A 115,343-nucleotide genomic window follows, 5' to 3' on the forward strand; every position below is an offset into this window, starting at 1 on the left:
CTCGAAAGTGGAGCTAAGAGCATGAATGTATAAGTTGAGTTTTACTCTATTTGCCAAATCTAATAAGACGTGAATCTCGATTCAAGTTTGTGCTCATGACTACAAATGGCTGCAAGTAACGAATCAGGGCGTTGCTATTGGGGCTACGATTTCACTCATTCTCAGTGTTGCCTTAGCTTGCCACGGATGAGGACTGTTGTAAAATGAACTCCAGAGGAAAATTAGCCTCACTTAAAAATAAAAATTTATAAGTGAGGCTAATATAAAAAAAGCCTTAAGCCATTAGTTTAAGGAGACAGACCTTTCGAGTTATCGCATTACTTTAGACGAAATAAACGCCCTAATTGCTTCTTCGAGTACCACGGGCCAGTCTTCTCGAATCCCTAATTTGCTTAAAATAAAATCTTTTTGGGGCTTTTCTTTAATCTCTTCTTCTAAGTTTTTAATCTCACGGGTGAGTTGAATGGCATCCGTGACTGTGGGAGCCAAACCATTTCTCACAAGAACATCCTCATATGTCTCGTGACCAATCTGGATGGTTGGAATACCAGCTAAAATAAATTGTGGCCCCATACTCGTTTGGTAATAGAAGGCCGCATCGGCTATTATTTGCGCATCGTCAGAGGAAAAATCTGATAGGATGATTTTGGCCCTTGTGCTTTTTGGCTATGCTCTGCTAACCATGCTGACACTTGTTGCCCATCTTGATTTTCTACTTTTGCTGAGGGGTGTTGTTGAATAATGACTACTATATTGCTAAGGTCTGTTATTTCCGATGCCTGAGATAAAAAAGAAAGAAAGGCGGGGAACGCTTCCTCAAAGTAGTCTTTGTTATTTCCTCCAAAATAGACCCATATTTTTTGCCCTTTGTCTTCAATTCCCTTTCGCCTTAAAAATTCTGAGCGCCTGCTGTCATGATCCGTTCTTCTTTGTTCGGCTACTTTTTCTGCTTGGCTAATGGGATAATAGCCAATTCCTAGGCGTGGTTTGCCCGCAAAATCTATTTCTTCATTTTTCTTACTATAAATCTTAGCATGAGCTAAAGCCTCATTCGCAAATAAGATGCCTTCTGCAGCTCGCATGACTTCAGCGGCAATCGAAGAATAGTTTCCCGGCACCAAAGGTTCTGGATTATCATAATAGGCAAGGCGGGGTACTTTAGCTGCATACGTGGCCAATGCTTTTTGGATTTTAATGTCGAATTCGTCCCCCACATCGGTAAGCACGAGAGAAGCCGTAGAACAAACTTTAGCTATTTCCTTAGCCAAATTGTCTTTTTCTTCTGAGTTTAGGTTTTTTAAATCAAAAGAAGATTTAACCGCAATGCCTCGTGCTCGCAATTTATCTAATGCGGCTCCTGTTGCTGCGTGAATTTGAACGTCAAATTGTTGCTCGGTTAATACTTTAGCATAGGTTGCAAAATGATCTGCTGGTGCTCCATGACAAGAAATGAAGCATATTGTAGCTACGGGTATAGAAACTGACATAAATAAATCTCCATAATTAAAGGTTAATTTATGCATTTAAACCCCTTTTATAAAGAGTTAATATAAGGATTAATTAATCACTTATCTAATATCAAGATAAATAAAATGTGATCGCAATATAATTATTTCCTTATTACGCTAATCATGGGCTAATTCATCGATGACTTTTTAATTTTTGCTATTGTTTTTTGGCTTTCATTTTAAGTTTATAAACTCTGGCAAATGAGGCCGGGTTCGCTCTATATCTCTTCAGTCGGGTGCAGCTACCGGATGTTGTCCAATTAACTTACAAAATATCTACGAGCTTTGTTTAGCAAAATACCGTATGACTGTCACCACTCTCTCCAAAGGAAGCTTAAGAACTCGAGTATAAAAAAAGGGGGGGGCTCTTTGCGATGACGTATCCTAAACTCAAGACCAGCGCTCAGGGAACAGGTTATGCGGACGATACTAGTTAAGTTGAACATCCATTCTGTGCTTTTTACAGCTAGAAGGGGGGAGAAAAAGCGCATAATTTTTTCTTTTTTTGATTTAATTATTGCAAAAAAAATCGACGAAGGGATAAGATTTCTTCTTTAATTAAGCGTGAACGACATTGCTGGGGTGTAGCCAAGCGGTAAGGCAGCGGTTTTTGGTACCGCCATGCGAGGGTTCGAATCCTTCCACCCCAATTACGACTTAAATACTGGAATAGTTAAATGCCCAGTCAGTCATCGCACTTGCTTTTATTTTCCGGTTCATCGCATCCGGTTTTAGCTCAGCAAGTTGCTGATTACCTGGGAGTTAAGCTTGGTCAAGTTCAGTTAGAGCGTTTCCCAGACGGAGAAATATCCGTTCAAGTTCTGGAAAATGTGCGCGGGCGAGATACTTTCGTCATTCAACCCATCGCTCTCGATCCTAACAATTACTTGATGGAGCTGCTAATTATGATCGATGCTCTTAAGCGAGCATCTGCCCACAGCATAGCAGCCGTTATCCCTTATTATGGGTATTGTCGGCAAGACCGCAAAGATAAACCTCGCGTTCCGATTACAGCTAAGTTAGTCGCAAACCTCTTAGTTGACGCCGGAGCAACGAGAATCTTAACGATGGATTTGCATGCTGGGCAACTTCAGGGTTTTTTTGATATCCCTGTTGATAATTTGCAAGCGCGACCCCGTTTAGGGGAAGCCTTTAACGATTTGATGCCAAATGATTTTGTTGTGGTGGCCCCTGATGTAGGAAGCGTCAAACTCGCAAGAGATTACGCCCATCAGTTGGGAGTGGATTTAGCCATCGCAAGCAAGCATCGCATCAATGCGTCACATGTGCAAGTTGCGACTTTATTTGGGAATGTCAATGGAAAAGATGTACTTCTCGCTGATGATATGTGTTCCACCGCTGGAACGCTAGTGTCAGCTGCGAAAGCGTGCCAAGAGAAGGGAGCCCGTCGGATTTTTGCTGCAATTACGCACGGTTTATTTATTGGAGATGCCGTCGCAAAAATTGAAGAAAGTCCCATTGAGACGGTGCTCGTAAGTAATACGATCCCTTACACAGATCGACTTAGTTCATCAACTAAAATTAAAATCGTTTCTGTGGCAAGTCTCTTAGGCCAAGCAATTAGCTGTATTTTATCACGGCAGTCCATCTCTTCTTTATACGAATTTAACGAAGCGTAGCATTGAGCGATAGCTAAACTTAGCGCTTTGCTTGCAGCAGGTTCAGAAATTTACAGGGGAAACCTGTCTGCTTTTCACTTAACTTAGGTTTTTGGAGGATCCATGAAACTCAAAGCTTTTAAACGAAATGTTGAAAAAAAATGTAGCGTCAAAAAGCTGCGTCGCGAAGGAAAGATTCCTGCAGTTATTTATAAAAAAGGAAGTTCAGGCGAAGAACTCTCCATAGATGGTCAAATGTTTACAGCTGCTCTTCGTAAAGTTGAGCCAGGCCATCTTTCGACTACGGTATTTATCCTTGAAGAAGAAGGAAGAGCCGAGAGACAAGTCATTGTTAAAGAAATCCAGTATAACGTCACAAACTACGATGTGATCCACTTAGATTTCGAAGAATTAATCGAAGGCACACCTGTCAATGTAAAAATACCTATTGAAATTGTCGGCGCTGCTGATTGCCCAGGAATTAAATTAGGGGGCGTTCCACGCCAAGTTATTCGCGCGATGAAAGTCCGATGCTTGCCAAAGGATATCCCAGCATCCTTCCCGGTTGATATTTCGACTTTGTCGTTGGGAGAATCAAAACGACTTTCCGATTTGCAGATTGCAAACACGATTCGTCCTTTGATGAATTTGAGTGAAGTTGCGGTTGCCATCGTTAAACGTTAAGGATTGAATTTTGGAAGAAGTGTCCAAGCAGTACCTTTTTGTAGGACTGGGAAATCCAGGGAAAAAGTACGAGATGACTCGCCATAATATCGGGTTTCTTGTCATTCAAACTTTTGCCCAGCAGTTTGGATTCACACTTGTACCAGATAGCAAATTTAAAGGAGTGGTAGCAAAAAAGAAGTTTCACTTAGGAGAAATTCACCTTTTGTTACCCACCACTTTTATGAATGAAAGTGGGCAAGCTGTTAAACGTTATGTGGATTTTTATAAAATTCCCCTTTCGGCCATGACAGTTGTTGTGGACGATGCAGATCTTTCCTTTGGAGCCATACGCTTAAGATCGCAAGGAAGTGCAGGTGGGCATAACGGACTTAAAAGCTTAATTAGCCACTTAGGAACTACCCAATTCGTCCGATTACGAATGGGAATTGGTCGTCCAGCTCCAAAAAGTTCACTGGATGATTTAGCAGATTATGTATTAGATAACTTTTCACAAGATGAGATGCCTCATTTAGTCCCTTTTTTGCAACAAGGGACTAGCGTTTTAGAGAGATTATTGACTCAAGATGTGGCAACAGCCATGAACTTTGTCAATAAAAATTCTTAAGGCATCTCACCAAACTTTATGAGGCCATCACATGTGGCCGGGAGAATAAGCAATGAGTGAAAAAAAGCAACATTTATATGAGGGGATGTACGTCATCAGCGCGACATTAAGCGATGAGGCACGTAAAAAAGCCCTGGAGAAAATTCAAAATGGAATTACTGAACATGGAGGAGAAATCCTAAAAGTTCACGACCAAGGAAGACGCCGATTGGCCTATCAAATTAATGGGCATCGTGAAGGGTATTATTATTTACTTTATTTTCATGTCAATCCAGCCGCCATTTCTGAACTTTGGCATGATTATCATTTAAACGAAGATCTGATCCGTTTTATTACCTTGCGAACAGATAAAGTAATGGAAAAAATTGAGTTTAAATCTTTGGTTGAAGCACAGTAAGGAGTATTTAAATATGTCAACAAGAAACACAAGGCGTGGGCATTCAAAAGATCAACGCGCACGTAAGCGTAAAACATGTCCTTTTACTGCTGCGGGGATCACTGAAATTGATTACAAAGATGTGAATACCCTCAGCAAGTTTATTACAGAGCGAGGTAAAATTCTACCGCGCCGCATTACTGGTGTCTCAGCCTATCACCAAAAACGTTTAGCAGAAGCCATCAAGCGAGCACGTCATATCGCTTTGTTGCCATTTGTGGCTGAAGTATAAGATTAAAAGATTAGGAGATAGTCTCATGGCACACAAATTGCTATTAATTGAAGATGTAGAAAACCTTGGACGCAGTGGAGACCTTGTATCCGTTAAACCTGGATACGCACGCAATTTCCTTTTACCCCAAGGCGTTGCCGTTCTTGCTGATAAACGAGCCCTTAGAATGCGTGCGCGTTTGCAAGAAGAGCGAGAAAAGAAAGCTGCTATTGACAAATCTGAATCAGAAAAAATTGCAGCTCAATTGGCGGGAGTCACTTTAACGTCTATTGTAAAAGTAGACCATGAAGGACATATGTATGGTTCTGTGTCTATTACAGATATTGTCCATCTACTCTCGGCAGAGCATCAAATTGAATTAGAGAAGCGTTCTGTAGGCTTAAAACACCCTATTAAAGCACTTGGAGTTTATACGCTTCCAGTAAAGCTTAAGGAAGGGGTCACAGGATCATTTACTTTGAAAGTGATTTCAGAAGAAGCTAGCCAGCAAGCAGCAGAAGCTGACAACGCTGAAAAGAGTGAATAAGATCTCGAGTTTTTACTACAAAGAGCCCAGCGATGAGCTCTTTGTAGTGGCTATTTCCTACCTTTAGAGCTTATTTATGCTGACTCTCTACTCTCCTGCCAAAATTAATCTTTTTTTGAAAATTCTTTCCAAACAAAGTGACGGCTATCACCGTTTAGCCACTTTAATGCAAACGATTAGGCTAGCGGATGTTTTGCATATTTCACTTGCAGATTGGGATGAACTGACTTGTACCGACCCTTCTATTCCTACCGATGACTCAAATTTGATTTTAAAAGCCGCCAAGCTATTTAGAGCCATAAGCGGTTTGTCTGTGGGGATTAAAGTTCACTTAGAAAAAAAGATTCCTCATCAAGCTGGTTTAGGGGGGGGAAGTGGAAATGCTGCTACTACTTTGTGGGCGCTTAATGAACTTACAGGCAAGAAGCTATCCACCCAGGAATTATTGAGGAGCAGTGAAAAGATTGGCTCGGATGTCCCTTTCTTTTTTTCACAAGGCACTGCCTTGTGTACGGGGCGAGGGGAAATTGTGCAATCTCTTGCGCCATTTTCAAATCAACCTGTCACAATCATTAAGCCGCAGGAGGGGTTAGCTACAGCCCAGATTTATGGCAAATTAGATTTAAAAGAGATTGGCAAGGAAGACCCCGATTTATTGCTTGCTTCTTTCATGGACCCACAACAGGCGCCTATTTTGGTCAACGATTTAGAAAAGCCAGCTTTTAGCTGTTTGCCTATGCTAGAAGACCTAAAGCGACAGCTGCAAAAATCAGGGTTTAAATCGGTCTTGATGTCGGGAAGTGGGTCTGCATTTTTTTGCCTAGGCCATGCAAATATCCATTTGCTTAAAGGGATGTTTTACTGCCAAACATCTTTTCTCAATCGCTCACCAGGGAGCTGGTATTCAGTTTAAGGCTTTCTTTTAGCTTATCGATAAAGCAAGTTGTCTCATCAAGAGAAAGAATATCAGCTTGAATATAAGGGGTTGCGATTTGCAGTAGCTGGATCTGAAAATTTTGGGGAGAAAGTGGCGGCCGAGTATCCAGATATCCTTCTTCAATTAAGGCTTCTTTTAATTTTGATAACGATTGTTGTCGAAAACCTTTCAGACGCTCGTCTTGCTTGGCCGATAAGATTTCAATAAGGGCAGAACTGCTGTATTGAGTTTGCTTAGCAATCTCAAGCAAAGAGCTTAAATACTTATCGCTGACACCGCTGCGAGTCAAAATTTCAGCATCAATTGCTTTTCCTCTCCCTACATGCCAGTAGTCAAAGAAATGCTCAAGGATTGAACCTTTGCTTGTAATTTTTTTCCAACTCTTTTCGTTTCCGAAGCAACCTTGAATTTTTCCAAGCTCCATTTGTTGCTTCAGTTGCCCATAAGTGTGGATTTGCAAATATTGAAGATAATAAAGCTCTTCCGCCTCCTCTAATAGGTGATAGACGTGTACATGCCCTTTTCCTAAATGTGGGAGTATGGGAGAAATTGGAAAAGATCTGGCATATTCAGCAAGAGTTTCCTTAGATGCTGGTTTTCGAATTTCAGCTTTAACAGGGAGGGGAATCATTTTTTCTAAAGTTTGCATGGAAGACAAGGGGATACGGCTAAAGCGTAGGTTCCCATAGCTACTGATAACATGTTCCCAAGCATATACATCTGCTTCGCGGCAAGTAAAATAGAAAATCTGCCTGCCGGTTGCTGCAATTTCACAAAGAGATCTAGCAATCTCATGAAATCGCTCGGAGTCTGATCCGCTTAAAGTCTCATCTAAAAAATAGGGAAGAGGCTTTTTTTCTTTTTCGATGAAAAGATTAAAGGCTAATCTAACCGCTAGGATGAGTTGAGATTGCGTTCCGCGCGAAAGCTCATGCAACTTTTTACTTTCGCAAGATTTTGTATCGTAGGCTAGAAATTCAAATCCAGAGGGTGTTTGTTCGGGAACGACTAAAGAATAATGGGCCTTTGTAAAGCGGGAAAACCACTCATTGGCGATTGAAAATACCTCAGGCTGGCTGTCTCTTTGGTAATCGCTCTCAATTTTATCTAAAAGAAATTGGCCGGCGATGCCCAAGCCAAACTCTTCAAATGATTGTTCAAATTTTGTTTGCTTTTCAAGGACATTCATTTGGGCATTTTCCATTTGATAAGCATTCTCAGCAAGCTGAAGGGCTTGCTTGATGGCGGTTTTTTTTTCGATCAGGGGTTCTAAATTTTTAGCAGAAAGCAAAGATGCCTGCTGCATGTTTAGAAGCTCAGCATGGGAAAGGTTTAAAAGGTGGGGATGCAAGAGAAGGCGTTGTTTTAAAACCTCTGCCTCAATTTGCTTATGCTGATAGGTTTGAAGAAGTTGATGGTAATTAGGAAATCGATCCAAACATTCTAGAAACTGTTCCTCTGAAGAGCAGCCACATCGCTTATAAAAAGCATGGATATTTTCTTCTAAACTATCCCGATCTTGTTTCAGATGATTAAGCTGTTCTTGTAAATGGGAGAGATGATTTTGGCAAGCTTGTATTTGTTCAACCTGGTGGCGAATGTCTAGGAATATTTGCCAGGCAGATGCATGAGGAGTGGGCTCTTCCTGGGCAAAAAAGCGAAAAAATGAGCCCAGCTCTTCCAAAATCCTTTTTTCATTTTGCCTGTATGATGCAGCTTGCTGTTGGGAGTTTTCGATCTCAATCTGGGTAAGGAGAATGCTTTTAATGCATTCATAAAGAACAGGATAGGAAACATTTTGCTCGTTTTCAAAAGAAAATTGCTTGAGCGCCGAAACAGTCTGATCCCATTGATTTTCTAAGTTTTTTTCATAAAATAATAGTTCATCCCGCAGGCTTGTATCCTCTTGATACCGTAAAGCTTTTCCATAATGGCCCTCTACTTCATTTAAAATAGGCCTAACTTGCTCGGCACTCCACTTATCGGGAAGAGGTAAATTTAAAGCTTTATATTGATTTTGAAACCCTATCTTATTTTGATTGGCAAGGCTATAAGGGGGCTTCCATATCCATAAAAGCAGCGTAGCTAACCCACATGCCGAGCCAGTTAAAGCCCACTTCCAGGGGAAATTAGAAAGTAGGGGGATGAAAAGAAAAAAAAGGCTTAAAAATAGGATCATTGAGCAGGTAATCCAATGGAAAATGGAAGGAGAAGAAGGCGTGGTACCCCACAGGTTCAATAGGGCTATTCCTTCGCGCAATTTTTCCAGAGGGTAGGGAGAAGAGTGGCTATTAAGAACATGTAAGCGCGTTTGCAAGATATCCCGCTTTAAGCTGAGTTTTTCATACTCTTGCATCAATTGCTGCACATGCGAGACCTCTTCCAAAGTAAACGGGGGAATATTTGGCAAATGGGCAAAGGTTAGGTATTTATGAAGAATCTGGTTAGCCTGGGTGAGGGCTTGCTCTACCCGATTTTTTTCCTCTTGAGCTTTTTTTAAATGTTCTAATAAAGATTGAATATGCTCTAAAGTTTGGGAAGAGGGCAGGTCAAGATGTGAAAAAGGAAGAGAGTGAAGAAATTGCTGCTTTTTAGCGACCTCTGATTGAGTTTTGCTTAGGCGCCGATCGTACTCTTGTTTTTGAGTGTGAAACTGCTGATAAATCTCTCGATCATTTTCTTTAAATTTTTCCAATTGAGAAGGATAATGGCTTAATTGATTTGTTAGAGCTTTTATCAGCTCATCGAGCGCTTTCCAACGCAAAGCATCCTCTAAAAAGGGAAGTAAAGCTTGAGAATGGCTTGCAGCCTCAATTTCTTGCTCAATTTTAAAAAGAGAGTCTTCTTCTTGTTTGAGAGTTTTTTGGTGTTCCTTCGCTAAACGAAGGCTTTTTAAAGCCAGATCGAGCTCCTGTTTTTCTGATCTTCCTTTAAATCGACCGATTGTAAAAAAAGGATGGTTTTTTACCAGGCTTAAGTCATATCCCCCGCGAGCTTGCTTAGCAATTTCTGCCGCAAAATTTTGGTCTGTTGCAGAAGAGAAAAGATCGTCGATCGTTAAGGTATAGCAAGAGGCGTAGGCAGGGGGAGGTAGCTGCTTTTGTAGCTCTGCATGAGGAATACATTTCCAATGCTTTCCCTCTAAGCTAATTTCAATTTTTTGGTCTTCTTCCATCCATACGCTATGCAAAGAGAGGGGCTCTAAGGAATGGGAAAGAGAAGGCCATAAAAGGGCTCGAATGGCTTTGCAGGTAGTTGTCTTACCTGCCCCATTCCCTCCAATAACCACATGAATATGCGCATTTGCTAAATGCTCTTGAGTATAGCGAAGGCCTTGCTGGAGAAAACCAGGCATGCGACGGATGTTGAGGTAATGAAGTTTCATTCCTTTTCCTTTTGGCTTAAGAGAAGATCGAGGGCTTGATATCCAGCTTGCAAAAGCCATACTTTTAGCTTGTCGTCAGAAATTTCTGCTGCAGAAAAGGGGGGATACTTTTCTTGCATGGAAGCCAGGCGTAAACGGGCAGATTGTAGAAGGGCATCTGTTCCTGGTCGGTTATTTTCTAAATCGATTAATTGTTTTGCTAAAAGGCCGGCTGGATCCGCTAGCTCACTTAAGTGTTGTAGATCGTAAGGTGGTTGCGTGCGGTTTTCCACATGCTCGATAAAGTATTCCACGGAATCAGATGAAAAAATCACCCGATTTACCATCTTGTGGATAAAACTTGGGATTTGCTGGTAAGCCGGATGGCGGCCTGTTAAAGTCAAGCGGCATCCCACTGTTTGCAGAAACGGGGAATTTTTGCTAATCGAGGCATGCAAAGAGGAGAGCTCTTGAATGATTTTTTCCTCAAAATTTTCTGCGTTCACCTGAGCAATAGAGAAGTGGAGATGTTCCCAACGGATTTTGGCAAAAGAGAGAAACGTTTTTTTTGGTTCCTGATTTGGCAAAATTTCTAAAAGGTGAGCCCCGTGATCTCCATTTTCCCCCACATCTAGCCCTTGCGGAGATCCGCAATAAAAAACCAGGGGATTTTGGTTGAGAACAGTAGGCTTGTGAATATGCCCCAGCACCCATACTTGGGGTGGCAAATTTATAAAATCTTGAACTTTCACAGGGGCGTAACGGCTCAAGGCTGATCCCGGACAATCGCAGTGTAACAAGCCAATAATCGTATCTGCTGTCTGGATAGAAGAGAGGTCACCTTGATAACGGTGAAGTGGATTATAAGGCACATGATTCTGCGGAAAAGACCACCCATCGAAGCGAACGATCCGGTTATTTAAAGCAAGGGAAAGAGATTCCCATTTTCCTTCTTTGCCTAATAAATGAAAAAAAGGTGAGGAAAGTGTTTGGGCAAGTTTTCGAAAAACAGTCGCATCGTGGTTTCCTGCCACAGCAATCAGGGGAATTTTAGCCTCGATAAGAGCTTGGACCCCTTTTTCAAAAACTCGAAATATTTCAAAAAAGAGATCATCTTGATCGACCACATCTCCACACAGCAAAACCGCGTCAATTTTATTTTCTATAGCTAAAGCATACTTGACAATTTCTTCCCAAACAGCTCGTGGGGTAAATTGGTTAGGAATCAGCTCTTCAGGTAGTGGGGAGGAACTTCGACCTAAATGTAAATCTGCCAAGCAAAGCAAGCGGATAGGATCAAGCATGGTTTGCACATTCATGCCCTTCTTTTGGCAAAGGTTCTTCGAGAGGCTTGGCCTACTAAGCCTAACATTTTAAGTAAATGTTGCTCGCGCTCAAAATCGGGATTTGGCGTAGTGAGCAGCTTATCCCCTATAAAAACTGAATTAGCTCCAGCCATAAAACAGAGGGCTTGCTCAGCATCTGACAAGGGAAGCCGTCCAGTAGATAAGCGTACCCTTGCTTGAGGTATAATCAGGCGGGCTGTAGCAATCATGCGTAGCATCTCCCAAATTGGAATAGGAGCCTGGCTTTCAAGAGGGGTCCCCTTAACAGAGGCAAGCATGTTAATAGGCACCGAATCAGGATGAGTAGGAAGGGTTGCTAAAGTGTGTAGCATGCTAATCCGATCCTCAGTTTTAGGCGATCTTGATAATTTCTGGGTGTAATAATGCTAGGATAAAACTCTTCTCCCGCATCCAAGCTATGGTGATAAGAGTGAAGGCCTGCTTCTTTAACCGCCTGAATTGCCCGTTCAAATTCGGAGCTACTGCGGCCTTGCCTGCAGGCGGCACCCATGCAAAAATGGGGGCTTCCTCCCTTTTTTGTGCTTCTGGCTGCTGCTTCCAAGATAAGATCTAATAAAGGGGAGGGATAAATAGATGAAATTTCTTCCCGGGTCCAATCATGGCGACTTACATATGGCATAAAAGAGCTCCTTGACAAGGATAGAATCGTACTGAATAAACGAGATTCTCTCAACCAATTATGCATCTAAATACAGTTTTCAGAAGGCAAATGTTAAATCGAGTTTTTGAAAAGAGGAGTCAACGGTATTAGGTTAACTATTAGAACTCTGGAGGTTATTAAGAGCTAATCGAGCAGTACCTTTTATTTAATCCTTAAAATTAAAACTTTTTGCGAGAGGATGGATTAAAACAGCGGCTGCTTTCTCTCTTAAAATTAAAGGGTTCTAGAGATGGTTCATAAGTCATCCAATATGAGAAACCAAAATAAGAATGCCAGGCGTTAAAAAGATAGAAGGAATTAAAAAAATTTAAGCCGTTGTCAAATATCATTGCCCTTCATTTATAGCGTATGATAATAATCATCCCATTTTTGGCTTAAAACTCTACAAATAACGGAGGAGGGAGCCCTTATTTGTTTTCGTATAAGTGCCGGTTTATTTAATAATTCCTTGGCGACAAAATTTCTGATTTTACTACTTTTCCCAATGGTTGGGTGAGGGAGGTGGCAAAAAATTAAAGGCAAATTTTTTTTATTATTTTCTTCCTTTTATTTAATTGCCTTTCTATTATCTCCTAATACGATATTTTAAGGATCCTTTTTGAAAAACAGTTCACGAAAGCGAGGTTTTTATGAAGATCTTTACCAAGTTAATTTTTTTGATTGCTCTATTTTTTAGTGCCATGAGTTCTCTAGAGAGCCGTCAGGATGTTCAACCTTTTGCAAAGATTGTTGCTACCTCACCTCAGCAGCGAGCTTTGGGGGCAGCTAAGCATGCGCTCATTTTTAGAAACTTTCCCATAAATCAAGGCTTTATGATCTCATTTGCAAGAGGTTTGCAGCCAGATTCCTTGTCTTTTAAAGAAGTAGAGAAAATTCAGATTGATGAAAAAGGAACTGTATTTGTAGAGAGAGAGGCTAGGGGGAAAAACTATGGCCTTAATTTTGAGGGAATAGCTCGAGGGGAGCGAGTGAGGTATCGTTTTAATCAAACGGATGGCACCCTTCTTTCGGAGATTTCCTACGTGCCAAAACCGATTCGCAAAAAAAGTCGAGGGAAGACGTTTTCTATTAAAGCAGAGCTTTTAGGGATATTTCCAATAACCTATCTATTTAAATTTAAGGGAATCAAAGAAGGAGAAATTTTAAAAATCCGTTCAACTTGCGGGCAAAAGATGACCCAAGACACTGTGGAGTATAGGGAATCTCAGTTGCCTAAAATTGTATTGGAAATGGAAGGAAGAAGAGGAGAAACCAGTTTAATCGAAATATTGCGAGAAGATGGCGATAAGCTTGCTTTAAGGTTAAAAGGGGGAAATTCTTTTTCTGCAGGAGCAAAACATTAAACCTTAGCTGGCTTTAAGTACATAAATACTTTTAAAATTGCCGGTATGTTTTAAAGTTCTTCTAAGGAGAACAATTTAAAATTAATCTTTTTTTGTACCCCTAAGTTATTTAAATTATAAAGGGAATTTCATCTTCATTTTCATCCTTACAGCCAGTAATTAATGGCCAGGAAGCAGACAACTTGGGGCTAACTTGATTGAGACTGAAGCAGGTAGGCGTCATGGGAAGGCTTACAAAAAATGTGGCTGGCAAAATTTTTTCATTATTTTATTTCTTTTAAAGGCTTTTTCGATTAAACTTTTAATAAAATTTTAAAGAGACGCTTTTCTCTGTAAAAAGCCTTTAAAATAGGTGTAGAAGGCTAAAAAACGCCCGTTTTTTTATATTTGTTCTTAAAATTTTTTACTTTTAATTAACTAAGCAATTATTTAGGATGGGGGCTTTTGAATTGCCATGGGAGAACCCACATGTTAAAATTATTGATTTCTGCCATCTCTTTATTTTGTTTTTTTCACCCTCTTCAAGCAATTATTGACTGCGCTCCTCAATTACAGTCAGTTTTAATTACAATACGTCAACTTCCCGAAGCGTGCGAGTTAATTAATACAGTTTTGAAAGATGGACCTATTAAAATTTCCGTTAATCAGTCTTTGTCGGCAGATTTTGGAGCCTTTTGGGGGCTTGACGATCGCACAATCTTTGTGAATGGTGTAAATCAAAAAGATTTTGGAGAAACGATAGGCTCAGTTATTTTTGAGTTATACAATGCAGTTGCTACAAGGGAATTAAAACGTCTAGATGCATTAGCCGCAGCTGGAAAGATTGATAAATTTTCCTATGTTAGAGCAGTTGAATATGTGGAATATTGTAATTCTTTGAAAGCTTCGGAGATAGTTTCTAAAGGGATTAAGCAGGGGATTTATCCAATAGAAGCTCATTTGCCTATTTACCCTTCTTTTGAAGAACATTTTTATATTCAAAAGAAATACGGACATTCTGCATGGATTGCTAAAAATTTTGACGAGATTGTGTGGGAGGCCCAGCAGTATAGGCAAGGATACTAAATTGCTTGGTGGCTAAGATGCCACGCCATCTAAAGTTGCATTTGTCCGAATTGAAGTTGCCGCATTGCCCATAGAGAATCACACGAGAAAGAATATAGCTTGAGATCACCTTTAAAAGCTTGAGCCTTCAGGCGAGCGAGTAGCCTTACTGTAAGCTTCGGCAAAATATTTCCTTATTGGAATGAAAGCTCGCTTGGCATTTTTAATTTATATCCGGAACGTGCTAAAAGCTATTTGGGTTAATTTTAGCAGAGTTTTGAGCAGTATGCGACATTCTATCTATTTTTTTATCTTTGTTTCTTTCACTTTGATTAGCAGCTTAGCGATAGGGCAACTTTATGATTTTAAAGAAGAACCTATCGATGTAGTCATTCCATGCACTGAAAAAGATGTGGAGACGCTTAATTTATGTATTGCGGGTATCCAAGCAAATTGTTCGCAAATTAGGCGGGTGATTGTCGTCTCTTCCCATCCTTTGACAGACCAAGCAGAATGGTTTGACGAAGCTTTATTTCCTTTTACTAAAGATGAGATCGCCTACCATCTCTTAAAGGGGGATGCGTCTTTAAACTCTCCTAAAAAATTGCCAAGAGTAGGGTGGTATTATCAACAGATGCTAAAGTACTATGCTGCTTTTATTATCCCTCATATTAGCTCGAATATTTTAATTTTAGATTCCGATACAATCTTTTTAAACCCAGTCGAGTTTTTAAACTCAGAAGGTGCCGGGCTCTATAATCCTGGTTCGGAGTACCATAAAGCCTATTTTGAGCACGCTGATCGTTTCTTGCCAGGCTTGAAGCGTTTATATCCGGAATATTCAGGGATCTCCCATCATATGCTTTTACAGCTTCCCGTCCTGGAAGAGCTATTTAACAGAGTAGAAACTTATCACCAAATGCCTTTATGGCAAGTTTTTTGCCACTGCGTGAGTGATGATTGTACATTTGCTTCAGGTGCTTCTGAGTATGAAATCTACTTTAATTTTGTTTTCTCACGAACAGATCAGGTTAAATTGCGCCATTTAAAATGGAAAAACATCAAAAACTTGGATCACTTACCAGGTTATAAAGCCCGAGGTTATCACTATGTATCCTGCCATGCCTGGTCAAGGCAAGGACTTAGCAGCTGATGATCTTTGTGTTAGCTTTACTCTGCTTTGCTTCTTCGAAATGAAAAAGTTTTTATCCGCTCTATCAAAAAAGATGAGGCTCCCTTGATTGGCAAAAAAGAAAAAAGGATGCTTTCCTAAAGGTTACCTGCGAGGCAGGCATGAATCGTAAAAAGCTCTTTGCCAAGTTTATGGGCTATCCAAAGAGGGAAGGGAACAACATGCAAAACTTTTTTAAAAACAATAACAAATTTCTTGGTTAAATCCATTTCCAAAGAGCTCTTCTTTTAGAAGAGCATCCTTTACAAAAGAAGCCTGCAAGCCTCCTTTGGAAATCTACACATTCCTTAGAAAAAATAAATAAATTTTCTGAGTTGTGGCAGGTTTTCCAAAAATAAATTTAAAAGGACTTGTCTAAACCTAAAAAAATAACAAATAAATTAACTTTTTTTGAAAATAACCTTTTAAAAAATTGAAAGCATCAGGTAGCATTTAACAAAAAATAAAAAATAAATAAAATTTCTTGATAAATTATTATTAAAAATAAATTTTTAAAAATAAGGCTAATCTCTATGTTAAAAACCATCCTTATTCACGGCAATGGCGGCGGACAAGCGACAGACATTTGGCTACCTTATGTAAAAAAAAATATGGAGCATCTAGGAGTAGCAGTTATAGCGAAAACTTTTCCCGATAATTTTTTAGCAAGGAGCGAGTATTGGCTTCCCTTTCTTAAGAAAGACTTAAGAGCTGATGCAAACACCATTCTCATCGGGCATTCGTCGGGAGCAGTGTGTGCGATGCGCTATGCTGAAAAATATCCTATTTTTGGTTCGGTTCTTGTGGCAGCCTGTTACACAGATCTAGGGAGTGAAACAGAAAAATTGAGCGGCTATTATGATGACCCATGGGATTGGGAAGCGATCCGTCAAAATCAGAAATGGATTATCCAATTTGCTTCCACGGACGATCCTTATATTCCAATCAAAGAAGCACGCTATATCCATGATAAATTACACACAGATTATTACGAATTTAGCGATAGAGGGCATTTTGTGGATGATCACACATTTAAAGAATGCATCATCGCCTTAAAGTCGAAGCTTTTTGTTTAGAAGAAATAAGCTGAGTTTGTTAAAAGTGCCTGCAGCTTTTTGAAGGAGTAAAGGTCAGAAAAAATTTCTGACCTTTACAATTACCTTAGTCTAGTTCAGGAATAAACTCCGGAACAAATGATGCAGCATTTGCTCTATCAGCATCACAAACAAAAACTGGGCTCGCATAACGGACATAGCGGCCGTGTATGTTTCTAATAAATACCTCTGTTCCTGCAGGGTTGGCATATTCAAACACAAATAATTCCCAATCTTCAGGATTACTTTTGGCATGGCTCTCTGGATTCCATAATATGAGAGGACCATTAGCCCTAACAGCTTGCCAACATTGGTATGTATTTGCTCTAAAAATCCAATATCCTAGAAGCTGTTCGTAGGAGCCTCTTTGAGTGATCCATGTAAAACTCTGTTTTGTGGAGTCGTCATGCACACTGCTTAAGCCAAAGTTATGGTCTAGATAGCGGCCAGAATAATAACCCAGGCGCAAGGCTCCAAAATAAGCATTGTTAACAAGTTGAGTCACTTTAACGGGATCTGGAATTGCAAAGCCTGTTTCACGAGCATGCAAAGAGCCAGATAGTATTTCACCCATAATGATAAAAACAAAAAACCAAATTGTTATAGATTTTTCAATTTTCATATGCCCTCCTTTTTGTTAAGGCAATTTCAATTTATAAAAAACTTTCATGTTTTGCAACAAGGTTAAAAATTTATTTTTTGTAGATAAAAATAATTAAGAGCTGAAAGTTTAGTTTTCTATTGTAACGATTTTTCTCACAAAAAGGCTTTTTAGAGGTTGTGTTGAAAAAGCTTGTGAATTTGAAATTACATTTAAATCTCCCTATTAATATCTCGAAAACATTTAATGGAGTGGCTTTGTATCGGCAATAAATAGATTCCTACACATCTGGGCATTGCTTGATAGCCATCCAATTTCTGTCATGGAAAGACCACCCTGCTCGGTCTGCTGCGTTTTAAGGTATGTCAATAAAATCTTTCACTTGGACGGGCATATGCTTGTGTGCCTCTCGAGCATAGCGCTAGTTATCCTTCAAGCGGAAAAGGGGCGCCTGTGGCTGCTAGGACTAGTGCCTTTGCCACTCTTTTCACCCCCAGCTCCGTTGGCAATGACAGGGCATCTCTCAGGAGATGATCTCCCTATCTTAGGCTTTAGGAGGGCCTCGCTACGTTTTCGCTTATTGTCGAGCTGCGTGATTTCGCAAGTGGCCTTAGAGACACAATGGATGTCGTTGCTGGAATTAAAGCCCAGGAAATTGTGCTGGCACCTTCTTGACATCATTCGTCGGCTGATGTCAAAGCATAGGTCATAGGCGCATCTTAGGCTTTATGTAAGGCTCAAATTCGCGGATATCAATGTCGTGAAAGTTGTGCAATGGAGTAGAATAAAAACGCCTTCACTTAGGTCGAGGGAGAAAGGGGGTAGGAATTTAGCGTTATGGCTTTGGCAAAACAAGGGAAAGCGATGGATAAGACCGATGAGCCATCATTAAAAGGAGTGATTAACAAACTTCCCTATTTAAGAAATAAGAATCCAAAAAAGAATTTGAGGCGCTTAAAACTGAATTTTATGAAAAATTTCATCCTGAAGGTTTTCTTGAGCAGCTTTTATGTGAGCGAGCATTGGCTGCAGCATGGAGATTATCTCGAGTAACGCAAATGGAAACGTTATCAATCGATCATACAGCAAAAAAAGCTTATTCTAATAAGAGGATTAGTGAAGTGCTTAGCGGGCGTCATGGAGATGAACTCATGCTACTTTCTCGATATGAAATCACATTAGAAAAAATCCTCTTCAGGTCTATCCGAGAATTAAGGGATTTGCAGATGGCACGTAATCTTGAACAAGCGATACCAATCACCGAAATTGGCTTTGTTCTGCAAAAAATCACTGAAGCCAGTACTTAAATTCATTGCAATGTTTTATAACCTTTTGCTATTGTTATCGCTCTTAGCAGAGGGAATATGAAAAAGATTCAAGACTATCTAAAAATTAAAGAAGCCGCTGAGTTCTTGGGCGTGACGACGACTACTTTAAGAAATTGGGAAAAACGAGGAAAATTAACTTCACATCGTCATCCACTAAATCAATACAGGCTTTATAAGCGTGAAGATCTAGAAGAATTTTTGCAATTGATAGCGATGTCAAAGCAAAAGCACTCGAAAGGAAAATAGCATGGACTCAATGGAATTTAATGAGCTATTCGACTTGCTTCAAAATGGTGATGAAATGGATCGCATTGAAGCCAAATCCGCTGCTCACGGTATTGGAAAAAGCTTTCTCGAAACAGTTTCTGCTTATAGCAATGAACCAGGGCTTGGTGGAGGCTATATTTTATTAGGCATTACGAAAAATGGCGAAACACGAGATTTTAAATACGCTATTACAGGTATCTCTGATCCAGATAAACTTCAAAATGAGATTACTTCGCAATGTAGACAATGTTTTAATCTCCCTATTCGTCCAATTATCAAGGTCATTCCTCATCCTCAAGGTTGTATGCTCCTAGTCTACATTTCAGAAGCTAACGCTCACGAAAAACCAGTCTACATTAAGAGTAAAGGCATTGATGAAGGTGCTTATCGACGCATAGGATCATCCGATCAAATTTGTACCCGCGAAGATTTAGATCTCCTTTATCAACTTCGTTCTAGACGAAAGTACGATGAAACATTGGTTGAAAATGCTTCTTTTACAGATTTTGAGCCTCAAGCAATTAAATTATATAGATATGAAAGAGAAAGGATTAAACCAGATGCTTCTGAGCTGCGCTACAATGATGAAGATTTACTGAAAGCCTTGAGGGCAATTGAGACAGAAAAAGGTTTAACAGCTCCTACGATAGGTGGGCTACTTCTTTTCGGCAATCAAGCTGTTTTAAGACGACTTTTTCCTCTCAAAAATCGAGTGGATTACATGCTCGTCGAAGGCAGAGAATGGATGACCGATTCAGATAAACGCTATACAGCTTTTGAAATGTGTGAAGCTTTGATTACGGGCATTCCTCGCCTCATTAATCAAGTGATGACAGACATCCCTCAAGTGTTTGCTTTAGAAGAAGATGAAATCAGAAGGAAAGATAATCCCATCATTCCAAGAAAAGTCATCCGAGAGTCCATTGTCAATGCGCTCATGCATAAAGACTATCGAGTGGCAAGTCCTGTGCAAATTATAAAGTATTCCAATCGCACAGAATTTCGAAATGTTGGCTATTCCTTAAAGCCTCAAGAGCAGTTGGGGCTTCCTGGGTCAGTTCCCAGGAATGAGATTTTGGCTCAAGTGTTTCAAGATATTCATTATGCCGAAGCCAAAGGGACTGGAATTAGCACGATGCGTGAAGAAATGAAAAAAGCTAACCTATCAGTTCCCTTAATTGAATCTGATCGAGCAAGTAATTTGTTTGTCTTAACGCTCCTACCTCACCATCTCTTTGATCAGCAAGATATTGAATGGCTAAAGTCTTTCAAAGCCTATAACTTGAGTGATGAAGAAGCTCGTACTCTCATTATTATCCGTGAGAAAGGTTCTATTTCTAATACGGAATATCGAGCAATTAATGGAGTTGATACTTTAATGGCAAGTGCTCATTTAAGGCGCCTTCGAGATTTAGAACTTTTAGAGCAGAAAGGGAGAGGGAATGCAACATATTACATTCCTACTCATAAACTTCTTTCTCCTTTTGTTACCCCTCATGTTAAGTCTTTATCTGAGGGGTTAACCCCTCATGCAACTCAGTTATCTGAGGGGTTATCTAATCAGATAGTGAACTTATCTGGGGAGTTAGATATAGAGTTAAGAGAAGCGATTCAAAAAATAGGAAAAAGAACTCCGCCAGACATAATAAAAAATCTAATAAAACGACTGTGTCTATTGCGTCCTTTTAAGCCCAGTGATTTAGCCATTCTCCTAAAAAGAAGTCATCGATATGTTCGTGACTACTATCTTACTCCTATGGTTGAGTTGGGTGAACTTGAGTTATTATTTCCTAGTAATCCTGCTCATCCACAACAAGCCTATAAGAGCACGAAATCATGAAAGCGATTCTGCTCTAGCCAGAGTATCAAGCAAAGAGCAAGAAGAAGGGCAATCAATCCCTGCTAAAGAACGTCGTTTAAGAGAATATGCGGAGAGAAAAGGCCTGATGAGGAAGTTTTTAAAATTACAGAGTCATCGACTAAAGATACCAGCAAGGAATTTGAGAAAATTCTGGAACGTATCCGCAAGTCACGTGAGACCATTGCATTAGTCGCTGATACGATTGACAGAGTTCAGCGCAGTTTTAAGGAATCGGTTGTCCTTGACAATCTGAGAAAAGACGGAAAAGTGGAAATCCATTTCATGCGTGAAGGATTAATCCTTAACCTTAGATCAAACATTTCTGATATTTTACGCTGGAATATGGGGGTGATGTTTGCTCGCAGTTATGTTCTCCAGCTAGGCGACAATATTAAGCGTAGCAAAGAGCAATCCGCAAAACGAGGCGTATGGATGGGCTTGGCTCCAGTGGGTGATATGCATGCTGTGGCTGGTCAAAACTTCTATATCACGGCGAATATGGTCATGAATTTGGCAGCTCCTGCTAGAGAAATCTTTGAGAGTTCTGAAGTTGAAGAAAAACGTGAGCTTGTGAATTTGATGTTTCAGAACTTAAAATTAGAGCGTAAAAAAATGCTCACGGACATCCGTGAGCCATTTAGTAAGATGATTGGATATAAGGATCATCCAACCAATTGGAGGTGGAGAGAATTGAACTCTCGTCCTGGGCAAATCTACATATTAATATCTACATGCTTAGTGGGCTGATCAATGAGTTAATCACGTTGCAGCCACCACACTATGATTAACTTGCTTCATTTGATCTTGAAGTAAACTCCTAGAAGCGGCGAATTTTACTCCATACCAAGTGAATGACAGCAGACTCCTCGACCCTTGGTCCAATCTCAGACTGCTGTGCCGATAAAGCTGTTAGGCTTTATACAGCGAGTAATTAGCTTAATTAAGCAGCAGCAGCGTAAGAAACTGAATCAGCTTCTTGTGCAGCAGCAAAACTAATTACTTTGCTATTTTCGTTAGCATTTATTGTTTTATCGGCTTTTTAAGGAGGCCAACCGACATCCTCCGCATGCAATCAATACTTGACTTCTCAGTCGAAACCGTGACACCCCCAAATATCGATTGATTCTTATGATAGCTTTTAAAAGATTAAAAAGCAACAACCTCTGTCAAACTTTAACCGGGGAATCCTGATTCTCCCCGGTTATTAAGACCCTTCTTTTTTCACAGTTGTCAGTTAAACCAATCCTTTTTTCTCCACTTCCTCTATTGCTCTCTGCGTAGCTGCCATTATAAGGTTTTGATCATCTTTTTGCTTAGAAGCTTTCTGTGGGACCTCGTTTTCATTTCCCATCAGCTCATCAAAATTAATCTCCTCTTCATCGCTGACCTCATCCTCTTCATGCTTATAGTTTCGCTCTCTCCGTTTGCGCAAAACTTCGTTCAATTTTTCTTGGGCATTTGTTGTGTTTGAATCCAGGGAAAGATCGGAGGATTCAGAGGGAGGTTCAGGGGGCTTGGGGATAGTTAATTTATTCCACCGAGCGACATGCATAAAATCTTCCAGCTTGGTTTTGAAGCGTGTTCCCAAATACAAGGCGCTTAGATTTGAAATTTTATGGGAGAGCTCTTGGATCTCTTTTTCTTCTTCTTTAGTAAAAGGCCCTTTTTTTGCCTCAAATGCTTTTAGCTTAGATTCTAGCTGTTTATTAAGAGGGTTATAAGCTTTCTTAAGGGTCCTTTCACTCACCCAAGAAAAGCTTTTTAGAAAATGTCCAAGTCTTTTAAAAAATAATTCCACCGTCTTTGTTTTTGGGGAGTTTTCTTTTTTTAAGTATTTAAGCAACTCGGTATTATTCTTGACTTTGCACCCTTGTTTAATAAAGTCAGCATGATTATCCAAATTTATAAGCATAAACTATTATCCTTGTTAAACTTGTCATGTAAATATTTTATTATATAATTTATTTAAATTCAACAATAAACTTTAATTTTCCTTTTGTTTTTTATTTAGACTTGAATAAAGATTGTGTTTTTTTAATCCTTAATAGAAACGAAGGATAAATATTGCCTTCATGGGTAGCGATTTACCAATTTAGGAGAGGCAAATTAAAATGAATATTCAAGGAGATAACCGACTAGAGCGTTGAATCGAAGGCAACCACGACATTTTCGGCTATTTAGGAAGCTTGAAGAAGGGCAAGGTTAGCAGAGCCTACTATGCTAGGCAAAGAGGCGGTTGTTTACAGTTCTTGGTAGGGAAAATAAGAGAGCAGGCATATGAGAATGGCTCCTCTCTTTTATTCTAACTACCTAATTAACTTGGGGAAAGAAAGGGAGGGCTCCTTTTCTTTGAAAAATCGATAAAGGGGAACTCCCATTAGAAGGACGCCAAAGCCAGCACCCAATTGGACCCACGAAATCTGTAAAAGCAGCCAAAAATTCAGGGCCAGCGCAGCAATGGGTAGAATGGTATAAAGAGGGCCATTTAGGAGGGGTTTCCACTCCTCTCTCCTGCGTAAAACCAATAAAGCTAAACATGTGGGAATGTACTGGGTAAATCTAGCGGCCACGTTTAAAATAGCCAATTGATAAAAATTTCCCGACAAAGCAATCAGGGAGACAAAGCCTGCAGTCATTAAAGTCGCTATATACGGAGATTCATACCGATTCTTGGCAGCAATATAAGAAGGAATAAGCTGATCTTCTGCTAAAGCAACCGCTGTTCTTGGGGTCATAAATGAAGCGACCAAATTGACCCCTCCAATCGAAATCAAAGTCCCTATATCGACAATATTTTTACTCCATTGACCGCCCAGTGCATAGGCGAGATCAGAGATAGGAAAGACACTTTCTGCCAACTGGGAGCCTAAAACGCCAATCGCTACAATTTGGATAATAAAATAGAGTAAAGAGCAAAAACTGATCACAATAATTAAAGCGATTGGAATATTTTTTTGAGGATTTTTCATTTCTTGCGCAGCAACCGCCAGGCCTTCAAATCCCGTAAAAGCATAAAAAACCATTAAAAAGGCTTCTTTAAAGTGGGTGGGTTCGATTTCTCTAAAAGGCAGCAATACAAAATGCTCACTTTTTAAAAAAAATAGGCCAATTGCCACTACGGCTAGAAGAGGAATGAGTTTCGTAATGGTCATCACATCATTTAAAAACTTAAAAGAGTGAATCCCTCTAAGATTTAAAACGGTAAAAAAGAGGATCTGCGCCATAATTAAAAGGCTGCGAAAAGGCTCTCCAGCAAGGGCAGGAACTAAAGAGCTTAAGGCAGTGGTGAAACCCACCGCTAAAGTCGCCCAAGCAATAATGCTAATCGCCCATTTCATCATGCCAACTTCAAATCCCACAAAATCTCCAAACGCTTCTCTAGCGTAAAGATAAGCTGCTCCATTTTTGTTAAAAAGGGAGGCACATTTTGCAAAACAAAGGGCTATTAAGATGATAAATAAAGTTGCCAATAGATAAAGAAAGGGGCTCCACGTATTGACAAGTGCCATCGCCTTCCCGGGAAGGATAAAAATGCTGGCGCCGACCATACTATTAATCCCTAGCAGGATAATACTTAAAAGGCCTAATTTTTTTTGGTTAGGAAGGTTCATGGTTTTCTACTTTTTTGATAAAATAATTAAACAATTTTTGCATATTCGCATCGGATGAAACCATCATTTCGGGATGCCATTGTACCCCTAAAATAAAATGCCCGTCGTTCTTTTCGATCCCTTCTATCAGTCCATCTTTTGCTTTTGCATTAATTGTAAACCCATTTGCTAGTTTTTTAATAGCTTGATGATGATAGGTATTCGTTTCGAGAGAGGAGGCATTAAAAATTTCTTCCAAAATTGTGCCGGGCATTACATCCACATCGTGCATTGCAATATGCTTTTTTTCTTTTTGCAGATGGAGAATGTTTGTATTAAACATATGGGGGATATCTTGGTAAAGAGTTCCTCCAAAAGCGACGTTCAGCAATTGTAAACCGCGGCAAATTCCTAATATGGGTTTATTTGTTTCCTCGGCCATTCGAACGAGATGCAACTCATGGGTATCGCGCTTGGGAAAAATGGTTCCTAGCATCGGATGTGGTTGCTCTCCATAAAGCAACGGATTTACATCAATTCCACCTGAAAGAATCAAACCATCAATTTGATTCATCTGCGCTCGTACAATCTCTTCGTTTTCCACAAAAGGAAGCATGAGGGGAACTCCCCCTGCTTGAATAACCACATCGATGTAAGAATAGTTCACATACACGCGTTCTTGTCCTGTTTCAGGTCCAAATGTTTCAAATAAAAAATTAGTTGAAATTCCGATAATTGCTTTTTTTGCCCGCATAAAAACCAACCAAATAGTGAAAGGAAAAATTATTTTAAATAAAAATTATAACAATATAGGCGGCAAATGTCAATTTGATTCATTTTTACAAAGAGAATAATAAAGGGAACTCATATAGATTACTTGTTAATTAATTAAAGTATTTGTTATATAATAAAAATATGAATATAATGAATTAAGTGTCTTTAAAGAGTAAACAAAGCGAGGCCATATGTTTTTTTTCCGAACAAACGATTATTTTGATTGTTATCCTTCTTTTACTCTAACAACTGATCAAATAGATCCAGAAGAGAAAGTCGTTCAAACCTTGCACTCTTTCGACACGGAAAAAGAACTATTAGCCATAAAGTGGGACAAGAAGACAAAACTTCAGTCGTTAGTACACATTGATAAAAAAGATTTAACCATAAAAAATAAGATTCTTTCTTGGTTCGGAGCGGGAAAATTAGCTCATACTTGTTACTCCCTTTACGATGTCTGCCGGTATCTATCGTGCTACGACTTCAAATCAACCAAAAGCCAAGATAATGTTCATCAAAAAGTTTATGAGAAGGTCTGCATTCTAGCTGGTAAGTTTTTATTAAAGCCAAAAAAATCCTTATATTCATACGCCGCATCCACCTACGCTAAGTCGCCCGAAAGGCTTGCGACTTTAAAATTATGGATCAAAAACTCTGAGGCAAAGGAAGCTTCTTTATATAAGGCGGGTTCAAAAAAGTATGTAACCTATTTTAATCCGGCTATAGAGGGGGATAATCCTTCTTTAGATCCAGGCCAAATCCATGATATTTTTCGAAATCTGTATATCTGGAGCCATCAGAAGGATAGTGGCTAAGCCATTTAGTGTTAACTCAAATCCTCATCAAATGGCCTACACGCACAAGAGAGTTGGCCATCTTGAGACCCTCTTTGAAGGGAGCACGGTCTCCCGCCGATAGATTATAGGCTCAAGTCCTGCTAATTGCTTATTGGCGTATTCATAAGCTAATTTAAAATCACTTTTTTCAAATCCGAACTTAACGGAGAACCTTATTTCATACTCACATGTAGAAAATTATTGAATAAATTTTACTCAAGATATTTCATAGCAGATTATCCTTCAGATTATAAAACCTGCGCGAATGCAGATAGCAATTCTATCCCACGGGAAGTTCGGCGATTTGGTTGTAACTTACGTCAAGATGGTGCAGCGTTGCCTTAATAACCAGCCCACCCCTTCGCAAACACCAGCGAGCTTGTTATCTTTTAAATCAAGCATCTTCAACTGAGGCAGCTGTCCTATCTCTGCAGGCAGGTTAGTAAGCTTATTACCTTCTAAATAAAGTTCCTCCAACTGAGACAGCTGTTTTATCTCTATAGGAAGACTGGCGATTCGGTTGCAGCTTAAGCCTAGCCTTCGCAGCCGGGATAGTTGTGTTATCCCTGTAGGAAAGCTAGTGAGCTGGTTGCAGTCTAAGTTGAGCTTTAATAGCTGGGATAGCTGCGTCAACTCTGTAGGAAGGCTAGTGAGCTGATTTTCGTATAAGGAAAGCTCTGATAGCTGAGATAGCTGTCCTATCTCTGCAGGAAGGTTAGTAAGTTTGTTATTTTCTAAACCAAGCTCTTCCAACTGAGACAACTGCCTTATCTCTGCAGGGAGATTGGCGATTCGGTTACGGTATAAGTCAAGGTATATTAATCGGGACAGCTGCGTTATCTCTACAGGAAAGCTAGTGAGATTGTTATCGTCTAGCTGAAGGATTTGCAAAGCAGGCAGCTGCCTTATCTCTGGAGGAAGAATGGCGCCTCGGTTGCACCTTACCTCCAGATGAGGCAGCCTTGTTTTGATAGTTGGCCTATCCCTTCACAAACACTAGGGAGCTTGTTATCTCTTAAATCAAGCGTTCGCAGCTGAGACAGCTGTCCTATTTCTGCAGGAAGGCTATTAAGCTTATTATCTCTTAAATAAAGTTCCTCCAACTGAGACAGCTGTTTTATCTCTGCAGGAAGACTGGTGATTCGATTGTAGCTTAAGTCAAGCGTTCGCAGCTGAGACAGCTGTCCTATTTCTGCAGGAAGGCTAGTGAGCAGATTGCAGTCTAAGTTGAGTTCTAATAACTGAGACAGTTGCGTCAACCCTGCAGGAAGGCTACTGAGCTGGTTTTTGTATAAAGAAAGCTCTGACAGCCGAAACAGCTGGCTTATCTCTGCAGGAAGGCTAGTGAGCTGGTTGCAGTCTAAGTTGAGGCTTAATAGCTGAGACAGTTGCGTTAACCCTGCAGGAAGGCTAGTGAGCTTGTTATCTCCTAAATGAAGGATTTGCAAGGCAGGCAGCTGCCCTATCTCTGCGGGAAGGCTAGTAAGGCTATTCCATTTTAAGTAAAGCTTCTCCAACTGGGACAGCTGCCCTATCTCTGCAGGAAGATCGGTAATTCGATTATAGCTTAGGCGGAGTTCTCGTAGCTGTGGCAACTGCGTTATTCCTGCAGGAAAGCTAGCGAGCTTGTTATCTCCTAAATCAAGGATTTGCAAAGCAGATAGCTGCCCTATCTCTGTGGGAAGGCTAGTAAGATTATTACTTTCTAAATAAAGCTTCTCTAGCTGGGACAGTTGGCCAATCTCTGCTGGAAGGATTGTGAGTCGATTTATTCCTAACCAAACTTTTTTTAGCAGGGACATTTGGCCAATCTCTGCTGGAAGGATGGTGAGTCGGTTGTGATTCAAGTAAATTTCTTTTAGCTGGGTTAATTGCCCTATCTCTGCAGGTAAAGTCATTAACAGATTTTGAGTTAGCTTAAGAGAACTAAGCTGAGATAGCTGCAATACCTCTATTGGAAAATCGGTGAACAGGTTCTGGCTTAAGTCAAGCTTGGATAGCTGAGACAACTGGCTTATCTCTTTAGGAAGGGTTGTGAGTCGGTTTTGGTTCAAGCTAAGCTCTTTTAGCTGGGCTAATTGTCCTATTTCTGTGGGAAGGCTAGTGAGCTTATTCTCTTGCAAGTTAAGTATTTGCAGATGGGAAAACAGACCTATTTCTGGTGGTAAATAGGTTAAGCCTGCTTTACATAAATTTAGCCTAGTTAAGTGCTCGCAATTTTCTTTTATCCATTGCCTAAGACGTTCGCCTTTTTTTTCTAAAGATAAAGATTTAACTTCTTCGTAGTTCAGGTATTCCCGCCCGCCTGGAAGTCTTTCCCAAAGCAAAAGGCGATTAATATTGAGAAGATAAGAAGAATAGCTAGCTAGTGTCAAATATCTTTTTTCTTCTATTGCCTGCCTGAATTCCAGAGGAGATAAAGAGCGAGCCAAGTTAAAAACTTGCTTAAAAATTTGCTTTACCTTTTCTGCTGGAGTGAGGTTAGGTTTTAATGGATAAACCTTCTTCAAAATAGCCGTTATTTGGGTATCATCTCTTAGGCGGGGAATATGGATGGCAGCTATTTTTTTATAAAGAGCTGGCATGACAGCATTAACTAGCAGGGCGTGCCAGCTTTTGCAGACCCTAAATAAGGACGGAGTTGCGCTACTCTCTAAGATAGGATAGAGCAGCTCAGCGGGCAAACTTTCGATGGATAAAGAAGGGTTAGAGTTCATTTTTATCTCCTGCATTAATTATTTTAAATAGCTTATGTTTTTAAGAGGTTAAAAAACTAGGAAAATAAAAACCAATTTCAACAAGCTTTAATGTAGCCCATAAAAATAAGTTAAATGAGGATTTCTTGTAGCCTATATGCTAGTGGCTTTAATTTTAATTCTACTTGCGCTGTAAGCGCCCTACTGACAATTAAGAGCACAACCTCACTAATGCCAATAGCCATTTTCTTTGTCTTTTGCCTTATCTGCATCTACACCTTATTCTTAGTGGCATAGTTTCGCCATAAAGAGCGTCGCATGTAAATCTTTTCCAAAATAATTTTTGTTAAGTTAAGTAGTTGCCCCTATTCCGGTTGAGCTTCACCAGTTTTAATAACCAAACCATATTTAATGGAAGGATAGTGAGTTGGTTTGCGCTTAAGTAAAGCTCTAATAACTGAGACAGTTGCCCTATCCCTGTAGGAAAGCTAGTGAGTTGATTTTCGTATAAGAAAAGCCATAATAGGTGAGACAGCTGCCCTATCTCTCCAGGAAGGCTGGTGAGCTGGTTTTCGCTTAAATCAAGGCTTCTCAGCTGAGACAGCTGACCTATCTCTGCAGGAAGGCTAGTGAGCTGGTTTTTTTGCAATCCAAGCCATTCTAGCCGAGAGAGCTGTCCTATTTCTGCAGGAAGGCTAGTGAGCTGATTTTCGCTTAAATCAAGGCTGCTCAGCTGAGACAGCTGACCTATCTCCCCAGGAAGTCTAGTGAGTTGGTTAGATCTTAAATAAAACATTTTCAGCTGGGACAGCTGTCCTATTTCTGCAGAAAGGCTAGTGAGCTGATTTTCGCTTAAATCAAGGCTGCTCAGCTGAGACAGCTGTCCTATTTCTGCAGGAAGGATAGTGAGCTGATTTTCGCTTAAATCAAGGTTGCTCAGCTGAGACGGCTGTCCTATCTCTGCAGGAAGGCTAGTGAGCTGATTTTCGCTTAAATCAAGGCTGCTCAGCTGAGACAGCTGTCCTATCTCTGCAGGAAGGCTAGTGAGTTGGTTGCTCGTTAAGAAAAGCTCTTCTAGCTGTGGGAGTTGTCCTATTTCTGCTGGAAAATTGATGAACTGATTGCTTTTTAAGTCAAGACATTTAAGCTGTGACAGCTGTCCTATTTCTGTTGGGAGGCTAGTGAGTTGGTTATTTGTTAAATAAAGGTTTTTCAGCTGAGACAGCTGTCCTATCTCTGCAGGAAGGCTAGTGAGCTGGTTAAACGCTAAGAAAAGCCCTTCTAGCTGTGGGAGCTGTCCTATTTCTGCTGGAAAATCGATGAACTGATTGTTTCTTAAGTCAAGGCATTTAAGCAGGGACAGCTGTCCTATTTCTGCTGGAAGGCTAGTGAGTTGGTTATGTGTTAAATAAAGGTTTTTTAGCTGAGATAGCTGTCCTATCTCTACGGGAAGGCTAGAGAGCCGGTTTTTGCTTAAATTAAGCGTTTCCAGATGAGACAGTTGGGCTATTTCTGGTGGTAAGTAGTTTAGGCCTATTATGCCAGCCAAATTTAGCTCAGTTAAGTCTTGGCAATTTTCCCTTATCCATTCCCCAAGACGCTCTCCTTTTTTTTCCAAGGATAAAGACTTAACTTCTTTACGGTTTAAGTATTTCTGTCCGCCTGGAAGTCTTTTCCAAAGCAAAAGACGATTTATGTTTAGAAGATAAGAAAAATAATCAGCTAGTGTCAAATATCTTCTTTCTTCTATTGTCTGCCTGAATTCCAGAGGAGATAAAGAGCCAGCAAGAATGAAAACCTTTTTAAAAATTAGATTCACTTTTACCACAGGGGGGAGAGTAGATTCTAGTTGGTAAACGCTATCCAATATAGCCGTTTTTTGGATGCCGTCCTTTCCCTGGGGAATATGGATGGCTGCTATTTTTTTATAAAGAGCTGGCATGACAGCATTCACTAGCAGAATGCGCCAGCTTCTACAGACGCTAAATAAAGAATGGGTTACGCAAGCCTCTAAAATAGGGGAGAGCAACTCGGTGGGCAAGCTTTCGATGGATAAAAAAGAGTTAGAGTTCATTTTTATCTCCTATATTAATTATTTTAAATAGCCTATGCCTTATCTCTGCAGGAAGGCTAGTGAGCTGGTTTTTGCTTAAATTAAGCGTTTCCAGCTGAGACAGCTGCCCTATCTCTACTGGAAGGCTAGTGAGCTGGTTTTTTCGCAAGCCAAGCCATTCTTCTAGCCGAGAGAGCTGTCCTATCTCTGCAGGAAGGCTAGTGAGCTGGTTTTCGCTTAAATCAAGTGTTTCCAGCTGAGACAGCTGCCCTATCTCCGCAGGAAGGCTAGTGAGCTGATTTTCGTATAAGTAAAGCCATAATAGGTGAGGCAGCAGCCCTATTTCTGCAGGAAGGCTATTGAGCTGATTTTTGCTTAAATCAAAGTTTTTCAGCTGAGACAGCTGCCCTATCTCTACTGGAAGGCTAGTGAGCTGGTTTTTTCGCAAGCCAAGCCATTCTAGCCGAGAGAGCTGTCCTATTTCTGCTGGAAGGCTAGTGAGTTGGTTATCTTCTAAATAAAGGCTTTTCAGCTGAGGCAGCTGCCCTATCTCTGCTGGAAGGCTAGTGAGCTGGTTGCTGCTTAAATCAAGCTTTTCCAGCCGAGACAGTTGGGCTATTTCTGGCGGTAAGTAGTTTAGGCCTATTATCTCAACCAAATTTAGCTCGGTTAAGTCTTGGCAATTTTCCCTTATCCATTCCCCAAGACGCTCTCCTTTTTTTTCCAAGGGTAAAGACTTAACTTCTTTACGGTTTAAGTATTCCTCCCCACCAGGAAGGTTTTTCCAAAGTAAAAGGCGATTAATGTTAAGAAGATAAAAAGAATAGTTAGCCAGTGTCAAATATCTTCTTTCTTCTATTGTCTGTCTGAATCCCTGAGGAGATAAAGAGTGAGCCAAGTTAAAAACTCGCTTAAAAATTTGGTTTACTTTCTCTGCCGGAGTAAGGTTAGGTTTTAATGGGTAAAATTTACTCAAAATAGCCGTTATTTGGGTATCATCCCTTAGGCGGGGAATATGAAAAGCGGCTATTTTTCTATAAAGAGCTGGCATGACAGCATTCACTAGCAGAATGCGCCAGCTTCTACAGACGCTAAATAAAGAAGGGGTTACGCAAGCCTCTAAAATAGGAGAGAGCAATTCATTGGGTAAGCTTTCTATGGATAAAAAAGAGTGGGTATTCATTTTTACCTCTTAAATTAATAACTTTCAAATATTTACTTTTTTAGGTAGCCTAAGAAAAATAGGAAAGTAAAGCAAATTCTTGCAGCCAACATGTTATTGACTTTGCTTTTAATCTTACTTTCACTGTAAGCGTTAGAGCGGCAATTGAAAATCGCCTCTTATCACTCGCAAATAGGCCACTTTTTTGTTTTTTATCCTGTCCAAAATTTATTCCTAGTAGTATCGACATGCCATCAAGAGCGCCCCAGGAAGGATTAAAAAGCATAAGAGATTGCTAAATCAGTTTTTTTTCTGCTAAGTGCCATTTCCCAGGTGTATCGTAAAGCTACTTTCCTAGCTTTTTCTCGAGTAAAAAAAGGTTTGGAGTTTGAGCTAATTTTTCTTTTTGCCTATTGGTGGGTAGACATTCTTTCATTGTGTTTTATTCCTTTTTTTATTACCTCCTTAATAAAGAACCTTAGTTTATGATTCGATTTAATTACAATTGTATTAATAAATCTTAATTAATTTTTTATTGTCAAAAAAACTGCCTGCAAAATTTTAATTAAAGTATAGTAAGTGTTCTTATAAGGAGAAACGCCCTAAGAAATAAGGAAAGGCTTACTCATCTGAGCAAACGAAAGTTGGGGCGAAAATGAAGCCAAATTAGGTTAGCTGAGCCCTTATGCCAAGAGATGGGCTAAAAACTTCCTGAACAGACTGAGTATAAAAGGCTTTATGTGGCTACAGCTGTTCACTCTAAAAAAGAAAAAGCTGTGAAAAAACTTCGATTAATTATGTACTTTTATTTTAACTAACACCGCCTAGAATAGGCAAGGACGGAAAGTCAGTTGGACCTTAAGAGTTTGCTTCGAACATTGTCCACCTGAGTCGATCGCAAAGCATAACGGGATGAAAGCCTGCGAAAAAAGCTTTCAAATAGATTCCGTAGAAAACTGTGGGATTGTTATTTTTAAAGTATACGATGAAAGTAGTGAATTTTTAGGCTGGTTTTCTTTATTTTTTCGTCTCTACCATGCTTAGGTGAGGAGGGGCAAAAAAATAAAGAAAGAAAAACCTTGAGACTTTTGAGGCTTGAAGGCTTGAACATTGAGAAGTGAAAAATGAAAAAGTGTTGGATTAAAGCGCAATTAGAGAACTAACGTTAATTTAATCTGCTATACATTGCAGGAAGTTAGACATTTGCTAAACTATGCTCAAGAGCCTATCAAGCAAGTATGGAGTTATTGGCTGGAATGGCCTACTTAGAGGAAAGTCTGCAATACAATTTTTTGGAGTTTGATTAATGGGGGGGCCGTTGGGCTGATGTTTCCATTGGAGAACAATGGGATCGAGATCTGCTTCTCATAGATGGTCAGGAGTTTGGCAAGAAGATGGCACCCTTAATAAAATTTTATCAGCTCTGCTTGAAATTGCCCACTTAGAAGGAATGCTAGATTGGGATCGCCTTGCTGCGGATGGCCTTTTTTCAGCGGGGAAAGGAGGAGGTGAGCTGGTTGACTATGGCTACAAGGGAAAAGGAGTCACAACTCATCTATTAGTAGATAATGAAGGAAGTTAGGTGGCATTTGAAATAACCAGTGCTAAGGGAGATGAGAGACAGCAAGTAGAAAAGTTACTTGATTCAGTAGATGGCCTGGTGACTACATTCTCTGAAGAAATGGGCTTATTGCCTATTTTTGAAGCAGATAAAGGTTATGATTCTAGGGAGCTAAGAGAAAAGCTGCTTAAAAGAAAGATCTATCCCTTAATTTCGTATAGGAAGATAGGAAAGCTGGAAAAAGATCGCTTCATGGGTGTTAAGAAAGCGTTGGCAAGTCGAAAGAGCGATAGCTTGGCTCCAAAGGAAGTTTAGAAGGCTTGTTGTCCGTTGGGAAAGAAGGCTTAAATATTGGAAGGGTTTTTTAAGTTTTGGCTTTATCCTATTTTGGGTCAATCGAATATTGGGTTAAGTTCATAAACTTGAAGAGGAGATAAATTTTATTTTTCCTTTCAGGAGAAAATTGAAGCCACAATGAAGCAAAGGTGCGGCAGCTATATTTACATACTATGAAGATAGACAAATGTCCCTTCCTCAGAATTTTGATCTGCAAGCTGCGCTAGCTAAATGCAAAGCAACAGGACAACCTCGCAGAAAAATGGCCTTATTCAGCGTTTGATTGGAGGCATGCTTGAACAAATGCTTCAAAAAGAAATGGAGGGGCATCTTGGTTACAAAAAGCATTCTCCTCAAGGTCCATTGCTCAGTAAACAGTAGAAATGGCCTCTCAAAGAAAGCTCTTAAAAGCAATTATGGAGAAATTGAGCTTGGGATTCCGAGAGACCGTAAATCGGAAGTTGAACCAATTGCCGTTAAAAAGCATCAAAGAAGCATTAGCGCATTTGATGATAAAACCATTTCATGAACAATGCCCCCTTGGGAATGGAAAACAGTCATTGCACGTCTAGCACTGGCTTACGAAGACAGGCTAGGTTTAGAAAATAGCTGAAACGATTTACACAAAAGAATCGAGAGACTCTCTTATTGCAATTTTTACTACTATTATTACTTTTTAGGAATATCTCTAATTTATGCTAGTATCGTAGAAATATCCTCAAGCGTAGAATTCCTACTATATTCGTGGGCTATCTTCATGGCAACTTTTACAGCTTCCTCGGCGTTTCCGGTTTTATGCTAGTATCTTAGAAATATCTTCAAGCGTAGAGTTCCTGCTAAATTCTTGAGCTATCGCCATGGCAACTTTTACAGCTTCATCTGTGTTTCCGATTTTTGCTAACCTCTTAGAAATATCCTCAAGCGTAGAATTCCTGCTAAATTCGTGAGCTATCATCATGGCAACTTTTACAGCTTCATCTGTGTTTCCGATTTTTGCTAACCTCTTAGAAATATCCTCAAGCATAGAATTCCTGCTAAATTCGTGAGCTATCATCATGGCAACTTTTACAGCTTCATCTGTGTTTCCGATTTTTGCTAACCTCTTAGAAATAACCTTAAGCATAGAATTCCTGCTAAATTCGTGAGCTATCATCATGGCAACTTTTACAGCTTCATCTGTGTTTCCGGTGTGTGCTAACCTCTTAGAAATAACCTTAAGCGTAGAATTCCTGCTATATTCGAGAGCTATCGCCATGGCAACTTTTACAGCTTCATCTGTTTTTCCGATTTGTGCTAACCTCTTAGAAATATCCTCAAGCATAGAATTCCTGCTATATTCGTGAGCTATCATCATGGCAACTTTTACGGCTTCATCTGTGTTTCCGGTGTGTGCTAACATCTTAGAAATATCCTCAAGCGTAGAATTCTTACTATATCCGGGAGGTATCATCATAGCAACTTCTACCGCTTTATCTACTTTTCGATGATGTACTAATATTTCACAAGCATTCTTAAGGACAGAGCTGTCACTATTTTCGGAGGATACCTTTTTGGCAATTTCTATTATCCGATAAGCTTCGGCTAAATGAAATATGCCTTCCAAAAAAGTTGAATTAATTTTGCCCGCAGAGATCTTTCTTAAACGTGTGTAATCCTTTTCACTTAACACTTTTAGTATATCTAAAATTTCTTCTTTTAATTCATCAATTGATAATTTAACTGCCATAAGGTTTACACCACCTAAAATTTTTGTATTACTTCCAATGTGCAAAAGCCTTTCTATCTGGCTTGCACAGGAATCTTTTGGCAAATTTTCACCCAACCATTTTGCAAAGCCTTTTATTGAGTTAAATTCTTTGCGCTTAGCGGTATCTATTGATACTGCATTCCAAAGATGATTGACTCCAGCAGCCGATTGAAGGGACATCCTATCTAAATAATTCAGGACTTGTGCAAAAAGCTCAGGTGGCAATTTTTTGTTTATTAATCCGCTTTCTATTATAGGTGGATTATAAGCTTCAGAAGCTGCTTCACTCGTTGTAATTAAACTATTCATTTCCCTATCTCTTTCTTTATATTTAAGATTTAAAAAATAAGAAGATTGTATCATAAAAAACTAGTTTTAGTAATTCAGGGAGTTTTTATCAAAAGCTATGTGGGGGCCGAAATAAAAGAATGTACATCCTTAAAATTTTTTTAGCACAAACGGTAGGAAAAGAAGCGCTCATGAAAAATTTTCACTTTGCTTCAGAAAAATCCTCTTACCCCATGCCCAAAATAATCTTCTCAAGGATATCTCGCGCAAAGGAGCTTAAAAATTTTTGCAGCAAGCAGCCAGATAATAGTCTTCAAACGCTAAAATATACTAATTGGGCTTTTTCTGCATGAATTCTTCGAAAGCTATCCACTTAGCTTGATTGGGAAGGTTTCGTAGAATTATGAAATGAGGCAATTAAAGCGCTTAAAAAAATTAGAGCCGTTTGTCAATGTCCCTCTTTTTACCTCATCGGAGGCAGAAAAACAGGGTGTCCCTAGACATGCTCTGGCTTATTTAGTAAAAAGAGGCACCTTAGAAAGGATTTATCCAGGAGCTTATCGCTTCTCTCAATACGAAACCGAAGTTGAGTTCCAGTGGGAAAACTTGGCATTGGTGGCAGTCAGTATTCCCGAGGGGTTATTTGTTTAATTTCTGCGCTCTGTTACTATGATTTGACCGATCAAATTATGCGAGAGGTTTGGATTGCTGTACCGCACGAGTCCTATCCCCTTAAAAGACCTAACACAAGAATCATCAGAATGCGCAATGTTAAGTTAGGTAAAATCAAAATTGCGCTTGGTGAATATAATTCCACATTTTTGATAGGGAACGTTGCGTGGTGGATGCGTTTCGCTATCTTATCAAGGAAATCGCAATCAAAGCCATTCAAAGATATTTTCAGTGCACTAAATACAAACCAGATCCTAAGAAATTAGGCACCTATGCAAAAGCCTTGCGCCTTAACATAAACCCGTACATTTTATCGTGCACAACTTGACATCAGGTTTAGAAAAATCTTTTAAAGCAAAACTGCGAGCTATCGCAAAAGAAAAAATTGCGATCCCGCAGATCTTTGGCAAAATCTGACGCTTGAGCGCTTTTTAGTGCGTTTGGCTAATTCGAAATGCCGTCAGCATTTTGTCCTGAAAGGCGCTATCCTTCTCTCCAAATATATCGAAATTGGAAGAGAAACACACGATTTAGATTTTCTCGCACGAAGGCTGAGTAACGAAGTTGCTGGATTAAAAGATATTTTTGAGGAAATTGCAAACATTGAGCTTAAAGATGGATTTGCCTTTCAAGGGATTAAGATAAGTTAACTTACCCATCCGCATATGGGATATCCAGGGGCTGAAGTCTCGATGTTGGCCTATTTAGGGAAAACCAGATTTAAAATTGCTATGGATGTTGGCTTTGGGATCTCGTCGATGCAGTTGAATATTCGACTGCATTACTTTTTTATTTTTGCGATAAATTAACTTAAATTATCTTTAAATTGATGCGATGAATTTTTATTCTCAAAAATGAGATTCTTTTTCATGAGAGTCCCTCTATGTTGAAATTTTTAATTGCAATTCAAATTTTCATTGAGGTTTCGCTCTTCTTATCCTAAAATTCCCCACATTTGACAGCGCGCCGCAGACAAGTAAATAAAAAAACATATATTTAAAAGCTATTTTAAAGATGAAGGTAGGTCGGCTTTCAGCAGTAGGTTTCAAACCCCTTCAAGTATTTGTCAAATGGTAAAACATGTTCATATCCATAACCGGGTGAACCCTATTTTAGCTCGTATTTGAACTAAATTCATTATCGTTAACTGGCGTCATCTTTAGTCCTCTTTCGAAACCTCTTTTCTTTCAAACCTTGTAGGATGTGTGCAAGATTTTTGCTTTGCTTTTGGACATACTAAATAGGGTAGGCATAAAGCAAGGTAAAAAAAAGGAAAGAGCCTCAATTAAGCGAACAGGAAAGATCAAAGCCTTCTTCGCGTAAGGGGACATATCGATCCTTTCCAATGATGAGGTGATCATTCGCGCAAATCCCCACCAGGTGGCCTACGGAGCAGATGCAATTCGCTCTCCCCCAGAAGACAACTGCTTTGATTGATGAAAGAGAGATTATGTGCTCCCGTCTAAGGATAAGGGGAACGAGTTAAAAGGGAAAATAGAAGCCTTGTTCATGGATACTTTGAAGAACGCGTTTAAAGAGCATAAGTCTAGTAGTTTTGCAATATTAGAAAAAGAACATAGATGTAGCGAGCCACGCATGTACTAGCTCTTGAATGTTGCACACTATAGCAAATACAAAAGAATGGCCTAAATTAAAAGCTGCGAGGTATGTAAGTGAGAAAAAGTTCTACAAAGGCAAGAAAGGAGCCGAGCAATCACATTTTGTCATGAGCTTTAAAGCGCAGGTTAAAAAATTTCCAAGAGTCGCTAGGATTGATTCTTGGGTAAAAAATAACTTACCTCAGAACTCGACCATAGTTTTCATGAGGATAGACAAACCATTAAAGTTAAAAATGGCTCAGAATCAAAGTTATTTGCAAAAAATAGCTTTAAATTTTTCAAAAAAAAAGCTTTCTAGAAATTATCTCTGCAGGCAAAACGTTTAAGGGCGGCTTGCTGTATTCCTGAGAGAAAAAAGATTGTTAAAAAAATTACAACGCGTAAGTTGTAATTAAATCTTTTTTTTACCATTGACATTTAACCTACCTTACGAATATATTATTTCTTTAACAATTACAACCAAATGAGACAATTACCATGCTGACAAATAATACTAGCTTTTTATTAAAAGCTGACCAAATATCTGACTACGTCCCAGTGATAAGTACCGTAACTAACTTGGTTGCTTTATTCCAAAAAAGTGTTGTGTTTTCGCTGAAGCAAAAAGCAGCTATTTCAGAAAGCCATTATTATAGTTATTTACAGCAGAAAAGCTTTTCTCGCTGTCTTGTCCTACTAATCCCTGTGATAGGAAATATTATGGTAGGAATCTATGATTTTGCTAAGAGTCAAGATAGCCATAAGGAAGCCACGCCTACGGCCGTTCAGCCTGCCTCTCCTTCTGTTCCAAACGCCCCTCAAAATTGCACCCCTCCTAATTGCAGCCACTCTAAACCTAATGCTGAAGGGGTTGCTATAGATATAGGCCGCCAGCAAAGCGGGAGTTCAAAAAGCATAGTAATGGGGAAAAGCAAAGTCAAGACATGTAATGCGAATCAGAAAGATTTTTCTGAGGCCTTCGTTATGGCAGGTTATGAGTTTGCGAAGAGCGAAGATAACCATAAGGGGGCCACGCCTATGGCCGCTCAGCCAACCCCTGCTTCTGTTCCCAACTCCTCTCATAATTACAGCCCTCCCGGGCCTAATACTGAAGGGGTCGCTATAGATATAGGTCGCCATCAAAGCGGGAATTCAAAAAGCATAGTAATGGGGAAAATAGAAGCCAGGACACGCGATGCGGTTCAAGAAGACTCTACTCTAGCCTTCGTTATGGCAGGTTATGAAGAAACAGCTCAGTGCTTATTAGCAGGGGCAATGGGAAAAAGCCCAAAGTAAGCAGCCCATCGGAACAATGGCCTCCTGATGGGCCTAAGTGCTGTGAACATAGTTTGATAGAGCCATTTATCGCTCTTTATCCCGACTTGCCAACTAAGCCTGGGCTTGCCAATCCCCAGGCTAATGTTGAAAACCCCCAGTTAATAGGGCAAAATGCCCAGCTGAATGTGCAAGCGATTGCCGTTGTTCACTACCATGCAGCGCCATCCTCTAGACTGCCAGAAATAGAGCTTAGCAAGCGGCTAAACGACTTGTTAAGCTTGAATTGTCCGCGATGCATAAAAGATTTAATGGCACAAGGGCACAAACTTTTAAAAGAAGAAAAGGGGGAGGCTTCTTTACATGGCGTCTTTTATCTAGCCACTGCTTATGAATTATATCGCAATCTTAACATACAAGACTATAAATTTGATCGGCAAGCTCTCGATCAATTCTTGGACAGCGTGGAAGAAAGGTTAAAAGATGGACTAAACTTACTCCATCATTTTGCACTGCAGGGAAATAGAAGTATTTTTATCTATCTCTTCGCTGAAAGGCCAAATATAAAATCACACCTCGACACCCTGACAGGGATCTTGATCAAAGAAACCCCTTTACATATGGCTATCAAAAGTGGCTCCGCAGCAATTGCACGTTTTTTGCTTGAGCAAGGGGCAGATATTAAAAAAGGTCGGTATGGCAAATATGCTAGGACCGTGCTACATATAGCTGTAGAGAATGGGCAAGAAGAGATTGTCGACCTTTTGCTTGCGCATAAAGACATTCAAGACATTTTAAACGTCCCACAAGGGGACAATGGGTATACAGCTCTGCATTTAGCAGCTGCCAAGGGATATTTTTCCATCTTGCTTAAACTGATTAATTATGGTTCTGATACTGAAAAGCAAGATGTGCTTTCTCGTACTCCTTTAGAAATTTTACTTGAACATGAAAGCCTAGATTTTGAGAGGCAAGATGAATGTGCTTGTCTTTTATTAAGCAAAAAAAGCCCTGCTTTTTTCCAGCTAGACAATTCCTCACTCAAACGATGTTTTACAAATGCTCTCGAGCAGGGTTTGTTACAGGCTGCGCAAAAACTGGCTGTAAATGGGTTGCCTCAGTTAAGAGAGCAAGAGCCCTCGTTTTTAGAAATCGCTGCGGAGGGGGTTTTTCAAAGAACGCGCACACTATCTCCGCAGCCTATAGAGATTCCTCAAGAGAAGCGTGTTGCTTATATTTCCATTATCCGTTGGCTACTTAAAGAAAAGAAAATAGATCCCGATCAGAAATTCACACAGCGTACCGATTTTTTGATTCATCAAGTTTGCTATGCGGGTTGTAGTGAATTGCTTTCCCTGCTCATCGATTTAGAAGTCGATATGAAAAAACTTGATCATTATCAGAATAATGCGCTGCACCGTGCTTGTTGCTCTCCAACGGATTGTGTCGATACTGTCTGCATTTTGCTGGGATACGATCCTACTCTTATGGAAGCTAAAAATAACGAAGGGCGGACACCTTTACACTTAGCGGCACTTACAGGAAATGTAAAGATTGTTGAGTGTCTGCTAGACCAAATTACAGATCAAAATAAGCTAGATCAATCAGATAGAGAGGGGAATACCGCTTTACATTTAGCCGTAATGGGGGAGGGAATATTTTCTAATAAAAAGAAAGATCCCTACTGCAAAACCGTCGAAGCTTTAGTGAAAAAAGGGGCTAGCCTAGGTATCTTAAATCAAGAGAAAAAAATGGCCATAGAGCTTGCTTATAAAAACGGAAATGAAACTATTATAAAAGCTTTATTACAGGCAACCTAATATCCTTACCACCTTATTACCTCTCTTTGAAATATTTCCCTTTCTTAAAAAACTCTTTCGCTTTTTAGGATTAAAGCAAAGCAAGAGGGGGCATTTAAATTGCGTTTAGAGGCGATTCATGTACGCTTAGCAATCATGGAAACTCAAGAAAGAATAACACACGATCAAGCACTTGATAGGCATTAAGCTCAAGGCAAACTACGAACAAATAATAAAAAAGCAATTATATAGAGAAAACGACTAGACAGCCTTAGCTTAACGAAATGTTCTCAAAAAACTTGGGTTATTTTAAGAATGCAAAAACATACCGTTTTTGAATCAAATTTTTTCTTCCAAAAAATTTTGATTACGTTCAAATTGTTAGTGTAGATTTTTAATAGGAGAACGACTATAGCAACGTGCTCGGCAAAAAAAGCGGGATAAACGCATCGTAGATGGAATCGAAACTATACTCTTTTATGGTAAAGTTTGGGTTGTGTGGGTGGTATGCATCCCACACATAGAGAACAGCCATCACATGCTTGGGTTAAAAAAGGAATTTGCAAAGAGAGGTGTGCAAATAGTGGCCGATTGAAGCTGAATTTTATCAAGAGCTGGGGACGTGATTTCTCATAACCTGATAATCCAAGCTGATAAGATTTTGAGTGCAAATGCAGCGATTAGTTTTTTCGAAAAATTGAAGAAATTTATCTCGAGAAGAAGAAAGTCTACGTGTTTTGCGATAATGCTAAAATAGGGCTTTACTTTTTGCCTCCTTATAGTCCTCGTTTAAATTCCATTGAGAGGGTTTGGAAAATAAATGAAGGAGCGAGCATCTACAATCTCTTTTGTCCCGGATTTAAGGGGTTCAGAGCTGCAATTTTTGGTTTTTTTAGCCTATTATCGGGTTTTACTCTAGGGGTTGCACTTGGCCTGTGCTTTAGTAAACGTATTGAGGATAAATTTAGGCCACTTGGAGTCCTTGTTTCCAATTTTTGAATTCACTTGGGTATAATTGAGATGCGCATAAATGCTAGCTTTTTATTAAAAGCAGACCAAATATCTGACTATATCCCAGGCTTGAGTACCATCACTAACTCGATTGATTTATTCCAAAAGTATGTGGTGTTTCCATCGAAGCAAAAAGCAAGTATTTCAAACAGCCATTATTACACCTACTTGCAGCAAAAAAGCTTTTCCCGCTGTATTGTGCTGCTAATTCCTGTGATAGGAAATATTATTATAGGAATTTATGACTTGGCTAAGAGGAAATACAACTATAAGGGTACTGTGCTTGCCGCTACCCAGCCAGTTGCTCCTTCTGCTCGCCAATCTTCTCAAAAATATAGCCCTCCTCAACCTAGCAGTGAAGGGTTTGCTAGCGATAAAGGCCGTCAACTCGGTAAATATGCAAAAAGCTTGGTGATGGGTAAAAAAGGAGCTAGAGTAAGCAAGGCGGTTCAGCACGACTATTCTCAAGCCACCCTTATGGCTGGTTATGATGAAGAAACAGCTCGACAATTAGCAACAGGGATGCATGAGGAACAACCCCAAGTAAGTAGTTCATTGGAACAATGGCCTTCTGGGGAGTCTGGCAGCTGTGAACATAGCCTTATAGAGTCATTTATAGACCTTTTCCCCCATTTGCCCACCAAGCTTGATCCTATCGGGCCTCTGGCTATTGTTAAAGGTAATCAGCTAGAAGGGGCACATTCTCACCAGAATATACACTCTAGTTTGGCTGTTCACTATCATGGGGCGCGCCCCTCTAGGTTGTCAGAAGCAAAACTTCACGAAAAGCTAAAGGATGTGCTGCGACTAAAATGCCCTGGCTGTATATCTGGCTGTATAAAAAATCTAATTGCGCAAGGGCGCAGACTTTTAAAAGAAATAAAAGAAGAGATTTCTCTACAAGGCGTTTTTTATCTAGCCACGGCTTATGAATTATATCGCAATTTGAACATGCAAGAATATAAGTTTGATTGGCCATTGCTGGATGAGTACCTGGATAAATTAGAAAATAGCTTAAAAGAAGGAGAAAGCTTACTACATTACTTTGCGGCTCATGAAAATAGGAGTATTTTTATTTATCTTTTTGTAAAAAGGCCAAATATAAAAACTTACCTCACAGTCTCAGCCGAGAACTTGGCCAAAGAAACTCCTTTGCATGTAGCTGTTAAGGGTAGATTTACATCTATTGTGCAGCTTTTACTTGAGTATGGAGCAGATGTAAAAAAGCTCGACAGCTTGCACAATAATGCTCTGCATCACGCTTGTCAGTCACAAAAGGATTGCGTCGATATCGTTAAGCTTTTGCTACAATATGAACCAACTCTTATGGAAGCTAAAAATGAAGATGGCCAGACCCCTTTACACTTAGCTGCATTTACAGGCAACGAGAAGAGTTTTGCATGCTTGTTAAACCAAACTACAGGTCAACTCCAGCTGGATCAGCAAGACAAAAAGGGAAATACTCCTTTACATTTAGCGATTCTGGGGTGGAGTGAATCTTCTATTAAAGGCAAAGACCCCTATTGCAAAATCATCGAAGCCTTAGTGAAAAAAGGGGCTGACCTAAATGCCTTAAATCAAGAGAATAAAACGGCTTTAGCACTTGCTTTTGAAAATGCAGCTATCACACAGGCTTTAGTTCAGGCAAAACTAAGCCCACAAATTCTGGCTAGCACTCTTCAAAGCTTTTACCTTTCTCGAAAAAAAATTTCCATTTTTAGAATCAAGGCAGAGCAAGAGTGGGAATTGGAAGTGTCTTTGGAAGAAATTTATGTGCGTTTAGGCATGATTGAGCGTGAAGAAAGAGAAGCACGCGACCAGGCACTTGGTAAACATTCTGATTACCTACAAGATGGTCGTATCCAGACTTATGAAACTATCTTCGAGCCTAAGCAAAATATTGAACTTGAAAAGCTTTTCGAACACGAAAGCCTTGCAAAAAGAGGCCCTAAAAGAATTTACCTCCAAGGAGCTGCAGGAAGTGGCAAAAGCACCTTATGCCATTATATCGCTTATCGCTGGGCCAAAGGAGATCTTTGGCAGGAGATTTTTTCTTACGTCTTTTGTATTCCTTTAAGAAATTTTACTAAAGAGAAATATCCCGCTGATAAAGAGTATACTCCTGCTGATCTGATTGCTAGAGAATATGCTGGCCAAATCGATCCTAGGGTGATCGAAGCTTGCATACACAATTCTGCTCTTCAAGAAAAAACCCTGCTTATTTTAGATGGTTATGATGAGCTTAGTGCAGATGCCCAACGAAACATCAGTCTTGCTAAAGCCTTCAAGGAGTTAAAAAAGTTATTTCCCCATATTTTAATCACCTCAAGGCCTGGAGGCTGCTCTTTTAACCGCTCTTGTGATCTAGAGCTTTTAGGGTTTGATAAAGAAGGGATTGGCCGTTATATCGATAGGTTTTTTAAAGAAGTTCAAGCAGAAGAGAAAAAAGTAAAACTCTATCATCTATTAAACACTTCTCCGCAGGTTTTGAGTCTAGCGCATACTCCTATTAACTTAGCTCTGCTTTGTTGCCTCTTTAACGAAGACCCAGGATTTTTTGATTCTAATCATTCCATTACGATGACTGCCATTTATGAGCAGATAGTCAACTGGATGTATAAATGGTTTCTCTTACGAAAGATTGGCCTGAATCAATATAAACAAACCAAAGAGAAAATTCTTGAAAAGAAAAACCTGCGTCATAATTCAGAAGTGGCCAAAATTGCCACTGCTTTTGAAGACCTGGCTTTTTTTGCCATGGAAAAAGATACTCTTTATTTAAGCAGGGAAAAGATTGATGAAGTTAGTGGTGCTGGTATCACCTCTGACGAGCTTACAGATTGCGGGCTTATGCGTATCCCTGCAGCTGAAGAGAAAGGGTATTTTATTCACTTAACCTTCCAAGAATTTCTAACCGCTTCGAAAGTTGCCAATCAATATCTTAAAGGAGAAAGGCAAGCATGCCAAAATTTTGTACGGCAGTATAAGTTTGAACCTCGCTATGGCCTAGTTTTGCGTATGATTGCTGGCTATCTTTCTCTCGCTACATCAAGCGATGGGGGTTATTCGGATTCGGATGCCCTCCAGTCCTTTTTTGATGACCTTTTTGCTGAGCCTCACGACCTAGCTGCCAGAAGTGAACTCTATTTGATTGCAGAGTGCTTTGAAGAGTGTCGAGATCCTACCTTAGTGAACCAGTACGCGGACTTTATTAAGCTTGTAAAAGACTATATTAAGTATCTCTGCTTGCTAAATTTAGACTTCGGAAGATTGCTCAGGAATAGAAATTTTCTTAATCATCCCGAAATCTTACATACTATCAGAGAACTGTTATCCGATCCCAAGACAAAGGAAAATACGCTAAGAATCTTACTAAGCATCTCGAACACAGGACTAAACTTAACTTTAGAAATAGTAGGATTAATCGTGGAGGAACTTAAGAATTCTAAAACATATCCTGATGCTAGAAGGTATGCTGCCTTTATTTTAGAAAAAATAGCAAGGCAAGGAGGTGAGCTTCCACAAGAAGCATTAGCTGCTCTAATTCAAGCTTTCGGAGAAACCTTTTCTATTGTTAGCGTTCCTGCTACTAGGGCTTTAGAAGCAATAGCAAAACAAGAAGGTAAGCTTTCTGAAAAAGTGCTAGCCTTTCTCATCCAAACTTTCAAAGAAGGCGATAGTAGGATTAAATATTCTGCTGCTAGTACCCTAGGAGAAATAGCAAGACAAAGAGGTAAGCTTTCTGAAAAAGTGCTAGCCTTTCTCATCCAAACTTTCGAAGAAGGCGATAGTAGGATTAAAAGTTATGCGGCTAGTACCTTAGGAGAAATAGCAAAACAGGGAGGTGAACTTCCGAAAGAAGCGTTAGAGGCTCTCATCCAAGCTTTCAAAAAGGGCGATAGTAAGACTAAAGATTCTGCTGTTGATGTCCTAACAGAAATAGCGGAACAAAGAGGTGAACTTCCGAAAGAAGCGCTAGACGCCCTCATCCAAGCTCTTAAAGAAGGCGATAGTAAGACTAAACATTCTGCTGCTAGGGTTCTAAGGACAATAGCAGACCAAGGAGGTGAACTTCCGAAAGAAACGCTAGGCGCTCTCATCCAAGCTCTTAAAGAAGGCGATAGTAAGACTAAAGTTTGTACTGCTAATGCCATAGAAGCAATAGCAGACCAAGGAGGCGAACTTCCGAAAGAAGCGCTAGACGCTCTCATCCAAGCTTTCAAAGAGGGCGATAGTAAGACTAAAGATTCTGCTGCTGATACCTTAGGAGCAATAGCAAGACAAGGAGGTGAGCTTTCTAAAGAAGCGCTGGCCGCTCTCGTCCAAACTCTCAAAGAAGGCAATAGTATGACTAAGGGTTATGCTGCTGATGCCCTGGGAACAATAGTGAAGCAAGGAGGTGAACTTCCGAAAGAGGCGCTGGCCACTCTCATCCAAGCTCTTCAAGAAGGCGATAGAGAGACTAGGTATTCTGCTGCTGATGCCCTAGGAGCAATAGTGAAGCAAGGAGGTGAGTTTTCTAAAGAGGTGCTGGCCACTTTCATCCAAGCCCTCAAAGAAGGCGATAGCCTGGCTAAAGTTTATGTTGTTAGTGCCATAAAAGAAATAGTAAAACAAGTAGGCAAACTTCCAAAAGAGGGGCTAAATTCTCTTATCCAAGCCCTTAAAGAAGGTGATAGTCTGACTAAAGTTTATATTGTTAATGCCATAAAAGAAATAGCAAAACAAGGAGGAGAGCTTCCGAAAGAAGTGCTAGCCGTCCTCATCCAAGTTTTCAAAGAAGGCGATAGAGAGACTGAGTATTCTGCTATTAATACCTTAGGAGCAATAGTAGAGCAAGGAAGTGAGCTTCCGAAAGAAGCATTAGCCATTCTCATCCAAGCCCTTAAAGAAGGTGATAGAGAGACTAAGTGCTCTGCTGCTGATGCCTTAGGAGCAATAGCAAGGCAGGGAGGTGAGTTTTCTAAAGAAGCGCTGGCCGCTCTCATCCAAGCTCTCAAAGAAGGCGATAGAGAGACTGAGTATTCTGCTGCTAATGTCCTAGGAGCAATAACAAGACAAGGAGGTGAGTTTTCTAAAGAAGCACTAGCCGCTCTCATCCAGGCTCTTCAAGAGGGCGATGGAGAGACTAAGTATTCTGCTGCTACTGCCTTAGGAGCAACAACAGGACAAGGAGGAGAGCTTCCGAAAGAAGTGCTGGTCGCTCTCATCCAAGCTTTCAATGAAGGAGATAGAGAGATTAAACGTTCTGTTGCTGATACCTTAGGAGCAATAGCAGAGCAAGGAGGAGAGCTTCCGAAAGAAGCACTAGCCGCTCTCATCCAAGTTCTCAAAGAAGGCGATATAGAGACTACATTTTCTGTTGCTAATGCCCTAAGAATAATAGCAAAACAAGGAGGTGAGTTTTCTAAAGAAGCGCTGGCCTCTCTCATCCAAGCCCTCAAAGAAGGCGATAGTATGACTAAAGTTTATGTTGCTAATGTCATAAAAGCAAGGGCAAAACAAGGAGGCGAGTTTTCTAAAGAAGCGTTAGAAGCTCTCATCCAAGTCTTTAAAGAAGGCGATGGAAAAACTAGAAGGTATGCAGCTAGTGCTCTAAAAAAAATAGCAAAACAAAGAGGCGAACTTCCGAGAGAAGTGCTAGCCGCCCTCCTCCAAGCCCTCAAAGAAGATGTTGAGCTAACTAGGTTTTATGCCGCCACCGTCCTGAAAAAATTTGATAAAAATGCGTTATTAAAAATGAGTAGCCAGGCATTTGCTTTAATCACTGAAGTTTGTTTTTTTATTGATTATGGCTTTTCAATTAAAGGCCAGCAGCTTCAAATTTCTGATAAAAGAGCAACTTATTTCTGCAAGGATAAGTTAACGCTCAGCTATAAGGAAATAAGGGAAAAACTACCTAAGGAGCTTGCCGAATGGCGGAGACGACTAGATAGCCTCAGCCAAATTGGGAGTTCCCAAGAACCTACAGATCGAATCTGATGCCAAAAGGGATTGCTGCCATTATTTTTAGAGCACAGGCAGGAAGACAAGGCCTTTTAATCCTTAAGTAAGCGCCTTAAAAGCCTCTATATCTATTTAACAAATGACGAGCAGGATTCTACTCATAGATAGGTAAATCCTATTTTTTGCGGTTTGGTTTCCCATATAAAAAAACTTATTGTGGCTACAAGGATATAAGAATCTAATCTTCAATTTGACCTTTAACAGAAAGCTTATTTTGCAGGTTCTAAGCTTCCTTTGCGGATTAGAAGGAACAGCATGTTGGTTCCTTTTATTCTTTTTAGACTACTATGAGTATTTTTATGTAAAAATAATTTATTAATTAGTTGGCGATTTTTTTTGTTGAAGTTTTTGTGGATTAATTAAAAAATAATTTTTTTCGGAAATGTTTTGAATGTTAATAAACTAAATAAAAAACTTATTTAAAAGTAAAAAGTGAGTTATTATAGTTTATATAAGGAAATGAGAGTGCATTAGACAAACAGCTCTTCCAACTTCTAATCTTCATCCTCCTCTCCTTCGCCATCGAAAAGCCTCATAGCGGAATTAAAATAAGGCCTATTTCTTACCATAAAATAAGATGGAATCCAATTTTAGGGGGAGGTATGTTTCCACAAGATTATTCTGCAATCCAACGGTTAGAAAATACCGATTGGGAAACACTTAAAAGAAAATATGTCATGTCTATACGCCCGGAAGGGTCACAGCTGCAGGCTGCCCAGCAGATGCAAAAACATATAGAGGATCGCGATATAGTCGACTATGCCAGCTACCGAGAAGCGATCTTAAGGATATTTCCCTCTGCTTATTTTAATTTAGCTGCCGAAATAGCAGGTGACATCGCAAAAACAGGGGACGGGGGGTATACCTTTACGGCCACCTGGTACCAATTTATAGTTACTCAGAAAACAGCTCAGCTGCCTACAGGTCCAAAAAAGTCGCAAAAATGTATCGTGATGATTAAAGCTCCTGGAAGCCGCAAATTAAACTCCGACATTGACACTTCTATTTTTACTGTGTTTGAAGGAGAAAGCTATTTTTTTGAGCGGGCAGCCGAAAGCATTAAAGCGAAAGGGCCCGATTTTAAAGGGCGGATCACCCACGCGGTGATTGAGGGCTTTTATACCATTTCCGAAGAGCTCTTTAAGAGGACTTCTGCTTCTCATCGCGATTCCAATGCCTACCTAGATGCGCTCGCAAATGATCAAGAAAACTATCCAAAATTTCTACAAGGGGAAGAACATAACCCCTCCATTCAAGGAGAAAGGCTTTTTTCGGAAGAGGAATTTACCCAAATATTTAAAGAGTTTAAATATAAAAAGCACGTGCAAGAAATGGCTGCCAGTTTATTTTCTCTGCGCCGCAGTTTGGGAATAGAGGAGTGGCAAGCCTTTAAAGAGCTGGTCAAGAAAAAGCTAAGCAAAATCCTCCGATCGGAATTGCCAAAACAGGAAAGAGAAGCCCACATCGCCAGCTGTCAGTGCGATTACGACACCATTTTTCAAGAGGTAGAAAAATTACATGCTCACCATTTAACAAGGCTAACTGCTAAAATTCAAGAGTTAGAGCAATTAGACTCTCTACCGGTATGCGGGCAAGACATCCCTATTGCGGCTCGGAATAGACTCTATGTGGAGTATTTAGAAAAGTGCGCAGAGTGTTATGAAAAAATCCTCACTTTAAAAAGCGCAAAAGGGCCTTTAAAAAATGAGCTAGAGGCAAAAAAGCAAGCCTTAGATGAGGAGTTAAATGCATTAGAAAAATTAGATAAAAAGAGTTCGCATCGGCGTATCGTAGAGCTTGTTAAAGAATTTCAAACCAACTGCGCTTTATTAGAAAAAAGGTGCCAAGAGTTAAAAGCTTCCCTGCGGCAGAATATTCTAGACACAGCTCTGCTGCAAGTAAGTTATCAATTTTCTCAAATCTTAGCCAGCACATTTGCCTATGAAGCCTATGTGGGCCGTTCAGCTATATACCATGTGGTGAATGAGCAAAGCGGTAAAAGCTTGTCTATCTCGCAACAAACTCTCCTAGGTTCAGCTTTGCAGCAAGTGGGATTTAAGCTCCTACATATTAAAGAATTAACTCCTAAAAAATATCCTCCCGAGGAGATCGCTTATTATACTGCCAAGTATGGAGAAAGACTTTTTAGCTTAGTCTTTAGCAGCCGCCATGCGGAACTTGAGGAAGATATCCTCAAATCTTTAGTGAAAGGGAGAACAGGGGAGGATTTCCCTAAATTTACCTATCTTAAATCTAAGCAGGTAAGGCGCAATGCCTATAGCACGTTTACCCGAAAAGAGTTAGCCCTGCTAAATAGCCAAGCAAAGATCATTAATCAAATAAAGCTAAACGAGGCGATTTTAGAGGTGGAAAAGCCTCGAAAAACGCTTGAACTCATCCAAACATTATGCCCTTTTGCTACTGAAGAAGAAAAAAAGCGTTACTTTGAAAAGGAAAAAAAACTTTACCTATCGATTAGCGCTAAATTAATCGGCCTGGTATGCGCTTCTAGATTAAAGAGTAAAAAGTACTTATGGGGTAAAAACCCGCTGGTCCCTTCGCCATATAAAACAGAAGAGAAGAAAGAGGAAGAAATTTCCACCCCTGCTATTTCCAACCCACAGCCTCTTCAAAATCCCAACTCTTCAGAATCTAGTAGGAGGAGAGAAATTGCTAGAGATGAACATCATCAGCTAGGCGAAGATGCTAAAAACTTAGTGGCGGCTTTTCCACAAGGAGAAGCTGCGGTCAGTCACATGACACAGGGCCCTCGTTCTCAATCCGCTGTTGTGGCAGGCCCTTCTGAAGAAGGGTTTAACAAGTTAGTGGAAGGAATGTTTAAAAAAAGCCCAAAGTAAAGCGCCCATCAGAAAAACATTTTTTTGATGGGCCTAATTGCGATGAGCACACTCTTAAAGATTACAGGGCGCTTTATCCCGCTTTTCAAACCAAGCCGGGGCCTATTAAAGTCCAGGTTAGGGGTAGCCAAATCCGCGTAGAGGAAAAAGCCAGCCTGTTTATGCAATCTAATCCTGTCATTCAATACCATGAAGCAGCGCTTCCCGCTAGGTTGACAGCAGGGGAGCTTAACAAACGCTTAAAGGATTTGCTGCAACTCAAGTGCTCCAGCTGCCTAAAAGATTTAATTGTGCAGGGGCAAAAATTTTTAAAAGAAGCCAAAGGGGAAACTTTGCTGCATGGCATCTTTTATTTAGCTACAGCTTATGAGTTGTATGGTACGCTTAACATACAGGAATATAAGTTTGATCGACAAATACTCGATCAATACTTAGATACACTAGAGAAAAGCTTAAAAGGGGGAGAAAACTTACTGCATTATTTTGCGGTCCAGGAAAATCTCAGCATTTTTGGCTATCTTTTCTCTGAAAGGACAAGCATAAAATCTCAGCTCAATGATTTAGCAGGAGAGGCGATCAAAGAGACACCTTTGTATGTAGCTATCAGGATGGGTTCTATCTCAATTGCGCAATTTTTGCTGGAACAGGGAGCAGATATCAAAAAAGTCGGGGATGGCCAATATGCTAAGACCGTGCTGCATGTGGCTGTTGAATATGGACAAGAGGAAATCGTCGACCTTTTGCTTAAACATAAAGACATTCCAGAAATTCTAAACCTACCACAAGCAGATAATAAGTACACGGCTCTTCATTTAGCAGCTGACAAGGGGCATTTTGCCATTTTGCTTAAACTTATTAACTGCGGGGCGCATACTGAATTGCCAGATGTACTCCACCACACCCCTTTGGAAGTTTTGCTTGAGCAAGATAGCCTAGATTTTAAGATGCAAGATCAATGCGCTTGCCTTTTATTAAGCAAAAAAGAACCTGCTTTTTTTCAGCTCGATAATCCCTCACTTAAAATATGCTTTATGAATGCTCTTAAGCATGGCTTACCCAATGTCGCAAAAAAACTAGCTGCTAATAGGCTGCCACAACTGCAAGAGCAGGAAGGCTCGTTTTTAGAAATTGCCGCCGAGGGAGCTTTTCCACAAACAGATGCTCATCCTAAAGGGATTTTTCAAGAGAAGCACGCGGCCTATATTGAACTGATTTATTGGTTACTTAGAGAAAAGAGGATGGACCCTAATCAAAAATTCAAAAGCCGCCCCGATTTTTTGATCCACCAAATTTGTTATGCAGGCTGTAGCGAGCTACTTTCTCTTCTGATTGAGTTAAAAGCAGATTTAAAAATAATCGATAGCTTTCAGAATAATGCCTTACACTACGCATGTCGCTCTCCCACAGATTGCGCCGATATTGTCCGCATTTTGATGGGGTACGATCCTGCTTTTGTGGAAGCTAAAAATAGCGACGAGCGTTTACCTTTACATTTAGCGGCAATGACAGGAAATGAAAAGAGCGTTCAATGCTTATTATACCAGCCGCCAAATCAAATCCAGCTTGATCAACAAGATAAAAATGGAAATACCCCTTTGCATCTAGCTGTCATGGCGGGAGGGGTAGCTTCCCCTAAAGCCAAAGATCATTACTGCCAAATCATTGCAGCTTTGGTGGAAAAAGGGGCTAACCCAAATAACTTAAATAAGGAGAAAAAAACGGCATTAGAGCTTGCTTTGAAGAGCGGAAATGAAGCCATTAAAGAGGCTTTAGTTCAGGCAGCCTTAAATCCACAACGTCTCGTCAATTCGCTTCAAAACCTTTACCTTTCTCAAGACACTCTTTCGGTTTTTAGGATTAAAGCAAGCCAAGAGTGGGAATTTAAAGTGCCTTTAGAAGAGATTTACGTGCGGTTAGGCATTATTAAGAATAAAGAAAGGAAAGCAAGAGACCAAACCCTGGATAAGCTTTCTAATTACTTACAAGATGATCGGGTCCCCACGCATGAAACCATCTTCGAGCCTAAGAAGAATATTGAAATTGAAAAGCTTTTTGAACACAAAAGCCTTATGGGAAAAGAGCGTAAAAGGATTTACCTCCAAGGTGCCGCTGGAATTGGTAAGAGCACTCTTTGCCATTACATCGCTTATCGCTGGGCAAAACGGGATCTCTGGGAAGGCCTCTTTGCTTGTCTCTTTTGGATTCCCTTAAGAAATCTTACCTTAAGGAAATATCCCGCTAATAAAAAATGTACCCCAGCTCGTCTGATTGCAAAAGAATATGCAGGAAAAATAGATTTAGGAGTGATTAAAGCTTGTATAAACGATCCCGCTTTCCGAGAAAAAACCTTGCTTGTGCTGGATGGTTATGATGAACTCCCCTCAGATGCCCAAGCAAACACGAGTCTCGCGGAAGCCTTTCAGGAGCTAAAAGAGCTATTTCCTCACATTTTGATCACCTCCAGACCTGGCAGCTGTTCTTTTGACCGCTCTTGTGAGCTAGAGCTTCTAGGCTTTGATAAAAAAGGGGTCGATTGCTATATCGATAAATTTTTCACACAAGTTCAAGCAGAGGAGAAAAAAGCAAACCTTTACCGTCTATTAGAGAGCTCTTCTAACGTTTCAAGCCTTGCTCACATTCCCATTAACTTAACCCTGCTGTGCTGCCTATTTAATGAAGATCCAGAATTTTTTAATTCTACTCCAACCATTACCATGACCTCTATTTATGAACGGATAGTTAATTGGATGTATAAATGGTTTATGTTGAGAAGGATTGACCAAGGACTTTCCAAACAAACCAAGAAGAGTATTCTTTCAGAGAAAGATCTTCGCCACAATAATCCAGAAGTTATCAACATTGCTACCGTTTTTGAAGAAATGGCTTATTTTGCCATGAGAAGCGACACCCTTTATTTGAAAAAAGAAGAGATCGATAATTTTAGAGGCGGTACAATCACATCTGATGATCTTACAGATTGTGGGCTTGTGCGCATCCCTGAAGCTGAAGAAAAAGGGTATTTTATTCACTTAACTTTTCAAGAATTTCTAACCGCTTCAAAAGTTGCCAATCAGTATCTCCAAGGAGAAAGAGAAGCATGCCAAAATTTTGTGCGAGCCTATAAATTTGAACCCCGCTATGGCCTAGTTTTTCGTATGATCGCAGGCTGTCTTTCCCTCGCTACTTCAAGCAATCGACGCTATGCGGATGCGGACGCGCTGCAGTCCTTTTTTGATGACCTTTTTGCTGGGCCTCAAGACTTTGCTGTTAGAAGTGAGCTCAATTTGATTGCAGAGTGCTTTGAAGAGTGTCAAAATCCTACTATAGTGAAGCAGTATAAAGGCTTCATTAAGCTTGCGAAAGACTACATTATCCATCTCTCCTTGTTACGTTTAGATTATGGGAGATTGCTTAGGAATAAAAATCTCTTTAATCATCCTAAAATAAGGCGCACGATCGGAAAATTTTTATCCGATCCATATAACAGGGAAAATATGCTAAGTAACTTATCCGAAATCATAAGAACAGGCCAAAGGTTAGCCCCAGAAATAGTAGAATCCATTGTGAAAATTCTTAAGAACCCTGATAGCGATTCTATTGTCAAAATGGAGGCTGCCATGGCCCTAGGGGCCGTAGCACAGCAAGGAGGTAATTTTTCTAAAGAAATGCTAGTTGCTCTCATTCAAGCCTCTCAATCCTCTAAGGAGGGGGAGCCTTATAAGGAGGGGGAGCCTTATAAGGAGAGCGATTTTTATCCGGAAATTTGTGCTGCCTCTGCGCTGGGAGATGTGGTTAGACAAGGAGGCGAGTTTGCTAAAGAAGCTCTCGCCGCTCTTATCCAAATCCTTAAGGAAGGCAATCATGCTATCAAAATAAATGCTATCACTACCCTAATAGGAATACAACAAGGAGGCAAGTTTACGAGGGAAGTGCTAACTGCTCTCATCAAAGCCTTCAATAAAGGTGATTTTGGTGTCAAAAGTTATGTGATTAGGCATCTAGAAACAGTAGCAAAACAAGAAGGCGAGTTTGCTAAAGAAGCTTTAGCTGCTCTTATCCAAATTCTCAAGAAGGAGGAAAATTCTGATGCCAAAATGTGTGCTGCCTATGCCCTCCTAAGAATTGTGGCAAAAAATGGAGGTGAGTGTGCTGAGGAAGCATTAAATGCTCTCATCCAAGTTCTCAAGGAGGGCGATTCTGATGCCAAATGGTATGCTGCCGATGCTCTAAGAATTGTGGTAAAAAATGGAGGTGAGTTTACTGGGGAAGCGTTAAATGCTCTCATCCAAGTTCTCAAGGAGGTCGATTCTGATGGCAAATGGCATGCTGCCGATGCTCTAAGAATTGTGGTAAAAAATGGAGGTGAGTTTACTGGGGAAGCGTTAAATGCTCTCATCCAAATTTTCAAGGAGGGCGATTCTGATGGCAAATGGCATGCTGTCGATGCCCTAAGAATTGTGGTAAAAAATGGAGGTGAGTGTACTAAGGAAGCGTTAAATGCTCTCATCCAAGTTCTCAAGGGAGACGATTCTGATGACAAATGGCATGCTGTCGATGCCTTATTAGGAGTGTTAGTAGATGGAGATGAGGGTGCTGAGGAAGCGTTAAATGCTCTCATCCAAATTTTCAAGGAGGGCGATTCTGATGCCAAAAGGTGTGCTGCCGAGGTTCTACTAGGCATGGTAATGATGGGGAGCGGGTTAGCTGAGGAAGTATTAAATGCTCTCATCCAAATTCTCAAGGAGGGCGATTCTGATGCCAAAAGGTGCGCTGCCGAGGTCCTAGAAGCCATGGCAGAACATGAAGGCGAGTTAGCTGGGGAAGCATTAAATGCTCTTATTCAAATCCTCAAGGAGGTTGATTTTGATGCCAAAAGGTGTGCTGCCGATGCCCTACTAGGCATGGTAATGATGGGGGGCGGGTTAGCTGAGGAAGCATTAAATGCTCTCATCCAAATTCTCAAGGAGGGCGATTCTGAGGCCAAAAGGTGTGCTGCCGAGGTCCTAGAAGCCGAGGCAGAACATGAAGGCGAGCTAGCTGAGGAAACGTTAGATATTCTTATCCAAGTCTTCAAGAAGAGCGATTCTGTTGCCAAAAGGTTTGTGATTAAGCGTCTAGGAACAGCGAGAATGGCGACACGACAAGAAGGCGAGTTAGATGAGGAAGCATTAAATGCTCTCATCCAAAAGGGTGGTTTTGCTGTCAAAAGGTGTGTGATTAAGCATCTAGGAACAGTGGCACGACAAGAAGACGAGTTAGCTGGGGAAGCATTAAATGTTCTTATTCAAATTCTCAAGGAGGGCGATTCTGATGCCAAAAGGTGCGCTGCCGATGCCCTACTAGGCATGGTAATGATGGGGGGCGGGTTAGCTGAGGAAGCATTAAATGCTCCCATCCAAATTCTCAAGGAGGGCGATTCTGATGCCAAAAGGTGTGCTGCCGATGCCCTACTAGGCATGGTAATGATGGGGGGCGGGTTAGCTGAGGAAGCATTAAATGCTCTCATCCAAATCCTCAAGGAGGGCGATTCTGATGCCAAAAGGTGTGCTGCCGAGGTCCTAGAAGCCGAGGCAGAACATGAAGGCGAGCTAGCTGAGGAAACGTTAGATATTCTTATCCAAGTCTTCAAGAAGAGCGATTCTGTTGCCAAAAGGTTTGTGATTAAGCGTCTAGGAACAGCGAGAATGGCGACACGACAAGAAGGCGAGTTAGATGAGGAAGCATTAAATGCTCCCATCCAAAAGTGTGGTTCTGCTGTCAAAAGGTGTGTGATTAAGCATCTAGAAACAGTGGCACGACAAGAAGACGAGTTAGCTGGGGAAGCATTAAATGCTCTTATTCAAATTCTCAAGGAAGGTGATTCTGATGCCCAAATGCATGCTGCTGATGTCCTAGAAGGCGTGTTAAAACATGAAGGCGAGTTTGCTAAAAAAGCTTTAGCTACTCTCATCCAAATTCTCAAGGAAGGTGATTCTGATGCCCAAATGCATGCTGCCTATGTCCTAGAGGATGTGGCAAAACAAGGAGGTGAGTTAGCTGAGGAAGCATTAAATGCTCTCATCCAAATTCTCAATGAGGGCGATTCTAATGCCAAAAGGAGTGCTGCCTATGCCCTAATAACTGTGGCAGAACAAGGAGGTGAGTTAGTTGAGGAAGCATTAAATGCTCTCATCCAAATTCTCAAGGATGGCGATTCTGATACCAAAATGAGTGTTGCCTATACCCTAATAACTGTGGCAGAACAAGGAGGTGAGTTAGTTGAGGAAGCATTAAATGCTCTCATCCAAATTCTCAAGAATGGCGATTCTGATGCCAAAAGCAAAGCTTCAGTTTTCCTAATAATGGTGGCAGTTCAAGGAGGTGAGTTAAAAAGAGCTGAGCTAGTGGAGGAAGCATTAAATGCTCTCATCCAAATTCCCAAGGAGGGTGATTCTGATGCCAAAAGGTGTGCTGCCGAGGTCCTAAAAGTAGAGGCAGAACATGAAGGCGAGCTAGCTGAGGAAACGTTAGACGCTTTCATCCAAAACTTCAAGAAGTGTGATTCTGCTGCCAAAAGGCGTGTGATTAAGTATCTAGGAACAGCGGCGGGAAAAGAAGGCGAGTTAGCAGGGGGAGCGTTAAATGCTCTCATCCGAATTTGCAAGGAGGAGGGCGATCCTGATGCCAAATATCATGCTACCGCTTTTCTAATAAGAGCGGTAGGTCAGGAAGGTGAGTTAGCTGAGGAAGCATTAAATGCTCTCATCCAAGTTCTCAAGGAGGGCGATTTTGATGCCAAAAGGTGCGCTGCCGAGGTCCTAGAAGCTATGGCAGAACATGAAGGCAAGTTAGCTGGGGAAACGTTAAATGCCCTCGTCATCCAGGTCCTCCAGGCGAGCGATCTTTTTGCCAAAATGGATGCTCTCGATGATCTCCTTATCCAGGCCCTCCAAGCGAGCGATCCTATTGCCAAAAAGGATGCTGTCGATGCTCTCCTCCTCCTAGCCTTCCAAGCGGGCGATCCTTTTGCCAAAAGGGATGCTGTCAAAGCACTAGTTGCAGTGGCATGTGACGGAGGCGAGATTGCTAAGGAAGTGATAGATGCTTTTCTTCAAGCCTTTAGAGAGGGCGATTCTGAAGCCAAAATTTATACTGCCGAGGCTCTACGAGTGTTGACGCACCACGGTGGTAAGCTTCCGGATAATTTCCCTGCCAATGCTCTACGAGTGTTGGAGCGCCTGGGTGGTAAGCGTCTGGATAATCTCCCTAAGGAAATGATAAGTGATTCTCTTATCCAAGCTCTCAAGGAGGGCGATCGCGATATCCTAGGAACCGTGGTAGAACTAGGAGGCGAGCCTGCTAAGGAAGCATTAGATGTTTTCATTCAACTCCTACAAGAAGACCGCAAGGAGAGCTATTTTAATTCTGAATATGCCCATCCCCTAAAAGGAGTCAATAAGAATATTTTATTAAAAATGGGCATCGAAGCATTTCCTTTAATCGCTAAGATTTGTTTTTTTGCTGAAGACAGCTTTTCAGTTAAAGGCCAGCAGCTTCAAATTTCTGACCAAAGAACCACTTATGTCAGCGAGGATGAATTAATGCTCAGCTATGAGGAAATAAGAGAAAAGCTACCTGAGGAGCTTGCTGAGTGGCGGAAACGGTTAGATAACCTAAGCCAAATTGGGAGTTCTTGAGGATCTATGGATCGAACTGGACACTAAAAAAAATGAAAAAAAAGTTGGCTTAACATAACTAGAGAACTGGCGTTAAAATTTTGTTAAATTTTTATAAATTAACTGCTGTTTTAAATTTCTGGGGAAAATACCCCGAATGTTAATAAAATAGCTAAAAAAACTTGCTTAAAAAATAAAAAAACTAAACATTTGTGTTTTATAAACAACTAAGAAAATGAACCAGACACTGCTTTTCATACTTCTAAGCTTCCTGATCCCCTTCGCCATCGAAAAGCCTTAATAGCGGAATAAAAATAAGGGCTATTTCTTTTCATAAAATAAGATTGAATTAACTTTTGCGAAGGAGGCCATTATGTCTATGCAAGATTTTCCTGAAGTACAACGCTTTGAGAAGCTAGGAGATAGCGATTGGGAAACCCTTAAAAGAAAATATGTGATGGATATCCAGCCGGGAGAGCCGCCACTGCAGGCTACCCAGCAGATGCAAGCCTGTATAAGGGATCGCGATGTCGTCGACTATGCCAGCTACCGAGAAGCGATCTTGCGAATATTTCCCGCCAATTATTTTAATTTAGCCGCCGAAATAGCAGGTAGCATCGCAAAAACAGCTGAGGGTGGGTATACCTTTACGTCAGTATGGTACCAATTTATCGTCACGCAGAAGACAGCTCGTTTACCTACAGGCTTGGAAAGCTCCGAGAAATGTTTGATTGCGATTAAAGCTCCTGGAAGTCGCAAATTAACCTCTGATATTGACACTTCTATTCATACCCTCTTTAAAGGAAAAAGCTCTTTTTTTGATTGCGTAGCAGAGAGAATTAAGGTGAAAGGGCCTGATTTTGAAGGGCGGATCACTAATGCGGTGATTGAGGGTTTTTATAGCATCTCGGAAGAATTATTTAAAATGACTTCTTCTTCTCATCGAGATTCAAATGCCTATCTAGATACTTTAGCAAATGATCAAGAAAACTATCCAAAATTTCTCAACAACGAAGAAAATAATCCCTCCATTCAAGGAGCAAGGCTTTTTTCGGACGAAGAATTTACGCAAAAATTTAAAGAGTATAAACATGCAAAGCACGTGCAAGAAATAGCGGCCAGTTTATTTTCTCTGCGCCAAAGCTTGGAAGAGGAGGAATGGCAAGTATTTAAGGAGCTAGTAAAGCAAGTGCTAAGTGAAATACTAAAGGAGCTAAGCGAAACACTCCCCTCAGAGTTATCTGAAGATAGCCTAGAGGCTCACATCTTACCCTGTCAACAAGATTGTGACACTATTTTTCAAGAGGTTGAAAGCTTCCATAATCGCCACCAGGTCGTTCTTGAAAAGAAAACACAAGAGCTAAGGCGATTAGATCCTCTACCAGTGCGCGAGCAAGATATTTCTATTGCGGCTCTCAATAGGTTGTATGTAGAGTATTTAGAAAAATGTGCCACTTGCCACGAAAAAATCCTAAATTTAAGAAAAGAGAAAAAACCTTTAATTGATCAATTAGGGGAAGAAAAGGCCAAACTCCATAAAGTAAAGGCCGTGTTAGAAAGATTAGGTGGGGAGAGCGATGATGAAGACACCCAAGAGCTTATCGAAAAAAAGCAGAGGGAATACGCTTTAGCAGAAAAAAAATACAGGCAGTTGCAAGAGGCGCTGCACGAAAACCTCATAAGAACAGCTCAGCTGCAAGTTGACTACCACCGCCATCAAATCCTAGCCAGCACATTTGCCAACGAGGCTTATGTCTGCCGTTCGGCTGTGTACCATGTGGTGAAGGGACAAAGTGGGGTGAAAGATTTTTCCCTTTCCCAACAAATTCTCCTGGGCTCAGCTCTTCAGCAAGTAGGCTTTAAGCTGCTGCATACTAAAGAATTCCTCCACAAAAATAAGTCGCCGGAAGAGGTGGCCTACTATACCGCCAAGTATGGGCAGCGGCTTTTTAACCTCGTTTTTAATGGGCGCGATGCGGCGCTTAATGATGTAATCATCCAATATTTAGCCCAAGGTAGAATAGGAAAGGGCTTGCCTAAATTTACCTACCTTAAATCTGAAGAGGTAAGAGGGAATGCTTATCCTACTTTGGGACAAGAAGAACTAGCTCTTTTAAACAGCCAAGTAAAAATCATTCAGCACATCAAGTTCAACCCTCACATTTCAGATGCCGAGAAGCCTAAAAAAACGCTGGAGTTAATCCAAAGTGCAGGGCAACAAAAGCTCGATTTTGAAAATGAAAAAAAACTCTACTTATCGCTTAGCGCTAAACTAATCGGTTTAGTGTACGCTTCTAGGCTAGAGCAAAAGGGGTACCTGTGGGGAGGTAATCCACGCATCCCTTTGCTAACTCAAGCTGTGAAAGAAGAAATAGAAGGCTCGACATCTGTTATTTCTTCTACAGCGCCCCTCCACTCTCTCCCGCCCCTGGGGCCAACGACTAGAGGTATTGCTGTAGATATAGGCCGCCAGCTAGATGAACGCGCAATAGGCATGGTGATGGGGGCGCAACAAGCATGGGCAAGGGATGCGGTTCAGAAAGGTGACACTTTTTCTCTAGTTGGCGGGGGCTATTCTGGAGAAACAGTTCGAGGAATAGCAGCAGACCTACGTAAAAATAGCCCAAAGTAAGTAGCCCCTCGGAGCTAGGGCCTACCGATGGGGTTAATTTCTGCGAGCATAGCCTTAAAGAACCATTTAGGGCTCTTTATCCCGATTTGCCAACTCAGCTTGGGGTTGCTAACCCCCAGGCTAGCGCTGAAAATCCCCAGTTAGTAGGGGAAAATGCTCAGCTGACTGTGCAAGCTTGTGCCGTTGTTCACTACCATGGGGCGCCCACCCCGAGATTGCCAGGGGCAGAACTTAACAAGCGCTTAAAGGACTTGCTGCAACTCAAGTGCCCCTCTTGCCTAAAAGATTTAATGGCGCAAGGGCATAAACTTTTAAAAGAAGCCAAAGGGGAAGCTTTGCTGCATGGGGTCTTTTATCTAGCCACAGCTTATGAGTTGTATGGCACGCTTAACATCCAGGGAGATAAATTTGATCGACAAACACTCGATCAATACCTAGACACCTTAGAGAAAAGTTTAAAAGAGGGAGAAAACTTACTGCATTATTTTGCGGCTCAGGAAAATCTCAGTATTTTTAGTTATCTTTTCTCTGAAAGACCAAGCATAAAATTTCAACTCAATGACTTAGCCGGGGAAGGGATCAAAGAAACGCCTTTACATGTAGCTATCAAGAATGGATTTACACCTGTGGTGCAATTTTTGCTTGATCAAGGAGCAGATGTAAAAAAACTCGATAGCTCTCAGAATAATGCTCTGCATCATGCTTGTCAGTCGCAAAGAGATGGTGTCGATATCGTCCCCATTTTGCTAGAATACGACTCTACTTTTATGCAAGCTAAAAACAGCGATAGCCAGACACCTTTACATTTAGCGGCCCTTGCAGGAAATGAAAAGAATGTAGAATACTTGCTAGGCCAAAATGCAGATCAAACCAAGCTGGATCAGCAAGATAGAGAGGGGAACACCCCTTTGCATTTAGCAATCATGGGGTGGGGTAAATCTTCTTTGGTTAAAGCCAAAGACCGTTATTGTAAAAGTGTCGAAGGATTAGTAAAAAAAGGGACCAGCCTAGATATCTTAAATCATGAGAAGAAAACAGTATTAGCGCTTATTTTTGAAAACGAAAACATTACACATAGTTTGGTTCAGGTAAAACTAAGTCCCCAACTTTTGGTTAGTTCTCTTCGAAACCTTTACCTTTCTCAAAAAACTCTCTCTATTTTTAGGATTAAATCAAGTCAAGAGTGGGAATTTAAGGTCCCTTTAGAAGAAATCTATGTGCGTTTAGCGATCATTGAGAATCAAGAAAGAAAAACATGCGATCAAAAACTGGATAAGCATTCTAATTATATCCAAGATGGCCGTATCCCGACCTATGAAACCATCTTCGAACCTAAGAAAAATATTGAAATTGAAAACCTTTTCGAACACGCAAGCCTTAAGGGAAAAGATAAAAGAATTTACCTGCAAGGTGCCGCTGGAATTGGCAAGAGTACTCTCTGTCACTACATCGCTTATCGTTGGGCAAAAAAGGATCTTTGGCACGACCTCTTTGCTTGCCTTTTTTGGATTCCTTTAAGAAATCTTACTCTAAGGAAATATCCCGCTGATAAAGAGTATACTCCCGCTGATTTGATTGCGAAAGAATATATAGGAAAAATTGATCGTAGCGTTATTGTGGCATGTATCAACAATGCTGCTTTCCGAGCTAAGACCCTGCTGGTGCTAGACGGTTATGATGAGCTTTCCTCAGAAGCCCAAGCAAACACCAGCCTTGCTAAAGCCTTTCAAAAGCTAAAAGAGTTATTTCCTCATATTTTAATCACTTCAAGGCCTGGAAGCTGCTCTTTTAACCGTTCTTGTGAGCTAGAGCTTTTAGGCTTTGATAAAGAAGGGGTTGATCGTTATATCGATAAATTTTTTAAACAATCTCAAGCAAAAGAGAAAAAAGCAAAGCTTCACCGCCTTTTAAAGAATTCTCCTAACGTTTCAAGTCTTGCGCACATTCCTATTCATTTAACCTTGTTGTGTTGCCTCTGTAACGAAAACCCAGAGTTTTTTGATTCTGATCAAGCCATTACGATGAGCGCTATTTATGCCCGCGTAGTTAGCTGGATGTATAAGTGGTTTCTTTTAAGAAAGATTGATCAAGGACAATCGAAACAAACTAAAGAGCAAATTTTGGTAGAAAAAAACCTGCGTCAAAATCCAGAAGTAGCCAAAATTGCCACCGTTTTTGAAGAAATGGCTGACTTTGCTATGAAAAACGACACCCTTTATTTAAGCAAGCAAGAAATCGAAGACTTTAAGGGTAACAAAATCTCGTCCAATGAGCTTGCAGATTGTGGATTGATGCGTATCCCTGAAGCAGAAACTAAAGCTGAAGAAAAGGGATATTTCATCCACTTAACCTTCCAAGAGTTTTTAACTGCTTCAAAAGTTGTTAATCAATACCTTAAAGGAGAAAGACAAGCATGCAAAGAATTTGTACGCAATTACAAGTTTGAGCCCCGCTACGCACTCGTTTTACGCATGATTGCCGGCTATCTTTCCCTCGCTACTTCAAGCAATCGGCGCTATGCGGAGACGCTTCAATTCTTTTTTGATGATCTTTTTGCTGCGCCTCAAGATTTTGCTGTCAGAAGCGAGCTCAATTTGATTGCGGAGTGCTTTGAGGAGTGCCAAAATCCCACTATAGTGAGGCAGTATAAAGGCTTTATTGAGCTTGTAAAAGACTATATTATCCGCCTCTCTTTGTTAGATTTAGTCTGTGTACGGTTGCTTAGAAATAAAAATCTTCTTAATCACCCGCAGGTAACGTGTGCGATCGGAGAATTGTTATCCGAGCCGCAAAGTAGGGAAAGTATGCTAAGGAGCTTGCACCACATCATAATAAAGGGGCAAACGTTAGCTCCAAAAATCGTAAGCTTCATTGCTCGAATTCTTAAAAACTCTGTTGGCGATCCCGCTGTTGAGGAGAATGCTATTGACGTTCTAAGGGCGGTGGCGGAGCAAGGAGGAAAGCTTCCCGAGGAAGCGGTAGGCGCTCTCATCCAAATTGGTGAGAGAGGCGATGGTTATATTAAATGTTGTGCTATCAATGCTCTAGTAACGGCGGCGCAGCAAGGAGGTGAGTTTACTGAGAAAGCGCTAGCTGCTCTTATCCAAATTCTTGAGAAGGGCGAATCTGCTGACGCAGCGTTTGCTGCCTATGTCCTAAGAGCCGTGGCAAAGCAAGGAAGAGAGCTTCCTGAGGAAGCGGTAGACGCTCTCATCCAAGTTCTTGAGAAGGGGAGCCTGAATGCTAAACGCCCTGCTGCCGATGCTTTAAAAGTAGTGACAAAGCAAGGAGGAGAACTTGTAGAGAAAGCGCTAGCTGCCCTCATCCAAGTTCTTAAGAAGGGCGACCCGGATGCTAAAAGATCTGCTGCCGATGCTTTAAAAGTAGTGGTAAAGCAAGGAGGAGAGCTTGCTGAGAAAGCGCTAGCTGCCCTCATCCAAGTTCTTGAGAAGGGTGAACCTGAGGCTAAACGCCCTGCTGCCGATGCTTTAAAAGTAGTGGTAAAGCAGGGAGGAGAGCTTGCAGAGAAAGCGCTAGCTGCCCTCATCCAAGTTCTTGGAGAGGACGGTTTGGATGATAAAAGCTCTGCTGCCTATGCTGTATTAACGATGGCAAAGCAAGCACGAGAGCTTTCTCTTTCTAAAGAAGCGGTAGATATCCTCCTCCAAATTTTTGAGGAGGGCGACCTGGATGCTAAAAGATCTGTTGCCGCTGTTTTAAAAGTAGAGGCAATGCAAGCAGGAGAGCTTCCTAAAGAAGCCTTCGATATTCTCCTCCAAATTTTTAAGAAGGGCGACTCGGATGCTAAAAGATCTGCTGCCGGGGCTTTAGAGGCAGTGGCAATGCAAGCAGGAGAGCTTCCTAAAGAAGCGGTAGATGCCCTCATCCAAGTTTTTAAGAAGGGCGACCCGGATGATAAAAGCTTTGCTGCCGCTGTTTTAAAAGTAGTGGCAATGCAAGCAGGCGAACTTACTGAGGAAGCGGTAGATGCTCTCACCCAAGTTCTTAAGAAGGGTGGCCCGGATGCTAAAATCTATGCTGCCGCTGTTTTAAAAGTAGTGGCAATGCAAGCAGGCGAACTTACTGAGGAAGCGGTAGATGCTCTCATCCAAGGTCTTAGGAAGGGCGACTCGGATGCTAAAAGATCTGTTGCCGATGCTTTAAAAGTAGTGGCAATACAGGCAGGAGAGCTTCCTAAAGAAGCGGTAGACGCCCTCATCCAAATTTTTGAGAAAGGCGATCCGGATGCTAAAATCTATGCTGCCTATGCTGTAGGAGCGGTGGCAAAACAAGCAGGCGAACTTACTGAGAAAGCGCTAGCTGCTCTCATCCAAGTTCTTAAGAAGGACGGCCCGGATGCTAAAAGATCTGCTGCCGATGCTTTAGGAATAGTGGCAATGCGAGCAGGAGAGCTCCCTAAAGAAGCGGTAAATGTACTTCTCCAAATTTTTGAGAAGGGCGATCCTGATGCTAAAATCTATGCTGCCTATGCTGTATTAACGATGGCAAAACAAGCAAGCGGACCTGCTGAGAAAGCTCTAGCTGCTCTTATCCAAATTCTTGAGAAGGGCGAGCCGGATGATAAAAGCTCTGCTACCTATGCTGTAGGAATAGTGGCCTTACGAGGAGGAAAGATTCCTAAAGAAGCGCTAGCTGCCCTTGTCCAATTTCTTGAGAAGGGCGACTCGGATGATAAAAGCTTTGCTGCCGAGGCTTTAGAAGCGGTGGCAATGCAAGCAGGAGGGCTTCCTAAAGAAGTGGTAGATGTTTTCATCCAAATTGTTGAGAAGGGCTATGTTGAGGCTGAAAGGTTTGCTACTCATGTTCTAAGAGCCGTGGCACAACAAGGAGGTGCGTTTAATGAGAAAGCGTTAGCTGCTTTCAGCCAAATAATTGAAAAGAACGCTTCTATTGCTACTTCTGCTATCCCAAAAAAAGTCAATAAAAAGGCTTTATTAAAAATGGGCATCAAAGTATTTCCTTTAACCGCTAAAGCTTGTTTTGTTAATGAGGACAGCTTTTCAGTTAAAGGCCAGCAGCTTCAAATTTCTGACCAAAGAACCACTTATGTCAGCGAGGATGAACTAATGCTCAGCTATGAGGAAATAAGGGAAAAGCTACCTGAGGAGCTTGCTGAGTGGCGGAAACGACTAGATAGCCTAAGCCAAATTGGGAGTTCTTGAGGATTTGCGGATCGAGCTAGACGCTAAAAAGATGAAAAAAAATTGGCTTAATACAACTAGAAAACAGGTATTTAATTAAGCGAACGGGAAAAATCAAAACCTTCTTCTCGTAAAGAGACATATCGATCCTTGCCTATAATGAGGTGATCATTCACGCAAATCCCCACCAGGCGGCCTACGGCTACCAGGGTTTTGGTCACTTCCAGATCTTCTTTGGAGGGAGTTGGATCTCCACTGGGATGATTATGCGCTAGAATCATGCCAGCAGCCCGGTGCCGGATAGCGGGATAAAAAACTTCGCGCGGATGGACAAGGGTGGCTGTTAAAGTTCCAATCGCAATAGTGGGAGAGCAAATCACATACCCTTTGACATCTTGTAAAATGGTGACAAAATGTTCTTTCATCTCTTTTTCAAGATCGTCCTTAATCAAATGATAAGCATGCAAAGGGGTTTTAATCTGAAATTTAGCTGAAGCTTGCGTTCGAGATAAGCGCTTTCCCAAATTTAAGGCGGCTTTCAATTGAATCGCTTTTGCTATGCCTAATCCTTTGATTTGACATAGTTCTTCGACTGTCGCGTCGGCTAAATTTTGCAAAGAGCCGAAGCGGCTCATAATCTCTTGAGAAAGTTGCAAAATAGGCATCCCTCTCATCCCACTTCCAAGCAAGACAGCAATGAGCTCAACAGATGAAAGCACATCTGCCCCATGCTTTAGAAGCCTTTCGCGGGGCCTATCGGCTATAGGAAGACTCAAAACGGAATAAGAAGCATCCACTTCATTCATGAATTCACGTAATCTTTTAATTTATTTGCCAGGGCAATTGGAAGATCCACTTCTATCAGCACATCATTTTCTTCGTAATCTTGAGAGATCACATTCCCACTTCTCCGGATTTCGCTGACAAGAGCATATTCACTTTGAGGAATTCGCAAAGTTAAGGTTTGCCTTTGTTGGCTGAGCTCTCGAAGCATCATTTCTTCAAGTTCTTCAAATCCGCGGTGATGTAAAGCTGAAATAGGGATGGTACGAGGATATTCTAATCTTAAACGGGTAGCTAGTTCATTTTGTTCAGCTTGATCGATCTTGTTTAAAATTGTGATAATGGGTTTATTGCCTGCACCTAGCTCTCGCAAGACCTCCACGGTTGTCCTCGCTTGTTCCAGAGCCATTGGATGGGTGGCATCAATCACGTGCAATAAGATATCGGCTTGGATGGCCTCTTCCAGCGTGCTTTTGAAAGCAGCGACCAGCAGGTGAGGAAGCTTGCGAATAAAGCCCACTGTATCGATAAGTAGGACTTCTTGCCCGGTGGATAAAGAAAATTTTCGAGTAGTCGTGTCTAATGTTGCAAACAACTTGTCTTCCACAAAAACATCGGCCTCGGTCAAAGCATTCAAAAGCGTCGATTTGCCTGCATTGGTATACCCCACTAGGGCAAAAACAGGGATGGTGGAACGTGTGCGGGCAACGCGTTGAATTTCTCGATGTTCTTTAACTTCGCGGATCTCTGCTTGCAATTGTTCTAAACGTTTTTTGATGAGGCGCCTATCAATTTCAATTTGCTTTTCTCCCTCTCCTTTTAGGTAAGCACCTCCCCCGGCTCCTCCTGATCCGTGCTGGCGGGATAAGTGTGACCACAATCGCTTTAAGCGGGGGGCTTGATACTTAACGCGCGCATATTCAATCTGCAAGCGCGCTTCTTTTGTTCTGGCGCGTTGAGCAAAGACCTCTAAAATCACTTCTGTTCGATCCATCACACTTAACTGGAAAGATTTTTCCAGATTGCGTTGTTGGCTGGGAGAAATTTCATCATCAAAAATTATAAGGTCGGCCTCACGTTCTTTACTGAGAACCACTAATTCTTCTAATTTGCCCTGAGTCACGAAAGTGGCAGCATCAATCTTGCGAATAAGACAAGGGACTTTTGCGACAATTTCTACTCCGTATGTTTCGGCAAGTAATTCGAGCTCATCTAAATGCTCTTCACAAATCGCACGCTGGTCGTTACCGTTGTAGGTAGACACAAGTAAAGCTTTTTTCTTTTCTTGGAAATTTTCTTCTTGAGTGGGTAGTTTAGGTTCCTTTTGCACTTTTTTCCTCCAAAGTTGCAGAAAAGCAATTTAAACATTTTCTCTTATTTTTTCTAGTAGATGCGCAATGATAGTTAAGATTCAACTCTTTTTTTAATGGGAAAGAAGATTTTGGAAGTCCTTCCTTGTGTGAAAACATTTAGGCGAATTGGGGCGAAAAATTTAAGGAAAGGCCATCATAAGCTAGGCGTACATGAGATGGAAGATAGGCGTTTGTTTGGTCGTGGTCGAGCTCATGGGCAATGTGGGTAAACCAAACTTGTTTGGCTTTCACTTTTTCTGAAAAGGCTAAGGCTTCATCGACTGTTAAGTGTAGAGGGGAGGGATTAAAGCGCAAAGCACTGATAATTAAAATTTCCGTTCCAGCTAAATCTTCAAATATGGATTCAGGGTAATGGCGGATATCGGAGACAAAGGATAAATTTCCACATTTGAAACCATTTACAGCCATTCCTCCTTGCTCATAAGTAAAATAGCGGAGTCTTAAAGATGAAAAATTGGTTTCTCCCCGTTCGCTTTCTAAAAAGCTGATACGCATTTGGGTAATAAGTTTATAAGATTCTTGCTGTTGAAAGATGTAAGCATATCGATATTTAAGTTCTTCATAGGTAGCCTTCGACATTAAGCATTCTAGCGCCTGTTGAGTATGCATATAATAGACGCGCAAGTCATCGATGCCTCCGCTGTGATCGTAGTGGGCGTGGGTAAAAATGACCCCGTCCAAGCGATCAATGTGGTGAATAAGGGCTTGATTGCGGTGGTCTGGTCCTGCATCGATCAAAACTTTTTTATCATTCACTTTTATTAATCCCGAGGGGCGCATCCGTTTGTTGTAGAGGGAAGGGGAGGAACACACTTCACAGCGGCAACCGATAACGGGGATCCCCATGGAGCCTCCTGTTCCTAAAAAGAGAAATTGAGCGGTAGTTTTCATCATGATTTGCTATAGGGTGTGTTTGATAATGGAATAAAGAGAGAAGCTGTAAAAATAGGGGTGGAGAGAATTTGAATTTTGGTTTTGCCCCTGTTTTCGAAAAAAATGGCCTCTAGCAGAAAAGTCCCTCTCTTGACAAACGCTTTTAAGAGGGGAAATCGGGTAAAAGCCCGCCCTCCAATAAAAAGAGGGAATTTTACAGCGGGAGAGGCACTTGGAGAATTGCCTATACTTTTATCAGACGCAAGAAGGGGGGAGCGATTCACATATGACTCCGAGAAAATTTCCTGACTATCCCAAAAAGGCTTTTTAGGGCGGTTATTCACTTGAAGGGAATTTAATGGTTGGATGAGTGCTAGGGAAATTAAAATATGGCTTAAAGGATACCTTTGGGCTGTGTGGGAAGTGCCAATTTTATAGCTGAGCGTTAACAGAGCGCCTCCTATGCTCAATGCTCCTGCAATCAAAAGAGTAGAAATTTTCTTCTCTGGAGTCCTGCTCATCTTTCCCTATCCTTTTTCAAATTCCTTTTATTTTTGTAATTTTTTTCTTTCCTGTCTATCTAAACTTTTTTCGGATAAATAAATGTTTTTATCTCCTCTTACTAGCCTCATACTGTTCATAGGGGCTTTTTGGGGAAAGTTATCCCTTTGCTTTAAAATTTAAGTCTTCTGCAATGGGGCGGAAAATTCCTCCTAGCTTTAAGAGAAGGCTACTTGCCGCATAGAGTTTTCTTTTCTTGGAGCGGGATTATTTTCAGCAAATCATCCTGCTTTAGATGCCAAAATCCTGCTAAATGGCTCAGAGCAAAAAAACAATTTTGATTAAAACTTTTCTTTTTCCCTCTAGAAAAGGTCTATTTAAGGCAGGAGCTTAAACCTTTTTCAGTAAGATCGAGAAATTTGTTTTAAAAAAAATAATTATTTTATAGTTTGTAAAAAAGTTAGGGTTAAAGCAATGTTCAATGAATGACATATTAAACAAGAGGCTTTCAACATGCGTATAACGCCTTTACCGCGACGTGTTGATCCATTTTATTTTAAGATTATCTTTTTCACCTTTTTATTCTCCTTTTTCCTCGGTTCACTGCAAGCTACTTATATCAAGCGTTTTGAGATAACAGATAATGGGGGCATGCTTTTCACAGGGAATACATTGGGATTAAGTAAGCAAACCGGTAAAAATCAACCGGGAACAAGTGACTCAATCGGGGCGTTTATTACTGTAGACACCACTCAAAAGATAGGAAATTACCCATCAGGTACAACCTTGGAGTGGGAGAAAAATAGCTCGTTTGCCTTTTTAGACTTACCAGAGGGCAGTACAGTGCTTTATGCCGAACTGATTTGGTCAGGCAGCTATGGATTCCAAAATGAGATTACAGGCAATGAACCGGATACCCCTATCACTCTCATCACGCCTAAAAATGCAAGTTTCACCATTACCCCCGATTCAAGCTCAAGCCAAACTGCAACGACTCCAGGCTATTCAAATTGTGGAAATTACGTGCGCAGCGCAGATGTCACCCCCTACGTTAAGGAAGGTGGCGGGGGAAAATATACGGTAGGAGGCATACCGGCTACTATTTCTGCGCTGGATGATACCCATAATGCGGCAGGATGGACTCTTGCGGTTGTTTATCGAAATGGATCGATGTTAACGTATAACATGACATTGTTTGTAGGTTGTGAACAAGCTTCCTATGAGACAAATGCGCCGGCGGAAGTTTCGGGTTTTTGTGCTCCTCCTTCGGGAGCGCTCAAAGGCAATTTATTTATTAGTGCTATTGAAGGAGACGCCAATAAAAGTGGCGACCACATGTTATTTGGGAGCAGTTTACCCCTGACAACCGAAAATAATTCGTTGTCAGGTACAAACAATCCTGAGGAAAATTTTTTTGGCTCGCAAATCAATACGCTTCTTCCGACCAATCAAAGTTCAGCGTTAACTCAGCTTGATGAAAATGGCTCGGGCCTTTTAGATACAAGAGGGAGCTTTGGTAACTTCAATGCGGATCCAGCAACAGGAAATATTTTGTCTGGCTGTAGGCAAGGATATGATATTACAAGCATTGATATTTCCGATCAGCTTACACATGATCAAAGATCTGCTTACGCTCTTGGAACCACGACAGGGGACGACTATACCATCAATGCTTTGGGCATTCAAATTCAGGTGGGTGCCCCTACTATTGCTGCCACAATGCGAGTCAACTCAGAAGAGTCGATTGAAGCTAATGTAGGCGATACCGTCACTTTCACCTGCAATTTTCAAAATAACGGGACAAGTGATGCCATCAAAGTTATATTTAAAGATATCTTGGAGGATGGCCTGGAGTATGTACCCGGCAGCTTTAAGCTCAATCAAGCCCTACAGGCAGATCCTGATCTCACCGTGGGTTTCCCTCTAGGAGAGCTGCCCATCGGCCAATCAGGAATTATTGAATTTGAAGCTCTCATTACCAAGTATCCCGCTAATGGCAACGTGTTTTATAATTTGGGAATCATCGATTACCAGTATCAAACTTGTCTAGATAACATGTTCAGCCTTGAAGCAGTTACAAACACTGTCTCCATTACACTCCCCTTGCTTATTCCAGACCTCACCGTTCATAAACAGGTTAATGCGGAGGAATCTATCGATGCTTGGGTAGGGGAGACTGTAACATTTACCGTGAACATCGATTCCGTAGGGCCAGGGATAGCTCGTAACGTTATTTTGAAAGATCCTTTGCCATCTGGCCATACGCTTGTTCCAAATACCGTTTTGGTAAATGGGGCTCCTGTAAGTTCGGAGGATCTGGAAGGGGGCGTTCCGATCGGGGATATGGATGCAGGAGAGGTGTCTACAGTGAGCTTTCAAGCGACCATTAATGACTATCCTCCCACGGATAACGCTTATTTTTATACAGCGAATATCGATTATCAGTATTTAGCCACACCTAATGAATTTGCGGATCTTTCAGCCATTTCCAACACTGTGCGCACAAATTTTACCCCTCCTCCCTCTTTATTTACAGGACGTGTAAAAAAATGCCAATCCCTTGACCGGAAATATTATTCTTTTACGGCAGAATGGCAAGCTCCCAACTCTCCAGACGTTTTGTTTTATCGTATCTACCATCAAGGGAAAATTGTAGCTAGAGTGGATACTCATTCTCCTTTGATCTATAAAATTTGTTTGAAGTCAAAAAAGTTCGTGCATGGGTATGAAATCGCGGCTGTTTATCCCAATAACAAGGAAAGTCAGCGTGTTAAGGTGAGGATTGTAAATGAATAAAAAAATTTCTAAAGAATGGCTTTTCTTTTTGGTTTGCTTATGTCTGCCGATTTTCGCTCAGGCAGAAATGGCAATTAAATATCGTACCGCCGCTCTTTTTCCAGCCAATAGCCGTTTTAGCCATCTATATGAGGATGTGATTCCCAACTATCAATTCGAAGTCTCCAAATGTATTTGCCCCCATGTCGCGTTATGGGCGAATGCTGACTTTTTTTCAACACATGGAAAAGCAAGCAAATGTGGTCCGTCAAAAATGGGAAGTTTCAACTTGAGCGTTGGGCCAAAATGGATTTACCCTCTTTCCTGTCGATTAGAGTGGTACATAGGAGTGGGGGCTAACCTTGCAATGACCCATGTGAAAAATAAAACCCCTTGCGGAGGTCATCATAAGCATAAAACAGCTGTAGGGGGTGTATTTAAAAGTGGGATTAATTTTTATTTACGGCCGCATTTATTCCTCGATATGTTTTTCGACTACCTTTATCAACCCGTTCATTTTCATAAATGGGTAGATATAGGGGGAGCTAAAATTGGAGGGGGGATAGGCTATAGCTTTTAAAACCTAGCAATTTTAAGTTTTTAAGAAGAAAAGGGCATTTTTGGATTAATGAAGAAAGCTTCTGGGCACAGCGGTTGCGATTGAGCAATCAGCTATGTTGAAAGGTATTTTCCCATGTGGTTTGGGTTTATAAAATTTCTGATTTTTCCTAATTTTAATAAAAATGGAGCTTTAGGAATAAATTTTCTAGCGTAATGCCGATGGATGAGGAGCGCTCTAAGGCTTTTCTAGCTTCGTTAATCGCTGTTTGCACCTGTTCGAGGGAAAGGCGGTTGCCCTGTTGGGCAGACTGTTCTAGCTGTTTATAAGCTTCTTTGTGAAAAAGGAAATTGGGATCTGCTTTCACGCGCATCAATTCTAGATCGCGGTACCAGCTGAGAATAAAATCTAAAAGATGAGTGGTTTCACGGTTTGTTTGTACGGAAACAAAGCCTTCAATTTCTTTTTCAAGAGATTCTCGTTGGATGGCTGTTAAATTTTCAAGATGGCTGGATAATTCTTGGCGCATCTCCTCTTCTGCCTGCTTTTTGGACTGTTCAAGCTGCTCTGTCAACTGACGAACGGTTTCGAGAAGAGCTCCATAAGAAGAAAATCGGCCGGCAGCTAATAGAGGGAGAAGAATATCGGGATAATAGCTCTTTTGGGAGCAAAGGCGCGTAGCCTGTGCAAAAGATCCTTTAGATGAGGCAGCGATGGCCTGAGCTTCAGCCTCTGTTTTTTGGAAGCGCTCTTGGACGAATGGAATAAGATGGCTTGTTTCCACTTGCTGAAAGTAAAGGGTTTGAAAGCGAGATCTCAGGGTTGGAAGCAAATTTTCTGGCAAGGAGGTCAGAAGAATAATCACGCTATCGAGAGCCGGTTCTTCAAAGGTTTTCAGAAGGGCGTTTGCGCTATAGGGAAGCATGCGTTCAGCTTCATGAATAATAAAGACTTTACGTTTGGCTTGATAAGGAACTAAATAGATTTCTTCAGTGAGTTGTCGCATGGCATCAATACTATGCATGCCGAGCTTGCCTTCTGGCTGGTAGATGTGTAAGTCTGGATGAGTCTCTGCTTTGACTTGCTCGCGTTGATCTGATGAGCCATCTGTGAGCAGAATTTCTGCAAACGCTTTAGCAAAAAGGCTTTTTCCCACGCCTTCTGGCCCTGCAAAAAGAAGGGATTGGCTAATGGCGTTTTTTTTGATCATTTTGATGAGATAGTGCTTGATGGGATCGTTGCCGTGAAGATGAGAAAAGTAGGTTTCAAGCATCATAGTCACTGAGTAAACGGCTGATAGTTTCACGCGCATCGCGCCAGACGAGCTCAGGTGACTGGCTTGCATCGATGACATGATAACGCTCGGGGTTTTGGTGAATGAGTTTAATAAATCCTTTGCGAACACGCTCATGAAATTCCAATTTTTCAGATTCAATCCGGTCAATAGAACCGATGGGAGCGTCTTCTTTAGCTGCCTGTTGTGTTCTTGCTAACCCTAGGTGGGGATCAATGTCTAAATAAAGGGTTAAATCAGGGACCACGCTGGCACACACAAATTCGCATAATTTTTGAACGGATTCTAAGCCCAGTCCCCGAGCGACTCCTTGATAAGCAATCGTGGAATCGTTAAATCTATCGCATAACACAATTTTTCCTTTTGCAAGAGAAGGGAGAATCAGTTCCTCTATATGCTGAGCGCGCGCTGCCAAGAAAAGTAAAAGCTCTGCTTTAATGCTGATAGGTGTTTTAGAGTTTTGCTGCAATAGCCATTGCCGGATAGTATTTCCGAGAGCGGATCCACCAGGTTCACGGGTAGAGACAACATCATAGCCAAGTTGCTTAAGGTCGGCTTCAACATGCTGGATAAGGGTTGTTTTGCCAGCGCCTTCGCCCCCTTCAAAGGTAATGAAACAAGGATGTTTTTTCATTGTGTGCATGATGTATCGAAAGGGATAGCTGCAGATAGGTTCTGCAGCCAATCGGTTGTTTATTCTTCGCCTTCTTCAAAAGGTGTCGCTAGTTCTTCTTCTTTGATTTCTTCTTCGATGGTTTCCTCAAAGCCAGACTCTTCAAAATCAGCTCCGCCCGTTGTCTCTATAGGAAGAGAGGGGCTAGGCTCTGGAGTTTCTGTTTTATTGTTTTCCATGTCGTCGGAGACTTCCAATTTTTGGATGGCAACCAGGTAATCGCCCTCTTTTAAGTTAGCTAATTTGACACCCTGGGTATTGCGTCCCATCACGCGCAGATCTTTCATGCTGATCCGCACCGTTTGGCCTTGAGCCGATATCATTACCATGCCATCTTCATCTTTCACACATAAGGCGCCCACCACATTTCCATTTCTTTCACTTGTGATGATCGAGCGTACGCCCACGCCTCCTCGGTTTGTTTGTCGGAAATCTTCCACGTTAGAACGCTTACCAAATCCATTTTCACACACGATTAAGATCGTTTCTGTGCCGTTGACAGCTTCACAGCCTACCACATAGTCGGTGTCATCCTTAAGGGTCACCCCTTTTACCCCGCGAGCGGTACGTCCCATGGGCCGCACTTTGCCTTGGTCAAACCGCACAGCCATTCCCAGGTAGGTGAAGAGCATGATTTGTTGCGCCTCAGAGACTAACCTTGCTGCCACGACTTCATCGCCTTCCACAATGTCTAGCGCCCAAATTCCTTTGCGCCTAGGGTGGCTAAACTCAGCAAGCCCTGTCTTTTTAACAATTCCTTTTTTAGTCGCCATGAGGATATAAGCCTGCTGTTCGAAATTGGAAACGCGCAAGACAGTTGCAATTTTCTCATCGGGGCGAATGTCTTCCAGAAGGTTGATTAAGGGCTTTCCTTTTGATTTTCGGCCTGTCTCCGGAATTTGCCAAACTTTTAGCCAATAGCAGCGGCCAAGGTTTGTGAAAATTAGCAGATGATCATGAGTCGAAGCGACGTAAAGTCCTTTAATGGCATCTTCTTCTCGCTTTAAGTGCATGCCGGCAATTCCTTGCCCGCCACGGCGTTGTTCCCGGAAAGTGTCGACTGGCATCCGTTTAATATAATCATCTTCGGAAATGGTGATAATGACAGATTCATTGGCAATTAAATCTTCCATGTTCACTTCGCTTTCAGCCGCCATAATTTGGGTTTTACGCCCTGTGCGATGGTGTTTTTGAATGTCTTGCAATTCATCTTGAATAATATCCCGCACCATCGCTTCGCTAGCAAGAACGGCACGGTAGTACTCGATTTTTTGCAAGAGCTCTCGGTATTCTTCGTTGATTTTTTCGTATTCTAAGCCAGTCAATTGATAAAGTTTGAGGTCTAGAACCGCATTGGCTTGCCTTTCTGTGAGATCAAACTGTTTAATCAGTTCATCGCGCGCTTCTTCGCGGTTATTGCTGGCTCGGATTATCCGAACCACATCGTCCATATGCTGGATGGCTTTTAGGTAGCCTTCTAGAATATGGGCGCGCGCTTCTGCTTTATTCAATTCAAAACGTGTTCGGCGGCGGACAACTTCAATGCGATGGTCAACCCAGGCTGCAATGAGTTGCTTGATGTTCATGATCTTTGGCAGGCCTTTATCTAAGGCCAACATGTTGCAACCAAAAGTGATTTGTAAGTCGCTATACTTAAATAGCTGGTTGAGGACCACCTCGGTGATTTCTCCCCGTTTTAGCTCAATTACAATGCGCATCCCATCTTTATCCGATTCATCGCGTAAATCAGAAATCCCGGTGATGGTTTTGGCGTTGATAAGATCGGCAATCTGTTCAATCAAGCGGGACTTGTTGACGTTGTAAGGAATCTCATCCACAATCAACCGTTGCCTATCGGGGTTTTCCTCATTTTCTTCCACGCGGATTACGGCGCGCAAAAGGAGCCGTCCACGCCCTGTGTGAAAGGCTTCTTTAATTCCACGGTAGCCGCAGATAATCCCTCCTGTGGGAAAATCAGGAGCTGGCATAACCTTCATGATTTCATCGATCGAGACGGCAGGATTTTGCAAGACCAGCAAGGTTGCTTGGATTAATTCATTGAGGTTGTGAGGGGGAATATTCGTCGCCATGCCCACCGCAATTCCAGAGGAACCGTTGCACAGCAAATTAGGAAATTTAGCAGGAAAAACAGTCGGCTCTTTTTTGGTCTCGTCATAGTTTGAAACCATTTCGACTGTGTTTTTATCTAAATCTTCCATGAGTTGCACGGAAGCATGCGTTAAGCGGGCTTCTGTATAACGCATCGCGGCGGGCTGGTCGCCGTCCACCGAGCCGAAGTTTCCTTGACCATCGATCAGGGGATAGCGCATGAGCCAACCTTGAGCCATGCGGACAAGGGTTGGGTAAATGACTTGCTCACCATGGGGGTGGTAGTCACCAGACGTATCACCTGAAATCTTGGCACATTTACGATGCTTTCCACCAGGACTTAAATTCAGTTGGCGCATGGCATAGAGAATTCGCCTCTGAGAGGGTTTCAAGCCATCGCGCGCATCCGGCAAAGCGCGGGCTATAATCACTGACATCGAATAGCGCAAATAGCTATCCTTCATTTCATCTTCAACATTACGAGGAACGACAATCTCGTTTTCAGTGTAAGACATTATTTCTCCTGGAATATAACCAATGATTAAACATCTAGATTTTTGACTGATAAAGCGTGCTGCTCAATAAAAGCACGCCGTGGCGGTACTGCTTCACCCATTAGCATTGTAAACATGTGGTCTGCAGCAACCATATCAGGCAGGGTAACGCGTACAAGAGTGCGCTGCTCAGGATCCATGGTGGTTTCCCAGAGTTGGTCGGCGTTCATTTCGCCCAAGCCTTTATAACGTTGGATCTCAATCCCTTTTCTTCCATTTTCACGAATGAAGGCCAACACTTCCCCAAGGGTGGAAAAAGGGGTGCTTTTTCCCCCATCTTCCACGATGTCCAATAAATGGCCGTCAGCGATGAGATAATGTTCGAAGTTAAACCCAAAAGAACTTAAGCGATCGAGCAAGCTCTGCAAGGAAGTCTCTTCGTATAACTCGATAAAATTAAAGCGGGTAGGGCGGAAGGTGCGCATCTCGTCTGTAATTTCAGACTCAGGAATAGAAGCCAAAGTTTCTTGGTGGCGAAGCTGCTGCTCTTCTTCATCTTGTTGCTTAAGGGATTCAAATTCTTGGATGGAATAAGCAAACTTAGAACCTCTTAACAGGTTGACTTGAAAGCGGGCGAGTTTTCCTTCTGCATTTTTTGAAGCTAAAAGTTCTCTAAAGGAGACGCCTTTGCGTTCAATCCGGGAGACAAAGGCTTCCATTTCCAGCAAGGTTTCGATGAGTTCTTGCATTCTTTCTGTCTGAAGTTCTGTCTCTTTTACTCTTATTTTAATATCGCTAACTCCCAGCTCGAGCAAATAGTCGTCCATTTCTTTCTCAGAACGGATATAACGGCTCGTCTTTTTACGAGTTACGCGGTAAAGAGGGGGTTGCGCAATATAAATGTGGTTATTCTCCACCAGTCCCGGCATGTGGCGATAAAAAAAGGTCAACAGTAGGGTGCGAATGTGAGAGCCGTCAACGTCAGCGTCCGTCATAATGATGATCTTATGGTAGCGCAGCTTTTCCACGTTAAACCCATCCCGCCCAATTCCACATCCCAGAGCTGCCACCATGGTGCCAACCTCTTGGTTTCCGAGAACTTTTTCTAAACGAGCTTTTTCCACGTTTAAAATTTTGCCGCGAATAGGAAGAATGGCTTGAAAACGGCGATCCCGTCCCGATTTGGCAGAGCCGCCCGCAGAGTCTCCCTCAACAATGTAAATTTCGCAGAGTGCCGGATTTTTTTCTTGGCAGTCTGTCAATTTACCTGGAAGGCGAGCACTATCGAGAGCCGACTTGCGCAAAGTGAGTTCGCGCGCTTTGCGCGCAGCTTCACGGGCTTGGGCCGCTAAAATGGCTTTGTCGGCGATAGCCCTTGAAATCGCAGGATTTTCTTCTAGATAGATGGCGAGTTCTTCTCCCACGATTTGTTGGACCACAGATCCTACATCGCTATTTCCTAAACGTTGTTTGGTTTGCCCTTCAAATTGGGGATTGGCAACTTTAACAGAAATAACAGCTGTTAAGCCTTCGCGCATATCCTCGCCAGTAATCGAATATTTATCGCTTTTGAGAAGGCCGTGATTCTTGATGTAGTTGTTAAGGACGCGCGTGAGGGCTGTCGAAAAACCTGTTAAGTGTGTTCCTCCACTGCGCGTGGCAATATTATTGACATAAGAATAAATATTTTCGTTGTAGCCATCATTCCACTGCATAGATCCTTCAAATTCAATAGGTCCGTCATCTCCTTGACGCGAGCCATGGAAGTAGATGGGAGTGGGGAAGAGGGGCTCTTTGTTTTCATTTAGGTAGGAAACAAAAGAGAGGAGTCCTCCGCTATAGCAAAAATTGACATCGTCTTTATTGGGATCCCGTTCATCGTGAAAATAAATATTAATCCCTTTATTTAAGAAGGCGAGTTCTCGCAAACGTTTGGCCAAGATGTCGTAGTCAAAGGAGGTGACTGTCATGACGGTTTCGTCGGGAAGAAAGGTAAGCTTTGTTCCTCGTTTCGTGGTTGTTCCCACTACCGAGAGAGGGCGAACAACTTGTCCCTTCGAAAACTCCATTTCATAGATAGAGCCTTGGTTGTAAACTTGAACCACCAATTTCTTGGAAAGGGCACACACGCAAGAAACGCCTACGCCGTGCAATCCTCCAGATACTTTATAGGTATCTTTATCAAATTTCCCCCCCGCATGTAAAATTGTCATCACGACTTCAAGAGCGGAGACGTCGCGACCTTGCTTAAGCGATTCTTTTTCATGTTTTTGGATGGGAATCCCCCGTCCATTATCTTCAATTGTCGCGGCACCGTCTTTGTGTAAGGTGACATAAATCGCGGAACAATAGCCAGCCATGGCTTCATCAATACAGTTGTCTACGGCTTCATAAACAAGTTGATGTAATCCATTGCTTGCTGTGTCGCCAATATACATACCGGGGCGTTCACGTACAGCTTGCAGTCCCTCTAAAACTGTGATAGAGCTTGCATCGTAAGCTTTTTGGGCTATTTTATTATCTTCTGAATTTAGCGTATCGTTAGCCATTCAACAACCTTGATAAATGATTTAGTCTCATGCTTAAGTGGAGCTCAGCCCATCCGAAACATAATTCCTTTGATCATGACTTTTGGAAACTTTTCTCTTAAAATTCGTAAAATTCTAGGCTTTTCATTTTGGTTTAGCAAACTGTACAAAGTAGAATTTTTGACTTTGACGACAAAAATGCCGTCAGAAAAAGAAACGGCCTGGGTCATTCCAGCTAGTTTAGGTCCGATTATACCTGGCCAAGCAGCAAGGACTAGGTCGGGATGTTCCTGATATTTTTCATGAATCCTTGCTAGGACAGCAGTTAAAACATCGCTAACTTGATGAGTCGTGACTTCAGTTCCGTCGTAGTCCTTTGGGATGCGCCGTGTGTTTTTTCTCACGATTTCCTCATGGTCAATATGAGCATTTAATATAGCATATCTTTATACCTGGATCAACACTTTATTTTCTCCTGGGGAACCAAGTCTGAGAATTGACTTTCGAGTGCTAGGACGGCGGCTCCAAGCAGGGAAGCCTTCCCTTGTGTGGCGGTTGCCACTACCTCTAACTCTTGCAAAGCCGCGGCTAGCGCGCGCATTTGGATGCCGGCCCGAATTTCTTCAAGGAAGTGGGGATAGCCAGATAAGATTCCTCCGCCAATAATCAGCCGTTTGGGATTTAAAATATTTACAATCGTGCTAGCACAAGCAATCAAAGCGTTAGAAGCGTCACGGATCACTTCCATGGCGATTGGATCGGCGTGCTTAGCGGCTTCAAAGACAAGGGCCGCATCAATGTTGTCTAAGTTTTGCTGGGCGAGTTCCAATAGAGGGGAAGGCTTGCCATATTCCTTTAGTTTTACTTTAGCTCTTTTGGCGATTGCCCATCCGCCGCTATAGGCTTCCACGCAGCCGTAATTTCCGCATGTACAAAGGGGACCGTTTAGATCTACTGTCATATGCCCAATTTCTCCGGCAGTATGAGTGCTCCCTGAGAAAATACGGTGATTAATCACTGCTCCACCTCCTACGCCAGTCCCTAAAAACATGCAAACAAAATTTGAGCAATTTTTCCCCGCTCCAAAAATCCATTCGCCGCGGGTAGCAGTGCGCACATCGTTATCTATATAAATAGGAAGTGGAGTGAAGTTTTCTAAGAGTTTTTTTAAAGGGGTGTTTTTGAAGGGGAGGTTAGGGGTTGAAAGGACAGTAGAGGCAGAGTGGATTTGGCCAGGAATTCCAATCCCTACTCCCATAACCGGCTCTGGAGCCTGACGGTGCAGGTTTTGGATGGTTGTTCCGATTTGATGCACAATAGCCTCTAAGCCTTCTTTTGCTGGGGTGAGAGATTTGGAATGAAAAAGAATAGAGCCTTCTGTATCCACTAAAGCTGCTTCAATCTTTGTGCCCCCCACGTCGATTCCAATTGTCCACTTTTTTAACCTCATAAAACCTCTTTAGATCAAATGTAAAATCTCTATTCAAAATGTTTCAGATGTTTTGCCAAAAGTAATTAATTATGATAAACTTTTAAATATTGTAATAAAACTTTGCTTTTTTTATGATTTGAGACGTAATGGCATGTTTCAAATTAACCAACATTCACTAGGCTTTCCTCTCAAGATCTTATGAAAAATTCTCTTTTAATCAAAAAAGTTTTGCAAGAAGTTTTGAATACTAAAACTTTTGAGCACTTGGATCCTTTTCGAAAGGAGGACGCCTGGGGTTGCTTAGCAGACCAGGAAAAAGAACAGCTGGCGTCGCTATTTGTGATGGAAGGTAAAGCGTTATTAAAAGAAGGCAAAAGAGAAGGGGAAGCTTCCCTGAAGCTGGCCACAGAAATCGCTCCTCAGTCTCCAAAAATTTATTATGAGCAAGGTTTGGCCTATGCAGCGCAGCATCATAATTTAAACGATCTAGTAGCCGCTTGCGCTGCATATAGCAAAGCTGTGGGGCTAGATCCTTTATTTTTTCTGGCTTGGCGTGCTTGGGGAGCTATTTTAGTAGAAATAGGGGTTTTTTATCAGGATACTTCCCATTTTGAACAAGCTGAAGAAAAATTTGAAAAAGCTTTACAGTCTTCCGAGGGATGTACCGAACATGAACTAGGGGCATTTTATTGGGAATGGGGGCTGTGTGGGGCGCAGCATGGTAAAATTTCGGGAGAAGCGATCGATTATCGAAATGCGATTGAAAAATTCACCAAGGCCGTTGAATTGGGAATGAATTATAAAGAATTTTGGAATGATTATGGAAATGCGATTGTGGATTTAGGCTATTTAGTTGGCCGTCAAGACATGTTTTTAGAAGCTGTCGAAATTTATCAAAAAGCTGTGCATAATCAAGCAGATTTTTTTCAAGGCTGGTTTAATCTAGCAAGCTGCCTTCAACATTTATTTGAAATTTCTGCGGACGAAGCTTTTTTTGAAGAGGCCCAAAAATGTTTTGAACAAGCCTCCGAAATTAATCCCGATCACCCTGTGCTTTGGTTTAAATGGGGGATGTTATTTTTATTTTCAGGCAAAAACCGCAAAGACCTCAATTTGCTTGCCCAAGCTTGTAACAAGTTTACCAAAGCGGATGAGTTAGATCCTAGCAATCCGCTTGTATTAAGCAAGCTAAGTGAAACTCTTGTGACGTTGGGATCTTTGACAGAAAATTTGGATCTTTTGCGGCGGGCAGAAGACAAAATTGCGCAAAGCGTGGAAATAGATTCGGAAAATTCTCATTACTGGGCTGTTTATGGGGAGTGCTTAAATGAGCTCGGCCATTATTTTAATGATGAAGTGTATTACATTCAGGCTATTGGCAAATTTCAGTATGCCTTATCGTTGAATCGCAGCAATCCTCTTTTCTGGTATGGTTTAGCCGTTTCCCACTTTTCCTTAGGAGAACTGAAGCAGGATAAGCATGTAATTGAGAAAGCTGTTCGCTTCTATTCTCGCGTGATTGAATTTACAGATACTCCTTTTCCCCAATTTTGGAATGATTGGGGTGTTGTTTTGATGAAGCTGGCCGAAATGACAAGCGATAAGCGGTATATTGAAGCTGCTATTGAAAAATTTGAACATGCCATTGAAATCTATGGAGACAATTATTCGCATGAGTCCCTAGATTTGGAGTTTTGGTACAACTACGGCTGTGCTTTGGATTTTCAGGGAGATTTTAATCAAGACGCAGCCTGTTATGAAAAGGCGATTCAAGTGCTAACTAAAATTATCCAAGTGCATCCTTCTTATGCGCATGCGCGCTACAATCTGGCGCTTGCCTATTCCCATTTGGGAGAACTTGTGGATGATTTTGAATTTTTTCAAAGAGCTGTGGAACACTTTGAAGTGCTTGTGGCTGAAAATCCTGAAGATGAAATGGCTTGGAACGATTTGGGATTGACGTTTGTCCACTGGGCGTTGCTGGTAGATGATGTTTCTACAGCCGATTCTAGTTCTGCCTTATATGAAAAAGCAGGGCAAGCTTTTACGCAAGCCATCGCTCTTGGTCATCTTCCTGTTTACTATAATTTATCCTGCCTCTATTCTTTAATAGGAAATCACGCTACCGCTTTGCATTACCTGCAAAAAGCAGAAGAAGTAGATGCGCTTCCTGAAATTGACGATATTATGCACGACGAATGGCTAGAAGGGCTTCGCCACACCGCAGCTTTTCGCAATTTTATCTCGCAATTGACCACCAAATTCCGCTTAGAAGAAAACGAAAAATAATGATACAGCTATCCCATGACAAAACCCTCAAGCTACCAAAGCTACCAGGAGCTTTGCAATCAAATCTGGTTACACAATAAAGCTTATTACGTGGATCATCGCCCTCTCATTAGCGATGAAGAATTCGATCATTTAATGCACCAGTTAGAGCAGGTGGAAAAAGAGCATCCCGAATGGGTCTCGCCTGCTTCCCCCTCTCAGCGAGTAGGAGAGATGCTTACAGAGGGGTTCCGAACGATCCCCCATCAAACTCCTATGCTTTCTTTAGCTAACACCTATAGCAAAGAGGAAGTGGAGGATTTTATTAAGCGAATTAAAAAATTAGCTCGCTTACAAGAAATCGCTTTTTCTTGCGAACTTAAAATGGATGGCATCGCTATTGCCGCTCATTTTGAAAAAGGGGTTTTTGTGCGAGGCATTACTCGAGGAGATGGAAGAAGAGGGGACGATATCACCCTTAATTTGCGAACAGTAGCCGCTTTCCCTTTACAATTAGTGGGCCCTTCTGTTCCAGATTTTCTGGAAGTCAGGGGAGAGATTTTCATGCCCAAACAAGTTTTTCAAAAGTTGAACGCGGAAAAAGAGCTAGAAGGGGAAGACCCTTGGGCCAATCCTAGAAATGCAGCAGCAGGTTCGTTAAAGCTTTTAGATCCTAACGAAACCCGCCGTAGAAAGCTAGACGTGGTCTTTTACGGGATCGCCCAGGGATCGCAAGGCGATTTGCCCAGCCAATTTGCTAGCCACGCTCTTTTAAAAAGTTATGGTTTACCTGTTTTAAACCAAATTGCCAAATGTCACACCTTAGAAGAGATCTGGGAATTTGTAGAAAAAGTCAGGCAATTGCGGTCAACTCTTCCCTTTGAGATTGACGGTGTCGTGATCAAACTCGACTCGTTGGCTGAGCAAAAACGGTTAGGCGTGACGGGGAAGAACCCTCGTTGGGCAGTCGCTTATAAATTTGCGGCGGAACAAGCCGAAACACACATTCATACCATCACTGTGCAGGTTGGCCGTACAGGGGTTTTAACCCCCGTCGCAGAACTTCAACCTGTTTTTCTGGCAGGAAGCAAGATTGCGCGGGCCACCTTGCATAATGAAGAAGAGGTTTTGCGCAAAGATATTCGAGAAGGCGATTCGGTTATTATTGAAAAAGGGGGAGATGTTATCCCTAAAGTGGTGGCGGTCAATTTCGAAAAACGCAAATTAGCTAGCATTCCTTGGAGTATGCCTACCCATTGCCCAAGTTGCGGAACGCCCATTGCTAGGTTGGATGAAGAAGTGGCGGTTAGATGCCCCAATAGCTTGTTTTGTCCAGAACAGCAATTACGCCGGCTAATCTTTTTTGCAGGGAAATCCGCCATGGATATTGAGCATATGGGCGAAAAAGTGGTAGAGCAGCTTGTGAGATTGAAATTTGTTAAAAAACCTTCCGATATCTATGCTTTGACTCGCGAGCAGCTTGCTCAGCTTGAAGGATTTAAAGCTAAATCAGTCGAAAATCTGTTTTCCAGTATTGAAAGGTCGAAAAATGTTTCTTTTCTCCGATTTATTATGGCTTTAGGAATTAAACATGTGGGAGAAGGGACAGCCGAATTACTCGCCAAGAGAACCGGTAATATCCACGCCCTTATGCGAATTTCGGCAGAAGAGCTTTTAAGTATCGAAGGTATTGGTGAAAAAGTGGCAGCTGCCGTGGTAGAGTATTTTGCGGACCCCTACAATCAAGAAGAGATCGCCCTCCTACTCCAGCGAGGAGTTTCGCCCCAAGAGGTTATATCCGTTTCTCATAAGGGTCATCCTTTCGGTTCGAAAACCTTCGTTTTAACCGGCACTTTAAAGCATTACACCCGCCCTACAGCGGCGACCTTAATTAAAGAACGGGGAGGCAAAGTGACCAATTCTGTGAGCCAAAAAACAGATTACGTCCTAGCAGGAGAAGATCCAGGATCCAAATTGGATAAAGCCAAATCCTTGCATTTAAAGATTCTTACCGAAGAAGAATTTCAAGCGCTGTTAGATTAATCTATTGTTGAAAATGTAGGAATAATGGCATGACTAAATAGACAGAGATTAATTGTGGAGGAAGAAAATCATGAGAAAGCTGTTAGCTTATGGATTGTGTCTTTTTCTTTTGACATCTTGTCATTCGTCAGACCGAAAGGCTGAAGCCCCACACCTTATCAAAAAAGCAAATGCGGTAGTGAATCCAACCCAGGGACATAAAACTTGGGGAAGTATCACTTTTACAGAAACTAAAGAGGGGGTGTTGATTGTCGCCAATATTCAAGGACTGCCCCCTGGAAAGCACGGATTTCACGTGCATGAATTTGGAGACTGCAGCGCTCCTGACGCCTCTTCAGCAGGAGGTCCTTATGAGCCCGCCCATCCTAAAACTAGAGCAGAAAATACCGAAAGATACATTAGCGATCTCGGAAATTTAGAAGCCAATGAAAAGGGGCACGCTTTTTATGAACGTTTGGATAGGGTGATTACTCTGAATGGCCCCAACAGTATTTTAGGTAAATCTGTTGTCATTCATCAGAATGAAGACGACTTTAAAATTCACCCTGCAGGCAGTTTGGGCAAGCGCATGGCTTGTGGATTGATTCTCCCGGTTGAGGAATAGCTTTCAAAAGGGGGATAAGGAAGCTTGAATGAAGGATTTTCGGCACTAAATTGTCGAATTCTTTCATTTCTCAAGACGCAGGCCGGGCATTTTCCCCATTTTGACACTTGCTAACGCATATAGCAAATCCTATACTTTTAACCTACCGCGCAGCCGTAAAAATTTTTGATGGCAAACTCTCCTCATTTTAGCTTGCCCATCAGGGAAACCCTCTAAGATTTTTGCTTTTCTTGCTTTTCTGTTTGATAGGTGAGGGTCACTTCCTTTTCAAGGAATTTCTTTGGGCCTATTCTGTGCTTAAGGCATTGTCCACCAAATTTATTACACCACGAATCCTCGAAGAGCGCGGTATGGATTCCGGATAGGATGGCGTCTTGCAATGAAACTTGCAATTTACAGCAAAAAATACTACCTTGTGCAGTAACTTTTTTAAATTTAGCCAGGAAAAACCTATGCTACCTATTGCAAATACTCACACAGAATTTAGGGAACATTCTTTATTTAGTGAATTGCCTAATGAATTAATGTTAAATATTGCAAAGTTTATTCCCTTTGGAGATTTAGGCCAATTATGCCTTGCTTCCCGAAACTGGCACCAAATAAAAGAAGAGGCTTTTAAAGAAAGGTTCCGCTATTTGTTCGTCTATACCTCACGCCAGCTCTATCATTTATTAGGATGTGCTGACGGAAATGGAAGCATGCAGCAAAAGATTCCTCTTCTTTTCCAGGAGCTTAAATCTTCCAGCCGTTATTTTCCTCACTCGCGGCATGTTTATTATCCAAACACACAAAAAATAAATTTGGAAGCTACGCTTTTAAATTGCGAACATTGGACTAATGAGGAATTTTTAAACTTTTTTTCTCAAAAAAAAGTATATGAAACTCCTTTGGTTTGCACTGTTATCACTAATTTTTTCTTCAAAACTCGCTCTTCAAGGCGTCACCAGCGCTTTGCTCAGACATCGCCTAGGTTAGGTCATTATAGCTTCGCCTCTCTTATAGAAGCTATCCAGCATAAACAACCCACAATAGTAAGGTTAATTTTAAATCTAATTCCTCCATCCTTTGCCCTTCAAAATTCTTATCCCTTCCTCTCCTCCTCTAATATCAGGCTCACTGAGAAGGTACCAATTTTACAACCACCCCGCCGTTTGAATTCATTTTACGAGCCAGAGCCTGTCAGCTTGGAGGCTTTATTGGGAATAGGAAAACCTGTTCTTGAGCATGCTATGCATGAAGCGGTGCAAGGAGGGCTTTTAGGCGTTGTAAACCTTTTGTTAAGTTGGGCAGTTGCATCTATAACGCCTTCAGTTTCCCTAAAACATAAAGAGACAATAAACAGGCACATTCTAACTTGTATTGAAATTGTAGTTTTAACGGCTTTAAGCAAAGGGTATCTTGACATTGCAAAATTGATGTTCTCTAGGCTTAAGAAAATCCCTTACTTTGGGGATAAAGCTTTCTTCTTGGCTACAGAAAGAGGCTATTTTGAAATTGTGCAATTGCTAGTAGATAAAGGTGTGGATATACATAAAGCTAACCCAGACGGAAAAACACCTGTGCTCTTGGCTACAGAAAGAGGCTATTTCGAAATTGTGCAATTGCTAGTAGATAAAGGTGCAGATATACATAAAGCTAACCCAGGCGGAAAAGCACCTTTGCTCTTGGCCGCAGAAAAAGGTCATTTTAAGATTGTACAATTGCTATTAGAAAAAGGGGGTGATATGCATAAAGCTACCCCAGATGGAAAAACACCTTTACTCTTGGCTGCAGAAAGGGGCTATATCGAGATTGTGCAATTGCTATTAGAAAAAGGGGCTGATATGCATGAAGCTACCCCAAACAGGAAAACAGCCTTGCTATTGGCCGTAGAGAATGCTCATCTCAAAATGGTCGAATTCCTTCTTGGAAGGCATGCAGATATCAACAAGCCTACTTTAAAGGGAAAGACTCCCTTGCATAAAGCTGTTAAAAAAGGAAATGAGCCGATTGTCGAATTGCTAGTAGAAAAAAATGCCAATATGGAAGCAGAAACTCAGAAGGGTGAAACGGCTTTGCTTCTTGCAGCAAAAATAGGAAATGAGCAAGCGGCGCAATTTCTACTAAATAGAAAAGTTAATATTGAAGCTTGTAATCAAAACAAAGAAACCGCTTTGCATCTAGCCACGGATAAAGGCTTTCAAAGCATGGTCGAATTACTAGGACAATATAAAGCGAAAATTAATGCAAAAACCAATCAGGGGATGACACCTTTGCATCTAGTCGTAAAAAATGGAAATTTAAAAATTGGAGATACGCTGCTAAAACAAGGAGCTGAAGTCAATGCTATGACTCTTTCTGGGAGAACACCTTTGCATTTAGCAGTAAAAAAGGGAAAGTTAGAGATGGTAGATTGGCTATTGAAGCAAGGAGCCGATGTTGAAGCAGCCACAAATTCAGGAAAGACCCCTTTGCACCTAGCTGCTAAAGGTAACAGCTGGTCTATTGTAACACTATTACTAAAGAAGCAAGCAGAAGTAAATAAAAAAACTAAGGAAGGACAAACACCCTTACATTTTGCCGTGCAAAATCCAAAGAAGCGGGTTGCCGAGGTATTATTAAACAATGGAGCCCGGATCAATGCCATTAATGAAAAAGGAGAGACCCCATTGCATCTGGCTATAAAAAGTGGCAAGCAAGCGTCCATAAATTTATTATTAGTAAAAAAAGCAAAAGTGAATATAGCCAACGAAGCAGGAGAGACACCCTTGCATGTTGCTGCTACTAAGAGTGACGCAAAAAACATAGATTTACTCCTAGCACATAAAGCCCAGATCAATGCCAGAAGCAAAGGTGGCAAAACACCGCTATGGGTAGCGATAGAGCACTCAAATTTTTCAGCCGTTAGCATCTTATTGAATAACCAAGCTGATTTTTCTTTAGCTTGTAACGAAATTACCCCCCTACACTTAGCTGCCTGTAAAGAAGATTACAGAATTCTCAATCTTTTTCTCGATAAGCTTATCCAAAATGATCCGCAGCTTAATTTGTTAGACTCAGTAGGAAATACTCCCTTGCATATCGCTGCACTTATGGGAAACCAGAAGAATTCCTTCGAAAAACTTTTAAAGAAAGGTGCTAAAATAAACATTCCCAATAAAAGAGGCCAGACCCCTGCGCATATCGCTGTCTCCAAAATAGGGAAAGAAGCCATTAATCTTTTCAAGCAATACTCTGTTGACTTAGACTTGGAAGACTTGAGCGGTAACACTCTTTTACATGCTGCAGTTTCAGAGGGCAAATTGTCTGTTGCGCAAGCCCTAATAACGGCTGGAGCTAAAATAAATCTCTTAAATGAAATGGGAAATAGTCCTTTACACATTGCGGCTCATTTCAAAAACTTAAAGGTCTTTGAAACACTTTTAAAAATGGGAGCTACCCTAAATATTCAAAATAAAAAAGGGCAGACCCCTGCGCATATCGCTATCTCCACAATGGGGATAGAAGCCATCAATCTTTTCAGGCAATACTCTATTAATTTAGACTTGGAAGATTTGAGCGGCAATAGTCTTTTACATCTCGCAGTTTCAGAGGGCAACTTACCCGTTGCGCAAGCCTTGCTAGCGGGCGGAGCTAAAATAAATCTCTTAAATGAAATGGGGAATAGTCCTTTACACATTGCGGCTTATTTCAAAAACTTAAAGGTCTTTGAAATGCTTTTAAAGAAAGGCGCTAAAATAAATACGCACAATAAAAAAGGGCAGACCCCAGCGCATATCGCCATCTCTGCAATGGGAGAAGAAGCCATAAAACTTTTTGTGCAATACCATATTCCTTTAAACATTGAAGGCTTGGACGGTAATACTCCTTTGCATGCCGCAGCTTTAGAGGGCAACTTGCCCGCTGTGCAAGCCCTACTAGCAGCTGGAGCTGAGATAAACCTCTTAAACAAACAGGGCAAAACTCCCTTAAATTTAGCTCAAGCGCAAAAACACCTGGAGGTTGAAAAGGTATTTCAAGAAGCTTTAGCTGTCCCCACCTTACCTATAAGGGCGAGAAAAAGGAAGAAAGCTTTAACTTCTTCGGAAACTTTGCCTAAAAAATCTCGCCCAGCTAGGGCTAATTTATCCACAGAATTTGCGTCTCCTTCGGCCCATGAGGAAACGCTTCAAATTTCTCATGCCGGTTCAAATGCGACTACCGCTTGCAAGAGAAAAAGAAAGGTCCAGGCAGAAAAGACAAAAAGCCAGGAAAGACCAAAGAAAAAATTACGTAAAGAAGACTAGCTCTCTTACATAACTCTAAATAAGTTTTAAATAGCTAAGCTTTTTTTTGATTTGTAGCTAAGTAAATCTACTTAAATATTTATGGCAGGTATGTTGGCATACATTGTGCAAACAGACACTTATTTTCTTTGAGCCCTGTTTTGCGATAGCTACTAGAGAAAACTGATAATCGTCCCTTTCTTGATGCCTTAGCGAGTGGGCCTGTTTTCAGTATAGGGAAGCTTTTCCCCAATATAAGCTTTTTAATGCACTCAACAGATAAAGAGGAAAGACGGCTTTAAAATTTTCAATCTGCAGGTAATGGGGGAAACCACATGAGTTGCGAATGAGCTTTTCTATTGAAAAATAATTTTCAAAAGAGGGGGTAAGGAAGTTTGAAGGAAGGATTTTCGGCGCTAAATTGTCGAATTCCTTCGTTTCTCAAGACACAGGCTGGGCATTTTTGACATCCAAGTTTTGCAATTCCCTCATAACAGGTAATCGTTTCATTTAAGAGGAATTCTAAAACGCCCATTTCATTTGCTAATTCGAGTGTTTTCTTTTTACTCATATCGACTAAAGGTGTTTCAATCGTGAATAATTCATCGTCTAAGTCTAATCTTAAAAGGGCTTGTTTAAGGTCCATATAGGAGCGGGTGCAATCCCGATAGCCGCTATGATTTCCTTCCACGCCAATAATTCCCATATAAATGCAATGAGCTCCTAATTTATGGGCATGGATGGCACCTAACTGCGCCATCAAGCCATTTCTTCCTACGACAAGCGTATTAGGTGGAGCGCCATTTCCCCCTTCAATCGGTAAAGAGGCATCCGTTAAAGCATTCGTGGTAATTTCCTTTAAGCAGGGAATAGATAAAACCACGTGATCCACATTCCAAACTTGGCAGATTTTTTTAGCTTGTTCTAATTCACTCGAGTGCCTTTGATCATAGATAAAAGAGATACTAAGCACATTTTCTACCGAGAAACGGCGAATAGCTAAGGCTAAACAAATACTTGAATCCATCCCTCCAGAGTGAATGACCACGGCTTTTTTTTGTAGTTTCATGGCTATTGCGAGCTATTGCAATGCTCTAGATTTAACATCTGCGTGGAAAAATCTAGAGCCTCTGCTTATGATTTATGCTAAAAAATTAAATACTAGCCTAGTATCCTATCCTAGCCGATTGAAAAAGTCAAGCCCTAGGGTTACAGCAAACGTGGCAAAAACAGGTAATTTAACCGTGGTCCATCCATAAAGCTTATGCATAACGTTGCAGAAGGTCAACACGATGATGGCGGGGTAACAGACAGAAACGATCGGATGGATAATCGACATCAACTGACTAAATCCTAAATTTGCAAAAATGGTTGTCCAAAGCATTATCAGGATAATGGCAAAAGAATAGGAGATTTGGAGCTGGGAAAATTCTTTTTGTAAGACTTCCGCAAAAGTCACCCCCAAGCTGATGACAGTAGTTAAGCAAGCTAAAGCGACAGCAAGCGTAGCAATATCTCCTTGAAAAGGGCCTAAGAGGTGAAAACAAAGCGTGCTCAAAAGAGACTCAGGAGGAACATCATTGATGACTGGGCTATGCAGCGCAGCTACTAAACTGAGTCCTACGTAAATGAGGCCCAAGAATAGGCCTCCTAAACATCCGGCTGCAATAGTGGTTTGTTTGACGAGGCGAGAATCTTGAATATCGGTAGTTTGAAATTGTTCCCGAAGGAGCTTCCAAACAGTAAAAGCGAAGAAGATAGAGGCAATCAGGTCCATCGTATCATATCCTACTAAAAGCCCGTTCCCAAAAGGCTTTAAAGGATTTTGAGTAAAAGAGGGCAGATCTCTCGGCGAAGAGTTCATTCCCTGATAAATAATCAAAGCCAAGGAGCCTAGAAGCACAGGGCTTAAAAAGCCACCAAGTAAGGACAAAATGGTGTCCCGTTTAACAGTGCAGGCTAAAGCCACAATTCCAAATAAAATGCTAAAACTAAATAAAGAAAGTTCAGGAAAATAGGGCTGAAAAGAGGCATAAGTCAATACGACGCAACGCGGCATCACGGCGAATGGACCGAGTAGGCCTGCGCAGACAAGCATGAGTAAATAGCCAGGAATTCTCCCCGTGCGTGAAAAAAAGGCTTTGTAATCGCCTTTATAGAGTATAGTGCCAAATAAACCAAACAAGGGGCCGCCAATGGAAGTTAAAAGTAGACCAGGTAATGCAGCAAAAATTTGATCGCCGGCCATTTGGCCTAAAACTAAAGGAAAAACAACATTTCCGGCGCCAAAAAACATGGAAAAAATAGCCAAACCCGTCATCCAGGTAGTCCGGCTGAAAAAAACATTCATATTATCCTATCTTAAATAAAGTGAATCAAAATCCTATTTCTCAAAGGCATAAACATGCTTGAGTTTTCATGTGTCAAAAAAAAAGAAGTGGGTGGAATAAAAGGATATGTGCCCTAAGGCACGACGAAAAAGACGACAGAAGCGACCAAAGCAGCGCGCAAAAAGGATAAACTGTGGATTAGGTTGCTAAACATCGTATGTGACCTTGCTTTGCCTGTCATTTCACCATAATGGGGAATTTATGTCACTAAATAATTGGAGGGACTAATATTTAATTGAGCTTTTCTCTTTTTTCTAGTTTTGTTACGTTTTATACAGAAGCAGACAGAAAAAAGGAAAGTAATATGCATAAGTGGATTGGGGGAATCATTGATCGCCTATGCGTTGTATGCGGAGCGCTGCTATTTTCTCAAATTCCGTCGTTCATTCAACAATATAGCCAACGTCTGGCTGGCCATGTGGCCGAACTTAAAATTCAGACAACAGCCCTTGCCCAAGCCGCTCATCTCTCTGGGAAAACGATTGACCAATTAATCGCTAAATTTTTAGCGAGCGGGGATCCAGATTTTATTCGGCAGGGAGAACTGATGCAACATACCTTTGTTCGTTTTCATCATTTAAGCACTGCTCTAGCCCATCTTCAAGAAAGCAATGCCTTTAGCCGACCCTTCATTTTCTTTTCCCAACTCGATCCGGCAATTGCGGAAGGAACATTCAAGGATTTTGCCTTTGGAGTGAGTTTAACGATAGAAGGTGGAATATATGCGTTGGGGGGAATGATCATTGGAGCGCTTTCTTATCGGCTTCTGTCCTTCTGTGGCCGTTTTTTGAAAAATCTCGGTTTGTTTGTATGGCAAGCCATTTCACCAACCAAAAACTCTTAAAGGCATAGGCTTTAACCCTTTTACAGCTTTCGGAGATCTCTTTTTTAATGACTCCTAGGAGACATCTTAAAAGAACTCTGATTTAACGCAAGCCGGCTTTTTTTGCTGTAGGCAAAGCTAAGCTTTATTGAAAAAGGCCTTATTTCTGTTAAAAATTTTGCTTTTCCAACCATACTAACAAGAGAAGGTTCAAAATGGTTGGTTGATTCAGTAGTTACTAAATAATAATTTTAGGAGAAGTTTTCTTGGCAAAATCCCAGATATCTAACCAGCCATCGCTACTGCATACAGCGAATTTGCGCTCGCTGTAAAAGGTTCCTGCTAGGTTAAAATTATAATCAGGAAAACCTTCGGGCCTATTAGGATAGACGCAGCCGTGCGTCTTGTATGCTTCCGAAGTATTCCTAAATCCAAGCAATCCATATACTTCTGGTATCCCAACAAAACGTTCTTTCTCGAGGTAAATTTGTCGAATTGCACTACAAGAGCAAATAGCTTCCACAATACTAGCACCATTATCTGGATTATATAAAATGATATCGCCTGAATTAAATCCCACAGCTAATTGTTCACCGTTATACTCTAAAGCGGTGATAACTTTTCTCACGGTTCTTCGAATTTTATCTATACAAATAGGTTTCAATTCCCCTGCAAATACAGTTTTACCGGTATCTGCGTCCCACACCTTACATGAGCGTAAAAGACCATCCTCGCCTAAAACAATCACACGCTTTTTATCAAAACGCACAAGATGCTTAGACAGAAGAAACGGGATACCGCCTTCCAACATAGTGAAAGAAGCCTTTTGAGAGTTGTCTTCTGCATGGCTATTAAAAAAATAAAAAGACCCATCCATACATTGAATCAAAGCCTGGTGATTGCGATAAATAAGAGATTGAATTGCAGAAGGAAAAGAAATGGACTCGCAAAATATCGACCCATTTTCTGCATTTACAATCACAAATTGTTTACGATGGGGCCAAACTAACAAGAGAAAATTTTGGTCAAAATAAGCTTCCTCAAAGTTTTTTAAACAGGCAATGGGTTGGAATGGGCGCTCTTCTGCCATATTCCAACGATAGAGATGACCTTGAGGCGTGAGCTGCATGATATGTTCATCGTAGCAATGAATTAAAAGAGAATTTTCATCTTTGCAATTATTGAAGACGAGCTGGCAGCTGTCCTTTTCAAGGCGATATAATTGGCCAGAGCCTTGATTTATTTTTATAAAGACGAATTTATTTTCGACTGTCAAATCACAGGTTTCAGGAGTAACAAATTCGAGCAATTTATAAGTGGTATGTTTGAAAGCATCCTTGATCTTTTTGCCTTTGTTGGCTCGCACTTTTTTTGTTGTTTCATGCCTTTTTTTAACAATTTGCTTCCAGTTTTTTCCAAATTTAATCTTTTCGGAATGAGCTATTTTTTTCCAGCGCCGAAGACAGCGTTTTTTCCATAGAGAAGAGTCCTCAGTTAAATGTTTTAAGCTCTTACAAACCAGACCAGCAATGACAAGCTCTGACGGATTTAATTTGCAGAGAATGCGTAATTTCAACTCAAACGGTAAGGATGTAAAATTGCTGGGTGTAAAAACTGCCATCATAATCTTCCGCTTTTGCCATTTTCAAAAGTTTGAGGAAGATGCGGTATAGTTTTCCCCATTCTTTTTCCTACCCATAAACGTGAGGGGGAATGAAACTCACCATCGAGGAGGCCTCTTCTTTTACAGTCTTAACTTGGAGACATGATTGTCCTTCCCTGATTTTCTACAAACCCTATATTTTTTCAAAGTAGGGCTTCCTTTTTTCCACTTTGCTTCCTGCCTTTCAGGCTTAGATTGTTTTATCCTAAATAACTGAATTGATAGCTAGCATTTTTAATCCATTCAAGAATTTGCTTCCAAGATAGGATTTCCACAGAAATCTTCTCTGTATCATCCAAGTTTTGGCCCCTATGCCTCAAATCATGGGCTGCATAGATAAACATTTTTTCATCGCGTATCCCCGGGCTGCTATAAAAAGAAGTTAAGAAAGAAATTTGCGAAGCTTGATAGCCAGTCTCCTCAGCGAGTTTCCGATAGGCAGTTTCTAGCGGCGATTCTTTAGGCTCTACAATAACGGCAGGAAGCTCCCACAAGATTTTTCCTACAATAATCCGAGCATTCCAAATCATGATCATATGTGATGCGCCTACAATGGGCAAGATGACCATGGTTCCCGGATGAATAATCGCCTCACATGTGACCAATTTCCCGCATTTGTCCGCTATTCCAGCATGGCATACCGAAAATCTCTTACCTATATAAACCGCTTCGATATGGGGAATTTCCATAAAAGTGTGGGAGGAGATCCGTGCATGCGGTTTCCTTTTAAATTAACACATCCTTTACCTAGTTGAAGCTTGGGTTTTCCATCGAGCTTCAGTTTCTTTTAGCTCAGCTGGCAGGCCATTTTCTGCGAAAAATGCTGCTAGAATACTTTGATTTCCTGCACTCTTCCAAACTTCATGACACCTTCCTATACATACAAAGTTTGTATGCTAAAAACTCCAGCCCTCTTAACATACCCATTTTTTTAAAATAAAAATAAATAATTTACTAACCTTTAAATTTTATAATAAATAATTGATAAAAAGTGAAATAATTGTATAATTAAAATTATTAGTTTATCTTTTTATTTGCCAATATTGAGGCTTTTTATGGGGCAGGTCATAGAAACGGATTTATATGGGCTTTTATCCTCCATCCTTTTCTTTTTCTACCTGACCACCTGGGTTCACGGCTTTAATTGCGCGACTTGTCATAGAAAGGAAACTCCCCCGATTCAAGCATTTCTCCTTTGCATACTAATAATTTTACTCCCACGCTTTCGGCCAAGGCTGCACTTAGTGGCAAAGCAACGGGGAATTAGACGAGCTGAAAGAGCTTTAAGTGAGATTAAGAGTCACATTCATAAATAAATTATCAGACGTAATTAATAATAAACCGTCTACTTACAGGAGACCCTTATGGCTAATATCGGACCCCATGATAGCTCCCCAAAAATACAGGGGTCTTCACAACCTGAAGACACTCAACAGCCTGAAAAGGGATTAAACAAATCAGAAAGCGATTCTCTTATTACAAGAGCTAGTACCCTATCTAATGCGATCTTACACAATCCCGTCACAGCGTCTTCTCCTTCAGGAAAAGCAGAGGAAAAAGAAACCCAAAGAGATTTTCATTATTCTGCAGATACAAAAGGTCCTTCTATTCCTAAGATAGATAATGCAGCAGACACTCGATTGAAAAGACAACGAAGCTCCTCAACAAATGAAAAAAGAGTGGTTAAAGAAGGATATGTGAGTTCCAGTACTGCTTCAAAAAGAGGGCGCCCTCTTTCTCAAGAAATTCGGAAAAAACAATCGCCTTCTACTCGTAAACAAAGCCTTGGTCCAAAAAAAACCGAAAAAGAAGGGGAGGAAGAAGAAGCAGAGATGGAATTGCCGGTTGAAAGAACAAAAGCCTTTAAACCTCAAAAGCTTTTTACTTTGTTTGGAGAGCGAGAAAGAGAAGTGATTATGAATGGACGCGAATTTATTCCTGAATTTGTAAAAGTTCTTTCGGAATCCAAAGAGTTTCTCTCTATACAATTGAGTAGGCTAATAACTGAAATGGATAATTATAACAACAGGATGGATAAGACAGGGGAGATTATGCCAGAGCTTATCCAAATGCATGCTCAGGCTCGTCTTCTTCTTTATTTCCATATGGCGGTTATTTACTGGGGATCAAAGTGTGAGGTCGATTGGGTTCCAGCCCAAAAGCAATTATATACAGGTTCAGAACTTAGTGAAACAGAAGCATGTCATCACTCGCTTTTTGCCGAAATGAATGACACTTATCTCTTTCAGCTTAAACAGGAATTAATACAAGCTATACGCAACAAGAGAGAGGATAGACGGGAGGAAATACCTTCGGTTTTGCTTGACAAGCTAGAGGAAGTAAATCTGCCAAGAAAAAGGATTACAGACTTAGCCGAAATGATTATTTCGGAGAAAAAATCTATTGAGGGGGAAATACAAAATATATGGGCTCAAACCTTTCCTCTTAGTGCCTCTATTCAAGGTATTAAAGAGGAGCTAAGAAATATCCTAAAAAGTAATGGCGCTGCCATACCAGCCGAGTTATCTCGAGAACTTAAAAAAATAGGAATCCCCAATACAGCTCTTAGAAATCTAACCCAAGCCATAAGAGAAAGAAAAACCCCTGTTAATAGGGGAGTAGACCTTTTATTTGATCAATGGGCTTTGCCAGCCTTACTTAACCCAAAGACTCAATTTTATTATTTGAATCACCATACTCTAGTTGCACCCTCAGCATTAAATCGAGTAGATGATTTCATTGAAAATCAAGTGAGGGTAGAGGCAATAAAAACGCTAAGGAAGATTTCTCATCTAGAATTGAGTCCTATTTCGGGTACCTTAGAGGTGGGTAGACGGATTGAAAAGCAGTTGCGCGATTGCTTAGAGCTTTCAAAAGAAAAAACTTTTCTGGTAGGAAAATTGGAAAAAGATTTGGGAGAATTAGCTAGGCTTATCGATAGCTTCCAAACCCCAAGCCAGCTACCTTTCTTTAGAAAAATGGATGATTTAATGAGAGTAAAGAGCATCGTTGAAGGTGTTCAACCAGATTTAGAGAGGTTAAAATTTATTCATTCTTCTTCTTCAATCGTGCATTTAATGGATCCAACAGAAGAATTGGACGCTATAAATACCATGTCAGAAAACTTGCAATCTATTCATATTATTTTAGCATCTATAATACCTGAAGAAATTGAAGAGGCTTACAAAACTTATAAAGAATCTCCTTTTTTCCACGCTTATGAAAAAATAAAGAAGCTAAAATCGCAGATTAAACAAAATATTCAAAAAAAGAGCGGGATCACTGGAATTTTAGAGGAAACCAAACTCACTAGGAGTGAAGAAATGATAAAAATGAGGGTTGAAGATGCTCTACAAATTGATCTTGGCCATTTAATTTCTGATAAAAAATTCGATAAGGTGGAGGAATTAAGAAACGAGTTGGAAACAAAGGATCCCGAGATTTATGGAGAAGTTAAAGCTCTTTTAAAAGATGAAGAGTATTCAATTTTTTGGGATGTCGTTTTTAAAATGACAAGTAAGGAGCAGCTCGAAAAAGAAAAGAAAAATTTAGAAGGTGAGGAAATAGATGCCAAACAACGTATAAGTGAGCTCCGAAATTTAAAAGAACCCGATCCTTCTAACTTAAAGTCAGAGTATTCGGCAATTGTAGAGTCAATTTTAGCGCCAAACCCCCAAAAGGCTTTTGAGAAAGTTTTAAAAGGGTATCCTATCCCTTATCAAAAACTCGCATTGACTCAAAACATCCTATCTGCGCAGCTGAATGCTACTGTGAATCTTATTGAGCAATTAAAACCCTCAGATCTAGAACTCTTAAATCGCCATATGTATGAATATAGGAGTTTATCAAAGCTTTTACTTCGCTCTGTTGATTCAGTAGTTACTAAATAATAATTTTAGGAGAAGTTTTCTTGGCAAAATCCCAGATATCTAACCAGCCATCCCTGCTGCATACAGCGAATTTGCGCTCGTTATAAAAGGTTCCTGCTAGGTTAAAATTATAATCAGGAAAACCTTCGGGCCTATTAGGATAGACGCAGCCGTGTGTCTTGTATGCTTCCGAAGTATTCCTAAATATAAGTCTTCCGAATATTTCTGGTATTCCAACAAAACGCTCTTTTTCGAGGTAAATTTGCCGAATTGCACTAAAAAAGCAAATAGCTTCCACAATACTAGCACCATTATCTGGATTATATAAAATGATATCGCCCGAATTAAATCCCACAGCGAATTGTTCACCGTTATACTCTAAAGCTGTTATAATTTTTCTTTGCATCCCGCGCATTTTATCTAAATAAATAGGTTTCAATTCCCCTGCAAATACAGTTTTACCGGTATCTGCGTCCCACACCTTACATGAGCGTAAAAGGCCATCCTCGCCTAAAACAATCACACGCTTTTTATCAAAACGCACAAGATGCTTAGACAGAGGAAACGGGATACCGCCTTCCAACATAGTAAAAGAAGCCTTTTGAGAGCTGTCTTCTGCATGGCTATTAAAAAAATAAAAAGACCCATCCATACATTGAATCAAAGCCTGGTGATTGCGATAAATAAGAGATTGAATTGCAGAAGGAAAAGAAATGGATTCGCAAAATATCGTCCCATTTTCTGCGTTTACAATCACAAATTGTTTACGATGGGGCCAAACTAACAAGAGAAAATTTTGGTCAAAATAAGCTTCCTCAAAGTTTTTTAAACAGGCAATGGGTCGCAATGGGCGCTCTTCTGCCATATTCCAACGATAGAGATGTCCTTGAGGCGTGAGCTGCATGATATGTTCATCGTAGCAATGAATTAAAAGAGAATTTTCATCTTTGCAATTATTGAAGACGAGCTGGCAGCTGTCCTTTTCAAGGCGATATAATTGACTAGAGCCTTGATTTATTTTTATAAAGACGAATTTATTTTCGACTGTCAAATCACAGGTTTCAGGAGTAACAAATTCGGGCAATTTATAAGTGGTATGTTTGAAAGCATCCTTGATCTTTTCGCCTTTGTTGGCTCGCACCTTTTTTGTTGTTTCATGCCTTTTTTTAACAATTTGCTTCCAGTTTTTTCCAAATTTGATATTTTCTGAGCAGCTTATTTTTTTCCAGCTTCGAAGAAAATGATGTTTCCATACTGAAGAGTGGTCAGTTAAATTTTTTAAATTCTTACAAACTAAACCAGCAATTAAAAGATCTTTCGGGTTTAATTCTTGAAGAATTTGTAATTGTAACTCACATGGTAAGGATAAGAAATCACGATTTATAGAAACTGTCATAATAAACTTCCATTTTTTGTAACGTCCAAAAAATTATAAAGATTTTTTATTGTTTTTTTCTAGTTTATTTTTTCTTCAATAAAGAGGATTTGGGATGAAATTCACAATCCCCTAAGAGGTTCTCTTCTTTTATAGTCCTATTTTAGAGGCTAGATATCTTTTCTTCATTTCCTGAAATCCTATATTTTTTCACAGTTGAGCTTTCTTTATACCAAGTTTGCTTGATATGGATTAGCCTTAAGATTGTTTTTATCCTAAATAGTTGAATTGATAGCTAGTGTTAATTTCACTTAGCCTAATCCTTTTTTTAAAATCGATTAAATTAAAAGCAATAAACTTTATAAAAAAGAAGCGTTGCAAGGGTTTTTCCATCTTGGATAGTCCCCGCTCTAATCCAATCAAGAATTTGCTTCCAAGATAGGATTTCTACGGAAATCTTCTCCGTATCATCCAATTTTTGGCCCACATGCCTCAAATCGCGGGCTGCATAGATAAACATTTTTTCATCACATATCCCCGCGCTGCTATAAAAAGAAGTTAAGAAGGAAATCTGCGAAGCTTGATAACCTGTCTCCTCAGCAAGTTCCCGATAGGCAGCTTCTAGCGGGGATTCTTTAGGCTCTAAGGTACCCGCAGGAAGCTCCCATAAGGTTTTTCCTACAATAATCCGCTCATTCCGGATCATGACCACATGGGATTCATCTACAATAGGCAAGATGACCACAGCTCCAGGGTGTATAATCGCCTCCCGTTTGACTAATTTTCCGTGTTTATCCGCTATTTCAGCATGGTATACTGAAAATCGCCTGCCTGCATAAACTGCCTCGGTATGAGGAATTTCCATAAAAGGGTGAGAAGGGGATTCGTGCATGCGGTTCCTTTTAAATTAAAGCATTCTTTATCTAGTTGAAGCTTGGTTTCCTATCAAGCTTCAGTTGCTTTTAACTTAGCTGGCAGGCTATTTCCTGTGAAAAATCCTGCCATGCTGCCAAAATACTTTGATTTTCTGCCAGCAAATTCTCTAATTTTAGCTTAGTTAGTTTTACTTTGCGAAGCAAGCCCAGCGAGCTAGGGTGACTTTCTCCTTTATGCTAAGATAAATTTTTTGAGCCGATTAGATTTTTTAGCCTTTTCTAGCTCTTTTTCCAGGTCGGGAGGCAGAGAAAATCCTTTAAAGTAAAACACCGTTTTTTTATGCATGTTAGAGTAGCTTAGGATATTTTTAAAAAAAGTGGATAAAAAGGCAGGGTGGTTAAAAGGAGGATTTTTTAAAAATGAAAGATTGGGAAGAAGGGGATTTATTTGATAGGCAAGCGCATACCTTGTTAAGGCTGAAATGAGAGGGGGAATTTTAGGGCAATTATCAGTAATCAAATCCACAGCTAGGCGATTGCTTCTTTCGTTGAAAGAGCGGTAAATTCTTGCCATTTGCTTAGCACAAATACTCGTTTCGCTGATATCTAGCTTTTGAACACGCTTGGGCAGTAAAAAATTTTTCCAATCAATTTCGGTGCACCCCCTTAAGACTAATTTACGCAGGTTAGGAAGCTTATCTGTTAACCCTTTTACCTCACAGCTAAGTAAATTGCTATAGCTTAAATTTAGGGAAGCGACTTGTCTTAGCTCACTTTTAGAGAATTGTTGGAGGAAAATTTGGATTCGGTGTGGATTGTGGCGCTGGTTGAAATAACCAGAAAGCTTCCAATGAATGGGTAGCCGAATGGACCTTCTGCTTATTTTCGATAAGAGGAATCGCACTTTATAATCTTTAACACGATCAAGAGGGTAGCAAGTAACAGTACTTTTGTCTATAAAGGTTAAAAATTTACGCTTAGAGCGTCGGGAATACTCGATTGTTAAAGAAGAGGAAAAATAAGGTGTCAGATCCATTACAATTCGCGACGAGGCATTCTGAGATAGGTCGGGAGAAAAAGGGGGAACTTTTTTGACAAGTTGTTTAAGCTTATAGCATTGGAAGCGAATATAAAAAGAAGTTTGAGGACTTACTTGTGAAGGATTAATTTGTGGATAATTCCCAATTGCATTCATCTTTAATTTCCTTTGAGTTTGCGGTTGTAAGTGTTGAAAATTAGGTTCGCTATCATTTTTGTTGGAAATGCCATTTAATTTACTTTTGCTTTGTATTTTAATCAATTGTTCAAATTGCTTAAGCAGATATTAAAGGATTAAATTTACAATTTTAGTGAAAATCAGATAGAGAATATTGCCTAGAAAAAGTATACTCCCTGATTTGTTTAAATGGTTTGAGGAGCCCATGCATCTTTTTTCATCTCCAAAAATTTTCATTTTACTGGGAGCACTTTTTGCTTTGATAGCAGTGTCAATGGGTTCATTTGGAGCCCATTATCTGAAAAATCGCCTTGCAGCTGATGCTTTAGCAATATTTGAAATTGGAGTTCGCTACCAGATGTATCATGCGTTAGGGCTCATTTTAATCGGGATTGTTTATTTACTTTTTCCTGCGTTTGCCTTAATCATGGGTGGGTACTGCTTGGCTGTGGGGATTTTAGTTTTTTCTGGCAGTTTGTATGCTTTAGCATACACAGGGGCGAAATGGTGGGGCGCAGTGACCCCCATAGGAGGGATAACACTGCTTATCGGTTGGCTATTTTTCTTAATAGGAGTTTGCAAAGGAGCATGAAACAAAAACGGGTGATATTAAAGCCAGGTAAGGAAAAAGCCATTCTTCACCATCATCATTGGATTTTTTCAGGAGCAATTGCCTCAAGCCCTTCCTATGAAAATGGAGAAATTCTCCCTGTCTACGCCTCCAACCAGACTTTATTGGGGCAAGCTTATTTTAATAAACACTCTTCCATAGCCGGTAGAATGGTTGCTTTTGGGGAAGTACAAGCAGAAAATGCGCTTCGGGAAAACCTTGAACGGGCGATTCAATTCCGCAAGAGGTGGTTTCAGGGACAGAGTACCACGGCCTATCGTTTAGTGAATGGAGAAGGGGATTGTCTACCAGGCTTAATTGTAGACCAATACGCAGACAATCTGGTGCTTCAAATTTCTACCCTCGGAATGGAAAGATTAAAAGGCGTGATTGTCTCGGAGCTAGAAAGGCTTCTTTCCCCGCAGCTTATTTATGAAAAATCCCTGCTTCCTTCCCGCAAAGAAGAAGGGCTGGAACCTTTTCAAGGAGTCTTAAAAGGGCATTTTTCTAAAGAAGTTGAAATCCTTGAAAATGGGCTTCGCTTTAAAGTTTCCCTTGTGCATGGGCAAAAAACAGGCTTTTTTCTTGACCATCGGGAAATGCGCCAACAAATCCGTCAATTAGCTTTGCAAAAGCGGGTGTTAAATTGTTTTAGCTATACAGGTGGCTTTAGTGTCTACGCTGCAGCTGGAGGGGCCAAAAGGGTGGATTCGGTGGATATCTCTGAAAAAGCTATTCAAGACGCTAAAATCAATATGAAGCTTAATCCTGCCCAATGTACAACCGAATTTTATTGTGAAGATGTGTTTGAATTTTTGCGCAGTTCCAAGCTGGATTATGATTTAGTGATCCTGGATCCTCCCGCCTTTGCCAAGAAAAAAAGCGATCAAATTTCTGCCTGCCGAGCTTACAAAGATATTAATCGCTTAGCTATGCAAAAAATGCCAAGGGGCTCGTTGCTTTTAACAAGCTCTTGCTCATACTTTGTCGATGAGAATTTATTTCAAAAAGTGGTCTTTCAGGCCTGTGAAGAGGCTAAAAGAAGCGCAAAAATTATCGGGCGTCACCATTTAGCTCCTGATCATCCTGTTAACCTGGCCCATCCGGAAGGAGATTACCTTAAAAGCCTGCTTCTTTTTTTAAATTAAATGGGGATCATCTAGCCCTGCCTTTAAAGTAGGTGCGGGATTTCTTATGCCCCTTTCTTTTGAGAATGGTAACAACAAGCGCTCGCTCGATGCTTTAAGCCGCCAAGTAGGCTATTCCAGCTATGCCTATTTGATAGGCTTTATTCATGGTTTAGCAAGCGCCTAGCTTGTAAGGTATAGTAGATTAAATTGCGGCTTTTAAGATCGGCTTTCAACCATCTGACCCCCAATCGTTTTTGAAAAAGATCGATTGCCAAATAAGCGTTTCAAACTGGAAAAGACCGTTTCTACTAAAAACCGGCGATTATAGCCTGCCATCCACCCCAAAGTGGTCTGGCCTGCCAGTTGCGTTCGCGCATCAGAAACTCCTTGGTCTTTTCTTTGGTCGGAAAAAACAAAGAGTTTCTTTTTTTCAAGGGATATCAGCAAGATCCTAGAGAGAATTTTTCAACACAGCCGTCAAAATATTAGTTTCTTAGTTATCATTGTAAATAACTTTTTATTTAGGTTATCTATTTGCATCTTAGAAAAAATTAAGTGCAAAAACTCTCTTGCTCAGCTATGTTTTGTTTATAAGTGTTATACTCAGTGCGTATTTTACACAAGTTATCAATGCTTTCCTTTATGTCTATTCCTTCTCTTTCTTCTTCTTGCGGTTGAGGTTCCTCTTCAGATGTTTGCTGTTTTTCTGATGGAGACGTTTCTTCTCTTTCACGCTTTTTAGCTTGGTCTAATTGGCCTAATAAGAAGTTTTGCAGGCTAGATTGTTTCCAATTTCTCTCTTGGATATATTTTGCAAGTGAGAGACAGAAGGAGGCGGAGGGGGAGATTGCCCTTCTTCTTTTTGTGATTGCTGTTCCTCCGTTTGAGATACTTCATTTGCTTGAGATGCTTTAGTGTAAGAAGAGCCAACCGTTATACTAGCGGGTGGTGAAGGAGGAGGAGTTAAGCCTGTATGCTGCATAAAATTTCTCTTTGTAGTGTTAACCTAACTTATGATAGCTTATTTGTAGCATTCAGTTGATAGCTTATTTGTAGCATTCAGTAAAAAAGGTGTAAATTAAAATAGAGGTTTAAATGTATCATTCAGTTGAGGCGTATAATCCATTTGGTGCGTATAATCTAGCCGATGCGTATAAACCAGTTACACATGGTTGTGCTGACGAAATAGATTATTTGACCGAAAAATCTTTCGGCAAGCTGATGGGAAAAAATTTTGAAAAAAATTTAGATTATATTATCGCCGTTGTGGTAGATGAAAAAAAACATTTGTCTTTGTATGATGGTTGTCGATTTGCAAGAAGAAAAGTAGAATCTCAAGGGGAATACAACCCTGAAACCGCTGAAAAAATATCTAAAATTTTTTATTATTGTATTAGCAAAAGAAATCCAATGAAACCTCAACAGTTCTTGGGTAATCAACCTCTTAACCCTAATTCTCCTACTCAAAAGTCCTGCTCGTTGCGGCAACCTTCTGATGGAGAAGAAGGATTCAGTATTAGTGAGCTTCCTAGTGATTTTTGACATCAACTTGACAAAGCTTTAGGAAAAAATAAAAGATAGGCCTGAACTGGTTGATGATTTATACAAAGATTTCAGAAATGTGTTCTAAAACTGAATAGACTATACCAAAAATTTAATAAAAAATTTTAGTTCTCGTTTAGTATAATCCGGGGGCTTCTTGGCTGTGTTTCGATCACGTCCTATTAAGCCTTTATGTTTAAATATATGGAGTACAGGCTGCCCAGGGAAAAAGATACTCATGCAATACCCTTACATCGAATAAAGAGGCTCGTTCTCAGTTGGGGGGAGGGGAAAATGGGGAGCTAGAAGCTGCTCCAGCCAATCAAAGGCTTTTTGGTGGAAAAAAGAGAGTGCTCCTGCTGCGCAGTGCTCGCCTGCGCCTTCGGAGCTGGGGAATAAAAAGTAATCTTTAGGGCAGGTGAGCGTTTCATAAAGTTCTTCTGCTTGCCCTGGACAATATTGCTCATTCTCTGCGTTCAAAATGAGGGAGGGGCAGCGGATGTTTTGAGAAATCCCTGCTAAATTATATGCCTGCCAAGCGCGCAATAGCTCAACGGGCGATTCTACACCATGTACCCACATTTTGCTTTTAAATTTAAAAGCCATGAAAGGGTTTGCCAGGGCTTGAGCCATAAATTTTTCCAAATAAAGGTTTTCATCGTGATCAAGCAGGGTTGTCAATTCGGGACAGCTTTTTTTAATGTTTTCAAGCGCATCAAATTGGCCTGGATTTGCAATCAGCCCCGCTAGCCTGTGTTCAAAGGCCGCAGCGCGTGCAGCGAGCCATCCTCCCCAGCTTAAACCGATGAGTATAATCGCATTTGATTTAACTTCTGGTTGTTTGATGAGGAAATCGACAACGGGGGAAATCACCTTTTCCCAATCAGGTCTCATGTAGAGGTTTTCTTTAATGAGAGATTCTCCTTGGCCTGGACCGTCAAAGCATAAAACGTGATAACCTCTTTTTAAAGCGGCATTTGCAAAAGTTAAATAGCATTCTTGTTGAGTGGTATCATTTCCTCCGTTTACAATAATCACCGGCCGTTTTACATCCGAAGAATCGGCTCGGTAAAAATATCCAGGCAGAGAAGTGTTTTCAAAAGGGATACGGACAGCTTCAACCGGATGGGAAAAGAGCTCTGCTGCTTTCGCGAAGGTTTCAATGTGGGATTGATAAGCCTGGACTAAACGAGGGTCTACAGGCTGGCCGTGTAAGAAAAAAAAGGCTGTCCGGTAGTAATTAGAAGCGCGTAGGTAAGCTTGACGCGCGCTAATCAAATTTCCGGCAGCTTTGGAAGTCTCGGCCGACTGCTCTATCCTCTGAGCTGTTTGCAGCCAGTTTTCATACCAGCTGTCCCACTCGCTTTCTTTAATATGTTCTGCGGTAGATAAGCATTCGCCAATATCGGCTCCTTCGCAATAGGTATAAGAAATGGTTCTAAGTAGTTGAGCATTTAGCTGGGTAGCAGTAAAAAGATTATTCATAGTTTACCTCCGATAATGCAAATAGACGCAATCGCCCAAACGTTTTGTTTCTTTTAATTGAAATTGCGGAGCGTTAATCAGGGTTTTAGGAGAATAGCTGCCAAACAGGGGAATACCATCATAGCCTAGTATTTTAGGACCTACATAGAGGTGGAGGGCTTGGATAAGTTGCTCGCGCATAAATTGCCCCAGTACAGTTGCACCGCCTTCAATTAACACTTGCAAAATTCCCCTACTTCCTAGTGTCTCCATTGCTTCATTTAAGTCAACCCCCTCCCCATTTTTCGCTTTTGACAAAACAAACGATTTTACTCCATGCTCGTGCCACAACTCGCGCACCTTTTGAGGACAATCGCTTGTCGTTAAAATCCAGGTAGGGGCTAAGTGGATGTTAAATAGGGGAGAGGAGGGATCTGTTAACGAGCCTCGGCTATCTAGAACAACCCGAAGAGGGGGGGTATGGGGGGGAGGAGAGAATGCGCGCACTGTCAGATGAGGGCGATCATGCTTGGCTGTGCCGCAACCAATTAAAATCGCTTGTGACTCGGCTCGAAGTTTTTGAGCATCTTCCCTTGCTAACTCATTCGTGATCCATTTTGAACTGTAATCGGAAGCTGCGATTCTTCCATCCAGGCTAATCGCTGCCTTGGCGATGCAAAACGGTCGGCCTGTTTTGCGTTGAAAAAGGTAAGGCTCTAATAGCTCGGCGGCTTTTTGTTGTCTAATTCCCACACTGACTAAGATCCCTGCTTCTTTAAGCTGTTGGATCCCTTTTCCTTGGACTTGAGGGTCGGGGTCTTCTAAAGCGATCACCACATGGGCCACTTTAGCTTGGATAATGGCCTTTATACAAGGAGGCGTTCTTCCAAAATGGGCACACGGCTCAAGCGTCACGTACAGGGTGCTATTTTCAGCCAGCTTTCGGGCCTGCTGCAAAGCGATGATCTCCGCATGGGCTGATCCGGGGATTTGGGTAAAACCTTCCCCCACAATTTTGCCTGCATTGACAATGACAGCCCCTACCCAGGGATTAGGCGGAGAAAGAAATCGCGCTTGCATAGCTAAAGCTAAAGCGCGATCCATAAAGGCGACCTCAACCGACATGCGCGAGATCTCCTCGTGCTTTTAGTAACTCTGAAATCACTTGAGGATCAGATAAAGTGGAGAGATCGCCAAAATTTTCTAAGTCATTTTCTGCAATTTTGCGGAGAATCCGTCGCATGATTTTTCCTGAGCGTGTTTTAGGTAAAGTTTTGGCAAATTGGATTCGCTCGGGCACAGCAATGGCACCTATGACTTGTTTAACATGTTCACATAAAAATTGCTTGAGGGCAGCAGTGGGGGAAATGCCGTCTACCAGGGTGACAAAAGCTTCTAATCCTTGCCCTTTAATGGAATGAGGAAAGGGGACTACGGCAGCTTCAGCGACAGAGGGAAAGCTTGTTAAAGCGCTCTCAACTTCAGCTGTCCCAATGCGATGACCCGAGATATTGACTACGTCATCTAATCGGCCCAGCAACCAATAATCCCCATCCGAATCGATGTGGCAGCCATCCCCTGTAAAATAAAGGTTTTTAAAAGTTGTAAAATAGGAGCTAACAAAGCGTTGATGATCTCCCCATGTGGTTCGCATGATTCCAGGCCAAGGTTTTTTAATGCAAAGGCTTCCTCCTTCATGCAAGTGGCAAGGGGTGCCATCTGAGCGCAATACGACAGGCTCGATGCCAAAAAATGGACGCCCTGCGCTTCCAGGTTTTAACCCAAAGCAAGCTGGAAAAGGAGCAATCATAATTCCCCCTGTTTCTGTTTGCCACCAAGTATCTTCAATCGGGCACCGCTTATTTCCAATGTTTTCGTAAAACCACATCCAAGATTCAGGATTAATGGGCTCTCCCACCGTGCCTAGTAAACGAAGGGAAGTCAGGTCGTATTTTTGGGGGAACTCTTGTCCTAAGCAAATTAAGGTGCGAATGGCTGTGGGGGAGGTATAAAACACCGTGACCTTGTGCTTATCAATCACCTGCCAATACCTACCCGCATCAGGGTAAGTGGGCATCCCTTCGAACATGAGGGAGGTGGAGCCGTTTGCTAAAGGGCCGTATATCACATAGCTATGTCCCGTCACCCAGCCAATGTCAGCTGTACACCAGTAGACATCCTCCTCATGGATGTTAAATACATAGCGGTGGGTTAAAGCGGCATACAGAAGGTATCCGGCCTGCGTATGCACCACTCCTTTGGGTTTTCCTGTTGAGCCAGAAGTGTACAGAATAAAAAGGGGATCTTCTGCCTTTAAAATAACAGGTGGACAATCGGATGAGGCTGACGCCATTTCCTCATGATACCAATAATCCCGTTTTTCTTTCATGAAGCAAGGGGTGTGATTTCGTTTTACTACGATCACGTGCTCGACAGTGGGGCATAATTCTAAAGCTTTATCGATTGTATTCTTCAAGAAAATCTCTTTTCCACCGCGCAAGGAAACATTGGAAGTCACCACGCATTTACACGAGGCGTCATTGATGCGGTGAATAAGGGCCTCGGCGCTAAAGCCACCAAAAACGACCGAGTGAATAGCTCCAATGCGGGCACATGCAAGCATCGCAATGGCTAGTTCAGGAATCATAGGTAAATATAAACAGACTCGATCCCCTTTTTGGATTCCCTTTCTTTGAAGGACGGAGGCAAATTGGCAAACTTCTCGATGAAGCTCTCTATAGGTGATTTTTCGAACTTCTTCGTCGCTCTCGCCCTGCCACAGAATGGCTATTTTATCAGACGTAGATGAAGTCAAATGTCGATCTAAGCAATTCACACTGACATTTAAATTTCCATCTTCAAACCAGGTGTGTTGGATTAAACGTTGCTCTGAATCCCACGTATGCTTTCCAGCAACAGAGGGCTTCTTTGCCCAAGTCAATGCATCTGCCTGTTCAAGCCAGAACGAATCTGGATCAGACAATGACCTCTGGTAAAGAGCCTGGTATTCTTCCTCATTTTTTATCCAGGCAGTTTGCCGGAACTCTTTTGAAGGAGAAAAAAAGCGTTTCTCTTTCATTAAATTTTCGAGATAGGGAAGATTAGAATCAGCCATACTTTATTTCCTTTTGTAATAGGGCTTTAAGGATAACGTTTTTGGGATTGATTTTGAAGGCTAAAATGCAAGGTGAATCTATTTTTTAGAGGAAAGAAATGGGAGAGTTTGAATACAATGCGTCTTCTAGTAAACCCATTAACTATACAAGGAGCCTTTATGAAAACGCAGTTGTTTCGCATCGCCTTGGCATTATTCATCTGTGGCACACCATTAGGCTTCGCCACACCTGAGGAGTTAAAAACAATGGAAAATAAAGCAGAAAAAGAAGTCGTGATTATGGCAACTTCTTTGGGAGAAATTAAATTGGAGCTCTTTTCAAAAGAAGCCCCTCTTACCGTAAAAAACTTCTTAGACTATGTCGAGTCGGAATTTTATGATCATACCATTTTTCACCGCGTTATCGATGGATTTATGATTCAGGGGGGAGGATTTACAAAAGAATTCCAGCAAAAGCCCACTAAAGCTCCTATCAAAAATGAAGCGGGGAATAACCTTTCTAATAAGCGAGGAACGATCGCGATGGCACGTACTTCAGAGCCAAATAGTGCCACTGCCCAATTCTTTATTAATGTGGCAGACAATCATTTTCTAGACCACCGGGGTGAAACGCCTCGCGACTTTGGCTATTGCGTTTTTGGACAGGTGATTAGCGGGATGAATGTGGTAGACCAGATTCGCCAAGTGAAAACCGGTTCTTATGCTGGTCACAGTGATGTGCCTAAAGAAACGGTGGAAATTATCAGCGTCAGAAAAGAGTCCAAATAAACGAGGTAAAGGTGGAGGGGGTCATTCAAGAAACAATTCTTCCTCATGCAGGAGCAATCGCCTTCTTTTTTCTCGCCACTTTAATCGTAAATGGGATCGCTTATTTTTGGGGATTTTATAGCTTACCTGGAGATGAGGATCCCTTTTTTTTGGATCGCTCGCCCCTTTCCTTTTTAAAATTAGTGGGGGTTTTTGCGGTTTTCTTAGGCGTAAATGCGCTCATAACGGTGCTTTTGCGCGCTTATCTTTTACTAAAAATGGGCGTGCCTATTTTAAAAGAGGCTCCCCTAGAGGAAGCATTACCGCCCCATTTCTTAGGCTGGATGGACCTTCTGTTTATTTTGTCGAGTGTAAGTGGTATTCTTTTTTACAGCTATATTTGGGGACCTGACACTTGGGAGGCCCTAGCCGGAAAACAGGGACTAAGCGTTGTCTCACGGGGGTTACGTGATTTTGGAAGAGGGATTTTAACCCTTTTTATTTGCTACCCTTTAATCATCCTTTTTAATGAAATTCTGGAAGTGTTTTTTGAAATTTTTCACATCCCAGCTGTGGAACAAGCCCCTGTGGAAAAAATTATGGCGGTTAGAGAAAATGGGGCTCTTTTTCTTGTGACAAGCTTGTCCGTTTTAATTTTGGTCCCGTTTGCAGAAGAAATTTTATTTAGAGGTTATTTGCAAACATGGATCAAACAAAAGCTGGGGAGATTTTGGACGATTGGATTGACCTCTTTGGTTTTTGCTCTTTTCCATTATGCAGAGAGGCAAGGTATTCGAAATATTCAATTTGTGGGAGTCCTTTTTATCTTTTCATGTTTTTTAGGTTTCATCAAAGAGCGGCAACAATCTATTTGGGCTCCTTTTGGCCTTCATTTGGCCTTTAATTCAATTGCTTTAGCGGCCATTTATTTAAAAGTATGAGAGAAGGATGCGGATAGCGATCATAGGAGCAGGTTTTAGCGGGCTTGCAGCTGCTTGGTATTTTCTCCAGCGAGAGCACGTCGAGGTGACCATTTTGGACAAGAGAGGAATCGGTGGAGGAGCTTCAGGAATAGCCGCTGGTTTATTTCACCCTTATGCAGGCGCACATGCTAAACTTAATCGCTGGGGTAAAGAGGGATGGGAAGAATCATGCCAGCTGATCCAAGTCGCTGAAGAAGCCCTGGGCGCTTCTGTAGCAACGCGAAAGGGGCTATTGCGTTTAGCCCTAACGGAACTGCAATTGAGTGATTTTACACTCAGCGCCGCGCGCTATCCGGAAGTGCAATTTTTTTCTGAACCCCAATGCCAGCAACAGGTGCCTGGCGTGGTTGCAAAAGCGGGCATTTTTATTCAGACAGCAATGGCTGTCTACCCGGATCGTTATTTATGGGGGTTGTGGATAGCCTGTCAAAAGAAGGGCGCCACCTTCCTGCAGCAGGAAGTCAAGGACTTAGAGGAATTAAGTCATTTTGATTGTGTGGTTTTGGCTATGGGTAGCGATGTGGTGCAAATGCTCGATTTAAAGCGCGATCCCATGAGCTTAGTGAAAGGGCAGCTGCTTGAGCTAGAGTGGCCTCGTGGCTTAGCGCCTTTGCCTTTTCCTTTAAGCTCGCAGGCCTATTTAACCATGTCTCCCGACAGCAAGACCTGTTTGGTAGGATCAACTTTTGAAAAAAAATTTAAAAGTTTGGAAGTTGACCTTGAAGCGGCTATTCAAGAAATTATCCCCAAAGCAGCGGCTTTTTTTCCGCCCGTCAAAGAGATGAGAATCGTAAAGGGTTATGCAGGTGTGCGGATAGCTTCAAAAGACCATCTTCCGTTTTACAAAAGAATAGAGGCCAACACCTGGGTTCTCACAGGGATGGGTTCTAAAGGGCTTCTATACCATGCCCTTTATGCTAAGCAACTCGTTTCTTCCATTTATGAAGAATTTCAACCTTAGGCTGCCTCTCCTTTCAACTCTTTTTGCAACAACACGTGGGCTTCAGTGGAGAAATTGAAAAAGAAAATGATTGCGGGTGCTAGTATAGCGGTAAAAGGGATCATAATAAAAAACCACTGGAGAATTGTGTAAGTAGGGGTATCGCAATAGTCGCACAATGAGCCTGTTAAAACGGCCGATAGAACAAGCAAGCCGACAATTGACATCAGGGGAAATAAGGCCACAAGAGCGAGAAGGAGATTGGAAAAAATATCTTCTTTTACCCTTTTGATAAGAATTTGGGAAATTTCCAACCGATTAAGACCTCTTAAAGCCAGTAAAGGGGTCATAAAAAATAACAGGGAAAGGCTGAATAAGCAAAGGATGAGCGAGCCGAAATTTAGCAGAAAGGGAGCAAAAGAAAGCACGACTCCAAAGAAATCTCCTAATCCTGGAATATCATTGAGCAACATAAAAATTCCCATCACTATCCACAGCAATAAATAACTCAAAATGATGGGAACGCAAAAATAGGTGGCCCCAATGACCACTTCCCACGACTTATTTAAGATATCTCTATAATTGACCTCTTTTCTTTTGATCTCGTGGTGATAAATGCGAGCTAAAAAAATTCCCAGGGAGAGCATAATTCCAGCGGAAAGAAAAATGGGAAGAAAAGTCAAGCTCATCACCACCCATTGGTTTGCTTTTAAAGCCAGCCCGCGAAAAAAAACGACCAAAATCCCGCATAATGCCAGCACACAAAACGTAAGCAGCCATTTTTTTTTGCAGAAGCTCAGAGATAAAGCCCGATTAAAAATGAATTGTATATCTTTTAAGGTCATAAGTCCTCATTTGAGCAACAGGTCTATAAAATTAAGCCGTTGGAGATGATTTAAATAAATATTTTGGACGAACAATCGGCAATCCTTTCCCTTCCCGTGCGATGCATCGTTCATACACAATTTGTATGCTAATCCCGACCGCCCGTGCAAGGCCGAATAAAAGGGTGAAATATTCCGGATAGGGAAAGCCTGCAGCAGATAAGACCGTGCCCGAAATTGCATCCACGTTGGGATAAGGATCAGAAATTTTAGGATTTTCTGCAAGGACTTTAGGTGCTACTGTACGTAAAATATGCGTTAATTTAACCAAGGGATGGTCGGGATATTTCTTTTCAGCCAAAGTGTAAAAGACAGTGGCGCGAGGATCTTCTACGCGTAAGACTGCATGCCCGAAGCCAAAAAGGAGTTGGTCATTGGCTAATCGCTTGCGAATTAAAGCCTCCACACTTTCAGGGGTGATGTCATCTTTAAGCTCTTGTTGGATTTCTTGGATAAATTCTAAACAATCCTGATTAGCTCTTCCATGGCGTGGACCAGCTAAAGCACTCAGCGCGGCGGCAATCGATCCATACATATCTTGCAAACCTGAGGCCACGGCTTTTCCTACAAAAGTTGAGAGGTTACCACCCCCATGGTCGAGATGGAGCACATTAAATACCTTAAAAACTTCGATCAATTCTTCCGGAGAGGCGCGAGGTACATTGAGCATATGCACGAAGTTTTCCATGTATCCAAGGTCTGGGTTGGAAGGCTTGGATTCGCCCCAGCCTGCGTGATAATTAATGACTGTAGCGGCAATTTCTGGGATTTTGGCAATCAACGAAAGGCAATCTTTCTGGTAA

Annotated in this window: 81 protein-coding genes, 1 tRNA gene, 1 other RNA gene and 1 pseudogene (1 of these 84 only partly in view); 44 read left to right on the plus strand and 40 right to left on the minus strand. The window is 41.2% G+C overall.

Annotation, left to right across the window (positions count from 1 at the left end; genetic code table 11):
* Positions 1 to 309: 309 nt before the first annotated feature.
* A complete protein-coding gene (locus PARA125_RS04740) occupies positions 310 to 573 on the minus strand; it encodes a hypothetical protein (RefSeq protein ID WP_213157590.1) in 264 nt (87 codons plus the stop codon).
* Positions 574 to 605: 32 nt separating this feature from the next.
* Positions 606 to 1,487: a hypothetical protein gene (locus PARA125_RS04745; protein WP_213157591.1), complete on the minus strand. Its 882-nt coding sequence runs from the start codon at positions 1,485 to 1,487 to the stop codon at positions 606 to 608.
* 599 nt (positions 1,488 to 2,086) lie between these two features.
* Here PARA125_RS04745 and PARA125_RS04750 point away from each other — a divergent pair.
* The 8 genes from PARA125_RS04750 to ispE all read left to right on the plus strand — a co-directional run bounded on the left by PARA125_RS04750 (position 2,087) and on the right by ispE (position 6,525).
* Positions 2,087 to 2,158, plus strand: a tRNA-Gln gene (locus PARA125_RS04750).
* A gap of 27 nt (positions 2,159 to 2,185) precedes the next feature.
* Positions 2,186 to 3,148, plus strand: coding sequence for a ribose-phosphate diphosphokinase (locus PARA125_RS04755; RefSeq protein WP_213157592.1), 963 nt, complete (start codon positions 2,186 to 2,188; stop codon positions 3,146 to 3,148).
* A 102-nt stretch (positions 3,149 to 3,250) separates the two neighbouring features.
* Positions 3,251 to 3,811: a 50S ribosomal protein L25/general stress protein Ctc gene (locus tag PARA125_RS04760; protein WP_213157593.1), complete on the plus strand. Its 561-nt coding sequence runs from the start codon at positions 3,251 to 3,253 to the stop codon at positions 3,809 to 3,811.
* A 19-nt stretch (positions 3,812 to 3,830) separates the two neighbouring features.
* On the plus strand, positions 3,831 to 4,418 hold the full coding sequence (gene pth, locus PARA125_RS04765; RefSeq protein WP_349305689.1) for an aminoacyl-tRNA hydrolase: 588 nt from the start codon (positions 3,831 to 3,833) through the stop codon (positions 4,416 to 4,418).
* A gap of 52 nt (positions 4,419 to 4,470) precedes the next feature.
* Positions 4,471 to 4,815, plus strand: a complete 345-nt coding sequence (gene rpsF, locus PARA125_RS04770; protein ID WP_213157595.1) for a 30S ribosomal protein S6 — start codon at positions 4,471 to 4,473, stop codon at positions 4,813 to 4,815.
* Positions 4,816 to 4,828: 13 nt separating this feature from the next.
* Entirely contained in the window at positions 4,829 to 5,086 is a 258-nt protein-coding gene (gene rpsR, locus PARA125_RS04775) for a 30S ribosomal protein S18 (protein WP_213157596.1), read from the plus strand.
* A gap of 25 nt (positions 5,087 to 5,111) precedes the next feature.
* Entirely contained in the window at positions 5,112 to 5,612 is a 501-nt protein-coding gene (gene rplI / locus PARA125_RS04780) for a 50S ribosomal protein L9 (RefSeq protein WP_213157597.1), read from the plus strand.
* A 76-nt stretch (positions 5,613 to 5,688) separates the two neighbouring features.
* Entirely contained in the window at positions 5,689 to 6,525 is an 837-nt protein-coding gene (ispE, locus tag PARA125_RS04785) for a 4-(cytidine 5'-diphospho)-2-C-methyl-D-erythritol kinase (protein WP_213157598.1), read from the plus strand.
* On the opposite strand, the gene PARA125_RS04790 is transcribed toward ispE, so the two are convergent.
* Genes PARA125_RS04790 through PARA125_RS09780 form a run of 4 tightly spaced genes read right to left on the minus strand, consistent with a single transcriptional unit; the run spans position 6,491 to position 11,899 of the window.
* Entirely contained in the window at positions 6,491 to 9,934 is a 3,444-nt protein-coding gene (locus PARA125_RS04790; protein ID WP_213157599.1) for an AAA family ATPase, read from the minus strand. The genes ispE and PARA125_RS04790 overlap by 35 nt on opposite strands.
* Positions 9,931 to 11,232 (minus strand): metallophosphoesterase family protein, encoded by a 1,302-nt coding sequence (locus PARA125_RS04795; RefSeq protein ID WP_249274204.1) that lies wholly within the window; start codon positions 11,230 to 11,232, stop codon positions 9,931 to 9,933. The genes PARA125_RS04790 and PARA125_RS04795 overlap by 4 nt, the downstream gene beginning before the upstream one ends.
* Entirely contained in the window at positions 11,229 to 11,591 is a 363-nt protein-coding gene (locus PARA125_RS09775) for a biotin synthase (protein ID WP_249274205.1), read from the minus strand. Before PARA125_RS09775 ends, PARA125_RS04795 begins: the two co-directional genes overlap by 4 nt.
* Positions 11,576 to 11,899, minus strand: a complete 324-nt coding sequence (locus tag PARA125_RS09780) for a biotin synthase (RefSeq protein ID WP_249274206.1) — start codon at positions 11,897 to 11,899, stop codon at positions 11,576 to 11,578. Before PARA125_RS09780 ends, PARA125_RS09775 begins: the two co-directional genes overlap by 16 nt.
* A gap of 671 nt (positions 11,900 to 12,570) precedes the next feature.
* On the opposite strand from PARA125_RS09780, the gene PARA125_RS04805 reads away from it, so the two are divergent.
* The 4 genes from PARA125_RS04805 (at position 12,571) to PARA125_RS04820 (ending at position 16,575) form a co-directional block, all read left to right on the plus strand.
* Positions 12,571 to 13,284, plus strand: a complete 714-nt coding sequence (locus tag PARA125_RS04805) for a hypothetical protein (RefSeq protein WP_213157600.1) — start codon at positions 12,571 to 12,573, stop codon at positions 13,282 to 13,284.
* A 468-nt stretch (positions 13,285 to 13,752) separates the two neighbouring features.
* Entirely contained in the window at positions 13,753 to 14,349 is a 597-nt protein-coding gene (locus tag PARA125_RS04810; protein ID WP_213157601.1) for a hypothetical protein, read from the plus strand.
* A 265-nt stretch (positions 14,350 to 14,614) separates the two neighbouring features.
* Positions 14,615 to 15,481: a DUF6492 family protein gene (locus PARA125_RS04815; RefSeq protein ID WP_213157602.1), complete on the plus strand. Its 867-nt coding sequence runs from the start codon at positions 14,615 to 14,617 to the stop codon at positions 15,479 to 15,481.
* Between the two features lie 551 nt (positions 15,482 to 16,032).
* Complete coding sequence (locus PARA125_RS04820) at positions 16,033 to 16,575, plus strand: RBBP9/YdeN family alpha/beta hydrolase (protein WP_213157603.1); 543 nt, start codon at positions 16,033 to 16,035, stop codon at positions 16,573 to 16,575.
* A gap of 85 nt (positions 16,576 to 16,660) precedes the next feature.
* Here PARA125_RS04820 and PARA125_RS04825 read toward each other — a convergent pair whose 3' ends face one another.
* Entirely contained in the window at positions 16,661 to 17,215 is a 555-nt protein-coding gene (locus PARA125_RS04825; protein ID WP_213157604.1) for a hypothetical protein, read from the minus strand.
* 816 nt (positions 17,216 to 18,031) lie between these two features.
* Here PARA125_RS04825 and PARA125_RS04830 point away from each other — a divergent pair.
* Genes PARA125_RS04830 through PARA125_RS04845 form a run of 4 tightly spaced genes read left to right on the plus strand, consistent with a single transcriptional unit; the run spans position 18,032 to position 20,629 of the window.
* Complete coding sequence (locus tag PARA125_RS04830) at positions 18,032 to 18,247, plus strand: hypothetical protein (RefSeq protein WP_213157605.1); 216 nt, start codon at positions 18,032 to 18,034, stop codon at positions 18,245 to 18,247.
* Positions 18,248 to 18,252: 5 nt separating this feature from the next.
* Positions 18,253 to 18,501 (plus strand): hypothetical protein, encoded by a 249-nt coding sequence (locus PARA125_RS04835; RefSeq protein ID WP_213157907.1) that lies wholly within the window; start codon positions 18,253 to 18,255, stop codon positions 18,499 to 18,501.
* A gap of 57 nt (positions 18,502 to 18,558) precedes the next feature.
* Entirely contained in the window at positions 18,559 to 18,768 is a 210-nt protein-coding gene (locus PARA125_RS04840; RefSeq protein ID WP_213157606.1) for a MerR family transcriptional regulator, read from the plus strand.
* Position 18,769: 1 nt separating this feature from the next.
* Positions 18,770 to 20,629: an RNA/DNA-binding domain-containing protein gene (locus PARA125_RS04845; RefSeq protein ID WP_213157607.1), complete on the plus strand. Its 1,860-nt coding sequence runs from the start codon at positions 18,770 to 18,772 to the stop codon at positions 20,627 to 20,629.
* A 693-nt stretch (positions 20,630 to 21,322) separates the two neighbouring features.
* On the opposite strand, the gene ssrA is transcribed toward PARA125_RS04845, so the two are convergent.
* The 4 genes from ssrA to PARA125_RS04870 all read right to left on the minus strand — a co-directional run bounded on the left by ssrA (position 21,323) and on the right by PARA125_RS04870 (position 24,994).
* Positions 21,323 to 21,760, minus strand: a transfer-messenger RNA (tmRNA) gene (gene ssrA / locus PARA125_RS04855).
* Positions 21,761 to 21,884: 124 nt separating this feature from the next.
* Entirely contained in the window at positions 21,885 to 22,562 is a 678-nt protein-coding gene (locus tag PARA125_RS04860) for a hypothetical protein (RefSeq protein WP_213157608.1), read from the minus strand.
* Between the two features lie 394 nt (positions 22,563 to 22,956).
* Positions 22,957 to 24,261, minus strand: a complete 1,305-nt coding sequence (locus tag PARA125_RS04865; RefSeq protein ID WP_213157609.1) for an APC family permease — start codon at positions 24,259 to 24,261, stop codon at positions 22,957 to 22,959.
* The gene (locus tag PARA125_RS04870; RefSeq protein ID WP_213157610.1) at positions 24,248 to 24,994 is read right to left on the minus strand and encodes a gamma-glutamyl-gamma-aminobutyrate hydrolase family protein; all 747 of its coding nucleotides are present in this window, start codon (positions 24,992 to 24,994) and stop codon (positions 24,248 to 24,250) included. The genes PARA125_RS04865 and PARA125_RS04870 overlap by 14 nt, the downstream gene beginning before the upstream one ends.
* Positions 24,995 to 25,205: 211 nt before the next feature.
* On the opposite strand from PARA125_RS04870, the gene PARA125_RS04875 reads away from it, so the two are divergent.
* Positions 25,206 to 25,829: a hypothetical protein gene (locus PARA125_RS04875; protein WP_213157611.1), complete on the plus strand. Its 624-nt coding sequence runs from the start codon at positions 25,206 to 25,208 to the stop codon at positions 25,827 to 25,829.
* A gap of 336 nt (positions 25,830 to 26,165) precedes the next feature.
* Here the strand turns inward: PARA125_RS04875 and PARA125_RS04880 are convergent, their stop codons facing one another.
* The 4 genes from PARA125_RS04880 to PARA125_RS04895 all read right to left on the minus strand — a co-directional run bounded on the left by PARA125_RS04880 (position 26,166) and on the right by PARA125_RS04895 (position 31,782).
* Positions 26,166 to 26,741, minus strand: coding sequence for a leucine-rich repeat domain-containing protein (locus PARA125_RS04880; protein WP_213157612.1), 576 nt, complete (start codon positions 26,739 to 26,741; stop codon positions 26,166 to 26,168).
* Between the two features lie 50 nt (positions 26,742 to 26,791).
* Entirely contained in the window at positions 26,792 to 28,567 is a 1,776-nt protein-coding gene (locus PARA125_RS04885; protein WP_213157613.1) for a leucine-rich repeat domain-containing protein, read from the minus strand.
* Positions 28,568 to 28,892: 325 nt separating this feature from the next.
* The gene (locus tag PARA125_RS04890) at positions 28,893 to 30,620 is read right to left on the minus strand and encodes a leucine-rich repeat domain-containing protein (protein ID WP_213157614.1); all 1,728 of its coding nucleotides are present in this window, start codon (positions 30,618 to 30,620) and stop codon (positions 28,893 to 28,895) included.
* A complete protein-coding gene (locus PARA125_RS04895; RefSeq protein WP_213157615.1) occupies positions 30,610 to 31,782 on the minus strand; it encodes a leucine-rich repeat domain-containing protein in 1,173 nt (390 codons plus the stop codon). The genes PARA125_RS04890 and PARA125_RS04895 overlap by 11 nt, the downstream gene beginning before the upstream one ends.
* A 1,324-nt stretch (positions 31,783 to 33,106) precedes the next feature.
* Here PARA125_RS04895 and PARA125_RS04900 point away from each other — a divergent pair.
* The 3 genes and pseudogenes from PARA125_RS04900 to PARA125_RS10150 form a co-directional block, all read left to right on the plus strand.
* Complete coding sequence (locus PARA125_RS04900) at positions 33,107 to 33,343, plus strand: hypothetical protein (RefSeq protein WP_213157616.1); 237 nt, start codon at positions 33,107 to 33,109, stop codon at positions 33,341 to 33,343.
* On the plus strand, positions 33,344 to 33,637 hold the full coding sequence (locus PARA125_RS04905; RefSeq protein ID WP_213157617.1) for a transposase: 294 nt from the start codon (positions 33,344 to 33,346) through the stop codon (positions 33,635 to 33,637).
* Between the two features lie 208 nt (positions 33,638 to 33,845).
* Positions 33,846 to 34,184: pseudogene (locus PARA125_RS10150) on the plus strand (transposase); the annotation flags it as partial.
* Between the two features lie 267 nt (positions 34,185 to 34,451).
* Here PARA125_RS10150 and PARA125_RS04915 read toward each other — a convergent pair.
* The gene (locus PARA125_RS04915; RefSeq protein WP_213157619.1) at positions 34,452 to 35,714 is read right to left on the minus strand and encodes an F-box protein; all 1,263 of its coding nucleotides are present in this window, start codon (positions 35,712 to 35,714) and stop codon (positions 34,452 to 34,454) included.
* Between the two features lie 387 nt (positions 35,715 to 36,101).
* On the opposite strand from PARA125_RS04915, the gene PARA125_RS04920 reads away from it, so the two are divergent.
* The 10 genes from PARA125_RS04920 to PARA125_RS04960 all read left to right on the plus strand — a co-directional run bounded on the left by PARA125_RS04920 (position 36,102) and on the right by PARA125_RS04960 (position 66,382).
* Positions 36,102 to 36,344, plus strand: coding sequence for a type IV toxin-antitoxin system AbiEi family antitoxin domain-containing protein (locus PARA125_RS04920; protein ID WP_213157620.1), 243 nt, complete (start codon positions 36,102 to 36,104; stop codon positions 36,342 to 36,344).
* Positions 36,345 to 36,799: 455 nt separating this feature from the next.
* The gene (locus tag PARA125_RS04925; RefSeq protein WP_213157621.1) at positions 36,800 to 37,015 is read left to right on the plus strand and encodes a nucleotidyl transferase AbiEii/AbiGii toxin family protein; all 216 of its coding nucleotides are present in this window, start codon (positions 36,800 to 36,802) and stop codon (positions 37,013 to 37,015) included.
* A 1,446-nt stretch (positions 37,016 to 38,461) separates the two neighbouring features.
* On the plus strand, positions 38,462 to 39,259 hold the full coding sequence (locus tag PARA125_RS04930; protein WP_213157622.1) for a hypothetical protein: 798 nt from the start codon (positions 38,462 to 38,464) through the stop codon (positions 39,257 to 39,259).
* Positions 39,220 to 41,058: an ankyrin repeat domain-containing protein gene (locus tag PARA125_RS04935; protein WP_213157623.1), complete on the plus strand. Its 1,839-nt coding sequence runs from the start codon at positions 39,220 to 39,222 to the stop codon at positions 41,056 to 41,058. Before PARA125_RS04930 ends, PARA125_RS04935 begins: the two co-directional genes overlap by 40 nt.
* A 684-nt stretch (positions 41,059 to 41,742) precedes the next feature.
* Positions 41,743 to 42,036: a transposase gene (locus PARA125_RS10075; protein WP_502920595.1), complete on the plus strand. Its 294-nt coding sequence runs from the start codon at positions 41,743 to 41,745 to the stop codon at positions 42,034 to 42,036.
* Positions 42,037 to 42,057: 21 nt separating this feature from the next.
* A complete protein-coding gene (locus tag PARA125_RS04940) occupies positions 42,058 to 48,030 on the plus strand; it encodes a HEAT repeat domain-containing protein (RefSeq protein ID WP_213157624.1) in 5,973 nt (1,990 codons plus the stop codon).
* A gap of 626 nt (positions 48,031 to 48,656) precedes the next feature.
* Positions 48,657 to 50,912 carry a hypothetical protein gene (locus PARA125_RS04945; RefSeq protein WP_213157625.1) on the plus strand — a complete coding sequence of 752 codons (2,256 nt, stop codon included), beginning with the start codon at positions 48,657 to 48,659 and terminating at the stop codon, positions 50,910 to 50,912.
* Between the two features lie 161 nt (positions 50,913 to 51,073).
* On the plus strand, positions 51,074 to 58,588 hold the full coding sequence (locus PARA125_RS04950; protein ID WP_213157626.1) for a HEAT repeat domain-containing protein: 7,515 nt from the start codon (positions 51,074 to 51,076) through the stop codon (positions 58,586 to 58,588).
* 352 nt (positions 58,589 to 58,940) lie between these two features.
* A complete protein-coding gene (locus PARA125_RS04955) occupies positions 58,941 to 61,199 on the plus strand; it encodes a hypothetical protein (RefSeq protein ID WP_213157627.1) in 2,259 nt (752 codons plus the stop codon).
* Positions 61,200 to 61,285: 86 nt separating this feature from the next.
* A complete protein-coding gene (locus tag PARA125_RS04960; RefSeq protein WP_213157628.1) occupies positions 61,286 to 66,382 on the plus strand; it encodes an ankyrin repeat domain-containing protein in 5,097 nt (1,698 codons plus the stop codon).
* A gap of 71 nt (positions 66,383 to 66,453) precedes the next feature.
* Here the strand turns inward: PARA125_RS04960 and radC are convergent, their stop codons facing one another.
* From radC to PARA125_RS04980, 4 genes are all read right to left on the minus strand, one after another.
* A complete protein-coding gene (gene radC / locus PARA125_RS04965; RefSeq protein ID WP_213157629.1) occupies positions 66,454 to 67,167 on the minus strand; it encodes a RadC family protein in 714 nt (237 codons plus the stop codon).
* The gene (gene hflX, locus PARA125_RS04970) at positions 67,164 to 68,474 is read right to left on the minus strand and encodes a GTPase HflX (RefSeq protein ID WP_213157630.1); all 1,311 of its coding nucleotides are present in this window, start codon (positions 68,472 to 68,474) and stop codon (positions 67,164 to 67,166) included. The genes radC and hflX overlap by 4 nt, the downstream gene beginning before the upstream one ends.
* 139 nt (positions 68,475 to 68,613) lie before the next feature.
* A complete protein-coding gene (locus PARA125_RS04975; protein ID WP_249274207.1) occupies positions 68,614 to 69,411 on the minus strand; it encodes an MBL fold metallo-hydrolase in 798 nt (265 codons plus the stop codon).
* Entirely contained in the window at positions 69,408 to 69,911 is a 504-nt protein-coding gene (locus PARA125_RS04980) for a hypothetical protein (protein WP_213157631.1), read from the minus strand. Before PARA125_RS04980 ends, PARA125_RS04975 begins: the two co-directional genes overlap by 4 nt.
* A 493-nt stretch (positions 69,912 to 70,404) precedes the next feature.
* Between PARA125_RS04980 and PARA125_RS04985 the strand changes: the two genes are divergently transcribed.
* Entirely contained in the window at positions 70,405 to 72,687 is a 2,283-nt protein-coding gene (locus PARA125_RS04985; RefSeq protein WP_213157632.1) for a COG1361 family protein, read from the plus strand.
* Entirely contained in the window at positions 72,680 to 73,246 is a 567-nt protein-coding gene (locus PARA125_RS04990; protein WP_213157633.1) for a hypothetical protein, read from the plus strand. The genes PARA125_RS04985 and PARA125_RS04990 overlap by 8 nt, the downstream gene beginning before the upstream one ends.
* Before the next feature lie 154 nt (positions 73,247 to 73,400).
* On the opposite strand, the gene PARA125_RS04995 is transcribed toward PARA125_RS04990, so the two are convergent.
* The 6 genes from PARA125_RS04995 to PARA125_RS05020 are packed head-to-tail and all read right to left on the minus strand — an operon-like array spanning position 73,401 to position 81,773.
* Complete coding sequence (locus PARA125_RS04995) at positions 73,401 to 74,579, minus strand: DNA polymerase III subunit (RefSeq protein ID WP_249274208.1); 1,179 nt, start codon at positions 74,577 to 74,579, stop codon at positions 73,401 to 73,403.
* On the minus strand, positions 74,491 to 75,162 hold the full coding sequence (gene tmk / locus PARA125_RS05000; RefSeq protein WP_213157634.1) for a dTMP kinase: 672 nt from the start codon (positions 75,160 to 75,162) through the stop codon (positions 74,491 to 74,493). The genes PARA125_RS04995 and tmk overlap by 89 nt, the downstream gene beginning before the upstream one ends.
* Positions 75,163 to 75,212: 50 nt before the next feature.
* Positions 75,213 to 77,816: a DNA topoisomerase (ATP-hydrolyzing) subunit A gene (gene gyrA / locus PARA125_RS05005; RefSeq protein ID WP_213157635.1), complete on the minus strand. Its 2,604-nt coding sequence runs from the start codon at positions 77,814 to 77,816 to the stop codon at positions 75,213 to 75,215.
* A 26-nt stretch (positions 77,817 to 77,842) separates the two neighbouring features.
* The gene (gene gyrB, locus PARA125_RS05010; protein ID WP_213157636.1) at positions 77,843 to 80,344 is read right to left on the minus strand and encodes a DNA topoisomerase (ATP-hydrolyzing) subunit B; all 2,502 of its coding nucleotides are present in this window, start codon (positions 80,342 to 80,344) and stop codon (positions 77,843 to 77,845) included.
* 44 nt (positions 80,345 to 80,388) lie between these two features.
* Positions 80,389 to 80,727: a DciA family protein gene (locus tag PARA125_RS09785; RefSeq protein ID WP_213157637.1), complete on the minus strand. Its 339-nt coding sequence runs from the start codon at positions 80,725 to 80,727 to the stop codon at positions 80,389 to 80,391.
* A gap of 53 nt (positions 80,728 to 80,780) precedes the next feature.
* Positions 80,781 to 81,773, minus strand: a complete 993-nt coding sequence (locus tag PARA125_RS05020) for an ROK family protein (RefSeq protein ID WP_213157638.1) — start codon at positions 81,771 to 81,773, stop codon at positions 80,781 to 80,783.
* Positions 81,774 to 81,953: 180 nt separating this feature from the next.
* Here PARA125_RS05020 and PARA125_RS05025 point away from each other — a divergent pair, with 180 nt between their 5' ends.
* From PARA125_RS05025 to PARA125_RS05040, 4 genes are all read left to right on the plus strand, one after another.
* On the plus strand, positions 81,954 to 84,044 hold the full coding sequence (locus PARA125_RS05025) for a tetratricopeptide repeat protein (RefSeq protein WP_213157639.1): 2,091 nt from the start codon (positions 81,954 to 81,956) through the stop codon (positions 84,042 to 84,044).
* A 15-nt stretch (positions 84,045 to 84,059) separates the two neighbouring features.
* Entirely contained in the window at positions 84,060 to 86,066 is a 2,007-nt protein-coding gene (ligA, locus tag PARA125_RS05030; RefSeq protein ID WP_213157640.1) for an NAD-dependent DNA ligase LigA, read from the plus strand.
* Positions 86,067 to 86,136: 70 nt separating this feature from the next.
* Positions 86,137 to 86,670, plus strand: a complete 534-nt coding sequence (locus PARA125_RS05035; RefSeq protein WP_213157641.1) for a superoxide dismutase family protein — start codon at positions 86,137 to 86,139, stop codon at positions 86,668 to 86,670.
* 452 nt (positions 86,671 to 87,122) lie between these two features.
* Positions 87,123 to 90,935 (plus strand): ankyrin repeat domain-containing protein, encoded by a 3,813-nt coding sequence (locus PARA125_RS05040; RefSeq protein ID WP_213157642.1) that lies wholly within the window; start codon positions 87,123 to 87,125, stop codon positions 90,933 to 90,935.
* Positions 90,936 to 91,287: 352 nt separating this feature from the next.
* Here PARA125_RS05040 and queC read toward each other — a convergent pair whose 3' ends face one another.
* Together queC and PARA125_RS05050 are read right to left on the minus strand one after the other, a co-directional pair.
* Entirely contained in the window at positions 91,288 to 91,983 is a 696-nt protein-coding gene (gene queC / locus PARA125_RS05045; RefSeq protein ID WP_213157643.1) for a 7-cyano-7-deazaguanine synthase QueC, read from the minus strand.
* A gap of 105 nt (positions 91,984 to 92,088) precedes the next feature.
* Positions 92,089 to 93,264 carry a branched-chain amino acid transport system II carrier protein gene (locus PARA125_RS05050; protein WP_213157644.1) on the minus strand — a complete coding sequence of 392 codons (1,176 nt, stop codon included), beginning with the start codon at positions 93,262 to 93,264 and terminating at the stop codon, positions 92,089 to 92,091.
* A 344-nt stretch (positions 93,265 to 93,608) separates the two neighbouring features.
* On the opposite strand from PARA125_RS05050, the gene PARA125_RS05055 reads away from it, so the two are divergent.
* Positions 93,609 to 94,148, plus strand: coding sequence for a DUF2937 family protein (locus PARA125_RS05055; RefSeq protein WP_213157645.1), 540 nt, complete (start codon positions 93,609 to 93,611; stop codon positions 94,146 to 94,148).
* Between the two features lie 217 nt (positions 94,149 to 94,365).
* On the opposite strand, the gene PARA125_RS05060 is transcribed toward PARA125_RS05055, so the two are convergent.
* A complete protein-coding gene (locus PARA125_RS05060; protein WP_213157646.1) occupies positions 94,366 to 95,751 on the minus strand; it encodes an F-box protein in 1,386 nt (461 codons plus the stop codon).
* 239 nt (positions 95,752 to 95,990) lie between these two features.
* Positions 95,991 to 96,479 carry an NUDIX hydrolase gene (locus PARA125_RS05065; RefSeq protein ID WP_213157647.1) on the minus strand — a complete coding sequence of 163 codons (489 nt, stop codon included), beginning with the start codon at positions 96,477 to 96,479 and terminating at the stop codon, positions 95,991 to 95,993.
* Positions 96,480 to 97,154: 675 nt separating this feature from the next.
* Between PARA125_RS05065 and PARA125_RS05070 the strand changes: the two genes are divergently transcribed.
* On the plus strand, positions 97,155 to 99,680 hold the full coding sequence (locus PARA125_RS05070) for a hypothetical protein (protein WP_213157648.1): 2,526 nt from the start codon (positions 97,155 to 97,157) through the stop codon (positions 99,678 to 99,680).
* On the opposite strand, the gene PARA125_RS05075 is transcribed toward PARA125_RS05070, so the two are convergent.
* From PARA125_RS05075 to PARA125_RS05085, 3 genes are all read right to left on the minus strand, one after another.
* Entirely contained in the window at positions 99,673 to 101,055 is a 1,383-nt protein-coding gene (locus PARA125_RS05075) for an F-box protein (RefSeq protein ID WP_213157649.1), read from the minus strand. The genes PARA125_RS05070 and PARA125_RS05075 overlap by 8 nt on opposite strands.
* 322 nt (positions 101,056 to 101,377) lie before the next feature.
* Positions 101,378 to 101,926, minus strand: a complete 549-nt coding sequence (locus PARA125_RS05080) for an NUDIX hydrolase (RefSeq protein WP_213157650.1) — start codon at positions 101,924 to 101,926, stop codon at positions 101,378 to 101,380.
* Between the two features lie 215 nt (positions 101,927 to 102,141).
* Positions 102,142 to 103,104, minus strand: coding sequence for a hypothetical protein (locus tag PARA125_RS05085; protein WP_213157651.1), 963 nt, complete (start codon positions 103,102 to 103,104; stop codon positions 102,142 to 102,144).
* 226 nt (positions 103,105 to 103,330) lie between these two features.
* On the opposite strand from PARA125_RS05085, the gene PARA125_RS05090 reads away from it, so the two are divergent.
* Positions 103,331 to 103,717, plus strand: coding sequence for a DUF423 domain-containing protein (locus tag PARA125_RS05090; protein WP_213157652.1), 387 nt, complete (start codon positions 103,331 to 103,333; stop codon positions 103,715 to 103,717).
* Entirely contained in the window at positions 103,714 to 104,883 is a 1,170-nt protein-coding gene (locus PARA125_RS05095) for a class I SAM-dependent rRNA methyltransferase (RefSeq protein WP_213157653.1), read from the plus strand. The genes PARA125_RS05090 and PARA125_RS05095 overlap by 4 nt, the downstream gene beginning before the upstream one ends.
* Positions 104,884 to 105,081: 198 nt before the next feature.
* Here the strand turns inward: PARA125_RS05095 and PARA125_RS05100 are convergent, their stop codons facing one another.
* Both PARA125_RS05100 and PARA125_RS05105 read right to left on the minus strand, forming a co-directional pair.
* The gene (locus tag PARA125_RS05100) at positions 105,082 to 105,312 is read right to left on the minus strand and encodes a hypothetical protein (RefSeq protein WP_213157654.1); all 231 of its coding nucleotides are present in this window, start codon (positions 105,310 to 105,312) and stop codon (positions 105,082 to 105,084) included.
* 310 nt (positions 105,313 to 105,622) lie between these two features.
* Positions 105,623 to 105,847 (minus strand): hypothetical protein, encoded by a 225-nt coding sequence (locus tag PARA125_RS05105; protein WP_213157655.1) that lies wholly within the window; start codon positions 105,845 to 105,847, stop codon positions 105,623 to 105,625.
* A 113-nt stretch (positions 105,848 to 105,960) separates the two neighbouring features.
* Here PARA125_RS05105 and PARA125_RS05110 point away from each other — a divergent pair, with 113 nt between their 5' ends.
* Positions 105,961 to 106,407 carry a cyclin family protein gene (locus PARA125_RS05110; RefSeq protein WP_213157656.1) on the plus strand — a complete coding sequence of 149 codons (447 nt, stop codon included), beginning with the start codon at positions 105,961 to 105,963 and terminating at the stop codon, positions 106,405 to 106,407.
* Positions 106,408 to 106,656: 249 nt separating this feature from the next.
* On the opposite strand, the gene PARA125_RS05115 is transcribed toward PARA125_RS05110, so the two are convergent.
* The 3 genes from PARA125_RS05115 to acs are packed head-to-tail and all read right to left on the minus strand — an operon-like array spanning position 106,657 to position 110,986.
* The gene (locus tag PARA125_RS05115) at positions 106,657 to 107,892 is read right to left on the minus strand and encodes an alpha/beta hydrolase family protein (protein WP_213157657.1); all 1,236 of its coding nucleotides are present in this window, start codon (positions 107,890 to 107,892) and stop codon (positions 106,657 to 106,659) included.
* Between the two features lie 3 nt (positions 107,893 to 107,895).
* Positions 107,896 to 108,996, minus strand: a complete 1,101-nt coding sequence (ribD, locus tag PARA125_RS05120) for a bifunctional diaminohydroxyphosphoribosylaminopyrimidine deaminase/5-amino-6-(5-phosphoribosylamino)uracil reductase RibD (protein WP_249274209.1) — start codon at positions 108,994 to 108,996, stop codon at positions 107,896 to 107,898.
* Entirely contained in the window at positions 108,986 to 110,986 is a 2,001-nt protein-coding gene (gene acs, locus PARA125_RS05125) for an acetate--CoA ligase (RefSeq protein WP_213157658.1), read from the minus strand. The genes ribD and acs overlap by 11 nt, the downstream gene beginning before the upstream one ends.
* Positions 110,987 to 111,145: 159 nt before the next feature.
* Here acs and PARA125_RS05130 point away from each other — a divergent pair, with 159 nt between their 5' ends.
* Genes PARA125_RS05130 through PARA125_RS05140 form a run of 3 tightly spaced genes read left to right on the plus strand, consistent with a single transcriptional unit; the run spans position 111,146 to position 113,677 of the window.
* Positions 111,146 to 111,754, plus strand: coding sequence for a peptidylprolyl isomerase (locus tag PARA125_RS05130; protein WP_213157659.1), 609 nt, complete (start codon positions 111,146 to 111,148; stop codon positions 111,752 to 111,754).
* Positions 111,755 to 111,765: 11 nt separating this feature from the next.
* Complete coding sequence (locus PARA125_RS10080) at positions 111,766 to 112,674, plus strand: CPBP family intramembrane glutamic endopeptidase (protein WP_213157660.1); 909 nt, start codon at positions 111,766 to 111,768, stop codon at positions 112,672 to 112,674.
* Between the two features lie 7 nt (positions 112,675 to 112,681).
* On the plus strand, positions 112,682 to 113,677 hold the full coding sequence (locus PARA125_RS05140) for an FAD-dependent oxidoreductase (protein ID WP_213157661.1): 996 nt from the start codon (positions 112,682 to 112,684) through the stop codon (positions 113,675 to 113,677).
* Here the strand turns inward: PARA125_RS05140 and PARA125_RS05145 are convergent.
* Positions 113,674 to 114,501: a hypothetical protein gene (locus tag PARA125_RS05145; protein WP_213157662.1), complete on the minus strand. Its 828-nt coding sequence runs from the start codon at positions 114,499 to 114,501 to the stop codon at positions 113,674 to 113,676. The genes PARA125_RS05140 and PARA125_RS05145 overlap by 4 nt on opposite strands.
* Positions 114,502 to 114,532: 31 nt before the next feature.
* Positions 114,533 to 115,343: the 3' portion of a citrate (Si)-synthase gene (locus PARA125_RS05150; RefSeq protein ID WP_213157663.1), read on the minus strand. 353 nt of this gene lie beyond the right edge of the window; only the last 811 of its 1,164 coding nucleotides appear in the window; its start codon lies beyond the right edge, outside the window; its stop codon occupies positions 114,533 to 114,535.

Origin of the sequence: Parachlamydia sp. AcF125, from assembly GCF_018342475.1 — a bacterium.
Lineage (GTDB): Bacteria > Chlamydiota > Chlamydiia > Chlamydiales > Parachlamydiaceae > Parachlamydia.

Bases quoted from the DNA above. Each gene is read 5' to 3' on its own strand.
- PARA125_RS04930 (WP_213157622.1), top strand. From the start codon at position 38,462: ATGCTGACAAATAATACTAGCTTTTTATTAAAAGCTGACCAAATATCT.
- PARA125_RS05065 (WP_213157647.1), bottom strand. From the start codon at position 96,479: ATGGAAATTCCCCATATCGAAGCGGTTTATATAGGTAAGAGATTTTCG.
- PARA125_RS04975 (WP_249274207.1), bottom strand. From the start codon at position 69,411: ATGATGAAAACTACCGCTCAATTTCTCTTTTTAGGAACAGGAGGCTCC.
- PARA125_RS04895 (WP_213157615.1), bottom strand. From the start codon at position 31,782: ATGAATACCCACTCTTTTTTATCCATAGAAAGCTTACCCAATGAATTG.
- PARA125_RS04920 (WP_213157620.1), top strand. From the start codon at position 36,102: ATGAGGCAATTAAAGCGCTTAAAAAAATTAGAGCCGTTTGTCAATGTC.
- PARA125_RS05075 (WP_213157649.1), bottom strand. From the start codon at position 101,055: ATGACAGTTTCTATAAATCGTGATTTCTTATCCTTACCATGTGAGTTA.
- PARA125_RS04955 (WP_213157627.1), top strand. From the start codon at position 58,941: ATGTCTATGCAAGATTTTCCTGAAGTACAACGCTTTGAGAAGCTAGGA.
- PARA125_RS04810 (WP_213157601.1), top strand. From the start codon at position 13,753: ATGTTAAAATTATTGATTTCTGCCATCTCTTTATTTTGTTTTTTTCAC.
- PARA125_RS09780 (WP_249274206.1), bottom strand. From the start codon at position 11,899: ATGCCATATGTAAGTCGCCATGATTGGACCCGGGAAGAAATTTCATCT.
- PARA125_RS04945 (WP_213157625.1), top strand. From the start codon at position 48,657: ATGTTTCCACAAGATTATTCTGCAATCCAACGGTTAGAAAATACCGAT.
- gyrA (WP_213157635.1), bottom strand. From the start codon at position 77,816: ATGTCTTACACTGAAAACGAGATTGTCGTTCCTCGTAATGTTGAAGAT.
- PARA125_RS04825 (WP_213157604.1), bottom strand. From the start codon at position 17,215: ATGAAAATTGAAAAATCTATAACAATTTGGTTTTTTGTTTTTATCATT.
- PARA125_RS05095 (WP_213157653.1), top strand. From the start codon at position 103,714: ATGAAACAAAAACGGGTGATATTAAAGCCAGGTAAGGAAAAAGCCATT.
- PARA125_RS05035 (WP_213157641.1), top strand. From the start codon at position 86,137: ATGAGAAAGCTGTTAGCTTATGGATTGTGTCTTTTTCTTTTGACATCT.
- PARA125_RS04985 (WP_213157632.1), top strand. From the start codon at position 70,405: ATGCGTATAACGCCTTTACCGCGACGTGTTGATCCATTTTATTTTAAG.
- PARA125_RS05040 (WP_213157642.1), top strand. From the start codon at position 87,123: ATGCTACCTATTGCAAATACTCACACAGAATTTAGGGAACATTCTTTA.
- PARA125_RS04865 (WP_213157609.1), bottom strand. From the start codon at position 24,261: ATGAACCTTCCTAACCAAAAAAAATTAGGCCTTTTAAGTATTATCCTG.
- PARA125_RS05025 (WP_213157639.1), top strand. From the start codon at position 81,954: ATGAAAAATTCTCTTTTAATCAAAAAAGTTTTGCAAGAAGTTTTGAAT.
- PARA125_RS05060 (WP_213157646.1), bottom strand. From the start codon at position 95,751: ATGATGGCAGTTTTTACACCCAGCAATTTTACATCCTTACCGTTTGAG.
- PARA125_RS04990 (WP_213157633.1), top strand. From the start codon at position 72,680: ATGAATAAAAAAATTTCTAAAGAATGGCTTTTCTTTTTGGTTTGCTTA.
- PARA125_RS09775 (WP_249274205.1), bottom strand. From the start codon at position 11,591: ATGCTACACACTTTAGCAACCCTTCCTACTCATCCTGATTCGGTGCCT.
- PARA125_RS04890 (WP_213157614.1), bottom strand. From the start codon at position 30,620: ATGAACTCTAACTCTTTTTTATCCATCGAAAGCTTGCCCACCGAGTTG.
- PARA125_RS04760 (WP_213157593.1), top strand. From the start codon at position 3,251: ATGAAACTCAAAGCTTTTAAACGAAATGTTGAAAAAAAATGTAGCGTC.
- ispE (WP_213157598.1), top strand. From the start codon at position 5,689: ATGCTGACTCTCTACTCTCCTGCCAAAATTAATCTTTTTTTGAAAATT.
- PARA125_RS04755 (WP_213157592.1), top strand. From the start codon at position 2,186: ATGCCCAGTCAGTCATCGCACTTGCTTTTATTTTCCGGTTCATCGCAT.
- PARA125_RS04870 (WP_213157610.1), bottom strand. From the start codon at position 24,994: ATGCGGGCAAAAAAAGCAATTATCGGAATTTCAACTAATTTTTTATTT.
- PARA125_RS04875 (WP_213157611.1), top strand. From the start codon at position 25,206: ATGTTTTTTTTCCGAACAAACGATTATTTTGATTGTTATCCTTCTTTT.
- PARA125_RS04835 (WP_213157907.1), top strand. From the start codon at position 18,253: ATGGAAACGTTATCAATCGATCATACAGCAAAAAAAGCTTATTCTAAT.
- PARA125_RS04790 (WP_213157599.1), bottom strand. From the start codon at position 9,934: ATGAAACTTCATTACCTCAACATCCGTCGCATGCCTGGTTTTCTCCAG.
- acs (WP_213157658.1), bottom strand. From the start codon at position 110,986: ATGGCTGATTCTAATCTTCCCTATCTCGAAAATTTAATGAAAGAGAAA.
- PARA125_RS04830 (WP_213157605.1), top strand. From the start codon at position 18,032: ATGGCTTTGGCAAAACAAGGGAAAGCGATGGATAAGACCGATGAGCCA.
- PARA125_RS05115 (WP_213157657.1), bottom strand. From the start codon at position 107,892: ATGAATAATCTTTTTACTGCTACCCAGCTAAATGCTCAACTACTTAGA.
- PARA125_RS05145 (WP_213157662.1), bottom strand. From the start codon at position 114,501: ATGACCTTAAAAGATATACAATTCATTTTTAATCGGGCTTTATCTCTG.
- PARA125_RS04900 (WP_213157616.1), top strand. From the start codon at position 33,107: ATGGGATCGAGATCTGCTTCTCATAGATGGTCAGGAGTTTGGCAAGAA.
- PARA125_RS04820 (WP_213157603.1), top strand. From the start codon at position 16,033: ATGTTAAAAACCATCCTTATTCACGGCAATGGCGGCGGACAAGCGACA.
- PARA125_RS05080 (WP_213157650.1), bottom strand. From the start codon at position 101,926: ATGCACGAATCCCCTTCTCACCCTTTTATGGAAATTCCTCATACCGAG.
- rpsF (WP_213157595.1), top strand. From the start codon at position 4,471: ATGAGTGAAAAAAAGCAACATTTATATGAGGGGATGTACGTCATCAGC.
- PARA125_RS04840 (WP_213157606.1), top strand. From the start codon at position 18,559: ATGAAAAAGATTCAAGACTATCTAAAAATTAAAGAAGCCGCTGAGTTC.
- ligA (WP_213157640.1), top strand. From the start codon at position 84,060: ATGACAAAACCCTCAAGCTACCAAAGCTACCAGGAGCTTTGCAATCAA.
- queC (WP_213157643.1), bottom strand. From the start codon at position 91,983: ATGAAACTACAAAAAAAAGCCGTGGTCATTCACTCTGGAGGGATGGAT.
- PARA125_RS05070 (WP_213157648.1), top strand. From the start codon at position 97,155: ATGGCTAATATCGGACCCCATGATAGCTCCCCAAAAATACAGGGGTCT.
- PARA125_RS05085 (WP_213157651.1), bottom strand. From the start codon at position 103,104: ATGAATGCAATTGGGAATTATCCACAAATTAATCCTTCACAAGTAAGT.
- PARA125_RS04915 (WP_213157619.1), bottom strand. From the start codon at position 35,714: ATGAATAGTTTAATTACAACGAGTGAAGCAGCTTCTGAAGCTTATAAT.
- PARA125_RS05105 (WP_213157655.1), bottom strand. From the start codon at position 105,847: ATGCAGCATACAGGCTTAACTCCTCCTCCTTCACCACCCGCTAGTATA.
- PARA125_RS04885 (WP_213157613.1), bottom strand. From the start codon at position 28,567: ATGAACTCTAACCCTTCTTTATCCATCGAAAGTTTGCCCGCTGAGCTG.
- PARA125_RS04950 (WP_213157626.1), top strand. From the start codon at position 51,074: ATGCAATCTAATCCTGTCATTCAATACCATGAAGCAGCGCTTCCCGCT.
- rpsR (WP_213157596.1), top strand. From the start codon at position 4,829: ATGTCAACAAGAAACACAAGGCGTGGGCATTCAAAAGATCAACGCGCA.
- PARA125_RS04745 (WP_213157591.1), bottom strand. From the start codon at position 1,487: ATGTCAGTTTCTATACCCGTAGCTACAATATGCTTCATTTCTTGTCAT.
- PARA125_RS04845 (WP_213157607.1), top strand. From the start codon at position 18,770: ATGGACTCAATGGAATTTAATGAGCTATTCGACTTGCTTCAAAATGGT.
- radC (WP_213157629.1), bottom strand. From the start codon at position 67,167: ATGAATGAAGTGGATGCTTCTTATTCCGTTTTGAGTCTTCCTATAGCC.
- PARA125_RS04940 (WP_213157624.1), top strand. From the start codon at position 42,058: ATGCGCATAAATGCTAGCTTTTTATTAAAAGCAGACCAAATATCTGAC.
- PARA125_RS05140 (WP_213157661.1), top strand. From the start codon at position 112,682: ATGCGGATAGCGATCATAGGAGCAGGTTTTAGCGGGCTTGCAGCTGCT.
- PARA125_RS05020 (WP_213157638.1), bottom strand. From the start codon at position 81,773: ATGAGGTTAAAAAAGTGGACAATTGGAATCGACGTGGGGGGCACAAAG.
- gyrB (WP_213157636.1), bottom strand. From the start codon at position 80,344: ATGGCTAACGATACGCTAAATTCAGAAGATAATAAAATAGCCCAAAAA.
- PARA125_RS04815 (WP_213157602.1), top strand. From the start codon at position 14,615: ATGCGACATTCTATCTATTTTTTTATCTTTGTTTCTTTCACTTTGATT.
- PARA125_RS04995 (WP_249274208.1), bottom strand. From the start codon at position 74,579: ATGTCATCGATGCAAGCCAGTCACCTGAGCTCGTCTGGCGCGATGCGC.
- tmk (WP_213157634.1), bottom strand. From the start codon at position 75,162: ATGCACACAATGAAAAAACATCCTTGTTTCATTACCTTTGAAGGGGGC.
- PARA125_RS05055 (WP_213157645.1), top strand. From the start codon at position 93,609: ATGCATAAGTGGATTGGGGGAATCATTGATCGCCTATGCGTTGTATGC.
- ribD (WP_249274209.1), bottom strand. From the start codon at position 108,996: ATGTCGGTTGAGGTCGCCTTTATGGATCGCGCTTTAGCTTTAGCTATG.
- PARA125_RS04980 (WP_213157631.1), bottom strand. From the start codon at position 69,911: ATGAGCAGGACTCCAGAGAAGAAAATTTCTACTCTTTTGATTGCAGGA.
- PARA125_RS04795 (WP_249274204.1), bottom strand. From the start codon at position 11,232: ATGAATGTGCAAACCATGCTTGATCCTATCCGCTTGCTTTGCTTGGCA.
- PARA125_RS05110 (WP_213157656.1), top strand. From the start codon at position 105,961: ATGTATCATTCAGTTGAGGCGTATAATCCATTTGGTGCGTATAATCTA.
- PARA125_RS04860 (WP_213157608.1), bottom strand. From the start codon at position 22,562: ATGCTTATAAATTTGGATAATCATGCTGACTTTATTAAACAAGGGTGC.
- PARA125_RS04805 (WP_213157600.1), top strand. From the start codon at position 12,571: ATGAAGATCTTTACCAAGTTAATTTTTTTGATTGCTCTATTTTTTAGT.
- PARA125_RS04740 (WP_213157590.1), bottom strand. From the start codon at position 573: ATGGGGCCACAATTTATTTTAGCTGGTATTCCAACCATCCAGATTGGT.
- PARA125_RS05090 (WP_213157652.1), top strand. From the start codon at position 103,331: ATGCATCTTTTTTCATCTCCAAAAATTTTCATTTTACTGGGAGCACTT.
- PARA125_RS05130 (WP_213157659.1), top strand. From the start codon at position 111,146: ATGAAAACGCAGTTGTTTCGCATCGCCTTGGCATTATTCATCTGTGGC.
- PARA125_RS05050 (WP_213157644.1), bottom strand. From the start codon at position 93,264: ATGAATGTTTTTTTCAGCCGGACTACCTGGATGACGGGTTTGGCTATT.
- rplI (WP_213157597.1), top strand. From the start codon at position 5,112: ATGGCACACAAATTGCTATTAATTGAAGATGTAGAAAACCTTGGACGC.